The sequence below is a fragment of the Thermosynechococcus sp. JY1331 genome (assembly GCF_031583475.1).
Taxonomy (GTDB): Bacteria; Cyanobacteriota; Cyanobacteriia; order Thermosynechococcales; family Thermosynechococcaceae; genus Thermosynechococcus.
Window position 1 is genome coordinate 2,397,229 of record NZ_CP134180.1, and the last position, 113,078, is coordinate 2,510,306.

The following is a 113,078-nucleotide window of genomic DNA, read 5'->3' on the forward strand; positions in this document are numbered from 1 at the left end:
TCCCTAAAATGTGCGCCGACTCCACGCTGGGGCTACTCCGCATGTTTCACTTGATTCCAGCGTAGGACATTGGTTGCAGAACCGAAGTGAACATCCGACAATGCAAAGCAGATGTCATGTTGTGCCCTGCAGAATGAATTTAGAAGAGTGCTATCGCCTTCTGGAGTTGCCACAAGGGGCGTCCTTAGCTCAAGTGAAATCCGCCTACCGACGGCTAGCACGACGCTATCATCCCGATGTCAACCCTGGCGATCGCACTGCCCATGAGAAGTTTATTCTCCTCCAACAGGCCTATGAAAAATTAGTACGAGGACTGCCCACCTTTCGGCCTACCCCTGTTAAATCAGAACCCCAATCTCGCCCACCGCAGCCACCGCCGCCTCTTTCCGCCTTTGAAATTCAACTCAAAGATACTAGCTATCGCCAACTGCAAGAGTTTCTCAAATATCACTGCTATCAACGTGCCATATCCCTTGTGGAAGGGTTGGCCAGTCGGCTGCCTCAAGATGCCGAAGTACGCCAGTGGCAAGCCGTCACCTATCAGTGCTGGGCGAGGCAACTCATTCGCGATCGCCAGCCCCAAGCGGCACGGGAATACCTGCATCGCGCGCTGAAAGCCGATCCGGATAACCGACTCCTTTGGCAAGAAGCAGAAAAAGACTTTCGTACCCTTGATCGCCTCTACGGCAAAGACATCTAAGTCCAATCCTCCCGTTTATTGCTGCCCAGCTTGTAAACACCGCCGCGGGCGTGAATGGCACGGGTACGCTCAAACAGTTCTTCCTCCGTGAGTTGCCATTTTTCTAGCAGCTCTGCCATTAACTTCTTATTGGTTTCGGCACCGGGGAAGCCATCATAGCGAATCAGCAATCGCCCCAATTCCGCCAAGTTGTAATCACTGATGCCCTCTTGTCGCAGGCGCTCGAGGACTAACCGATCTTGGGCTTCGCGGGGATGTTGTAGGTTCTGGGAGTTTGGCATTTTACCCTCCAAGATTTATTGATGAAACTTTAACGGCTAGTTTTGCGATAGCGATTCCCCGGCTGCTGCTCGACCCAACCCGTTAGCTCCAAGTGCATCAGTTCTGCCATCACCACCCCTGTTTCCAAGGGTACGCGCTGCACAATGTCATCAAAGGCAACACTATTGCTGCCTTGGCTCAGTTGTTGAATCGCCTCGAGAATTTGTTGCTGGGGGGGCGATAGCGTTGGGGGTGGGGCTGAGAAGGGAGTTGGAGCGAGGGGGGGTGTATGCCCCAATTGTTCGAGGAGAGCTTCTTCTCCCAAGATAATCTGTGCCCCTTGATTCACCAGACTCAGGGCACCCTTGGCACGGTGGTTATCGAGATGCCCCGGCAGCACATAGACATCACGACCATACTCGGCAGCATAGCGAGCAGTGATCAGGGCACCGGATTTGTAGGGAGCCTCTGCAATAATCACCGCACGGCACAGACCAGCAATGATGCGGTTGCGACGCGGAAATTGGGGGCGATCGGCACCCACACCCCTAGGATACTCGCTCAAGAATCCCCCCCGTTCACGAATCTGGTAATAAAGCGAACGATTTTCCGGTGGGTAGATCATATCCACACCCGTAGCTAAAACGGCCAGTGTGGCACCTCCAGCTTCTAAAGAGCCGCGATGCGCCGCGCCATCAATGCCTGCGGCCATGCCGGAAACAACAATAAACCCAGCTTGGGCAAGGGCATACCCCAGCTTGTGCGCCCAACGCTGGGCATATTCTGAAGGATCACGGGTGCCGACAATGGCAACAGTTGGTGTGGGTTGACTGAGAATTTCTAAAATGCGAGTCCCGCCATAGTAGAGCAAGGGCGGCGGATCGGGAATTTCCCGCAGCAGTGGTGGATAGCGAGGGTCACTCAGCACCCAATGGTGGGGATTTTGCTGGCAGTGGTGCTCGTAGAGAGCTAGGGGTTGGCACTGCTGACGATAGTGGGCGATCGCCCCTTGGAGTTTGGCACCAATCCCCTCTACTTTTCCTAAGGTTTCTACGGACGCTTCCCAAGCAGTTTTCAAATCCCCAAAGTGCTGCCAGAGGCGTTTGAGTAACACCGGGCCAAGGCCGGGTACCTGTGACCAACTGTACCAATAGGCAGCATCAGCGGGAATCAAGGGAGCTTAGTAGGCTTCCTGCAACTCGTAGAAGTCAGGGGTGATGTAGTCTTTGCGCAGCGGCCAGCCCAGCCAATCCTCGGGCATAAGGATGCGCTTCAAATTTGGGTGCCCCTCATAGACAATGCCAAACATATCGTAGGATTCCCGCTCTTGCCAGTCGGCGGTTTTCCAAATCCAATACACCGAGGGGACACGGGGATCCTCACGGGGGACAAACACTTTAATCCGCACCTCTGGGGGGCGATCGGCATTATCACTGAGCTTGATCAGGTGGTACGTGCTCACCAAGTCTTGGCCGGGACCCGAATCATAGGCGGCTTGGCACTGCAAATAGTTAAAGCCATCGGCATAGAGGGCTTGGCACACCGCCAGCAGGCGATCGCGATCCACTTTGATGATTTCTACACCAGAGGCATCGGTACCGAGGGATTCCACACTCAGGCTTTTAGACTGGAGAAGGCGGCATACAGGGCCAGCTTCAACAATGGGGGCTTCGGGGGTGTCACTCATGTTCGCTACTCCAACCTAAAGGCAATCAACTCACTCAAGACCATTCGAGGGCACGTTTGCGCCACGCATAAACTAGAGCCACGACCAGAATGGCAATGAAAATCAAGGCTTCAATAAAGGCCAGTAAGCCCAACTGATGGAAAGCCACCGCCCAAGGATATAAAAAGACCGTCTCCACATCAAAAATGACAAAGACGAGGGCAAACATGTAGTAGCGCACATTGAACTGAATCCACGCGCCACCAATGGGTTCCATCCCCGATTCGTAGGTCGTCAAGCGGATCATCCGCCCGGATTTGGGACGCAATAGCGCAGAGGCAGCTAAAGCCAGTACGGGTACCAGACCACAGATAATCAAAAAGCCAAGAAAATACTCGTAACCACTGAGAACAAACACGGTTGCAGTGTCCCTCGATCTTGGAATTGCTACCATTTTGACACACTCCCCTAGCGATCGCTAGGCTAGGGATCAATAGAAAAAACTAAATTGCCCTATAGCGAATCATTAGCGATGTCCCAACCCACTGTCCTCTGTGCTGGCGAAGTCCTCTTTGACTGTTTAGAAGTGCCCCCTGATCCCCCGCAGTGTTTTCTGGGGGGTGCCCCGGCCAATGTGGCCTGTGGTTTGGTGAAGTTGGGGGTGAGTGCGGCCTTTTTGGGGGCTGTGGGCGACGATGCCTTAGGGGAGCAAGCCTGTGCCGAATTAGCCGCTTTGGGCGTCAATATCGAAGCGGTCGAGCGGGTCGCTGGGGTGCCGACGCGGCAAGTGCGCGTTCAATTGGTGGGGGGCGATCGCCAGTTTGTGGGATTTGCGCCAGCGGGAACTTCTGTCTTTGCCGATATGCAGTTCTATGGCCAGCAAGTCTCGCCATCGTTCCTAGCTGGGGCACGATTTTTCGTCACCGGCACCCTCGGACTCGCCAGTGAACCCACCGCCACCACCCTTGAACATCTAGTCCAGCAACTGCGGTACAACGGTGCCTTTATTCTCATTGATGCCAACTGGCGACCAATCTTCTGGCGGGATGCGAGTGCTGCTCCTGAACGCCTTCGTCCTTTTTTAGCACAGGCGCATTTCCTAAAACTGGCCAAGGAAGAGGCGGAATTATTTTTCTCTGACAGTGATCCCCAAATTGTCTATCGTGCCCTTTGGGGGACGGCACCTGACCATGCTGTGGTCATTACTGACGGGGATCAAACTATTCACTACTGGTGGCACGGAAATCAAGGGGAATTACACCCCCCTACCATGCCCGTTGTGGATACCACTGGTGCCGGCGATGGCTTTGTTGCGGGTTGGATTGCCCAATTATTACAGGGCAGCCCGGAAACCTACCGTGACCCCCAATGGCAGGCTGCTTGTTTAGAATTTGCCACGGTGGTGGGGGCGCTCGTGACGACAAAACGGGGGGCGATCGCTGGTCAACCCACCCTTGCTGAGGTCACTCAATGGCTTCGGGATCATCCTCAAAGAAAAATACGGACGCACTCACCGCCCTAGCAGTGGTTGATGGGCTTGTCGCGATCGCTGGCTGATGTTCACGGCTAGGGATGGCTGCCGCCAAGGGACAGGCCCGCCAAAACCCCCGCACCGGCACATTCAGTTTTTCACAGGTACCACCACGCCGCCCTTCGGAATAATAGAAGTGGCAAAAGCGGCAAGTTGTGGGAGTGAGAATTGGGCTGTCCATCACGGGGATCAACTCCGAAGTAAAATCTTTAGGCTCTCTACCTTCCATCCTATGAAATTGCCCTCAGCGACTTTTGCAGCGATCACAGGGTCAAAGAGGCTTAGGAAGCAGGTTTTAGCGATCCCCAGTGGTCAAAAGTGCTTTTAGATTCTTTTCATACTCCCGCAACACTCCGTAATAATACGGACATCAATTGTAGGAAAAGTGAAAAAAAGGTTACGTCCGCAGACGCAACCCATGGAGATCAGTATATTTTTAAGCCACAGAGGAAATTAACGCACCGCCGCCGTCGTGGGTGCCTTGGCCGGGATCAAGAACAACTTGATCATTTGCCACACATTCGAGAGATAGAGGGGAAGTTTCTTCAGAAAACCGCCATTTTGCTTGCTAATTTCTGTCAGCTTGGCATTGTTTTCGACACACCGCTCTAACCGCTGATAAAATTCTGGATGATCGACATCGAGAATCACCGGAAAAACACGGCCTGCGGTTTCATTGGTTTTGGCAATCACCTCACGATCATACTCGCGGGCATCTAGGCCAATCGCAGCATAGAACTTCGCCCGTTGCAAATCGTTGAGGTACATTGTGGCAAAGACCGAGAGCAGGAAGAAGCGGCACCACAGTTTTGGTGGCAGCCAGCAGACCATGAAGTAGCGTGCCCATTTCTTACCAGAGAGGGACAGGGGAATTTCCTTAATCTTTTGCCAGAAGGTGCGCGGCCGATCCAGCATTTGCGGTTGAGCCCGCATCACGGCGTCAAAGAAGTCACCGTGGCGGTTTTCATCTTGGCACCAGTTCTCAAAGAAGCGGAAGATGGGGTAGATGCGATGTTCGGGGTGCTTCTCCAGATGGCGATAGATCGTAATGTAGCGCCAGTAACCAATTTTCTCGGAGAGGTAGGTGGCGTAGAAGATGAACTCTGGTTCAAAGTAGGTGTAGCTGCGGTGCTGCGTCAAAAAGCCGAGATCCAACGATAGGTTAAAGTCGGCCATCGCTTTATTCAAGAAGCCAGCGTGGCGGGCTTCATCGCGAGACATGAGGGCAAAGCATTCCGCCAATAGAGGGTTGCGATCCTTGAGCTTGCGGCTGAGTTCTTTGTAGAGGAGAAAGCCAGAAAATTCCGCTGTGCAGGAGCGCTCCAAAAATTCAATAAATAACTGGCGGGTTTCGCCATCAATGTGATCCCAAGACTGTTCAAATTCTGCATCCCGCACAAAGTGGTGGCGGTTGTAGTCGCAGCGGAATTCCTCAAGGATGGCCTGAAGTTCTGCTTTGTTTTCAGTAATGTCCATATTGGCCATCGCTTCAAAGTCAGTGGTATAGAAGCGGGGCGTGAGGATGGTTTCCTTGGCGGGGGCTTTAATGCCCGGCCGCAGTTCTTCAAACTCTGGTTTGGCGACGGTATTAACCATAAAAAGCTGCGTCTCGCTCTTGCTAACGGCACTCATAAAGCATGGTAGCGAAAATCACCGATGCGTTACAGGTCGTTACAGAACCGTTACATTCCCCACCAGCGGCTGAGTTGATTGCGCCAGCGATCGCCCCACGAGGCCCCCCATGTGGGTTGGCTATAACGTTGAATCAACTGTTGCCCCAAGGGAGTGAGGCGATAGCGATCGGTGAGGCCTTGGCCATCCACTTCGCGGCGCAGTAAACCGACGCGGATCAACCAGTCCAACTCTGCTTCTGCTAGGAGCACAGGCAAGGGCGATCGCGTGAATCCCGATTGAAGACCCGCTTCGCCCGCAATTTCTAGGAGTGCCACACTCCGCTGCTGCATTGTCTGAAACAAGAGGGGCAAAAAGGGACTACAGCGCAGGGCGCGATCGCCCCGTTCCAAAACCTTCGGAGAATACGCGATCGCCACTGCCACCAAACCTACAGAGAATTTAAGTGGCTGGTATCAATGAAGGTTGCCCGGTCATTCACTGACGTACCAGGGGCGGGGGGTGTGCGGGGCGATTGAGCTGCGGCAGAGGTTGATGGCGAAGAGGGAGTTTCTGCCTCCTGACGACGGCGATCGGGTAAGACCACGCGCTCCATAATGAACTCAATGGTGCCCTTGCGCAGCCATCCCCGTGCTACCAAAATATCGCCGAGTCTTGCCCCTGTGGCTCGCTGATCGGCTAAGGCAACCTCAATTTGTGCGGGTGTCACCAATTCTGCTTCAACCAGATAGTTCCCCAAGCGTTTCGTGTAGCTGTCATCATGGGGACGCTGGATAAAGGGGGGCTTTTTCGCGGGTGCCTCAGTCTCTGCTGCCACGCCTGGCAGGCTGTCAAAGTCACGCTGATCCCCCGCTAGGGCAACCAAGCATTCTTTGATTTTCATCAGAATTTCCGCTGCTCGCCGGGGTTGATTTTGCTGGGCTGCCTGCTCCAAGAGCCGCGCTTCTGCCTCAATCAGCGTTTGCCGGGATGCCACTGCTGCAACTTGTAAAATGCGTGCCTGCTGCTGAAGGACAGCCATATCTCGTTCAAGAAGGGCTTTTTTGCACTGCTTGAGAACAAGGGATCCCTGCTTCAGCAGGACTTTGTGGGTAGGAGTAGTCATAGACAGCAACAGCGGGGATAAAGAAGATGACTTAAAAGAATATTAAAGCTTGGCAACTGCCTTTGGCATTGTTTAGGCGATGGGGAACACGCAATCTACTTTTACTATAGCCCTTTGTATTGAACCCATTCCGCTGCAGCTGCGTCAAAGTAAAGGTTCTGTAAAGATAGGATTACTGTTGCTGCCGTAGGACGGTGTTGAAGAGTTCTTTGACTTGTTCCCACGCATCCCGTGCTGCTGCTGCATCGTAGCTATCCCGTTGATCGCAGAAGAAGCCATGATCCGCTGGATAGATGAAGATGTGGTGGCGAATGCCGTGGTGGCGCAGCGCCGTTTCAATTTGCTTCACCTGTTCCATGGGAATACTTTGGTCGCGATCGCCAAAGAAGGCATAGAGCGTGCCGCGAATTTTCGGTGTGATTTCAATGGTGGGTAGGCCACCGCCGGGGGTCATGGTTGTCATCCCGGCGCCATAGAATGAGGCCGTGGCTTTAATGTCCGGTAACTGAGCCACCAGATAGGCCACATGACCGCCAAAGCAAAAGCCAATCGTACCAATGGCATCCCCATCCACATTTTCAAGGCCGCGCAGATAGGCAATGGTGGCTTGGGTGTCACTAAGGAGTTCCGCGGCTTTGGTTTGGTTTTTGTACTGCCGCCCCAAATCAATATCAGCGGCGGTGTAGCCCGTTTCAAAGCCGGGGGCAAAGCGTTGGTAAATGGCGGGGGCGATCGCCACATAGCCTTCGCGGGCAATACGTTCGGTCACATCGCGGATATGGGCATTGACGCCAAAAATTTCCTGAAAGACAATCACTGCCGGATAGCGGCCGGGGGCAACAGGCTCGGCTAAGTAGGCATCAATCAGCAGATCGCCATTGACCACCTTGACCCAACGACTGGTAATCTCCACCATCGTGAACCTCCTAGGCAGGAATGTCGAGGTCTGGAAACGTGCGCTTGAAGTCGCTAATCAATTCATCGAGTTCGGCGAGGGCGGATTCAATGTCAATGGTAAGGGTGCCATGACCGGGGAGTTCCAAGAGCTTTTTAAGGCTCTCCCGTTTCGCCAAAACAACTGCTAGACGTTCCTGTAGGGTGGGTAACTCCATCTTGTACCTCGTTGCAAAGCTCACTATTACTCTACCGTTTCGTTGGCCAGCTTCTTCCCTTTGACAGGTGTCGGGGGCACCAGTTCCACATTGATTTCATTCACAGGGCGCGGCCGCAGTTCCAGAGATTGCGATCGCGGCAGCAAATCAAACACTTCCCGAAACGTGTCATCGAGGATTTCAAAGGGCACCACACCGATAAATTCCTGCCGCAATTGGCCTTGGCGATCGAAAATCAGGGTTTGCGGCACCCGGCCTTTGTAGTAGTAGCCCGCTTCATTGGCGGAGAACTGCGCCCCAAAGGGTAGGGCATCGACATCAATGGCGATGAAATCGGTGACGCGACCATAGTACCCCTGCAATTGGGAGATGGTTGAGGCAAACTGCTTGCAGTCGCGGCTATCGTTCACATAAAACAGCAGCAATGTGGCGCGATCGCTCTGACGCGATTTCTCTAGGGTGACTTTCGGCGGTACCAAAGAGCCATTGCCGGCGTAGAGGGCAAAGATATTCCCATCGTAGCGATCGTCTTGTAACCCCGCCCAACTCGGCACTGTCCACAGTCCCCACAGCAGGAGGACAAGTCCTAACCAGCCCCAAACCCGTTTCATTTTTCGCTCCATCACGCTCTGTAAAGACACTATACCGCTAGGCCATCCCCCTCCTGTGGATTGTAGAACCGATGCTACACCTTCTAAGGTAGGAAAAGTCTCTTTGTTGCTTTTGCCACTGGCTACAGGGGTGCTCTTTCTGGGGCTTTTTTCGACGTGATCAAAGGAATGAATCTGTACCAACGTTTAGGGATAGTCACGATTTTAAGTACAGCGCTACTGGCGAGTTGTGCGCCCGCCTCGCAAAAGGGCACTCTCCTACTCTATGCCAATGGTGAAGAGCGCTTGCAAACGGGATGGACAAGCAAAGATGGCTGGAAGCTCGAGTTTGACCATGTCTATTTGACGTTGGGCACGGTGACTGCCTACCAAACCCATCCTCCCTTTGATTCTGAGGCGGGCGATCGCCCCGCAAGTGAAGTGACGGTTGTGTTTAGCGATCCTATGACGGTGGATTTGGTGAGTGATCAGCGTCCCCTTGTAGGCAGTGCTGCGGCGGCGGTGGGTCACTTCAATGCCCTGCAGTGGCAGACCCTCGCACCCAGTTTACAACTGGTGGGCACGGCGCAGCGGCGCGATCTCAAGGTGCCCTTTGACATTACGTTGGATCAGCCCTTGGCCTTTGTTTGTGGCGACTACATTGGCGATGAACGCAAGGGAATGGTCACAGCGAACAGTTCCGCTGAGCTAGAGATTACACTCCACTTTGATCATCTTTTCGGTGATGGGGCTGAACCGGCAACCGCCGAGATCAATCGAGACGCGTTGGGCTTTGACCCCTTTGCTGCCCTAGGCACTCCTGAGGGAGTCACGGTTGACTGGACAGGATTACAGCAAAAACTCAGCCCCCAAGAATTTCAAACACTGCTGACAGCTTTGCGGAGTTTGGGTCATGTCGGCGAAGGTCACTGTCGGGAGGTTTCCTCATGAAAACTGTTTTAGCGAGTGTGGCTACCTTAGGACTGATAGTTCCCCAAGCCCTTGCCCATGGGGTTGAGTTGCGCTACCAGCCACAGCAGGTCATTCGTGTTACGGCGCAATACGAGAGTGGTCAACCAATGGCTGGGGCCACAGTACAAGTCTTTGCCCCCGATCGCCCCCAACAGGCCGTCATCAGTGGTACCACCAATGCCCAAGGGGAATTTCAGTTTGTCCCCGATCGCCGCGGTCAGTGGCAGGTGCAGGTACGCCAAGGGGGACATGGCGGCCTACTCACGATTCCGGTAGCGACCCATGCCCAAGCAACGGCTGAAGTTGCTCTTACCGCCGTTCCCGAACCGCCAAGAACGGTTTCCCTGAGTCAATACACTCCCGCACAAATCACGGTCATGATCTTGGCAGTGCTCTGGGGTGCCATTGGCACGGCTTGTTTTGCTTGGTCGCGGCGGCGGCTGCCAGTGGAGTCGTAGTCATGCACATCCCCGATGGTTTAGTGCCGCCCCTGTGGTGTGGACTGGGTTATGCCGGTAGCGGTGGTCTCCTGTGGTGGTCTTGCCGCCGTTTGCAGCGGGCAACGGTGGATCCGCTGGCGATCGTCCCTCGTTTGGCTCTATTAACCACTGCCTTTTTTACCGCCTCTGCGGTTTATATCCCGCTGCCTCCCGCCAGTGTCCATCTCATGTTCCTTGGCAGTCTGGGGATTCTTTTGGGGGAAGGGGCAATGATAGCCGTCGTGGTGGGATTATTTCTACAGGCGGTGATGTTTGGTCATGGCGGTCTGACGACTTTGGGCCTCAATGCGCTGATCATGGGGATTCCAGCGCTCCTTGCCGCTGCTGTTTTTCGGGGGCTGTGGCATCGCTGTCCGCCAAGGGGGCGATCGCTCCTCGGGTTTATCCTTGGGGCGGGGGCTGTGCTGTTGGCTGTTCTCTTATTTGGCGCAGTGATTCTCCTGAGCCTGCCAGCACCCTTGGATCAACAGCGGGAATGGCTAGCGATCGCTGCGATTGGGATTGCCCATTTGCCCCTTGCTATGTTGGAGGGAGTGGTCACGGCTTCACTGCTGGTCTTTTTGGCCAAAGTCAAGCCAGAATTCCTGTCCCAAGGCGTATGCTTTTCCCGTGAAAATTCTCCTTACCCTACTGCCGACCCTCGCTGAACTCTACGGATTAATCTTTCTGTGCATGGGCATTGGCTATGGCAGTAGCCGTTTTTTGCCACCAACGACGGGGGCTTGGCTGGCGCAAGGGTTGTTCTGGGTGGGGACGCCCCTAACGGCATTTAGTTTTATTGTCACCACCCCGATTACGGGTCACAGTACGTTGGCTCCGCTATTGGCGTGGCTAGGAATGGGGATCGGCGTCAGCTTGGCGTGGCTGTGGTTGCAGCAATATCCCGCTCACACGCGGCAGGAGCAGGGCAGTTTTCTCTTGGCAACCATGGTGGGCAACACGGGTTTTATTGGCTTTCCCATTACTTGGCGACTGCTGGGGCAAGAGCACTTCAGTTGGGCGTTGTTTTTTGATCTGATGGGGACGCTCCTCATTTCCTATAGTGCTGGCATTGGTGTGGCGGCGAGTTTTGGCGATCGCGCCATTTCCATCGCAAAACTGCTGTGGCACATTGGCCGCAATCCAACCCTCTGGTGTGTCGGCATCGGACTGCTGCTACGACAACATCCCCTACCGGCGATCGCCCAACAGGGACTTTTAACCTTGGGGTGGTTAATGGTGATTGTTGGATTGATCTATATGGGCATCTGCCTCGGTGAGGCTCCCCTCAAACTCCGCTGGGAACGCATCATTCCCTGTCTGGCGATTAAGATGCTACTGGTGCCGCTGCTGCTGGGGGTAGGGTTAACTCTGATTGGGGTCACCGGGCTGCCGCGCCTCGGAATGGTGCTGCAAGCAGGCATGCCCCCCGCTTTTATGACGCTGATCTTGGCGGATGTTTATCACTTAGACCGCGCTTTTGCCGCCAGCTTAATTTTGACTAGTCTTTTTGCCTTAATTCTTTTCTTGCCCCTGTGGCTGGTGCTCTTTGCCGGCTAGGGGCATTGGGTTGCTTAATCGTCTGGGGTCAAACGCAACAGCAGGTACCCTGCGCCTAAACCAACCAGAACCAGCGTAAACGTAATTACCGCAGTATTGAAAATCTCTTCTGCCATAGGGCGGTCTCAGCTAACAAGAACTCATTTTAACCAATTTGGCTCCTTTGCTTACCACGGCTCCAAAACAGGTTCCCGCAGTAGCTCATGGGTACCACGATTCACGGTCAAGAAGATCCCGCGGGGTGTTTTGGTCAATAGATACGTGTACTCACCATTGACGGCTTCAAAATAGTACCCTTGAGGACTCCAATCCCGCAGGGGCAGCCGAATTGATAGGCGCGGATCCTGCTTGTGTCGTGCCATATAATAGGCGGGGCGATCGCCCCCACAGATATTCACCCAATAGCTACGAGTCTCCGTGGCCACAAAGGTACTTTCATAGGAGCGACAGGAAAGGGGGCGTGCCAGTGCCGCCAGTGGTGTCATCGTCAATAGGGCAACAGCCGCTAGGGTGGAGCCAACAAACCTCATGGTCATCTCGCCGCAATTTCTCACTCCAGTCTAGCCAAGGAGGCGGGAAAGGGTTTCACCCTCGGTAAGATAGATGATGACGACTGCTGTTTACCTTCAACAGGGATGCAATGACGCTCGCGATCGCCCCCTTTCCGATTACCGCCATTGTTGGTCAAGAAGCCATTAAACTTGCCCTGCTGTTGGCCGCCGTTGATCCCGGTTTGGGGGGGGTGATCATTGCCGGGCGGCGGGGGACTGCCAAATCTGTTCTTGCGCGGGGTATTCATGCCCTATTGCCCCCCATTGAAGTCATTGATCAAGGGGAGATCCCAGTACCGATCATTGCCAACCCCGATCCCGAACGTCCCCAAGACTGGGATAGCCGCTTGCAGGCTTGGCGCCAAAGTCATCCCGATGTCGCTTTGACCACCAAAGTGATTCCAGCCCCCTTTGTGCAAATTCCCCTAGGGGTCACCGAAGATCGCCTCTTGGGAGCTGTGGATGTGAGTCAATCGGTGCAGCGGGGTGAAGCGGTCTTTCAGCCCGGCCTCTTGGCGGCAGCCCACCGCGGCGTGCTCTATGTGGATGAAATCAATCTCTTGGATGAACAATTGGCCAATGTGCTGATGGCCGTGCTGAGTGCTGGGCGCAACCCAATTGAACGGGAGGGGATTAGTCTGGATCACCCCTGTCGTCCCCTGTTGATTGCCACCTTTAATCCCGATGAGGGAGAAGTGCCGCCCCATCTGCTGGACCGGTTTGCGATCGCCCTATCGGCGGATACGGTTCTGGGCTTAGATGAGCGGGTTGCAGCGGTGGATCATGCCACCCAATTTGCTGATTCGCCCCAAGCCTTTTTGCAGCAGTACGATGCTGAGCTAGAGGATCTGCGCACCCAAATTATTCTGGCGCGAGAATGGCTCAAGGAGGTAAAAATTCAACGGCAGCAAATTGCCTATCTGGTCACCGAAGCCCTACGGGGCGGTGTTCAAGGCCATCGAGCAGAACTCTTTGCGGTGCGGGTGGCCAAAGCCCATGCTGCCCTGAATGGCCGCAGTGAAGTGAATGCCGAAGATCTACGCCGCGCTGTTGAACTAGTGATTGTGCCGCGAGCCACGCAACTGGAACCGCCGCCGGAGCAACCACCGCCCCCACCTCCACCACCGCCCCCGCCGGAGAATCAGCAGTCTAACCCCGAAGAAGAACCCGATGAGCCAGAGACGCCACCCAAAGAACAGCAGGAAACGCCACCCATTCCTGAGGAATTTGTCTTTGAGGCCGATGGCACGGTCTTGGATGAGTCGGTGCTCTACTTTGCCCAACTGACCCAACGCCAAGGGAAATCGGGGAGTCGCAGCCTGATTTACTCCCAAGATCGCGGTCGCTATATCCGCCCCATTTTGCCCCGTGGCCGAGGGGGTCGAATTGCTGTGGATGCCACCCTGCGCAGCGCCGCTCCCTACCAAAAATCCCGTCGCCTACGCCAACCCCAACGCCGCGTCATTGTTGAAAACAGTGATCTGCGAATTAAACGTTTGGTACGCAAGGCGGGTGCCTTGATTATTTTTGTCGTGGATGCCTCTGGCTCCATGGCACTGAACCGCATGAATTCTGCCAAGGGCGCTGTTTTACGCCTATTGACCCAAGCTTATCAAAACCGCGATATGGTGGCGCTGATTCCCTTTCGTGGCGAGCAGGCAGAGGTGCTCCTACCCCCCACCCGATCCATTGAAGCGGCACGGCGACGCCTTGAAACCCTGCCCTGTGGGGGTGGCTCTCCCCTTGCCCACGGCCTGACCCAAGCGGTGCGAGTGGGTTTGAATGCCAAGCAAAGCGGTGAGATTGGTCAAGTGATGATTGTGGCCATTACCGATGGTCGGGGCAATATCCCCCTGAGCCGTTCCCTTGGCGAAACTATTCCGCCGGAGACCAAGCCCGATGTCAAAGCGGAAGTACTGGAAATTGCCGCTAAAATTCAAGCCTTGGGTCTGAAGCTCTTGGTGATTGATACCGAGAATAAGTTTGTTTCCACGGGGATGGGCAAGGAATTGGCCCAGCAAGCAGGGGGTAAGTATTACCATCTGCCCAAGGCCACCGATCAGGCGATCGCCCAAGTGACACAGAATGCCCTGCAATTTTAGCCACCAATAAAAAACCCTCCCCCCAGTTAGAGAGGAGAGAACCTAGCAAACTATTGGGGCAGTAAGCCTACATCATGCCGCCCATGCCCCCCATACCGCCATCCGCAGGAGCTGCCGGTTTCGGTTCCGGTTTTTCGACCACAAGGGCTTCTGTCGTCAGTACCATGCCGGCGATCGAACCAGCATTTTGCAGGGCAGAGCGTACGACTTTGGCAGGGTCAATAATACCGGCACTGACGAGGTCTTCATAGGTGCCCGTTGCGGCATTAAAGCCATAGTTAAAGTCACCGGCACGGACATTCTCGACGACTACGGCTCCTTCAACACCAGCATTGTCAGCAATTTGAGCCACCGGGGCTGCCAAGGCACTGGCAACAATGCGTGCCCCCGTTTGTTCCTCGGGACTGAGGCTAGGCAGCAGGGCATCAATGCGACTGGCCAAGTGAAGCAAGGTCACACCACCGCCGGGCACAATCCCTTCAGCCACTGCCGCTTTGGTGGCATTGAGGGCATCTTCGAGGCGGAGTTTGCGATCCTTCAATTCCGTTTCGGTGGCAGCCCCCACTTTGATCACCGCCACGCCGCCCACGAGCTTGGCAATGCGCTCTTGCAGCTTTTCTTTGTCGTATTCGGAGTCGGTCTCGGCCAATTGCTTCTTGAGCTGTTCGACCCGCTTTTGAATATCGGCTTTATTGCCTTTCTCGGACACAAGGGTGGTGGTGTCTTTGGTCACGGTGACGGAGGCGGCTTCTCCCAGCATGGTGATTTCCACATCATCTAGGGTCAGTCCCACTTCCTCAGAAATGACTTGACCGCCCGTGAGAATGGCAATGTCTTGAAGCATCGCTTTGCGCCGTTCGCCAAAGGCTGGGGCTTTCACGGCAACCACATTGAGGACACCCCGCAGTTTATTCACCACCAATGTGGCGAGGGCTTCGCCTTCTACATCTTCAGCAATGATCACGAGGGGACGACCACTGCGAGCCACTCTTTCTAGGGTGGGAATCAGGTCTTGGATACTGGTAATTTTTTTGTCCGTCAACAGCAGATAGGCATTGTTGAGTTGAACAATCATCCGCTCTGGATCGGTGACAAAGTAGGGGGAAATGTAGCCGCGATCAAACTGCATCCCCTCAACAATTTCCATTTCTGTATTCAGGGATTTCGATTCTTCAATGGTGATCACGCCATCTTTGCCGACTTTGGCCATGGCTTCACCAATCATGGCTCCCACTTCGGGGTCATTACCGGCAGAGACGGTGGCCACTTGGGCAATCATATCCCCTTCAACGGGTTTGGCCACTTCGGCAATGCCCTCGACAATGGTTTTGATCGCTTTTTCCATACCGCGCTTGAGGGCAATGGGATTAGCACCGGCAGCCACGTTTTTCAGGCCTTCACGGATCAGGGCTTGGGCAAGGAGGGTCGCTGTTGTTGTGCCATCACCGACGACATCATTGGTTTTGGCGGCCACTTCCCGAATCAGTTGGGCACCAGTATTTTCGTAGGCATCTTCCAGTTCGATTTCCTTGGCGATCGTCACACCATCGTTGACAATTTGCGGTGCGCCATACTTTTTCTCAAGCACCACGTTGCGCCCTTTGGGGCCAAGGGTAATTTTCACGGCATCGGCAAGGGCATTAATTCCGCGTTCGAGCGATCGCCGGGACTCTTCATGAAATGCGACTAATTTTGCCATGGGTGGCTATCCTTTAGTAACTTGGAGGTCATGATTGAGGGACTGCAAACTTAGCAGGCTTCAAGCCATTGTTTACAGTACTGTGGAAAACCAGTTGAGGGCAATGGCAGAAAATGTAGGGGATTCCGCACTTGCTCGCGTACACTGACAATAGACTGACAATAGATTAACAAGCTTCGCAGCCATGGCTGGCCGCCACCTCAATCAACAACGCCTACAGGTCTTCTTGTACGTCACCTTAATGCTCGGCATTGCCCTTGCAGCGGCCAAGGAGTATTTTTACTTGAACAATGGCCAAGGGGGGCAAGATTGGCAAATTGGTGCTCCACAGGTGGATGTCATTGCTGCTCAGCCAAAACGCTCCCTTGCGGAAATACGAGCCTTTGCCCTGCAATTGGTGAATCGCGATCGCCAGCTCAATGGACTGCCGCCCCTTGTTGCCGATGAATTACTCACAGAGGCCGCACAACGCCACGCCGAAGATATGCTCAAACGCCAATACTTTAGCCATACCAATCCCGATGGGCAATCCCCAATGGATCGCTTTATCGCCTTGGGGGGACGCGGTGGCGTCGGTGAAAATATCATGGAGCAGAAGGGCACCCCCGGATTGGTGCTCAACTATAAGCTGATTGAGCGGTTCCAAAAAGGCTGGATGTATAGTGAGGGGCACCGCCAAAATATCCTGCGGCCTGAATTTACCCGCTTTGGCTTTGGCATTGCTTTGAATTCAGCTCACGGAGAAGTCTATGCTGTACAGATGTTTGCACTGCCAGCCCAGTAAAGGCAGAGCATTGCTGCGCGGATCATTTCCAATGTAATCAATGTCAACTTAACCGCATTCGCTATGTTCACTGAAGAGATGTATGTTGTCCTTGAATCTACTGTCAGCGATGAGACCTTTCTCACGCCGATGGAGCTACAGGCCAAGCTGGTGGAGTATTTAACAGAAACCGATGTTTCCCTAACGCCGGATCTACTTGCTTTGCCCGATGTGGAAAGTCGTGCCCACTACCTCATGACAACGGGTTGTGAACTGCAATTACCCAATGGTGGCTACCTTCAGTGGTATGCCGTGCGTTTAGAAAAATAATCGTTACACAGAGTTACGAAACTCCTGCTCGGAAAATTCCGTTCTAATATAGATAAGGCTCTTGGATCAATCAAGGGTTCAGGCGATTATTTATTCTTTCGTGGTGTCCAAATCGTCAGGAATAGTAGGGTAACGAGACTGTGGCCGATCGCCGTCGTCAACAAAAGAAAAAACCGCAAATGACCTACAGCTGGCCGTTGGCGGGCACCTACCAAGCCCTTAGCTCGGCATCGGTGGATTTGATCTGGCGCAAAGTGGTGAATTTGGCCGATGTGTCGTGGCATCCCTTGATTTTGCGCACCAATGTGCCCTACGGACTCGTACCCAAGCCGGGGTTTATTTTCCAAGCCATGACGCGTTGGATTCCGTGGCCGATTCAGATTTTTGTCGAACGGGTATCACCGGGAAAACTGTTGAGTATTCGCATTTTGGTCTTGCCGGGGGTAGAGGAACGGGTAACCTATCGTTTAGAATCAACGGTCTGTGGGAGTCAGATTTCCTGCTCAGTGATGTTGCGGGGGTGGCTGGCGCCGCTGATTTGGTCACTGATTCGCGATTCTGCGGCAGGGTTGGCTGCCCGCTTAGCAGTTGCGGCTGAGGAAGATCCCCCCTCTGCTCAGCCCCCCATTGATCCCTGCTTAGGTTTTTAGACGGACAAAAGAAAACTCTATGCTCAGCGATAGCGATCGCGTTCGTGTTCTCAGTGAAGCCCTGCCCTATCTCCAAGCCTTTGCCGGGCGCACCTTTGTGGTCAAATACGGCGGTGCCGCCATGAAGGAAGAGCACCTCAAAGACTCGGTGATTCGCGATATTGTCTTTCTCTCCTATGTGGGGATTCGCCCTGTGGTGGTTCATGGCGGTGGCCCAGAAATCAATACTTGGCTTGGCAAACTCAACATTGAACCCCAATTCAAAAATGGGCTGCGCGTCACCGATGCCGCAACGATGGATGTGGTGGAGATGGTCTTGGTGGGTCGGGTCAACAAGGAAATTGTCACCCTGATCAATCAGGCGGGTGGTAAAGCAGTGGGGCTGTGCGGCAAAGATGGCAACCTGATTCGTGCCCGCGCCCAAGGGGAAGATAGCATCGGCTTTGTCGGTGAAGTACAGGGGGTGGATACCCGCGTGATTACGGCACTAGTGGAGAAGGGGTATATTCCCGTCATCTCCAGTGTGGCTGCCGATGATACTGGGCAAGCCTACAACATCAATGCTGATACTGTTGCTGGCGAGATTGCGGCGGCTTTGGGGGCTGAGAAGCTGATTTTACTGACGGATACCGCAGGTATTTTACGGGATTATCGCGACCCTAGTACTCTCATTTATCGCCTTGATATTGCCGAAGCGCGGCAACTCATTAAAGAGGGGGTTGTCTCTGGGGGGATGATTCCGAAAGTCACCTGTTGCGTGCGATCGCTCGCTCAAGGGGTGAAAGCAGCGCACATTATTGATGGCCGGGTGCCCCACGCCCTATTACTGGAAATTTTTACCGATTCGGGGATTGGCTCAATGCTCGTGGGTTCCAATGCAGCCTACGATCGCGCCTTTATTGATTGAAACTTTTTGCATGAAAAAGGGCGTCCTAGGGTATGACGAGGATGTTTTAGTGTAAGCGCCTATTACTTATGAAATTATTCTCTTTAATCCTAATTAGTAGCAGCTTAGCCACTAGCCTGACGCTGCCAGCAGGGGCCATTTCCCAACCCTACCCCCCAGTGGCGGTGAATAGTTTTATGGATACCTGCATCGAGCGTGGCCGCCGATCGGCTCCCCTTGTGCCCCGTTCAATGATGGGTAATATTTGTCAGTGCTCCATCAACTACATTCAACAGCGATTGAGCTACACTGATTTTCAAACCCTTGATCCCAACGGCGGTCAACCGCAATCTCCTCGCCAACAGCGGGCACAGCGGGTTCTCGATGAAAGTGTGAACTACTGCATTCGCCAGCAACTGGGGGTCTAGGCACTTTTGGAGCCTGCTGAGCGTCGGAAAATTTAGCCTGCGATCGCCAACGGCCAAGGCAAGTCTTTGTGCTAGATTGGGCGTAGGCTAAAGGATCGAAAATTTAGGACGAATCATATGGGAATCACACACCGCACGCTCGTTGTCAGTACGACAGTGGTCATGACGGCATTGGTTGCTGTCACGGGTGCGGGTCTGCACTGGTCCCGTAGCCTAGCGGGTTTCCGCCAAAGTCCTAAGGAACTGGTGGATGAAGTATGGCAGGTCATTGACCGTGAATACGTTGATGCCACCTTCAATGGCAATGACTGGCGTGCCGTGCGGCGGGAGTTTCTCTCTCGGAACTACACCAAACCCGAGGATGCTTACAAGGCAGCACGGGAAATGCTCGAGAAGCTCAATGATCCCTACACCCGCTTTATGGATCCGGAGCAGTTTCGCTCCATGCAAATTGAAACCTCTGGTGAACTCACAGGGGTAGGTATCACCATTACCCAGGACGAAAAGACCAAAGAAATCACCGTGGTTTCCCCCATTGAAGGGAGTCCCGCCGCTGAGATGGGTTTAATGGCCAAGGATGTGATCCTGAAAATTGATGGCAAATCCACCAAGGGCATGGATCTCAACCAAGCTGTCAGCATGATCCGTGGCCCGGTGAATACAAAAGTGCGCCTGACGATCCAGCGGGGCGATCAAATCTTGAACTATGAGATCACCCGTGCCCGCATTGAAATTCATCCCGTTCGCCACAGTTTGCGCCAAACTCCCCAAGGCCCTGTCGGCTATATTCGCCTTGTCACCTTTAGCTCCAATGCAGCAGCAGAAATGCGCGCCGCCATTCGGGAGTTAGAAAAGCAAGGCGTTGAAGGCTATGTTCTGGATTTACGCTCCAATCCAGGCGGCCTACTCTTTGCTAGTGCTGAAATTGCCCGCATGTTTCTACCGCAGGGCGATATTGTCTCTACGGTCAATCGCCAAGGGGAAGCAGAACGCTTACGTGCCGGTCGCGGCTTCTTGACCAATAAGCCCCTTGTGGTGCTCATTGATGGCGGCTCGGCTAGTGCCAGCGAAATCCTCGCAGGTGCCCTACAGGATAATGGCCGTGCCGTGTTGGTGGGAACGCGCACCTTTGGGAAAGGCTTGGTGCAGTCCGTCCAGCCGGTGGGGGAAGGGGCAGGGATTGCAGTGACGATCGCCAAATACTTTACTCCCAGTGGCCGTGATATTAACAAGAAAGGCATTGAACCCGATATTGAAGTCACACTCACGGAGCAGCAGCGGGAACAACTGACGCGCGATGACATTGCCACTGATCGCGATCCTCAATTTACACGGGCCCTTGCGGTTCTCAATGAACGCATCCTAGCAGAGCGACGCAATACCCAATCAGCGCGTCCTCCCCAGACAGCCAATCCTTAAGTTCACTCAGTTAGGTGAGCACCGTGGCCGACCACCGCCGACAAGCCCAGCGGGTATTGTTCTTGGCGCTAGGGGTCAATGTTGCCCTGACGGCCATTAAAGCCATTGTTGGTGTTCTCAGTCGCTCATTGAGTTTACAGGCCGATGCCCTGCATAGCTTGACCGATGCCGGGAGTAGCATACTGGGCTTAGTGGCCATGCAGTGGGCTAACCCCCATCCCGATCGCGACCATCCCTACGGTCACCAAAAGTTTGAAGCCCTCGGTGCATTGGGGATTGCCGCCTTTCTGGGCATGGTGTGCTTTGAGATTTTACAAAGTGCGGTTGAGCGCCTGCTGCATAAAAGCAGTGCCGTGACGATCACAGGGGCAGAACTGTGGATTGTGATCCTTGTCCTTGGCATGAATATCGGCCTTACTCTCTATGAACACCACATGGGGCGCAAGCTGAATAATTCCGTGCTCATTGCTGATGCCAAGCATACCCTGAGCGATGTCTGGACAACGATTATTGTTCTTTTGGGGCTGATTGGGGTGTGGACCTTCAACTGGGCCTGGCTGGATGTGGTGTTGGCATTTCCCGTCGCGGCCCTTGTGTTTTGGAGTGCGTGGGAAGTCCTCAAAAGCAACATTCCTTGGCTGGTGGATGAGATGGCGATCGCCCCCGAAGCCATCCATGAGCTAGTGATGACCGTGCCCGGTGTGGTTAATTGCCACGACATTAGCTCACGGGGAATGGTGGGACGGCAAGTCTTTATTGAGATGCACTTAATTGTCGAGGCGCAAGATATTCCCACGGCCCATGACATTACCGAGCAAATTGAAGCCCTGCTGCAAGACCGCTATGGACCGGCTCGCATTGTCATCCACGTCGAACCCCCCAACTACGAATCCAGTCAGATCAGCTTCTCTTAGGTGATTTTTGCTATTTTTTGAGCATCTGCGCAAAGCAACTGAGGAGTGACCCTGTGGTGTACGACTGCATTGTTGTTGGTTCAGGCCCTGCGGGCGGTGCGGCTGCCTATCACTTGGCTAGGCAAGGCCGGCGGGTGTTGGTTCTGGAAAAGGAAGCTCTGCCCCGCTACAAGCCCTGTGGGGGAGGTGTGTCGCCCCAAGTGCAAGCTTGGTTTGACTTTGACTTTACTCCTGCTATCTCGCTGAAGCTGACGCAAATGGTCTGTACGTGGCAGGGTGGGGAAGCGCAAGTGCTGGAACTGCCCCCAGAGCACGCAGTATGGATGGTGCGCCGCGATGTGTTTGATCATTTTCTGATTCAACAGGCGCAGCAACAGGGGGCGCAGGTAGCGGCTCAAACTCCCGTTACAGGTCTAACGTGGGGGGGCGATCGCTGGCAGGTGCATACGTCCAAGGGGGATTTCACAGCGCAGTATTTGATTGGCTGTGATGGTGCCAAAGGTTCAATGGCCAAGTGGTTGGGCTTCCAACATCGTCAGCAGCGTATAGGAGCAGCCATTGAGGTTGAAGCAGCCATGCCCAATCATTCCCTGAGGGCAGCCCACTTTGACTTTGGTCGCGTTCACAATGGCTACATTTGGAACTTTCCTAAACGGGAGGGCTACTCGATTGGTGTGGGCACGTTTTCCCTAAAACGCAAGCAAAATCTGAGGGCGATCGGGGCAGCATATGCTGAAACCTTTGGCGTTGATTTCAGTCAAGTCAAGGTCTATGGCCACCCCCTCTACTGTTGGCAGCGGCACCAGCGCCTGCACACCCAAAATGCCCTCCTTGCCGGGGAAGCGGCCTGTATCGTTGATCCGTTTACTGCCGAAGGCATTCGTCCCTCGCTGTTGACTGGCATGTTGGCCGCCCAAGCCATCGATCGCGCCCTCAATGGTGATCCAGAGGCTCTCGCAGACTATTCCCGTCAAGTCCAACAGGCGTGGGGAGCGGATATGGTCTGGGCAAAACGTCTAGCGACTCTTTTTTATCGGATGCCCCACATGGCCTATGAAGTGGCCATCAAACGTCCCAGCGCCCTGCAACGGATGGGGCAAATTCTCTGCGGTCAGTTGCGTTACCGCGATGCAGCAGCCAATGGCCTGAAATTGTTGGCAGCGGGGTTGAGAGTGCCGACGGTTTTCCGTTAATGCCGATAGGGATGCTCCCTGAGCTGCCTTCTATAATGTTGGTGCAGCCTAACTTTAGGAACACGAGTGGTGAGCAGTCCCATTGAGCAGCGCAAGGCCGAGCACCTCGAGCTTTGTATTCAAGGTGATGTCAGTCATCAAGAAGTCACCACCGGTTTCGAGAAGTATCGCTTTCGCCATTGTGCCCTGCCCGAACTGGACTTTGCCGAGATTGATCTGAGCGTCGAGTTTTTGGGTTGGCGACTCGCTGCCCCCCTACTGATTTCCTCCATGACCGGTGGCACCCCCCAAGCGGGAGACATCAATCGCCGTTTAGCCCGGGTGGCGCAACAAAAGGGAATTGCCATGGGTGTCGGTTCCCAGCGAGTGCTGCTGGAGCATCCAGAGGTGGCGACCACGTTTGCCATTCGTCAAGAGGCACCCACTATCCCCCTCTTAGCCAATCTTGGCGCGGTGCAGTTGAACTATGGCTGTGGCGTCAATGAATGCCAAAAGATTATTGATCTCCTAGAGGCAAATGCTTTGATTTTGCACCTCAATCCCCTGCAAGAAGCCGTCCAAACGGGGGGCGATCGCAACTTCAAGGGACTGTTGACGAAAATTGGTGTTCTCTGCCGTGCCCTACCGGTGCCGGTGATTGTGAAGGAAGTGGGCAATGGTATCAGTGCCGATGTGGCCAAGCAACTCGTGGATGTGGGAGTAGCCGCTATTGACGTGGCGGGGGCAGGGGGAACCTCTTGGGCTAAGGTGGAAGCAGCGCGTGCTCAGGATGGGCGTCAGCAGTACCTCGGAGCAGCCTTTGCCGAATGGGGCATGCCTACGGCGCAGTGTCTGGAGCAAATTCATCCTGCCCTACCAGATACACCCCTAATTGCCTCCGGCGGACTTCAAAATGGCATTGATGTGGCCAAGGCTCTTGCCCTCGGTGCTAGTCTTGCCGGTTTAGCGCGCCCCTTTTTGCAGGCCGCCCATCAATCAGAGGAGACACTTGCGCAACGCATTGATTTTATCCTTGAGGAATTGAAAACCGTGCTGTTTTGTACCGGCAGTGCCACCCCCCAAGCCCTCTATCAGCGCCGCTGTCTCGAAAGGATCTAGCGGGGGTCTTCAAGGATCGTGCGCAGCCACGGGGGCGGATCTGGAATTGGATTGCCCAATCGCTCCAACAGTGTCCATGCCAAAATATGCACCACTAAGGCATACACCGTGGACTGGAAAAAGACAAGTAGCAGTGCCACGACTTGGATCAGGGTCACCGTTGGCTCCAGCAGCAGGTTGAGGTTGACCAGCACCCAATCAATGAAATTCGTGACCTGCTGATTGAAGTAAATCCAGAGGTTTTCCCCGAGCAGAATGGACACAAGACTAATCTGAAAGAAAAATCCTGCGGTGCCAATCACTGCGCCACTGAGGATGGAACGTCCCCAGCCTTCTTTTTTGGCCCAACAGCCGCCAAAAATCACCCCCATCATGCCATGGGGCAAGAGAAATTGCAGACTGCGGGGTGGCCCCATCAACACAGAAAGGAGCAAGGCACTGACAATGGCCGCCATCCAAGCGGCGCGGCGGTTCCAGCGTAAATACACCAAGGCAATGGGAATTGGAAAAAATAGGCGCAAGACTGGACCAATGGGCAAATAAAAGTTAATCACCCACAGCAGGGCAGCGGTACTGGCAAGGAAGGCCGTTTCCGTAATGACAAGGGTGCGCTGAATTTGCGATCGCCCCAAGGCTTGGGACTGCTCAGGGGGCACAATGGCTTCGACGTCGGGAAAATCATCCTCTAGGGAATCCGTTGGGTTCATTGATTGCAGATAACCTTTTTTCTCTACACTCTAGCAAGCTTTACTGCCAGCTCTCAAACTGGATATAGCGCCCTGAAAAATCCTTTGCTGATAGTTAGAATCGGGGGTAAGGTATTCCTATCAAACTTACATGTTAATTTATGTGCCGTCTTTATGCCTATATGGGGCGCAAAACGTCCCTTGCCCATGCCTTGGTGGATGCTCCCCATTCCCTGTTGGTGCAAAGTTATCAACCCCGCGAAATGACGGCGGGACGCTTAAATGCCGATGGCTTTGGGGTGGGCTGGTATGCTGCCCGCCAAGATGTGCCCCCCTTTCTTTATCGGCAAACGCTGCCCATGTGGCATGATATTAACTTTACTGAGCATTTAAGCCGCTACATTCAATCTACCTGTTTTTTGGCCAATGTCCGCAGTGCCACACCGGGTCAACCCGTGCAGATGACGAATACGCAGCCCTTTCGCTGGGGACGCTGGCTGGGGGTGCACAATGGCTTTATCGAGAACTTTCGCCAAACCCTCTACCGCCCTATGCGCGATCGCCTGTCGGATATTTGTTACAACATTGTTGAAGGCTCTACAGACTCTGAGCACCTCTTTGCCCTGTTTTGCAATGAATTAGTGTTGAATCCGCAGCTGTCACCGTTGATGGTACTGCGGCAAACACTGCAAATTGTTTTTTCCCTAGCGCAGGCAGCGCGTACCAGTGTCAGTGCCGCCATGATTCTGACTGATGGCGTCTATATTCTCGCCACCCGCTGTGCGCGGGGCACACCACCCCCCACCCTGTACTGGAGTCAAGATGCCGAGAAAATTCAACTCACCTCAGAGCCGGTAGATCAGCAAACGGAGTGGTATCCTTTACCCGAAAATAAACTGCTGTTGATGAGTTTGCAGAGTGAACCAGAGATTTATACCTTCTGAGACCTCAACCCCGTTTAATCCTTGGGATCGCGAAGCCCTTTGGCAAGCCTTTCAGAACCAGCGGCAATTTACACGCCAACTTGTGGCTGAGTTGAGCGAGGCCGTCCTTTGTGCGCAGCCCCATCCCCTCTATAGTCCCGTGGGGTGGCATTTGGGACACATTGGCTACACAGAAGCTTTTTGGCTTTTGCCGGAATCCTCAGGGGTGAGCGATCGCGATCGCTATTGGTATGCCGCCGATGGCCGCCCCAAGGCCGAACGACAGCATCTACCGCCGCGTGGCCAGCTACTTGACTACTTAGCAGAGATTCGCCAAAAGACGGGCGATCGCCTCTACAGTCTTAGCGACGAGCAGTGGCAACGGGAAGTCCGTCTCTGGTGGTGGATTTTGCAGCATGAAGCCCAACACAGTGAAACGATGCAAATGGTGCTGGCGATGCAGGGGATTTTCACCACCTTGCCCCCTCTCCTATCGTCGCCTCAGTCTTGGCAACGGATTGCCGCTGGCAGTTATGTCATTGGCAGTGAAGACCTCTTAGCCCTTGATAACGAGCAGCCAGTCCAGAGTGTCGAACTACTTCCTTTTACGATTGATGCGGCACCGCTGACCTGGCGGGAATTTCTCACCTTTGTGGAAGCGGGTGGTTATCAGCGGCGGGAATGGTGGTCCAGCAGTGGTTGGGAATGGCGCGAAGCAGAGGGGATCACAGCACCCTTTTACCCCGTTCCTGAGGATTTGGACTTACCTATGTGGGGACTCAGTTTCTATGAGGCTGAAGCCTATGGCCATTTCCAAGGCAAACGTCTCCCCAGTGAACGGGAATGGGAGATTGCTGCTCAGCAGGGACTCTTGAATCAGGGCTACGTTTGGGAGTGGACGCAAAGTCCCTTTGCCCCCTATCCGGAGTTCCAGAGCTATCCCTACCGGGGGTATTCTGCGCCCTACTTTGATGGCAAGCATTTTGTTCTAAAAGGCGGTAGTCACTGGACGCGCCCCATTCTCAAGCGACCCTCATTTCGCAATTGGTATAGCCGCACCACCCGTGAGGTGTTTGCCGGCGCCCGCTATGTTCAACTAGAAGCACTCCCGATTGAGTCTGAGGCCTAGATCTGGGTGAAGTGGGTTAATTTTGTGCCCAAGTTCCCCGTGATCCTGTGATCCTTTTCACGGGCACTCTCCTTAGGCTTCGCCAGAATCAGACTATCAACTATCCTCTTGCGAGGCACCTTATGAGAAACTTCGCTTTTTCCGCTTTGCTTGTCCTAACTGGAACCCTAGCTCACACTGTCACAGCATTGGCACTTCCCACAGCAACGCTGCAAGGTCGCATCTTTTTTGGCGATCAAATGGGCAATGTTGCACCGGCTGCCTGCTCAGCGATTCAAGTTGTTGCTAAACCGCAAAATTTACCGCCCATCAAGGTATTTGCTACTGGTCCTGCCGCTGGTGCTCAGGATGGTCAATGTACCTTTAAGATGACTAATGTGCCAGCAGGTATTCCCATTGAATTAAGCGCCGTTTACAGCGATTTGCTCTCCTATCCCGAAAAAACGTACCCCAGTCCTGCCGGCAAGTGGCAAAATCCCTTTGTTCTGCGCCCCGCTCAGGTGCATGTCAGGTACATTGAACTGGATGGCAAACCTTAGTTTGTTGGCTATTGAAGCTGAGCAAACGAAGCACCGTTCCTCAGTAAAGAAAGTTTGAACAAGATGACCCCCAAGCGATGAGTGCGACTCAAACTCCCTAAACTAGGGACAAGGGCATAGGGGCGTTTTGATGTCAATTGCTGAGGAATTCCGCCAACTGCAAACGCGACTCTTGGAGTGCTGGGACGGGACAGAAACGTTTATTCCTGAACTACCCAAGGGTCCCGGCGGCATTGAGCGCGATATTGTGGTGGTGCCTTCCCTGAGCTTTCCCCAACCGGAGCTGGCCAAGATCACCGGCTATACCCACTACGAGGAGCGGCAACTCTATACGCTGATCCAGTTGCGGAATCCGCGTACCCGCATGATCTACGTGACGTCCCAGCCGCTGCACCCCAGCATTATTGACTATTATCTGGATTTACTCCCCGGCGTACCCAGTTCCCATGCCCGCGATCGCCTGCTGCTGCTGGCCACCTACGATCGCTCCGATAAACCCTTGACTGCGAAAATTTTAGAGCGGCCTCGCCTTTTGCAGCGGATTCGTCAAGCCCTGCGTCCCAACCAAGCCTACATGGTGTGTTTTAACTCCACCCCTTTGGAGCGGGAACTGGCGGTACGCTTAGGCATTCCCCTCTACTCGACGGATCCCGACCTCCTCTACTGGGGAACCAAGGCGGGCAGTCGGGAACTTTTTGCGGCCGCAGGCATTCCCCATCCGATGGGCAGCGGTTTTTTGCAGGGGGTACCGGAACTGGTGCGCGCGATCGCTCACCTCCAAGAGAAATCTCCTGAACTGCAACGGGTGGTGGTGAAACTCAATGAGGCTTTTTCCGGAGAAGGCAATGCTCTTCTTGATCTGCGCCCACTGCGCCCCCTTGGCAGCCCACACACCCCCGATCATCTACAACGGATTGAAAATAGCCTAGAGGAGATGGTCTTTCAGGCGCCTAATGAAACTTGGCTCTCCTATCGGCAGCGATTTATGGATCTGGGTGGCATTGTCGAAGCCTTTGTGGAAGGGACAGTCAAGCGATCGCCCAGTGTCCAAGGCTGCATTACCCCCAAAGGCAGTGTTGAAATTGTCTCCACCCATGAGCAGTTACTCAATGCCCCCACAGGTCAAATTTTCATTGGCTGTGAATTTCCTGCCCATGCCGACTATCGCCAACAACTCCAAGAATTGGGGCAAAAGGTAGGGACGTACTTGGCACAGCAGGGGGTGATCGGCTGTTTTGGTGTGGACGTTGTTGCCACCCAGACAACAGCAGGGTGGGAGCTTTACGCCATTGAAATTAACCTGCGCAAGGGTGGTACCACGCACCCCTTCATGACCTTAAAATTCCTCACCGATGGCCACTATGAGCTAGCCTCTGGACTGTTTTACAGCAAGCACCGCCGTCCCAAGTATTACATTGCCTCCGATAACCTCTGCCAACCCCACTATCGCGGCCTCCTGCCCAATGATCTCTTGGATATGATTGCCCGCTACCATCTCCACTTTGACTCCAGCACCGAAACGGGCACTGTCTTTCACCTCATGGGGGCACTCTCGGAATTTGGTAAGCTGGGACTCGTCAGCATTGGTAACACCCCCGAAGAAGCCCAAGCCATCTACGACCAAACCATTGGCGTTCTCGATGCTGCGGCGCTATAGGTCTCTCATGTGCCCACCCCCTGCATAGACAGGGGTCTGAGAATCTCGCTACAATTGGCAACGTTCACTGTGAAGAGCAGCCTGTAGGGAAAATCCAGTGCAAGTCTGGTGCTGTGCCGCAGCTGTGATGGGGAACCCCCCTCAGCCAGAATGCCTACTTGCTGTGGTTCACTCTGTTTGCCTGCGTCGCACGGGCATGGAGTTTCAACGTGGTTGTTACGCTCAACGATTCCATTCTCAATCCCCTCGGTTTTAGCCTCGATTTACCCCCTCTCCCCCAATCTCGACCGCTTTTACTCGTCGGTCATGGGACGCGCGATCCGGAAGGTCGCCAAGCATTTTTGGACTTTGCCCAAGCCTATTATCAACTGGATCCCTGCCGGCCTGTTTTTCCCTGTTTTCTGGAGTTAACGGAACCCTCGATTTTTGAGGTGCTCAGCCAGTGTGCTGCCGCAGGCCATACAGACTTGTCAGTGCTGCCAGTTTTACTCTTTGCTGCTCGCCACAATAAGTTTGACGTTACCAATGAGTTGGATCGGGCGCGGCGGGCGTTTCCGCAATTGCGCTATCACTATGGCCGCCACTATGGCATTGCCCCCGAAATTTTAACCCTGTGGCGATCGCGCCTTGAACGCTTGGACTCACCAGAATTTAATCCCCAAGGCATTGGCCGCGAAGAAACCGTTCTCCTAGTGGTGGGACGCGGCTCCAGTGATCCCGATGCCAATGGCGATGTCTTTAAGCTAGCCCGCATGCTCTGGGAAGGCAGTGGCTACAAAACCGTTGAGGTCTGCTTTATTGGCATTACCCATCCCCGCCTACCCGAAGGATTTGGGCGGACGAATCTTTACCAGCCCCGCCGCGTCATTGTCCTGCCCCACTTCATGTTTACAGGGGCACTAGTCAAGAAAATCTATACCCTTACCGCAGAAGCCCAAGCCGCCTATCCCAGTGTTGAATACGTGAACCTACCGGAAATTGGCCTGCACCCGCAACTATTTTATCTCACGCGGCAGCGGGAAATTGAAACCCATACGGGGCAGGTGGCCATGAACTGTGAAGCCTGCAAATTCCGCTTGGTGGCAGGCCATAGCCATCATCACCACCATCATCAGGATCATGAGCACCCCTCCCACAGCCATGGTCACGGGGGGCATCACCCTCACCACCATCACCATGGATCAACCGTGGACTTGGATCACTTGCCCAGTTACCACCAACGCATTTGGCAAGTTCCCTAGGCATCGCTCCCCAGTGAAAATGTTAGAGTAAATGATGACTGCTACTCTTTCTCAAGCTTAGATAGGGCTTGTCTATGCGTATTAAATATCCTCCCCAGACGGTTGACCGGGTGTTAATTTTTGATACCACCCTGCGGGACGGTGAACAGTCGCCGGGTGCCTCGCTGAATGTGGATGAAAAACTGGCGATCGCCCGTCAACTGGCGCGACTGGGGGTGGATATTATTGAAGCAGGCTTTCCCTTTGCCAGTCCCGGTGACTTTGAGGCGGTGCAGCGGATTGCTGAAACCGTGGGCACCGAAACGGGGCCAGTGATCTGTGGCTTGGCTCGTGCCACCCGCCAAGATATTGAAGCAGCAGCAAAAGCCCTCAAACCCGCCTACTATCCGCGGATTCACACCTTTATTGCCACCTCGGATATCCACCTAGAGTACAAACTGAAGAAAACCCGCGCTGAGGTACTGGAAATTGCCCCCGAAATGGTGGCCTATGCCAAGTCCTTTGTGGATGATGTTGAGTTTTCCCCTGAGGATGCCGGGCGTTCGGATCCTGAGTTTCTCTATCAAGTTTTGGAACGGGTGATTGACGCCGGTGCCACAACAATTAACATTCCCGACACGGTGGGTTACACCACCCCCGCCGAGTTTGGCGCCCTGATCAAAGGCATCAAGGAAAACGTGCCGAATATTGATCGTGCCGTCATTTCAGTCCATGGTCACAACGACTTGGGCTTGGCCGTTGCCAACTTCCTCGAAGCAGTCAAAAATGGGGCACGGCAACTGGAGTGTACGGTTAACGGCATTGGGGAGCGCGCCGGCAATGCTGCCCTTGAGGAATTGGTGATGGCTCTCTATGTGCGGCGGCAGTACTTCAATCCCTTCCTAGGCCGTCCCCCCGAATCAGAAGCACCCCTGACCAATATCAACACCCGCGAAATTTACAAAACCTCCCGCTTGGTCTCCAATCTAACGGGCATGTTGATTCAGCCCAATAAAGCGATCGTCGGTGCCAACGCCTTTGCTCACCAATCAGGCATTCACCAAGATGGCGTCCTCAAGCACAAGCAAACCTATGAAATCATGGACGCCCAACTCATTGGCCTTGCCGATAACCAAATTGTTTTGGGTAAACTCTCTGGTCGCAATGCCTTTGCCACCCGCCTGCGCGAGCTGGGCTTTGAACTCAGTGAAACGGAACTCAACAAGGCGTTTTTGCGCTTTAAGGAACTGGCCGACAAGAAAAAAGAAATCACTGACTGGGATCTAGAAGCTATTGTTAAAGATGAAACCCAAGCCATTGATGTTCAAGGCTACCAGCTGGAATTTGTGCAGGTCTCCTGTGGCGATCGCGCCCGCCCCACCGCCACCGTAACCATCCGTCTGCCCAGTGGTGAGGAGCTGACAGATGCCGCTATTGGCACAGGCCCTGTGGATGCCGTCTATCGTGCCATTAACCGCGTGGTGCAAATTCCCAATCGCCTCATTGAGTATTCCGTGCAGTCAGTGACCGCGGGAATTGATGCCATCGGCGAGGTGACCATTCGCCTGCAACATGGGGATCGCATTTACTCGGGCCATGCCGCCAATACAGATATTATTGTTGCTTCGGCTCATGCCTATATGAATGCCCTCAATCGTCTCTATCGCGGGCTCCAGCAGCAACGCCTCCACCCCCAGACCGCTGAGGTTCATGGTGGAACCACTCCCTAAGCCCCTTGAGCACCACGGCATCTACCCCTGCCCCATTTGCCGCCATGGCCAAATTGCCCCAATGGTGCTCATGGAAACCCATGCCTGTAACTTTTGCCGCCACATTTTTACCCTTAATCCTGAGCGCCAAACGGCTCGCCTTGAAGATGGGGCGATCGCTTTTCGCTGGCAGTGGACAGGTACAGGCTGGCGATCGCTCCACCGCCCCTCTTCTCAGGTCACCGTTGTTGGCCTTGTGTTAGCTATTTTGCTCATCATTTTACCGCCAACCCTCATCTGGCTAGCCTATGCCCTGTTTCCGCCCCTAGAAGCAGGAGTTTGGCGCTGGCTTCCCCTGCTTTGGACCGGCCTCACCTTAGCTGCCCATGCCCTACTCTTTGGGCCTGTTTTAATGGCTATTTTGTCCCCCGAAAGGGAGATGTGAGACCTTAGACAGCGAGGGGTGCCACCGCTGACTCAGCAGCACTGTTCTGATAACCTCTGAAATCTCGGTGGTTGACAGCTACACCATTGACGACAATCCCAAGCAGCTTTTGCTGTAAACTCAGATCACAAGCCTGTAGTGCCTGAGCAAAAGCTTCGCGTCGCGTTTTCTTTAACCGCACAACCAAGAGCGCCCGCTCCACCGCTGCCAGAACCCGATGCGCCTCCGCAGCAGCCAAGATCGGCGGCACATCCAGAATCACGCAGTCAAAGGTATCCTTAGCGCCCTCCAAGAAATCAAACCACCGCGCAGAACTCAGCAGTATCATCGGCTCTTGCTGAACCTGACCCGCCGTCAGTACCCAAAGTCTTTCCGCACGATTTGCCAAAAGACTGAACCAGTGGGGAAAAGGCATTTCCCCTTGCAACAACTCCCCTAGGCCTGCGACATTGGGAATGCCAAGTCCTTGATGCATGCTGGGCTGACGCAAATTGGCATCCACCAGTAAGACCCGTTTTCCCATCGCCGCTGCTGCAACCGCAAGGTAAATCGCAAGGGTCGTTTGTCCTTCTTTGCCCGCTGTACCCGTTATTGCCAAAGAGCGCGGCAATCCCAGCGACTCTAGCTGCGTCAACAGGAAGTAAAAACTTTCCCTAAAAGCAGGTGTGGCACTCGGCAAACGGTGCTGCAATCCCCAGAGCGTCAACGGCGTTTCTAGGCGACTAAAGGCCAATTGATCAAATGTCTTCGTCAGAGGAATCTCGCCAAGAATCGGCAAGGGAGTTTGTTGGCGAATTTGCTCCACTTCTAGGAAACGATCATCCAACCAATCGAGCACTAGAGCTAGAAATAGCCCCGACACTCCCCCCAGCATCAAAGCTATCACCAGTGCCCGTAATAAACGCTGGGTTACCTGATATTCTTCCTTGTTGTCAATATCTGAGAGGACTCGCCATGTGAAGTCTCGTTGCGCAATCTGCAGTTGGAGGGACTGTCGAGCTTGCAGTAATAACCTCAGAGATTCCTGTGCTGCTGCAAAACGTTGCTCAATCTTGCGGTAAGGATTGGCAAGGCGTATTACTCGCGATATCTCTGCCTCGGTGGCCTGAATTTGGTTGCTTAATTCAGCATCTGCCCTCCGCAGCGCTTCAAGCTCAATTCTGGTCTCTATGTACTTCTCGATTAGAGACCCAGAAACGGCACTTTGATAACCAATCAGCGTTTCGGGTTGACGAACTTGATCTTGATTTCTAATCGTAATCTGTCGCGCTTCCTGTCTGGCTTGCTCTAGCAGTAGTCGTTTTTCTTCCTGTAGCGCTTGCACCGTCGGTGAGTTTTCATTCACCTTGGCCTGCTCCCCAGCTAGCTTGGTTTCCGTTTCTGTTAATTTTATTAGCAACTCCTGATAGCTTTGAGAAGCAGCTAGATTGGCAGCAGCAAGTGCCTCAGCAGGAGACAGCCTTAACTGTGCTTCGAGGGAGTTAAACGTTGCCTGAGCCGACTCCAATTTTACTCTATTTTCATTTCTTGCAGAGATCAAATTATCCAAAAGACTAAGATAAGTTTCAAGATCGCTGCTGCCAGAGGCCACAGAGGTAAACTGGGAAGCAACTAGGTCAGGTCGTACTACCCGATTCTGAAAGCGAAATTGGTTAAGTTGATCCTCCAGATCGTCAATTTGACTCAGGGTCTTCTGAATTTCTTGGTTAACATAGCGCAGATTATCCGCTATTTGGTTCTGCTTTTCTTCTTCACTAAATCTTTTTAATTCTTCAACAAGGATTCCTAGGAGTGATTCTATCTTTTCTTTTTCTCTTGCAGAAAATTGGATTTCTATAATCTTTTGACTTGACTGATCTAGTAGTCTATTACCTGAGGTTAGTTTCGCTGGCTGGATTTTCAAGGATCCAATAAAAGATTGATACGAATATCGTTTTGGATCTAGATCAGGATTTTCTACTAAAAATTTCTCATAAATTGGACGCAAAACAATATCGCTATTGAGTACCTGAACCAAAGTTGCCACATCACCTTTTGTTTCAGCTGACAAAAGGGGCAGGGATATTGGAGCAAGCTGACGGAGTGACTCTAAAGATGTTCCTGGCCGAGCGCCTGAGGATTGGATAGGTTCAACCTGCACCAACACAGAGTGTCGATAGCTTCTCAAAAAGAGGTAAGAGTATCCCAAAAAGCCAATTGAGACTAGTGCACCTGCCAATATGCCAACTGCTGAGCGCCGCTTCAGCCCGCGAAGTACTTGATCAATGGTCACCTTATCAATTGGCTGCGGCTGCCACAAACTTGGCCGAGAGGCTTCAGAGGGCAACGACAAATGGTTATTTTCACTTGACATAGGGCAAACTCAACTCGTTAGATACCATAGTACTCACGATACCAGTGGACAAATCGCTGTACGCCTATCTCAACAGGAGTTGTGGGTTCGTAGCCTGTGTCTGCCCTAAGTTCGAGCACATCCGCGTAGGTATCGGGGACATCGCCCGGTTGCAGAGGCAGAAGATTTAACTGCGCTTTCTTCCCAAGATAGGTTTCTAAAAGTTCAATATACCGTAGGAGTTCGACGGGGCGGTGGGCACCAATGTTGTAAACACGCCAAGGTGCGAGACTAGTGGCCGGATCAGGATTTTCGCCACTCCATGAAGGGTTGGGTGTGGCAGGTCGATCCAGCACCCGTAGAATCCCCTCGACAATGTCATCAATGTAAGTAAAGTCGCGGCGATGCTTACCATAATTAAAGACAGGCAACGGTTCATTATTCAAAATGGCTTTCGTAAACTTAAAGAGTGCCATGTCGGGGCGCCCCCATGGGCCATAGACGGTAAAAAAGCGCAGTCCAGTAGTGGGCAGGTCATAGAGGTGGCTGTAGGTATGTGCCATCAGTTCATTGGCTTTCTTGGTGGCCGCATAGAGACTCAAGGGGTGATCAACATTATCGTGAACCGAAAAAGGCAGTTTTTTATTGGCACCATAGACGCTTGAGGTGCTGGCATAGACGAGATGCTCTACCTGATGGTAGCGACAGGCTTCCAAAATGTGGATAAAACCTACAATATTACTGTCAATATAGGCCAAGGGATTCTCAATCGAGTAGCGTACACCCGCTTGCGCTGCTAAGTGGATGACCCGTTGGGGGGTAAAGTCTCTAAAGAGTTGGTTCACCCCTGTACAATCTACGAGGTCAATTTTTCTGAATACAAATTGATCACCTGCCGTAAAAGGGCTGAGTCGCTCAAGGCGAGCTTTCTTAAGGTTGACATCGTAGTAATTGTTCAGATTATCGAGACCAATCACGCGATCGCCCCGCTTAAGTAGTTCCAGTGCTACTGCATTGCCAATAAACCCAGCAACACCCGTCACCAAAATATCCATCTTGATTCCTCAAATGACAAAAAGTAGCTAAAGGCGACCGTCCACATCTTCCTTCGATAATACCCACTTCACATCATAAAGAACTCCCGGTGTTTTCAAGAGAGCACGAATGCCAGTACTACCCATTTCATGAAACTGCTGGTGGGCAACAGCAATAATGATTCCATCCCACTGATGAGATAACTCTTCAATAAGGGAAATTCCATATTCTCTCTTGGCCTGTTGGGGATCTACCCAAGGATCGTAAATATCAACCCCTAGGCCATAACTTTGCAGTTCTTTGATAATGTCAACGACACGTGTGTTGCGTAAATCGGGGCAATTTTCCTTAAAGGTTAGTCCCATAACAAGTACACGAGCATTAGGTAAGTCAATTCCCTTTTTGACGAGTAACTTCAGAAATTGCGCTGCTACATAAAAGCCCATGTTATCGTTGATACGGCGACCAGCCAGAATCAGTTCAGGGTGATAATTGCAAGCTGCTGCTTTGTAAGTTAGATAGTAGGGATCAACACCAATACAGTGGCCACCGACCAATCCCGGACGAAAGGGCAAGAAATTCCATTTTGTGCTTGCAGCAGCTAACACTTCTTCTGTATCAATGCCCAATAGGTGAAAAATAATAGATAGCTCATTCACAAAAGCAATATTAATGTCTCGTTGAATATTTTCAATTACTTTTGCCGCTTCGGCCACTCTAATCGAGCTTGCCTTGTGTGTTCCCGCTGGAATAATTGATGCATATAGGCGATCAACTAAATCAGCAACTTCAGGTGTTGAACCAGAGGTAACTTTTTTAATTGTGGTTAAACGATGATTATGATCCCCCGGATTTATTCGTTCAGGGCTATAACCAACAAAAAAATCTTGATTAAATTTTAGTTTGGATTCCTGCTCAAGGATGGGAACACAAACTTCTTCTGTTACACCTGGATAAACAGTAGATTCGTAGATAACTATAGACTGAGGTGATAAAATCTGACCAACACTCTTGGAAGCTTTTCTTAAAGGTTCAAGATCTGGAACTTTGTAATAATCTATTGGAGTGGGAACAGAAATAATAAAAATATTACACTTTCTTAAATCTTCGAGATAGGTTGTGTACATTAGCAAGGAACACGCTTGCAAATCAGTGTCACTGACTTCTCCTGTTCTGTCATATCCCTGCTTAAGTTCAGCGATACGTTGGCTATTAACATCATAACCAATAGTATAGTACTTCTTGCCAAATTCAACGGCCAAAGGAAGACCAACATAACCTAAGCCAATCACAGCAATCTTAAAAGTATCAGAAAAATTAAGCATCATGCACTCACCTTCGCTAATTTCGGCATCTTTCACTTTTTTGAAAAGAGTTACAATATCCTAATAAAACTAACATGAACTGAGCAATTTGAGGTATTGAGCATTAATCTTTTTGACATCAAATAAGTCCAAAGCCATTTGATAGCTATGATACCCCATTGAAGGAATCAAACTAGGTTGTTCAATAAATTTCCGCATTGCAGTTATCAAGGCATTCACATCCCGAGGCGGAATAAGGTAACCATTATAGCCGTCAATAACCGTTTCACGGCAGCCTGGCACGTCCGTAGTAATCACTGGTCGACCCATAGCCATTGCTTCTTGCGTACTGCGGGGAACACCCTCACGGTAGGAAGGTAAGACAAACACACTAGTACTGGGTAGATACTCTTTGACATTAGCAAAGCCAAACCACTCAACTATACCAAGCTCTGTAAATTCCTTAATTTGTGCTTCAGATAAGCTCCCCGGATTGCTATCTAGTCCACCAATTAACCAAAATCGAACTTAATGAACCTCAGCACCTGTATGAATTAACTCTAAAATCAAATCTCTTCTGAAATTAATTAACATCCGAGCATTGTTGGAAAGCAATATCAATGACAACCCATCTAGCTTGGGTATTCCATAGTGATCTTTGATTGCCATCTTAAATAAAAGGATACATGCGATAGGGTAACCACGCGAAAGCATGATCAGCAAATTGCAGCCATACCCATAATACTAAAAAACTGTAACCAAGTACTAGAAGCATCCATCGATAAAATATTTCTCGGCTTTGAGTGAGAAAGAGGTAGGGCAGATTTCCTAGAACATAGATCTGAATAGGTATTAGGTACAGCGCAAGGCGATCGGCAGCAGTTGAAGAACCTGTTAGCAAGAGTGCAAACGAAAAAATAACTAGCCAAGATAAAGCAAGATAAACTTTTGAAGAAGTTCTAAAGAAATTATGCCCTGTATAGTATTCGATTAGAAAAATAGTTGCAGGTAAGAGATTCATGGATAGTCGAATTAAAGTACCTGAAGATGACATTCCTGTTCCGATATAGAGAACTAAAAATCTATCGCTGATGTTAGTAATTACAATTGCACCAATCAATGATAATACTGATATAACTAATATATAAATTATTTTTCCTGTTTTTAGTGCGTCAAATAAAAACATTAATATCGGCACTAATATCAGAAATATTGCTGTCTTATGAAACAGTAATGCTAAAATAAAAAACAGAATTGAATTTATTTTTTTATTGGATTCTAATGCCATTAACGCTAGTAGCTCTAAAGCGATCGCTCCTGCTTGGCGAGTATAACCCATTGCTACAACAGTCGTTAAGTATGGGAAAGCAACTGTTAAACCCAAGTAAGGATTTTTCAGTTTTTGACAAAAAGCAAATAAACAGCTTGTGTAAATCACTGCAACACATAAGTTTACAAAATAAATTTCTTGATCAAGAGCAGCAGCAATCTTATTAATCCAGTGATAGGCAGGGTCACCAAGTAGGGCTTCAAAGCCTACCCATGGCTGATATCTGGAAGCTTCTAATATACCTATATACGCCAACCAGTCTGCACCAACTTCAAATCTCAGACCAATAAAAGCGACATAAATACTAAAAAGAAATACCCAATACCACTTCGGCATTTCTATAACCGATGGTGTTAGCGTGAGTAAGAAAACAAAGAAATAGGGAAACATATGCTAGGGCTAGATATTCAGAAACAGCGCTCTAACCATGACTGAAACATTAATACTTCCTATAGTTGTCCTGCCCAATTGCGTTTTCCTGTTTGATGCTCCTGCCAGTATTGCCAAACAAGGTCAGGGTGTAGGTAGCCCTCCTGCTGAAGACGGGTTGGGTTCAACAAAGTTGCTCCCCAGTCTCGCAGTTCAGAACGCAACCACTGAGCTAGGGGAATACCAAACCCCATTTTAGGGCGTTCAATCAAAGGCGGCGGGACATGGCGATACAAAAGTTTACGGAGTACCTGCTTGCCCTGCTGCTGTCTGATTTTCATCTCAAGGGGGAGTGTCCAAGCAAACTCAACAATTCGATGATCTAGAAAAGGAATACGGGTCTCAAGACTCACTCCCATGGCGGCGCGATCGACCTTGACAAGAATGTCATCGGGGAGATAGGTGAGTAAATCAAGTGCCATCATATAGAACTCAAGGGATAGTTTTGTGAATCCCTCTGGTGGGCAAGTTGCTAATGAGGCGGGTTCATTGGCACCGATGACTAAACGTGAGGGCTGATCGAACTGCGATAAAAAGGAGAGGTACATTGCCTGACGAGAGTCTATGGTTAAGAGTTTCCTAAGTTTGTCGAGTCTGTCTCCGACCGTTGTGTATCGTAAATGTTTGGGCAAAAAGCGGTTGACCCCACCTATCACTTGATTCCATTGCGTAGGGGTAAGCAGATTCAGGAAATTTCTTAGGAGCCAACGACCGCTTTCAGGAATGGCTTGGACTCGACTCCATATTAGGGGTGTTAAAAAGTAGCGGTTGTATCCCCCAAATAATTCATCACCACCATCTCCAGAAAGAGCAACTGTCACCTCTTGGCGCGCAATCATTGACACAAGATGGGTAGGGATTTGAGAGGAATCAGCAAAGGGTTCGTCGTAAAGGTGGGTAAGTTTGGGAATGACATCCCGCGCCTCTTGACCTGTAAGGTAATATTCAGTGTGATCGGTACCCAAGTGTTGGGCAACTGCTTTAGCATATTGGGCTTCGTTATAGGCATCTTCATAGAAGCCAATGCTAAATGTTTTTACAGGTTGAGAGGACAGGCTTTGCATCAAAGCCACAACTGTTGAGGAATCGACGCCCCCGGACAAAAATGCGCCTAGGGGAACATCTGCTAAGAGCTGCCCTTTGAGACTTTGACACAAAAGACGCTCTAATTCAGTTGCTGCTTCGTCCTCTGTTCCTTGAAAAGGCTGGGCAAGCCCTTTAGCAATAACGCTTTCCAATAACCAATAGGCTTGGGGTGTGCCTTGAGTATTGGGGCTGAGGGCTTCAGCAGGCCACTGGAGATAGGTACCTGCTGGTAACTTCCAGATATGTTCATAGATGCTGTAGGGAGCAGGAATCCAACTGTAGCGGAAATACAGCGCTAAGGCATCGCGATTAATCAAGTTAGCAAAGGCTGGGTAAGCCCGAATCGCTTTGAGTTCTGAGGCAAAAACCAAGGCTCCATTGACCCAACCGTAGTAGAGGGGCTTTTCACCTATGCGATCGCGAGCCAAGGTAAGTGTATGCCTATCCCGATCCCAAAGGGCAAGGGCAAACATGCCAACTAGCTTTTCTAGGGCTGTGGTCACGCCCCAATGGCTAAAAGCCGCCAGTAGCGTCTCGGTATCGGAATGTCCGCGCCAAGGGGGGGCTGCACCAAGCGCTGTTAACTCCTGACGCAGTTCAAGGTGGTTGTAAATTTCACCATTAAAGACGAGGACATAACGGCCACACGCAGAAGCCATCGGCTGATGTCCTGCAGGGGAAAGATCAAGAATTGCTAGACGACGGTGGCCTAGGGCGATACCTGCCGCCTCATCTATCCAGACTCCCTCATCATCAGGGCCGCGATGGGAAAGGGTGCCATTCATCTTGCGGATAGTTGCTGCCCAGTCACCTAAAAAGGCAGCGTTGAGAAAACCAACTAGGCCACACATAGTCTATTCATAAAATTTCGGTATCTCCACCTTCTTATAGCCTAATGCCGTCCAGAATGGAGGACTATCTGAAAATTGAATATTTTCTAATCCAGCTTCCTCAAGCATGTGTTGAATCTCTAATTTTGAGAATCGTTTTTCTAGGGGTGTGCCAAAGCGATCTCTAGAGTCAACACGCATTGTATAGAATGTTTTATCTCGATAATAACTAAGTGGTAAGCTATTTACATTGAAGCCAGCTTTTTCAAGAAGATATGATAGTCGAGCCAAAGGAAAATAGATGGCTATAGCAATCAGGTTGGTTAGAAAAATTTTTACTTTATTAGGTAGCCTAGAAATAAACAATCGGGGAAGAATAGTCATATACCACAAACACAGGTACCAAAAAGGTCGATTATCCAGTTTGTAGTAAATATACACAAGAAATGGGGCTTTTGGCTTTAGTAAGGCTACACAAGATTTAATACCTTCAAGTGTATTAGGTATATGATGTAAAACTCCAAGACAATAACCAAAATCTTGGCTGTTAGCCTGTAAATCGATGTTATCAATTGTTGTTTTAAGAAAGTTTATATTGTGGAAGTCTCTTAGCATTGATTGAGCAACTTCAATAGCATCAGATGGTTCAATACAGTTTAGTATGCCTACTCTTGGTGCGACAAACTTTGCCCAACGACCTGTACCACAACCCATATCGAAACCAACTGCATTTGGAGGTAAAATGTCCCACGGGAAAATTCTAAAGTAATCAAGAAATAATTTTTCTAATTCAGATTCACTAACTTCAAGGTGATTAAAGCTAGTCCATTCACTACCAAAACTCTCCACCACTTTAGGATCATAATTGAAAGACATTGGCTATGCTCCTCACCCAGTATAAAAAATAAGAAATGAAGTAAAGTGCGATAAACTGTAAACCAAGGATTGGAAACTGAAGTATGATTCTCGTTATAGGAAAATTATATTTATTCTTTACTTTTTCAATCAAGTAGTCTGGTAGAACTTGCCTAGATTTTAGTTGATCATTTTGCACAATATTTTCAAAAATATACATATTTATAAAATAGAACTGACATTTACAGGCTAGTTCATGAGATAAATTTTTAGGAAAATTATAGACTGTGGCGTAATCAAAAATATTATTCCAAATTTGTAAATTATCTACAAAACTGTCTATGTTTGGAATTTTAGATTGATTATTAGAATGAATGCGCCAGACCGCAACATTTTTATTGAGAAACTTTACTTTACCATGAATAGCAAGACGATATAGCGATTCCCAATCAGAACTCAGACTATTAAAAGAGTAGAAATTTATCTCTGTTGCTATTTTTTTGCAATAAATTGTTGATAAATGTTTGAAAAAGAATTTTTTGTCTGGTAGTTTCATTAGCAAATCTATTCCAGTAAGATAGTCAACATTTGGAAATGAATATCCCACCCTCTTATTTTTATTCTCATATTCTTTAAATATATTTGCAGCTACGGCAACAACATCATTATCAAAGAGTCGAATGGCATCAGAAATAAAGTTATTATATATCAAATAATCGTCACCATCTAGATTTAATATATAATCACCAGTTGCGTATTGATAAAGAAGATTTCTATAGTTTTGAACACGCCCTAAGTTAGTCTTGTTTCTAACATAAGTTAGTCGAGAATCATTTATTGATTGAATGAGTTTACTAGAATTATCGGTTGAACAATCATCTCCAACAATAACCTCTAAGTTTGAATATGTTTGAGATAAAGCAGATGTGACAGCATCCAAAATAAATCTTTCCTGATTATAAGTAGGTATTATTATACTAACTTTAGGTAGATTCATTATTGGCCTCCTAATTGTTGGTAAATATTTTGATAGTCCTTTACGCCTTCTTCAAGAGAGAAATACTTAATGGCTGCTGCACGACATCGTTGGCTCAAGTGTTCGTCTTGTAGTAATTCTAAAATCTCTTCAGCGGCTTTACGCATAGCGGATTCATCAAAACTTCTTAAGATAACCCCAACTTTTTCTTGCTCAATGATCTGAGTCATATCCCCAACTCCATCATTGGTTACACATGGGATGCCACAGGCAAGAAATTCACCCAATCTGGTAGGGGCGCAAGCAAGATTAGAGTAAGCTGGCTTCCTAAAAAAAATTCCTAAGTTCATTTGCCTGATTATATCTGAAATACCCTGATAGTCAGAGCTAGTAATTTCAATAGATAACAAATTTACTTTACTTTGATTAATAATTTCACGAACTATTTGATGATCAGTTCGTGTCACAATGATAAATTTAGAGACCAAGTCTTTATCAATAGAATATAGAAAATAGATAAATTTAAGTACGTCAGAGAATAAATACCAATTACTTATAGAGCCAATATAGCCAATTACTAGATTATTCGTTTGCTTATGATTATTTACTGATTCATTTTCAGGTGAGAAAATATCTAAATCTGTGCAGGTTCTAATGCAGGAAAAATTTAGCTTTTTGTTTTGCAAATATTCAAACTTGCTGATTTCAGAAATGGCTGCTTCTGTTAGTGATACAGTATGATCTGCATTGAGCAAAAATTGCTTTTCAAACCATTTTGCCAAGTGATAAAGTTGACTGTTTGCAGGCCAAATACCCCCATCAACTCGCTCATCTGCCCAAAAGCCACGCATGTCAAAAATAAATTTAGTGCGTAGTAACTTTTTGAGGACTAAGGCAATTACAGAAGGAACATAGCTGCGAGCATGGACAATTTTAATCCTTCTTGTAACAGCAATAAATAAAGCTACTGTAATTCCTTGAAACAAGTCATAGGTTGTCGCCAGAACAGAGGGAGATTTATGGTACTTTAAGGGAATCCAATGAATTTGATGGGAGTGAACTTTCTTCTGAATTCTCTGGCGCTCAAGAACATTCTGCCAATCTTTAGCTTTCTCAAAACTAATGAGGTAGATAGTGTAACTATCGCTTAGCTTTTCAAGGTAGCGCAATACTTGGGATTGGCCAAGTGGCTCTAGCAAACCATCATAGGTAATGTAGAGTACATTACTGCTCATGGGGAAACATTACATTAAGATACTGCTGGGCAATCTTTTCAACCGAGAAGTCAGCCGCTCGTTGCTTTAGGAATTCAGGCTCTGGTGAACTCATTAGGGCTTCAGTCATGGCTTTGGCTAAGGCATTGACATCGCCGACAGGAACCAGCGTACCATATTTGCCATCAGCTAGAATCTCACGCGGACCATTCGGACAATCGGTAGAGACAACAGGTAGCCCACAGGATAGTGCTTCTACGATGACATTACCAAATCCCTCATAGTCAGAGGAGAGAACAAATAGATCAGCCGTTTTATAAAATACAGCGGGATTCGGATGAAAACCCGCAAAAATGACGCGATCGCCAATGCCTAGTTGATATGCTAACGCTCTTAGACTCTCTTCCAAATGACCTTTGCCAACTAGCATTAAGCGACTATCTGTAAAGGGTAATTGGGCAAATGCTTTCAAGAGGAGTGCGTGATTTTTTTCTTGTTTTAGATTGCCTACGCTTAGGACTCTGTATTTTTTAGGAACTCCCCACATCTGATCAACTACATTTAGCTCATCTTTACTAGGCTCAATCAGTAAGGGTCCGGGATTGTTGATAACATTAATTTTATTAAGTGGAATCTTTGCAATTTGAGACATATCTTGAGCTACACCTTGTGACACTGCAATACAAGCATCTGCTAAACGGTAGCCAATCATTGTTGAAAGACGAAGCTGTGAGTTGGTTACTATGCCCTTATCTTTGTAATGATTGGTTAGAGTAGTGTGTTCAGAAATCACCACTCTTACCAGAAGTGTTGAATCCTGCAACAAAACTTAACATTTTAAGTGACCAGTAGCTCTGGCTGCCAATCAAAGCTCCAATGCACTATCGAGCAGCGACGACTGAGTTCCAGTTGCAAATATCGCAATTTGTCTAATAGCTTCTTCCCAAAGTATTCAGGTATCTCCACCAGCTCTAAAATTAAATAGGCAATTAAAACCATATAAATCTGATTTATCACCCCGTTCAAACTCTTCGTAATCAACTTGTCTAATGATAAATGCATCTTCAGAAATTTCCATAGGTTCTCAATCGCCCACCGATGCCGATATAACTCACTCACTTCCTCATCACTCAGCTCCTTTAGATTTGTCGCTATACGAAACTCCGTTTGATTCTCGTCAAAAAATTGAACCACGCGATATCTCTCATGATTGAGCTTCATTCTCATGTTATTCTTGATACGTACAACAAATGAGCACTTCCTCTCACTCAGTCGCTCTAAAAATTGCCAGCTCGCAAACCCTCTATCCATGATTACAACAGCATTCTCAGGGATCATTTCTAGAATCTCCTCTTGAAAGCTCAAGTCATGTCTCTCCCCAAAAGAAATCACCGCTTTACCTATGATGTTCTCTGTTAAATCAAATCCCGTAAGTAACTTCACTTGATGATATTTATAGAACCAAAAGAGTTTACTGGTCAGGGTAATGATGGTTGAATCGATAGGAAACAGCGTCATGCTTGAAGTACGATGTCTCTTTTGGGCTTGAGACATCAGTTGAGTGTAAATCCCCTCAAATAAGCTGGTTGTCCGAGTTTTGTTGGCTTTGGAAAAAGTGGACATATCCACTGTAATCCCTGCATGATTCAAGCGATAAAATAAGGCTCTCATACTGGTTAACCCTTGGTCGAGAACGTAGGTCAACCAGATTTTGAAGAACAATTGAGAGTTCAGCACGGGGTAGTCACAGGGGCTGAGCCGGTTGAGAATGGACTTGACAAGAGTTGCAAAAGATGCCATAGTAAGTTGATTGTTTTTTTCTTCTTTTAAGGGAAGAATATGACATTTCTTCCCTTTTTTCTAGCCTCTCAAACTATCTTTCAACACTTCTGCACTCTTACATTAGACTGAGCTAATTTTTTAGAAAAGGGAGCAATTACTGTTAATGGCCACATAGCGCTTAAGAGAACAGATGGATTTTTAGCTTTTAAGTACTCAACAAGCTTAAAGACAGATTCAGATATTTTATGTTTATTTAAGGATTGAACTACACATAGAGACTGAGCTTCCTGAAGTAGCTCACCTTGTTTTACAAGAAGTAGGAACTCAACTTGATAACCTCGTCTTATAAATTCTCTAGCTAGCCGGAGACGGACATTCTCTACTCCACCACATCGTAAATCGGGTAAAAGTATTGATACCTTCTTAACCATGTTTAACTAATTAATTGTAAAAAACAAATCTTTTATAGCACTTTGCCAACCTGAATAATACTTGTAATGTCCTGATGCTAGTAATTTTATAACATATCTTATCCTATAAATATGGGGCATTGCTTGAATTTTCAACCTTTTCCTTTTTTTTATCCGACTGGCTATCCCATTAGAGGTATTTTCTCCATGCCGTCTGTAAAGTTGTAAAACAGAGGGGATTACTTTTTTAACTTCTAATATATTAGATAATCTATTCAGCCAAGCATCATGGGGGTGAAATTTCGGTATTGGCAAGGCAAGATATTTTAAATGCCTTCTAATAGCCATACAGCAACCAGTTGTAAATTCTTTTTCTGAACAACCTAGTGATAGTATTTGCCCTAGGTTAGTTAATTTTACGGTAATCCGATCTACAGGGAAATGAGCAAGCTGACTCATACTTTGAGCCACTCCTTGGGATACTGCAATGCACTGATCGGCAAGGCGATAACCAATGGTAGTTGAAAGACAGAGTCCCGCGTAGGTCAATGCCCCCCAGTCTTTATGTTGATTCTCTAAGGTACAGTGTTCGGAAATAATAACCTTGGTGCGAGAGCGTGAAATTCCTTTGCTAAGGGGAGCAAGACAGGTTAGCGGCCACATACTTGCTAACAAAACGTCTGGTTGATGCAAGCTGATATATCTGGAAAGAGGCAGCAAAACTTCGCGAAAGCGTGAAACTTCTAGAGAGTGGACTGAGGTGATACTAGAAGCTGTTTCAAGCAGCTCCCCACTTGATGAGAGTAGCAAAAATTCAACTGAGTATCCTTTGTTAACAAACTCTCTCGCCAGCTGAATACAGACTTGCTCAGCACCGCCACAACGTAGATCTGGTAACAGCAAAGCAATCTTGGTCATAGACCTTTCCTGTACGCCAGCCAGTTATTGCCATCAATTTGATGCAGCTCAAATCCAGATTTCTTGAGAAATTGAAATACAGGATTGTGCTCTTTTTCCCTAGTTCTTTCTTCAAAAATTAGATAATCAGTTTTCTGAAGTGTTAAAACTGCTCCTTGTAGTGCTTGAAGTTCAGCCCCTTCTAAATCCATCTTGATCAATCGGATGTGAGAGATATCTTTGGTAAGTGTGTCTAAGGTTATAGTTTTGACTGCTATCTCTTTGTCCGTTTTCTTTTGTGAATCTACTTTAGAAATAGTTGCCTGACCAAATTTTCCTTCCTGAACAGTAGCTATGACCTCTTGATTATCTTGATCGCTGAGAGCAAACTCAATAACTTCAACATTAGTACATTGATTGAGCTGCAAATGATGGTTAAGGATTGCTGCTGTGTCTGGCATCATTTCAATACTAAGAACTTTGCCCGTATCCCCAACCAGTTTCGAGGCAAGAACGGAGTAAAAACCAATGTTTGCTCCACAATCAATAAAAAAGTCACCCATTTGAAGTTTGTTTCTAATTGTCTGGAGAACTGCTTGCTCACGGAAGGGTAGGACATGCCACAAATCATCTGAGTAAGCTCGAATATGAAATTCACCAATATTTCTGACGGTAACATTAGCATCTTTGATAAGCTGAGGGTCTTGCCACTGAATCAAATTTTCAAGGCTAGTAATCGGAGATAAATAAAATGATTTCCAAAGAATTTTTTCGTCCTCTGTATATTTTCCTCTGACTTGCCATATTACTACTAACCACCGAGCCAAGCGTTGTGTATAATTTTTTATCTTTCTTAAACTTTCTCTTAGATTATTGGGTAAAATCTTTTTTGTATCTGATATCATAATCGCTACCTTTGAATAGATACTCCTAAAACTAGACAGAAGAGGTTTCTAAGTAAGTATAAGGAGTAATTACCAAATAATCTGGATACACAAAATTTAATATCATTAGTTGATGAAGTTTTAAAAATTTGCTGGATTTTTTGAAATAAGCTGAGATTTAGGTATTTTGAATGTAATTCGGCAGAATAAATAATAGGCTTCATATTTTCAATAAATTGTTCAGTATCTGGATAATTATGCTCTTTAATCAGGGCAAAAAAGTAATTACAAAAATTTACTGTTGACTGATTAAAAATCATGGCTTTTTTTTCTGCAATTTCAATTTCTCTATAACTAATATATTTTCTATTGCGTGCTATTCTCGCGAAATTTGAAACAGATAAGCAGTTAATTCGATAATTAACTAGTGGGGCTTGTATCCATTCAATTCTCTCTCCTTTGAGATTTATGATGTGGGAAGCAAATGCATCTTCAATTAAGATATATTGATTACTCAATGGAACATTTTGAAATACTTTCAAATCATAGGCTGCTGAACCTCCAGTAACATGTCTTATTTTATTAAATTCAAATCTTCTAGGCCTTATGCATTTTCTATAGCATATTTCTAATCCATCTAAATATTTAATTTGATTATTTTGAGAAATTAAATTCCCTTCATAGTCAATTTCATTGTAGCCAGAGCATAAGGCATGGCATGGGTTTTTAATCCAGTGATTAACTAAAGTTTCTGTGCGGTGAGGTAAAGAAACATCATCGCCAGCAGCAACAACTAATAGTTGACCTTTGGCTTCTTTTGCTACTATCAATAAGTGATCTAATGTGCCAGTGTTATGGGGGTTTCGCCGCGCTCTAACTTGATGTTTGCCACGGTAGTTGGCTGCCATTTCCTGCATAATTTCAAAGGTGCGATCGCTAGAGCAGTCATCGGAAAGAATAATTTCTAATGGCTCATAGGTCTGACTAAAGACGCCTTCAATCGCTTCGCGAATAAATTGCTCTTGGTTATAAGCAAATACGGCGAAAGTGACCAGTGGCTTATCTTGGCTACTCATAGGGGGGACTCAAGGCTAGCTATGAACTGGCTAATAGTTTGGAGTTGCTCAATCGAGTGGTGAGGACTTATCGGTAAGCTTAGCACTTCTTGGGCAAATCGTTCCGCGATCGCGAAGGATTTTTGGCTGACATCGAGATTGGCATAGGCGGCCTGACGGTGAGGGGGAATGGGGTAGTGAATTAGGGTACCAATGCCTGCGGCGTGCAGGTTTTCCTGAAGAGTCTGGCGCTGGGGAGTGCGAATCACAAAGAGATGCCACACTGGCTCTGCCCAAGGGGGAACAAAGGGGAGTATTACGGAAGTCCCTTGCAGTTCTGTGAGGTAGAGTTGGGCTAGTTTTTGGCGGCGCTGGTTCCATTCATCGAGGTACTGCAATTTCACCCGTAGGATCGCGGCCTGTAGAGGATCGAGGCGACTGTTGACCCCTTGCACTTCATTTACATACTTAACCCGTGAGCCATAGTTCCGCAACATACGAATGCGATCGCTCAACTCGGGGTTATTGGTCGTTATAGCCCCCGCATCCCCAAGGGCACCCAAGTTCTTGCCGGGGTAAAAGCTCCATGCGACAGCATCCCCGTGGGCACCAATTCGCTTCCCTTTGTAGCGTGCACCATGAGCCTGAGCAGCGTCTTCGAGTACCCAGAGCTGATAATGGCGAGCAATCTCTAGGATCGGGTCAAGATCAGCCGGTTGACCATAGAGATGGACGGGTAGAATCACTTTGGTGTTGGCAGTGATCGCCGCTTCAATCTTGAGGGGATCAATATTGTAGGTATGGGGATCAGGCTCCACTGGCACAGGAATAGCTCCGCACTGACTGACGGCTAGCCAAGTGGCGATATAGGTGTTGCTGGGAACAATGACTTCGTCTCCATGGGTCACCCCCATTGCCCGCAAAGCAAGCACAAGAGCATCTAAACCATTACCAACACCAATGGCATAATTGGCACCGCAGTAAGCAGCCCATTCAGCTTCAAAGGCTTCTACCTCTGCACCAAGGATGTACCAGCCGGAGTCAAGCACACGGGCAACGGCAGCATCAATTTCCGCTTTGAGTTCGCGGTAGGCCGCCCCCAAGTCAAGAAAGGGAATCGTTGTCATGGCATTGAGCGCTTCTGAGCAAGGGCTAGGAATTCGTCGTAGTTGCGGATGTAATCGCTTTCATCATAGGGGGCAGAGGCTAAAACCATACACACGGCACCCGAGGAGAAGTTATCGAGGTATCGCCACATCATTGGGCAAATATACAGGCCAAAGTAGGAGCGGTTCAGGTGATAACGCTGCTTGCGATCGCCATCATCGAGGACAACATCAAAACTACCAGACATGGCCACCACAAATTGATGCAGCGCCTTGTGGGCATGGGCACCGCGATCGGCACCGCCGGGAACATCATAGAGGTAGTACACCCGCTCGATTTTGAAGGGAATATGACGCTCTCCCTCAATAAAGGTCAGATTACCCCTTGGATCCGTAATTTTGGGGAGTTGAATAATTCTACACTGATCAAGCATAATTTTTCCTATAGAGGTTATATTATTTTTAACTTATATTCTGGTATAATGCCTAACCCATAAAGAAAAGGAGGGTATAGCATTGTTAAATCACAATGTTATTTTGTGTATTGCAGGAAAGAACGATATTGCAGTACGTGCACTTAAACTTGCACTAGCAGCTTATCATAAAGTTACTGTATTAGCCTGTCCCAATCCAGAGGATAACGGTCAGGACAGTTGGCAGCCTTCATTTAGAAGACTTGCCTCTAAGTTAGGAATTCCAATTGTAGAAATTAAAGACATAGAAGGAATATCAAACCTAGTATTTGTATCATTAGGATATTCTCGGCTTGTTAAAGTTAAAAACTTTCTATCTCGTCGATTATTTAATATTCACTTTTCTCTATTACCAGCTTACCGAGGTGCTTATACTAGTATATGGCCAATATTAAATGGTGAAAAATTTACTGGCGTAACTCTACATAAAATTGATGATGGAATTGATACGGGAGAAATAATTTCACAGAGAAAAATTGAAATTAAGCCATATATGACTTCAAGAGATCTTTACTTTACATATATGTCGGTAGGATTTGAAATCTTTCAAGACTACCTTGACATACTGATCAAAGACCCAAACCCAGAAAGTGCGCCGCAACCAATGGAGGGTGCTAGTTTTTACTCTAGAGAATCTATAGACTTTTCAGATTTAGAAATTACGTTCAATGGAACCGCTGACCAAATAGTCAGAAAACTGCGAGCTTTATCATTCCCTGAATATCAGCTACCGAAATACAAGGGCAGAGATATACTTGGCTGGCATATTCAACTAGAACGTTCCACTATGAAGCCGGGAACAATTGTTGAGTCATCAGAAAATTTCACAGTTGTTACTACCAGAGATTATAACCTTTGCTTACTCACTGAAAGGTGAATTTCCTGAATAATCGGAGCGGCGGGATTTGAACCCACGACCCCCACTACCCCAAAGTGGTGCGCTACCAAGCTGCGCTACGCCCCGTTAAGCTTTACCAGTATAACACGAGTTCAGAGAACATCCTAGTCAGTGATGGAAATTTTGCGCAACCACTCCAGAATCTGGGCATTCACCTGCTCAGGTGCTTCATCTTGAGGGCAATGGCCCACCTCTGGTAAGGCGACAAACTCCTGCACACAGGGAAATTGAGCTAGCTTCTGCCCTTCATCAATGGGTTCCCAAGGGTCGGCGGCTCCCCACAGGAAATAGGTGGGGCAGGTAATCTGGGGTAGCAGGTCTTCGGGTAAGGGACCTTGGGAATAGCGGACAAAGGCTAAGAAGACCTCGGCAGCCCCCACGTCTTGGGCAGGGGTGAGTAATATCTCTACCAGTTCATCGGTGACGGCGGCAGTGTTGGCATAGGCTTGGTGGAGAATACGGCGCACAGTACGGGGTTGGGCAATTTGGCAGAAAAAGTAGGTGCCAAGGGTGCGATTGCCTAAAAGTTGCTGGAGTAGGCTGGTTCCCCAGCGGCGGTACCAAGGCAGTTGCGATCGCTTGCGATCGTGGAGCTGACGCAAAGAGCAGTTCAGCAGGATCAGTTGACTGACCCATGCAGGCTGGAAAACAGCGGCCTGTAAAGCAACGACGCAGCCAATGGAGTTGCCGATTAAAACCGTGGGCTGACCAATGCCCTCGCGGCAAAAGTCTAGAACCAAGGTTGCCCACGTCTCAAATGTATAGGGGATGACCGAGGGAGCGGGTTTGGCGGAGCCACCAAAGCCCAGTAAATCAATGGCATAGACTTGATGGTGAGCTGCGAGGGCAGGGATGTTTTTGCGCCAATGCAAGCTAGAGGCACCAAAGCCGTGAATCAGGAGTAGGGGGATGCCCTGAGTCCCTTGATGCCGATAGAGAATCGGGTAACCGTGCCAATGCCACGTTTGAGCTGGGAGAGAGAAAGTCATTTAGTCGGCTTGCAGAAATTGACGGTAGCGATCGCTCAACTCCTGAACAGCCCGCTCATAGAATTGCTGTCCATGCTCAGGGGTGGCCAAGCTGGAATCTGCCCCCATACGACCATCGGGATAACGGCGGCGAAAATCTGCGGCACCGTAGATGGCATGGCTGGTGTTGACTTCGGGATTGAGGGGAACGCGTTTAATGGCCTCTGGATAGAGAAATTGGGTCACCGCCACTTCACTGGGGGTGGCATGGGAACCCTCGCGATCGCCATACAATTCCCGCGCCCGCTGCATCACTGAGGAACACATAAACCAGTTGGCCAACTCACAGCGCACCTGATCCGCCTCGGGAATGTGCAAATCGGCTAAGACTGCATAGGTTTCCGCAAAGGCCGCCTTCACTGTCGCGATATTGCCGCCATGACCATTAATGAAAAAGAAGCGTTGAAAGCCTGCCCGTACCAAGCTCACTAAATAGTCGCGAATGACAAGAATCAACGTGCTAGGGCGCAAACTAATGGTGCCGGGGAAAGCTGTATGGTGTAAGGCCATGCCCACGGAAATTGTCGGGGCAACAAGGGCATGAGTTGCTTCCCCTACCCCTTTGGCGATCGCCTCGGCACAGAGGGCATCGGTGCCAATGAGACCCATAGGGCCATGCTGCTCCGTGGAGCCAATGGGGATAATCATCCCCTTGGAAGTGTTGAGATAGGCTTCAACCTCTGGCCAAGTACTCAAGTGTAGTAGGGGCATTCCTGTCTCCTAAATCGCATCCTCAAGAACGGCTCGTGTATTCCGCCATGCCCAAATGCCCGCGATCGCCACCACGCCCCCCATCCCCACCATGACCACTGTGAGGCCAAGGAAGTCCGAAAGAATCCCGGCGATCGCCAAAGGCACACTGAGGGCAATATTGACAATGTTATTTTGGAAGCCAAAGACCTTACCCCGCATCGTCGCCGGCGTCCGAACTTGAATGAGGGTCTGCATGGGAATACCAATTAAAGATGCCCCCATTCCCAGCAAAATACTTAAGCCCAGCCCCACCCACAGATGATGCACAAAAGCAAAGACCAGTAGGACAGCTGCCATCACCAAAAAGCCAATCAAAGGCAGGGGTCGATGATGCAATTTTTCCCCCCATTGGCCCAAAACCCCCGCCCCTAAAATTAACCCCAGCCCTGCGGCGGCCAAGAGAAAGCCAAACTGATTAGGACGCAGGCCAATTTCTTGGGCTAAACTGACGGCCAACACCGTCAAGGCGGCAAAGACACAATAGAGGATCGTTAACTGGAGCATGGCATTCCCCAAGAGGCGATTTTTGCGCACGTAGTGAAACCCCTCCTGCAAGTCCTGCCATACATTGAGGTGGCGATCGCGCTCATGAACTGCTTCTCGGTAGCGAATCGAGGCTAAAACCAATCCCGCCATAACGTACAGCACACCGACAACGACTTCACGGGCATAGACACCCCCTATGGCCACAGCACCACTTAGCAATGGCTCACCGATGGCAAACCCCACTACGAGTGACCCCATCATTGTTGTGATAAAGAGGGCATTCGCCGAGAGCAGATTTTCCTCCTTCACTAGCAGGGGAATCGCCGCCTGTTCTGCCGGGGCAAAGAATTGGGTCAAAATAGACTCTGAAAACGCAATCAGCAGCAGCAGCGTAAACCGCTTGGGAATAAAAATCAGGGTAAAGACCAAGAGCCCCCGCAGTGTATTGGTAATACTCATTAGCTCCCGCTTGGGGTAGCGATCCACAAAGGTGCCCGCCGTTGAACCAAAGAAAACCGCTGGTAGCGTATTGGCAATCATTACGGCTGAGGCCTTAGAGCCGGGCAGTTCATAGCTGGCGTCGTAGGAAACCGCCAGTGTAATTAGAAGGACGAGAAAAATTTTGTCCGCCAGTTGGGAGATGATTTGACCGCCCCATAACTTGAGGAAATTCTTGTTCCGCATCAGAGCAGCAAACCCTTCTGGACGGGGCTTGGGACCAGAACTTACCATTGCTGTTGCTCACTGACCATGAACACAAGTTTCCTCACCGTTACCAAAGATTGGGGCTGGCAGTCTGAATCCAATATACCGTCAGACCCTTGCCGGCGTTTGCCCTGTCTCTGTATCCTTTGAGGTTCGTTTTGGGCATTCTGAGGAGTACAGGTCGCAAAAATCACCAGATAGGAGGAAGTAAAAATACCAAAAATTACCCTTGCCTGTGTAGCATATAACACCCTACCATCTGAGAGTTAATAACCATTTAATTTTCTGCCAATAAGAAATTATCGTTTTAGAAGCAGAACTAAATCATCGTCCCAATCTGGCTTGGCTGGAGGAGCAATTGGGAAATACCAAGGGGGCGATCGCCAGCCTAACGATGGTACTGAAGCACGTCAGTTTATTGCAGACACATTACCCCAGACTTGGCTAGAACTCGGCTTCCCAGCCAACCACCAAAATTATTCGGCATTTATGGAGACGTTAAAAACGGAAATTGCTGGGTCACTCTAGAATAAACTTAAGTCCCCTTGAACTCCACCCATGAGTGAACCCGTCACCCAATCGCAACTGACAGAAGTCCTCGAGACCATGAAGGCCATGCAGTCGCAACTGGCGGAACTTACCCTTGAGGTGAAAGTCGGTCAAGCGGAAATCCGTGAGAAATTTAACACGATTGATCAAAAATTCCAGACTCTGGAGGCCAAGTTTGAAGAGAAACTGAACACGCTAGAAGCAAAATTTGATGAGAAATTCAACACCATAGAAGCCAAAATCGAGGCAGTGCGCTTGGAAGTACAAACCAATCGCGAGCAGTTAGTGGACTTAGGGAAGCGTCAAGGTTCAACGGAAAACCGCCTTTGGGCACTACTAGTGGCGCTCTTTTTGATGGTGGCGGGACTATTGGCCAAGATTACCCTGTTTGACCAAGTCTAAGGATGAGCAGCATGAGTGAACCCGTCACCCAGTCTCAATTCGCAGAAGTCCTCGAGACCATGAAGGCCATGCAGTCGCAACTCGCAGAACTCACCCTTGAGGTGAAAGTGGGTCAAGCAGAAATCCGTGAGAAATTCAATACGATTGATCAAAAATTCCAGACTCTGGAGGCCAAGTTTGAAGAGAAACTGAACACGCTGGAAGCCAAGTTTGAAGAGAAGCTGAACACGCTAGAAGCAAAATTTGACGAGAAATTTAACACGATTGACGAGAAATTCAACACCATAGAAGCCAAAATCGAGGCAGTGCGCTTGGAAGTGCAAACCAATCGCGAGCAGTTAGTGGACTTAGGGAAGCGTCAAGGTTCAACGGAAAACCGCCTTTGGGCACTGCTAGTGGCGCTCTTTTTGATGGTGGCGGGACTATTGGCCAAGATTACCCTGTTTGACCAAGTCTAAGGATGAGCAGCATGAGTGAACCCGTCACCCAATCGCAACTGACAGAAGTCCTCGAGACCATGAAAGCCATGCAGTCGCAACTGGCGGAACTTACCCTTGAGGTGAAAGTTGGTCAAGCGGAAATCCGTGAGAAATTTAACACGATTGATCAAAAATTCCAGACTCTGGAGGCCAAGTTTGAAGAGAAACTGAACACGCTGGAAGCAAAATTTGACGAGAAGTTTAACACGATTGACGAGAAATTCAACACTATAGAAGCCAAAATCGAGGCGGTTCGCTTGGAAGTGCAAACCAATCGCGAGCAGTTAGTGGACTTAGGGAAGCGTCAAGGTTCAACGGAAAACCGCCTTTGGGCACTGCTAGTGGCACTCTTTTTGATGGTGGCGGGACTATTGGCCAAGATTACCCTGTTTGACCAAGTCTAAGGATGAGCAGCATGAGTGAACCCGTCACCCAGTCTCAATTCGCAGAAGTCCTCGAGACCATGAAGGCCATGCAGTCGCAACTGGCGGAACTTACCCTTGAGGTGAAAGTCGGTCACGCGGAAATCCGTGAGAAATTCAATACGATTGATCAAAAGTTCCAGATAGTAGATGAGAAATTGAATGCTATAGAAGTCAGATTTGAAGAAAAGTTCAACACACTAGAAGCCAAGTTTGAAGAGAAACTGAACACGCTGGAAGCCAAGTTTGAAGAGAAGCTGAACACGCTAGAAGCAAAATTTGACGAGAAGTTTAACACGATTGACGAGAAATTCAACACCATAGAAGCCAAAATCGAGGCGGTCCGCTTGGAAGTGCAAACCAATCGTGAGCAGTTAGTGGACCTAGGAAAGCGCCAAGGTTCAACGGAAAATCGCCTTTGGGCACTGCTAGTGGCACTCTTTTTGATGGTGGCGGGACTATTGGCCAAGATTACCCTGTTTGACCAAGTCTACTAAAACGCTTGGTCAAAAAAAGAGGGCTGAGGGGAAAGTCCCAACCCAACTCTCTTGAATCAGTTTCAATTGCACCTAAACAGTTGCCAGTTCCGCTTGACGCCGGAAGTTGAGGCGTTCGTTTTCGCCCACATCCACCAGAATCGTGTCGCCATCGAAAAACTCGCCCCGCAGGATAGCTTTGGCAATCGGGGTTTCCAGTTGTTTCTGGATGGCACGTTTCAGCGGACGGGCACCATAGACGGGGTCGTAACCCACTTCGGCCAAAAAGTCGATCGCCTTCTCTGTGAGGGACAAGGTAATGTGGCGATCGCTCAAGCGTTGCTGCAACCGCTGCACCTGCAATTGAACAATTTGCCGCAATTGATCCTTGCGCAGGCTGTGGAAGATGATAAATTCATCCACGCGGTTGAGGAATTCAGGGCGGAAGTGGGCGCGCATTGCCTCCATGACGCGATTGTACATTTCCCCGTAGCGGCTGTCATCGCCGGCCACATCAAGGATGTACTGAGAACCAATGTTGCTGGTCATGATGATGATGGTGTTCTTGAAGTCCACCGTCCGCCCTTGGGCATCAGTGACACGGCCATCATCGAGAATTTGCAGGAAGATGTTGAAGACATCGGGATGGGCTTTCTCGATCTCATCGAAGAGAACCACGGCATAGGGACGGCGGCGAATGGCTTCTGTGAGTTGACCGCCTTCGTCATAGCCCACATAACCGGGGGGCGCCCCAATTAACCGCGATACGGCGTGTTTCTCCATGTACTCCGACATGTCAATCCGCACCATCGCCTCTTCGGTGTCGAACATGAAGGCCGCCAAGGCTTTGGCCAATTCCGTTTTACCGACACCCGTTGGCCCAAGGAAGATGAAGCTGGCAATGGGACGGTTGGGATCCGCTAGTCCGGCACGGGAGCGCTGAATGGCCTCCGCTACTGCGGTGACGGCCTCATCTTGACCGACAACCCGCTTGTGCAGCTCTTCTTCGAGGTGGAGCAGTTTTTGGGCTTCCGACTCCACCAGTTTGCTGACAGGGATGCCTGTCCACTTGGAGATGATTTCAGCAATGTCGGCCTCGGTCACTTCATCCCGCAGCAGAGAGCGACCCCCCACTTGAATCTCCCGCAGTTTGGCTTCGGCTGCCGCCAGTTGTTTGTGGAGTTCTGTGAGTTTGCCGTACTTCAGTTCAGCGGCACGGTTGAGGTCGTAGTTGCGCTCCGCTTGCTGGATCTCGATATTGACTTTTTCGATTTCTTCTTTGATGGCTTGGAGACGGTCAATGACCTCTTTTTCTGCTTGCCACTGGGCATTGAGGCGGCTTTGCTCTTCCTTGAGATCCGCTAGCTCTTTTTCCAGTTTCTCAAGGCGATCGCGCGAGGCTGCCGAGGTTTCTTTTTGCAAGGAGAGCCGCTCCATTTCCAGCTGCAGGATTTTGCGGTCAATCTCATCCAGTTCCTCCGGCTTGGAGGTAATCTCCATTTTCAGTTTCGCGGCGGCTTCATCTACCAAGTCAATGGCTTTATCGGGCAAGAAGCGATCGCTAATGTAGCGGGTTGAGAGCGTAGCTGCTGCCACCAAGGCGGTATCGGAAATTTTCACGCCATGGTGGATCTCATAGCGTTCCTTGAGACCCCGCAAAATCGAGATCGTGTCCTCAACGCTGGGCTGATCCACATAGACCTGCTGGAAGCGCCGCTCTAAGGCTGCATCCTTTTCAATGTACTTGCGGTACTCATCAAGGGTGGTGGCACCAATACAGCGCAGTTCCCCCCGCGCCAACATCGGTTTGAGCAGGTTGCCGGCATCCATCGCCCCTTGGGTTGCCCCGGCACCAACGACAGTGTGGATTTCATCAATAAAGAGGATGATTTGGCCGTTGGAGTCGGTGACCTCCTTCAGAACTGCTTTGAGGCGCTCTTCAAATTCACCGCGATACTTGGCACCGGCAATCAAGGCACCCATGTCGAGAGCAATCAACTGGCGATCGCGCAGGGAATCAGGCACATCCCCCGCCACAATCCGCTGTGCCAAGCCTTCAGCAATGGCGGTTTTACCAACGCCGGGTTCACCAATGAGCACTGGGTTATTTTTGGTACGGCGGGAAAGAATCTGAATCACACGGCGAATTTCATCATCACGGCCAATGACGGGATCCAGTTTCCCTTGACGAGCCAAGAGCGTCAGATCACGGCCATATTTTTCCAGCGCCGCATATTTGCCCTCTGGGTTTTGATCCGTCACTTTTTGGGAGCCGCGAATTTGCTGAATCGCTTCCCGTAGGGCTTTTTCGCTCAGGCCGACCTCCTGAAGGAGTTTTTTGCCAAAGCGATCGTCTTGGGCAAAGGCCAATACCAAGTGCTCAATCGAGATAAACTCATCCCCAAACTGTTTGCGTGCCTCTTCGGCGCGATCGAGGAGCTTGTCAAGGCTCTGTCCTAGATAGACGCCACTGGGATTACTGATTTTCGGCTGACGGTTAATGAATTCATCGGTGAGATCGCGAATGCGCTGCACCGAACAGCCAGCTTTTTGGAAAATTTGTGTCGCTAGACCCTCTTGCTCGAGCAGCGATTTCATCAGGTGTTCACTTTCGAGATTCTGGTGCTGTGCCTGCTTGGCTAGATCTGGTGTGCGGGCGATCGCAGCCCATGCTTTTTCGGTAAATTGATTTGGATTGGATGGTTGCATAGCTGACCCTTTGACCCCTTTTTCCAGTTTTTAACTATTTATATTGTATGAATTGCAAGAAAAACGCTTTTTCGGACTTCCCTACTTTAAGGGTAGAATAAACTCCCCAGAATAAGTTCGAAAGAATTAGTGCAAATTAGTTCCAGCGTAGCGTCTAGAGGCGGGGTTGGGGAAAGCCTCTTTGGGAAGAGAGACCGTTTCTCTATAGAATGTAAGGCACTGCAAGTTGGCAACACAAGCTATGACAAACTCCCCTATGACTGAGCGCTCACCGCGTCAAGAGGCGGTTCTGTACTATCCGGTACTGGGTTCCCGTCGCCCTAGTAACTACTTTTGGGCAACAGCGGTCTCCATTGGTGGCTTGGGCTTCTTTTTGGCTGGTCTTTCTAGCTATTTGCACCGCAACCTACTGCCCATTGGGAACCCAATTGATTTAGTCTTTATTCCCCAAGGCATTGCCATTGGCTTTTATGGGGTGGCGGCGCTGCTGTTGGCAACGTATCTGTGGCTGGCGATCGCTTGGGATATTGGCGCTGGCTTCAATGAATTCAACAAAGAAACGGGCGTTGTCCGCATTTTCCGCTGGGGTTTTCCGGGGAAGAATCGCCGCATTGAGGTCAGCTGCCCCATCAGCGATGTCCAATCCGTGAGAATTGTGATTAAAGAAGGGCTAAACCCGAAACGCGCCCTCTACCTTAAAATCAAAGGTCGCGGCGAAGTCCCCCTAACGCGCGTAGGTGCGCCCTTGCCGTTGGCAGAACTCGAAACCCAAGGCGCCACAATCGCCAGCTTTTTGGGTGTCCCCGTTGAGGGACTCTAGCTTTAGTCTTCGTGATCGTCAAAAGGATCCGCTAACTCCTTGGAAGGAGGGCCAAAGGAGAGGTAGATAGAGTAGCCGGTCACGCCAATGCAGATGGCAGCGAGAGCAATGCTAAGAACTGTTGCAGGTTCCATAGAAGCGTTCTAAATGGGAGCAAGATGTGCTTCTATAATATTACGAAACATTAAAACTCTGTTCATCTCGTTCAAAAAAGGGATTTATGGCACGACGGACTTGGCTAGGGGATCTCCTGCGCCCCTTGAACTCTGAATACGGTAAAGTCGCCCCCGGCTGGGGTACCACTCCCTTGATGGCGGTCTTTATGGGGCTGTTCCTTGTCTTTTTGCTGATTATTTTGCAAATCTACAACTCGACACTCATCCTCGATGGTGTTAACGTGAGTTGGAAAGCACTAGGATAACCCATGAACGTTTTTGGTATCGGTCTGCCGGAACTGATTGTGATTCTGGTGGTGGCGCTTTTAATCTTTGGCCCTAAAAAGCTGCCGGAAATTGGTCGCAGCCTTGGCAAAACCAAGCGTGCCTTTGAGGAAGCCTCCCGTGAATTCCAAGATGAAATGAAACGGCAGACCGCTGCCCTCGAACAGGAACAGCAGGCCAAGGCAGAATCGGAATCATCGCGGGAACCCTCTGCTTAGGTGGCATGGTTCTCCAACCCTGTGTGATTGTCGGCCTTGGGAATCCGGGGGCAGAGTATGCGACGACGCGCCACAATATTGGCTTTCGTGTCCTTGACGCCCTTGCCGATCGGTATAAGGTGCAGTTGACCCCGCAGCGGCGCTTCTTGGGAGAGGTGGCCGAGGTTCCGATTCATGGTCAAAAGGTACGCCTCCTCAAACCCACTACCTATATGAATAGTTCGGGGCAGTCTCTCCATGCCCTGCTGAATTTTTATAAGCTGCCCCTTGAGCGAACCCTTGTCGTCTATGATGATGCCGATTTGCCCTTGGGGCGGCTGCGCTTGCGCTTGAGTGGCTCGGCGGGCGGACACAACGGCATTAAGTCAATTATTCAACACTGTCATTCGCAGCAGTTTCCCCGCCTCAAGGTGGGCATTGCCTTTGGCGATCGCCTGCAGCAACAAACCGGGCCGCGCAATGCTGTGCCCTTTGTTTTGGGACATTTTTCGGCTGCTGAACTCGCCATTTTACCTGCTGTGCTTGACCTTGCCGTGGATGCCATTGAGTTAAGTATTCAGTCTGGGGTGGAGGCAGCGATGAACCACTTCAACGGCAAAAGCATTCCCCTACCGCAATCCTGAACCCCCCACTAGAAGTCTGAGGAAAAAGAAGATCTCAAGTTAGATTAAAAACAGGTGTTTTCGGCGCAGAATCATGGACATTGCTGAAAGTGTGCGCATGGCGATCGCCACCCTCAAGGCCAATCGACTGCGTAGCGGCCTGACGATGCTGGGGATAATTATTGGCAACGCAGCGGTGATTGCCATGGTCGGCGTGGGTCAGGGGGCACAGCGCTATGCCGCCAGTCAGTTTGAATCCCTTGGTCCGAATACGCTTTTTATTGTGCCGGGGACGCCCCAAGCCCGCAACCGCACGTTTAATGTGCCGCAAACCCTTGTCCTTGAGGATGCTAAGGCGATCGCCACCCAAGTGCCCACCGTTAAGGAAGTGGCACCCCAAATTCAAGTGCAACAACGGGTTACCTATCGAGGGCGCAATACCAATGTCCTGATTGTGGGAACCACCCCCACCTTTCCTTCAGTGCGCAGTTTTACAGTGGCGCAGGGGCGCTTTATCTCCGATAAGGATGTGGAACGGCATCGCCGCGTCGTCATTTTAGGCTCGGATTTGGCGAGGAAGCTCTTTATTAACGAAAATCCTGTGGGTCAGCAGGTACGGATCAAGAATCTTTCCTTTGAAGTGATTGGCGTCATGGCCGAAAAGGGTGCTTTCCTTGGCAACAATCAGGATGAGGCCGCCTATATTCCCATTACGACGATGTCTTCCCGTATTGTGGGGCAGCGCTCCCCCTATGGGATTTCCCTAACCTTTATCTCGGTATCTGCCCGTGATGAACAGAGCATTGATGCGGCTAAGTTTCAGATTACCAACCTCCTGCGGCTGCGCCATCAAATTGTTGATGAGGACGATTTTACAATTCAAACCCAAAAGGAAGCTCTGCAAATCATTGGCAATATCAGCAATGCCTTGACCTTGATGTTGGCGGCGATCGCCGGCATTTCCCTGCTGGTGGGGGGGATTGGCATTATGAACATTATGCTGGTCTCGGTAACCGAACGCACCCAAGAAATTGGCCTGCGCAAGGCCATTGGTGCCACACAGCGGGATATACTGGCACAGTTTATGATTGAGGCGATGATCCTCTCGGCTCTCGGTGGCCTCATTGGCACGGGAGTGGGTGTAGGTGGTGTGATGCTAGTGGTGATGTTGACCCCCTTGGAGGCTGGGGTTGCTCCCGTTGCTGTGGCTCTTGCTGTGGGCGTTTCGGGCAGTATTGGCCTCTTCTTTGGGGTGGTTCCCGCTCAACGGGCGGCGCGGCTGGATCCGATTGTTGCCTTGCGCAGTGTCTAAAAGTACCCTTGGGAAATTACCGATGGAAACGACAACCCTAGACTGGATTGCTGGCGGCCTTGCGATCGCCATTGTCATTGGTGGCCTGTTGATGATGTTTACCAATCTTTGGACACGGCGATGACCTTGCGGCGAGGCTTGACCTACCTGCTGTTGGTGGCGATCGCGATCGTCATGCTGCTCCCTTTGGTGTGGCTCACCAGTACCGCCTTCAAGTCTGCCAATGAAGATATTTTTGCCTTTCCGCCCCGCTGGCTGCCGGCCGAACCAACCTGGGCGAATTTTGTCACGGTTTGGCAAACGAATCCCTTTGGCCAGTACCTGTTCAACAGTACACTGGTGGCAGTCTTAACGGTGGCCTGCAATCTCCTGACCTCGGCCTTAGCCGCCTATCCCTTGGCACGGCTGTCCTTTCGCGGACGTGAGGTGATCTTTACGGCCATTTTGGCCACGATCATGATTCCCTTTCAAATCATCATGATTCCCCTGTTTATTTTGGCGGTGCAGTTGGGGCTGCGGAATACCTATCTGGGAATGATTCTGCCGAGTTTGGCCTCTGCCTTTGGCATTTTTCTGTTGCGACAGGCCTTTATGGCGGTGCCCAAGGAACTAGAGGAAGCGGCTCGCCTCGATGGCTGCTCAGAATTGGGGCTGTGGTGGTTTGTGATGCTGCCGGCCATTCGCCCTGCCCTTGTTACCCTTGGCATTTTTGTGTTTATTGGTGCTTGGAGTGATTTTCTCTGGCCCCTGTTGGTCTTGGATCAGCCAGAACTTTATACCCTGCCCATTGGCGTGGTCACCTTGGCGGGGACGTTTTCTTTGGATTGGCGACTCATTGCCGCTGGCTCGGTGATTTCAATTGTGCCCGTGTTCATTGTGTTTATTTTCTTGCAACGATATATCATTCCCTCCCAAACCACTGCTGGCCTGAAGGGCTAGCTTCCTAGGCCGCGATAGCGAATTGGCTGGCGGTGGGCATATTGGCGAAAGAAGGTTTTAATTTCCGCTGCTCGGCCAAGGGCAATCAGGGTATCCCCCGGCCCTAGGGGCAAGGTTAAGGGGGGATGGGTCACCAAGGCACCGTTCTGATGGCGGAGAGCAACAATAATAAAGCGGCCTCGGCCTTTCGCTTCCACATCGGCGATCGCTAGCCCCACCAGCGAGGACTCCAAGGGCAGCGTAAACTCCTCAATCTGAAGATCGAGCTGGCTGAGTAGCTCAATCAAGTGACTGCGCTCATCCTTTTCCTCAAGAAAATCCAAGACTGTCGGGCGAGTAATGAGCTGCACCATGCGTTGGGCACTGATACTCGAGGGCAAGACCACATGATCGGCACCGGCAAAACGCAGTTTGGACTCTGTGGCTGGCAATTCACCATAGGCCAAAATTTGTAAGTTGGGATTGAGGCGACGGGCAATCAGGGTGATAAAGACATTACTGGCATCATCGGCCAAAACCGCCACTACAGTGCGAGCGCGATCCACCCCCACCGCCAACAGCTCATTTTCATCCATGAGATCGTCACCGCGATAGAAAAGGTGCCCTGACTGCTGGGCAAGCCGTAGTCGCTGCCGCTGGTTGTCAATCACGACAAAGGGGATTTGGGCAGCAGCCAGGTTCATCGCTAAGGTGCGACCAAGGGGACCATAGCCGCAAATGATGACGTGATCCTTAAGGTCAGCGAGATGAGCGGGGGTTGTCATTGGGAGTGGCGGGAGCGGGCAGTATATTTGCGAATGAGCTTGGGGGTATCTTGAGCATGCCCCAATAGAATCAATGTATCGCCCACTTCCACAAGGGGATTGGCGCGGGTCGGGAATAATTGGCCATCACTTTTGCGCAGGCCAACAATAATAAATGCCCCTTGGCCGCGTACCTCAAGTCCTGTCAAGCGCGTACCCACGTAGGGGTAATCGGCAGTAATCTCCAGTTCCTCAAGGTGAGCATCAATGTGGCTCAAGAGGTCGTTGAGGGTCTCGCGATCGCCCGTTTGCTCAAGAAAGTCAATGCGTGGCCGCCGAATCAGGTTAGTCATTTGAATGGCACCAATTTTTGTCGGCAAGACTACGTGATCCGCTCCTGCCATACGTAGCTTTGCTTCTGTGCTTGCCAAATTCGCCCGCGCCACAATCAGCAGGCTCGGATTCAGGGAACGCGCTGTCAGCGTAATAAAGACATTGATCGTGTCATTGGGCAGCACCGTCGCTAGGGCGATCGCCCGCTCGATCCCCACCACGCGCAGCGTTTCTTCCTCCGCCGCACTCCCCAAATAGGCCAAATAGCCCAACTGTATCGCTAGATCAATGCGCTGTTCATTGACATCCAAAATCACAAAGGGGGTTTTTAATGCCGATAATTCCTGAGCCATTACCTGACCAATGCGGCCAAAGCCACAGACAATGACATGGCGGTTGAGTTTGTTGATGTCGCGGCTCGCCCGCTGAATATCCAGTAGGCGTTTGATCTCCCCTTCGGTAAACAGTTGCACCACCGCACCGATGGTATAAACCGTTGCTGCACTGCCGGCCACAATGATCAGCATGTTAAAGAAGCGTTGCGCCGGCGTAATCAGGGGTCGCACTTCACTGTAGCCAATGCCAAAGACGGTGATCACGTACATGTAAAGGGCATCGAGCCAGTTCCAGCCAAAACTGGTGTAGCCCACCACCGCCACCAACATGATCAGAACAAAGAGGGTGATGCCAATAATAAAACGGTTGAGGGCAGGGGTCGCAGGTAACCGTCGCATGGCTTTAATACTTGCGCTCTTGGGGGGGAAACATGGTGATGGTGACGGGCAGATAGTCAATCCTCATGCCGTCGCTGTGGTAGGTGGCTAGGGTGTGGCGTAGGAAGTTGACATCATCCCGCTGCGGATAGTCTTCACGGAAGTGGGCACCACGACTCTCTTGGCGAGCAAGGGCGCTGCTCAAAATCACTTCCGCAACCACGAGGATATTTGCTAACTCAAACGCCTCTAACAGCTCTGTGTTCCAGTAGCGCTGGCGATCGTCGAGACGAATCCGCGCATAGGCTGCTTTCAGCCGCTGCAATTCTTCCAAACCTCTCTGCATCAGAGCCGCGGTGCGAAATACGCCACAGTATTGGGTCATACAATCTTGAACCTGCTGCCGTAGTTGGGCAATGCGTAAATCCCCCGCTTGACTAAAGAGGTGCTGAATCTGTTGCTCCGCTGCCTGTAGATACGGCTGGGGGTCAAATTGGGGTTGGGGCAAGCTCGGTAAATCTTGGGCGATCGCCCCACCGGTACGGCGGCCATAGACCACACATTCTAGGAGGGAATTACTCCCCAAGCGATTGGCACCATGCACCGAGACACAGGCACACTCACCAGCGGCATAAAACCCGGTCACCCGTTCCGTGGCATTGGCACGCACCTGACCATTGACATTGACCGGAATCCCCCCCATTGAATAGTGCACCGTCGGACGTACAGGAATCGGCTCCACCACGGCATCTACCCCCGCCAAGCGATGGGCTTCCTCCCAACAGAAGGGAATGCGACTCATGATTGTTTCGCGACCCAAGTGGCGGACATCGAGATAAACAAAAGGCCCGCCGGCTGAGCCATCACTGTGGCTGCCGCGCCCTTCGCGAATTTCGATGGCGATCGCCCGCGAGGTAATATCACGGGGAGCCAGTTCCATGCGACTGGGGGCATAGCGTGCCATAAAGCGTTCCCCCTCGGCATTGACCAAATAAGCCCCTTCACCGCGCACCGCCTCAGAAATCAAAACCCCCGCTGGATACAACCCCGTGGGGTGAAATTGGACAAACTCCATATCCTCAAGGGGCAAGCCTGCCCGTGCCGTCATCGCTAAGCCATCCCCCGTGGAGGCAAAATCATTAGAGGTGGTATTAAAGACGCGACCATAGCCCCCTGTGGCAAAAAGAATGGCAGGTGCCCGCAGAATGTCCAGTTGACCCGTTTCAATGTGGTAGGCAACGACCCCCTTGGCCTGCTGATCCTCGACAATCAGCCGCAGCACATACCACTCACTAAAAAAGGTGACGTTGTATTTCAGGAGATTGCAGTAGAGTTCGTGGAGAATGGCATGACCGGTTTTGTCGGCTGCATAGCAAGTGCGCTGGTGCGTGTGACCACCAAAGGGACGTTGGGCAATGCGGCCATCGGGCAGGCGAGAGAAGAGCACCCCCAAATGCTCAAGGTCAATCACCACATCGGGCGCTTCTTGGGCAAGAATGGCGACGGCATCCTGATCCGCAAGAAAGTCTGACCCCTTGACGGTATCAAAGGCATGGCTTTCCCAAGAGTCTTCGCTGTCGACATTTTTCAGCGTAGCGGCAATGCCCCCTTGGGCAGCAACGGAATGGGAACGAATGGGATGGGTTTTGGACACAAGGGCAATCGGGGTCTCTGGGGCCAAGCGGCAAATTTCCAAAGCAGCACGACAGCCTGCTAAGCCACCACCGACAATCACAACGCCAAAGTCTTGCATCGTCCGTTTGTCCAGCATCTTTTCCTATACTAAGTTGGCGCTTAAGAGAGCGGCGGCGGCAGCAAAGATGAAACAAAGATAAAAACAGTAGCAAAATGATCTTGCGAGCCTCACGCTGAATCGTTAGAGTGGCAGTACAGTTCTTTTGGGGGCACAGCGGTTTCGATGCTTTTGTGCGTGTTCTCTCTCTGTGAAAAGGACTGTAATTTTATGGGAGGCAGCTGTCCTTGAGTGCATTTTTTCTTCACTATGGGGATTGTGGGGTGCGCCATTGGTGCGATCGCGATCGCGCAGCGGTCATGCACCTCATTGCTAATGTCCTCAGTGAGTTTGGCCTTTCTTGGCAACCCGAAGGCGCCGATGCCGATGTGGTTCACGTTGAAGATTACTACCACCGCCGGGGCGGACAATTTTGGGTGGTGGAGCGAGCCTCGGAAGTTGTGGGCACGATCGCCTTCTATCCCATTCAGCGGGGCGAAGCGGCTGTCGAAATTCGCAAAATGTATCTCCATCCCCGCGTACGCGGCCAAGGCCTAGGGACATTTCTCCTGCACCATCTGGAGGTAGCCATTGCAGCGGCCGGCTACCGCAAAATCTGGATTGAAACGGCCTCAATCATGACTACAGCCGTCCATTTGTACGAAAAGGCGGGCTATCAGCCGGCGACGGGTGTGGAAACGCAGCGTTGCGATCGCGTCTATGTCAAGGATCTAGTGCCCCATGGCATGGCTTCGATGGCTTCTGCCCCCTGCTAGTTTGATTGTCCTGGTGGTTTCACCTGCCGCCTTCGGTCTCTGCCGCCAAGACTTGGCTCGTGCCCTGCAACAGGAAATTCAAAATCCCCAATGGCAACGGGGTCAATGGGGCATGGTGGTGCGGGATTTAACCACGGGGGATCTTCTCTACGACTACCAAGGGGAAAAGCTCTTTCTGGTGGCCTCGAATGTCAAGCTAACGACAGTGGCTGCCGCCTTAGACTATTGGGGAGCTAATCATTTCTTTGAGACCACCCTCAGCGCGCGATCGCCCGACAGGACAACCCTGCGTCTTCAGGGCAGTTTTGACCCCAGTTTCAGCAGCCAAGACCTGCAACAAATGGCACTCCGCCTTAGCCAACAGGGCATTCGCCAGATTCCAATCTTGGAAATCGGCGGTGTAACTCCTGTGAGGATGGAACCCACATGGGCGATCGAAGACCTGACGATGGGCTATGCAGCGGTAGTGACGCGCTTTAGTCTCAATCAAAATGCCCTGAACCTAGAGGTCATACCACAACAGTTGGGGCAACCCTTAGCACTACGGCAGCCGCAGACTCATTTTCGAGTGGTCAATGAGACCCGCACCGTGACCCCCTCTGAGCCAGAATTTCTGGAAAGTGAGGTGCGCGGCCAGCAGATCATTGTGCGGGGTCAACTCCACATTGGCAGTGAACCGGCAAAACTGCGCATTCCCCTCAGTGAGTCGATCCCCTATCTTCAACAACAGGTGCAGCGGGCCTTTGCCCAAGCCGGTATTCAAGTGCAGCAAATTCGCCTTGTGGAAACAGCAGAGCCGTTACCCAATGTGTTGGTGCGCCATGCCTCACCCCCCCTAGAAGCGTTAATTTTGCCGGTTCTCCAAGAGAGTGACAATTTCTATGCAGAAATGCTCCTTGCGGCTCTGGAGGCAGCACAACCCGGCTATCGCCAACGCTATCTAGAGCGCATCGGTGTCCAAGCAGCGGTTTTAGTAGATGGTTCGGGACTCTCGCGGCAAAATTGGCTGACGCCCAATGGTTTAGTCACGCTGCTGCAACATATAACGCAAACAAAGGATGCCTCGCTGTGGCGGCGATCGCTCCCCCTTGCCGGACGATCCGGCACCCTGCGACAGCGCTTTCGTGATACAGCGGCTCAGGATCGTGTCTGGGCGAAAACCGGCACATTGCGGGGGGTGGTTGCCCTAGCGGGCTACGTGGAACCGTTCCAGGATCGCCCTTTCGTCTTTAGTCTTGTGGTCAATCAAGGGGGGGAGGCCACGGCTCAACTCCGTGCTGGTTTGGATCGCATAGTTGTTTTGCTGGCGCAATCGCAGAACTGTCCTCACCGCCCATAGAAAAACCCCACATCCATTCAGTAGCTCGAACTACAGCCCGAGACAGGTTCAAAACTGCGAGAGCGGGAGAGGATCGCATACCCGTCACGTGTCTCATATTCTAAAAAAGGGTTGTATTTATTGATTCTGCTAATACCAGCTCTTTGTAACGTTAAGCTTAATAAATAGGTCTTAAACGAGGCAATTGTCTATCCTAAAACTGAAGTCATCCCAGTAGGAGACCTTCATGGCTCGCCCGCTCGTCCTCACAATTACAGAAAGCTCTGAAGAACTGCAGCGACGCCTACAACATGAAACCGATGCCCGACAGCAGGAACGCTTGCAGATGCTCTACTGGCTGAAGCAAGGACTTGTCCACAGCTGCCCACAAATTGCCCAATTGCTCCATTGCAACGAGTCCAGCATTACTCGCTGGCTGAACGCCTATCGCCAAGGAGGACTCCAGCAGTTATTGGCAGTCAAGACGCCCCCCGGAGCCGCCCGCATCATCCCCCCAACAGTGATGGCACAGTTGCAGGAACGCCTACAAGACCCCAGCGGGTTTGACAGTTACAAGGCTATTGTGCAGTGGCTACGACAGGAGCATCAGCTTGAGGTCGCCTACCCGACGGTGCATCGCATTGTGCGCAATGTTGTGCCTGTGTTTGCCTTCGAGGTCAATCCCATGGAGCGGTTGTGGCAACATCTGCGAGCAGCATGAGCATGGCAGTCCTTCGAGACGCTGGAAGCCCTGCGTCAAAAGCTGCAAGCGGTATTGTTACAACTGATGGCGGCAGTGATTCGTTCTTTGACGGGCTGGTTCATTCTTATTTAATCCACTTCCCCGAAGAGAAGCAAGAGTACCTTGAATATAGCCTCTCCCAGAGCGGATTGCAACCCCCTATTCTGAGGGATCCCTTGCGAGGGGGGTGAAATTTTTTTCTACAAGACCACTGAAAATACTCAAATCCTCTCCTAGAGAGACTCCGGTGGATTCCACGAGAGAATGGGCTTGGCGGCAATTTGCTGAATCTGTCGGACGCGGCTCAAACCCTGTGCAAAGGGCTGTAGGTGACATCAAGGGAGGAATTAATTTCTTTTTAACCTTGGTATATTTTGGGGCTGATAGAAAACGTTAATTTTCTTTGCAAGGTGTTGGGTTCTGTAGTCTGGATCGCATGGGTAAGGGAAAGCGAGAGGCTATGATGATTGTCAAATTGCTTCTGAGTTCGGGTTATGACACTGTACATCGGCAACCTCTCCTATGAGGCGACAGAAAACGATCTTCGCGAAGTTTTTGAAAAATATGGTGCTATTCGCCGGATTGTGTTGCCGGTGGATCGAGAAACAGGCAAACGGCGTGGCTTTGCTTTTGTCGAACTGGTGGATGAAACTCAGGAGGCCGCTGCCATTGATGATCTCGACGGTGCAACATGGCTAGGACGGGTGCTCAAGGTCAACAAGGCGAAGCCAAAACAAGCAGGGGGGCAGTCAAACCCTGCCTTCTAAGGGCATACTGGTAGGGAAGTGCTGTTCACTCTTCCTGCTATGCCTCGACGTTCGCCATCCCCACCGCGTCCGCGTCCCCAAACTCGTCGGCCTCCCCAGCCAGAATCGAAGTCACCAGTGAATACCCGCACTCTGGCGGTGTTGGGAGGGGTTTTTATTATTGGCGTCGGTGTGGGTGTCACCTTTAGCAAAACCACGACTCTTAACCCTGACAACGTGGCCTCAACGCAGTTTATTGATCAGGCGGCGCCCAATCCCGATATTTGCGTGCAATTTGGTGCGAGCGCGATCGCGGTGGATACGCGGATTTTTGTCACTTTTAACCCCTTTTCGGTCTTTGTTTCCCAACCGGTGATGCAACCGGGCTGTGTGCTGCGTGCCAATAACGTTGCCCTGCTAGAACAGCGACAACTCATTACCGGTGAGCAATTGCGCAGTTGTCGGCAGCGGCTGAATACCTTTGGCTATGTGGGCAACCTTGAAGCCAATCCTGAAATCAGCTGTGTTTATCAGAGCACAACAGATAAAAACCTCTTCCTCAAACTCTCAGGCTTGGGTAATGGTGCTGCGGGTGAAACCGGTAATTTCTAGGGCGCAACAATGAAGGCGAGGAAGTGGCCACGGCTGCGCTGGCGTGCAAGTCAGGGCATACAACGCTTGGGCACAGCCTTTCTCTTGGCGGGTCAAGTCACCTATCATTTGCTGCGGGGGCGGATTCCGCTGCGCAACTCGATCGAGCAAATGGCCTTGGTGGGGCCTGCCTCCCTCAGTGTTGCCCTAATTACAGCAGCCTTTGTGGGCATGGTGTTTACGATTCAGGTCGCCCGTGAATTTATTACCTTTGGTGCCACCTCTGCGGTGGGTGGGGTGCTGGCGATCGCCCTAGCGCGGGAACTGGGGCCGGTGCTGACAGCGGTGGTACTCGCCGGGCGAGTTGGCTCTGCCTTTGCGGCTGAAATTGGCACCATGAAAGTCACTGAGCAAATTGACGCCCTCTATATGCTGGGCACGGATCCGGTGGATTATCTGGTGGTGCCACGGTTTATTGCCTGTGTGCTGATGTTGCCGATTCTCAATATCTTGGCATTGGTAACAGGGCTGTGGGGTGGGCTAGTGATTGCCGATTATCTCTACGGCATTCCCCGTGGGGTCTATATTGAGTCCATTCAGAACTTTCTGCAAACTTGGGATCTGTGGAGTTCAATTATCAAGTCAGGCATTTTTGGCGGTGTGGTGGCCATCATTGGCTGCAATTGGGGCATTACAACTACAGGGGGCGCCAAGGGGGTCGGTCAATCCACTACGGCGGCTGTGGTGATCTCGCTATTGGCGATCTTTATTCTCAACTTTTTCCTGTCTTGGGCCCTCTTTGGCGGCAGCAGTAGCCTCGTACCCACGTTTTAGAGGGCTAGTCTGTGGAACTGCGAGTGGGGCAAGGCTGGCGGGTGGGCTGGCGCAATGATCAATTCTATGCCGCTCTGGTGGGCGCTGAGGATTGGGCCACGGAACTTACTGCAGTAGAATTCAAGGCATTTGTGGATTTATTTCGCCAACTCCACGGGCAGCTTTTGGCGATCGCCCCCGAATTGATGGCAGAGGAAATGATTACCCTCAGTGGCGGCAACGATGCTGTGCATTTGGAATTGGAGGGCTATCCCCATGCCTATAGCCTGCATCTGATTGTGTTGGGCGATCGCCGGGTTGAGGGGACATGGCCTGCCCCGGTGCCCCCAGACTTTCTCCTTGCCTGCTGTGAGTTGCAGCACAGGATTGCGGAGGGGCAAAGTTTAGAATAGAAGACATCCTTCTCGGTTGCGATCGCCCCTATGACCTCTGTCAAATCCTCGAAGGTCAGCCCCGCTTTGGCGGCACTGGTTAACACCATTAAGCAACTGCAACAGCAAGAGCAAATTGGTGGACTCATTGCTCCCTTGGTGAGCTTTGTCCAAGAAATCCTCGGCATGTCCTTTGCTTGGTTGGGACTATACAATGAAGCCGCCAAACAACTCATTGGCCAAGGGGGAACCACGCCCGTTGGCGATCATCCTTTTCTGAAGCAGAAACTGACCCTTGCCGCCGGTAGTCTTCTCGATCAGGTGTTGATCAACCGCAAGCCGATTAGTTTGCCCAGTCTCAAGGAGGAACCCCGCCTAGGCGAGTTACGAGAAGCCGCCACCCGTTTGGGCATTCAAGGCACGGCCATCTATCCCATTGTCCGCCATCGTCAACCCCTCGGCATTCTCATGATCGGTTCTACCACTTGGGGCGATACCCTGCGGGGCGATGATTTGGCCCACATGAGCTTACTGGTGAGTGCCCTTGGGGCGGAATTGGAACGCTTGACCGCGGCAAAACCAGCCCCTGAAACCAAGCAAGCGGCGGCGCCCACAATGACGAGTGATGATCCAGTGCGCCATCTCCTCCAAGAGGCCAGCCGTGCCCCTAGCTTGGGTCAACGCATTGAAGCCCTGTTGCTGGCAGTGCACCAATTCTGTCAACCTCAACGTACCAGCCTCTTTTGGCGAGATTTGGAGCAACCCCTCTATCGGCGGCGCAGTTACACCGTTGGTAAACCCCAGAGCCGCGAGAGCCAGCGGCAACCCTTAGCGATTACACAGCAGGAGTTAGCAGGTTGTTATACTGCCCTTGCCAGCGGCCAAACCGTGAGTGTCAGCGATAGTCAAAGTGTGGTCAGTGCTACCGCACCCTTACGGTTAATGCAAATGCTGAATTGCCGTGCCCTTGTGGCAACCCCGATTCTGGTGGGCACGGATGTCGTGGGCTTTCTCACATTCGAGCGCAGTGAGCCTTACCCTTGGAATGACAATGAAAAGAAACTCCTCCAAGTCACCGCAGAGCTATTGGCCTTGGCAGCCCCCACTGAACGCCTTGAACACCTCTTGGCACAGACCCAGCAGGCCCAAAGCTTGGTGAGTGAGTTGGCGCAAGCCATCTGTGATGAGCAGGACTGGAAGCAAGTGCTCCACCATGCGGGCGAAAGGTTAGCGGCAGATTTAGGGGCACAGTGGGTCTTTTTGTTAAGCTACAACTCCCTGACCCAAGTCTTTGATGTCCTGTTTCAGTATCCGGCGCCCCGGGGGCGCGATCGCCATCCGCCCTTCCCGCCCTTACAAAAAATGGATTGGCAACTTCTGGAAACGGCAACCACAGCCATTGCCCTTGAGGACTATAGCCATGAACTGCGCCTCTACTCTTGGAAAGAGGTTCTCGACAAGCTGCATATCCAGTCCCTTGTGGCAGCAACCACCACCCCCGGCCATTCTTTGGAAGCACTGCTGTTAGTGGGGCGCACTGAACCAACGGCTTGGGGCAAAAGTCAGCAAACCCTTGTACAGGAGGTGGCGCGTACCCTTGGCCTCATTAGCCATCAGTGGCAACTGCAAAACACCAATACGCAGCAGGAGCAAGTGCGATCGGCGATGCTGGCGGGGTTAACAGCACTGCAACGCACCCAAAACTTGGAGCGCATTGAACTGACGGGCTTGCAGCAGCTCATGAACTTAATGCAGGTACCCCTTGTGGCCTTAGTGACTTGGCGACCCGGTCAGACAGTTGGCTCGATTGTCGCGCCGCCCCCTAGCCATCCCAAATTTGCGATTCGCAACGACGCGGAAATTGCCATCTATGAGGATCCGCTGATCCACAGTGCCCTGATGGCCTCCCAAGCCGATGTCACCAGTAATCCCTACACTTGGTTGATTCAAACCACAGCAGCAGAACTAGATCCGCGTACGCGGGAATGGCTCTCAGGGCCAGACATTGGTCAAATTTTGGCGATCGCCCTACGCACTGATCCCGAATACGAACCTTCAGGGGTTCTCATTGTCGCTGATCGTCGCGATCGCCAGTGGTCAACCTTGCACCTAGAGGCCTTCATTACCCTTGTCAACCATTTGGCTTGGGCACACCGCAGTACTTCCCTCATTCAAATGCTCACCCAAGGCTGGCAAACCCTTGAAACCCTCAACTGGTACAAGCACCGTCGCCTTGAACAGGTCTATGGTCAACTTGCGAGTCTCTGCCATCAGCTGATGCAATCGGTTCAGCAACACCCTGAGGCGGCTCCCCTGCTGCGGCGGTTGGGCACGCTCCTGCAAACCCAGTTGGAATCCCTCCATCCCCTCTTGAGCCATGAGGTATGGCAACTGGACAAAACGACTGACACAGCAGGCCTAGCGGTGCTCCTCAAGCGAGTGATGGATCGCATCGAAAATTGGAAGCAGCGCAAACAACTGTGGATTCAAGTTCACAATCAACCTGTCCTCACCCTCAATGGTGACATTAGCAAGCTGGAGTTAATCCTTTATGAGTTGTTGCTTTTTGCCTGCCAGCGATCGCCCTCCCAAGGCCGCATTGACATCTGGTGCCAACAAATTGAAGGCATGGGTCAGGGGGGCAAAATGCAGTCTTGGCTCGAACTGTCAATCACCGACAATGGGGAAATAGAGCCACAGTTACTCATTAAGCTGCACCAACTCGAACATCTCGACTGGCTTGCTCCCTCCAGCCTTGATCAGCCCCCCGGACGACACCTCAAAGTCTGCTTTAACCTGTGTCAACGCCTAGGCTATAACCTCGATATGTATAAATTGGAGGATGGCCGTTTCCTGAGTCGTCTGCTCATTCCCCTGAATAGTGGCGACACGGGTACCTTTGAATTGCAATCCTCACAGCCGCGCCAATGACCCCAAGCACGATCGCCCTTCTTGGCCTCCCGAACACGGGTAAATCCACATTTTTCAATCGCATTGCCGCTGCCCGTGCCCATGTAGGCAACTGGCCGGGGATTACGGTGGATCTAATAGAAGCAGAGATCTCCCTCAATGGGGAAATGGTTAAACTGGTGGATTTGCCGGGCATCTACGATCTGGCGGGGACGGCTGCCGATGAAACCCTTGTGCGTGAGTTTTTCCAACGGGTGCCGGTGCGGCTGGTGTTGGTGATTCTCAATGCCAGTCAGATTCAGCATCAATTGCGCTTAGCCCTGCAGGTGAAGTCTTGGGGACTACCAATAGTGGTGCTCCTGAATATGGCCGATGAAGCGCGGCAACTGGGGATTCAGATTGATACCGAGAAATTGAGCGATCGCCTTGGGGTGCCGGTGGTGGCCCTCAGTGCCAAATATGGTGGCGGCTATTGGGAGGCCTATGAAACAATTTGCCATGCCCTCAAAGAGGCACCCGTTCCCCAAGCCCCGCTCTTCAAGCCAACGTTGCCAGAAATTGAACCGGGGGCGATCGCGCCCCTATTGGCGGGCACCGTTACTTTCCCCAGTCGCACCGTTCGCAGACTAACAGAACAGTTGGATCACTGGTTGCTACACCCTTTGTGGGGACTGCCCCTCTTTTTTGCGGGGCTATACCTTGTCTTTCAAGTGGTATGGGTGCTAGGGCTGGGGGTTCAAGGCTGGCTCAGTGATGCGTTTGAGACCTTTCAGGGACAGGTGCTGGCGCCATTCCTCGCGGGGCTGCCCCCCTTGCTCAGCAGTTTGCTCATTGAGGGCATCTATGGCGGTATGACCACGGTGGCAGCGTTTGTGCCCTTAGTCACCATCTTCTTTATTGTGATGGCGATCGTTGAGGATAGTGGCTACCTTGCCCGTGCCGCCTACCTGATGGATGGCCTGATGGCACGCTTGGGTTTAGATGGACGCAGTTTCGTCCTCAGCTTGATGGGCTTTGGCTGCAATGTCCCCGCCCTGATGGCCACCCGCATTATTCGCTCGCCGGGGCTGCGGCTACTGACGATGCTGATCATTCCCTTTTCCCTCTGCTCAGCGCGGCTACAGGTGTTTGTCTTTCTCATTGCCTGTTTGTTTCCCCCGCAGTGGGGGGCAGTCGTCCTGCTGTCTCTCTATGGCTGGAGTATTCTGGCGGCCTTGCTCACTGCCCTCTGTTTTCAGGGCTATTTCCCGAATACGGATCCCTTTTTGCTGGAGTTGCCCCCCTATCGCTGGCCGACGGGGCGACAGGTGATTCTGCGGGCCTGGGGCGAGGTGCGGCATTTTCTCTCGCGAGCCACGGGCTTCATTATGATAGGTGTCTTGGTGGTGTGGGCATTGACCCATTTACCCCTGAATGCAACGCCCTCAAGTCCAGAAACGTGGGCGGGTCAACTGGGGATAGCGCTACAGCCGCTTTTGGCACCGGTGGGCATTACACCTGCCCTAACGATCGCCCTGATTGTCGGCTTTGTGGCCAAGGAGATTGTGATTGGTGCGTTGGCGGTGATCTATCACCTTTCGGGTACCTCGTTACAGCAGGCGATCGCCCAAGATTTAACGCCCCTGCAGGCCTACAGCTTTATGCTTTTTACTCTCCTGTACACCCCCTGCTTGAGCACCCTTGCCACCCTCTGGAGTGAATCGAAACGCGGGCAGTTTACGATTTTTGCGACCCTCTATGCCTTGGTGATGGCGTGGGTGGTGAGTGGCAGTGTCTATCAACTGGGGCACTGGTGGGGATGGGGCTAATGGCCACCCTTTGCGGCATTGGCGTAGGGCCGGGGGATCCTGAACTCATTACCCTCAAGGGTTGGCGACGCCTACAGCACGCAAGGGTGATTGCCTTTCCGGCGGGACTACAGGGACGGCGCGGCATTGCCGAGGAGATCATTTCCCCCTACAAAGACCCCCAGCAAATGTATCTGCCCCTCGAATTCCCCTATGTTCTTGCAGAAGATGTCTTAGAACAAGCATGGCAAAAGGCGGCAGAGCAAGTCTATGCCTATCTCGCTCAAGGCATTGATGTGGTCTTTGTCTCTGAGGGGGATGTCAGTTTCTACAGTACGTTTTCCTATCTGGCGGCAGCCGTCCAGAGCCTTGACCCCCATATTGCGATTGAAGTGATTCCGGGAATTTGCTCGCCTTTGGCCGCAGCGGCTAGCTTAGGGGTGCCCCTGACCTTGGGGAGCGATCGCCTAGCGATTTTGCCAGCAATGTACCACGGGGATGACCTCGAGCGGGTGTGGGCATGGGCGGAGGTGGTGGTTTTAATGAAGGTGCGATCGGTCTATGGCCACGTCTGGCATTGGCTCAAGGAACACCACCTCTTGGAACAGGCGGCAGTGGTGAGCTGGGCAACAACCCCTCAACAGCAAATCTACACCCCCCTGACGAACTATCCAGAGTTAACCCTGCCCTACTTTTCGCTGCTCATTGTTTGGCAGCGGCGCCCCATCTTGCAGAATTTCGCGAGTGCTGAAGTCAATCCTATGTACAACAGTACCCAATGATTCTTTATCGGTGCTACGGGGGTGGACGTCTCCTCACGATAGATCAAGTGGTGTGAATTCTCTTAGCGTGTCTCTGTACCTTCATTTGCATTAGTAGCCGTTTGTTCCACTAAACGAAAGTGCGATATCGTTAAATAAGACTTAACAATCTAGCTTTGGTGTTCATGTCAATCCTAGATGTCCACTCAAATAGTCCTGTAACTGTTGGGCATGGTCGTGGGCGAGATCGGCTAAGGGGAGGTCACTGAGGGGAAAGGCTTGTACTGCACGCACTTCCTTGACATCCAAAACCTGCGGCTCACCGACAACGCGGGCAGCGATCGCGATACACACGGCATGAACACGGGGATCTCGCTTTGGGTCAGAGTAAACCCCCACTAAGCCTTCAAAGCTCTTGAGGCGCAATCCTGTTTCTTCCGCGAGTTCGCGAGCGCCGGTATCGAGAATCGTTTCTCCCCAATCCATCATGCCCCCCGGCAGCGACCATTGACCCGTATCGCGGCGTTGGATCAAAATCAGGCGATCGCCCGCTGTCAAGGCAATCACCGACACCGCCACAAAGGGATGCCGCCAAAATCGCTTTAGGAAAAAACGGACAACTCGCCAAAACCAATTCACGCTTGTAGCTGCTCCAGATCCGCCAGCACTTGCGCCACATGGGCATCGGGCTTCACCCGCCGATAAATAGCCGCAATTTTGCCCGTGGGATCGATGAGAAATGTATCCCGATAAACACCGAGATATTCCTTGCCCATGAACTTTTTCGGGCCATAGCTACCGTAGGCTTGGGCAACGCTGGTGTCCACATCGGCCAGCAGGCGAAAGGGCAAGTTAAGCTTTTGCTGAAATTTGGCGTGGGAGGCGACACTATCGGAGCTAATGCCTAGGATAACGACGTTGCGATCGCCCAAGGTGGCACTGACATCGCGGTAAGCACAGGCTTCTTTGGTGCAGCCGGGGGTATTGTCACGGGGATAAAAGTAGAGAATCACCCACTGACCTTGAAAGTCAGCCAAACGCACCCGCTCACCCGTAGCATCCGCCAGTTCAAAGGAAGGGGCGATCGCCCCAACGGTCAGGGACATTTCTGAGCAATTTCCAATGGTTGGCCATATCTATCTTCCCCCAGTTTGGCTCCTGCTGTGGTGGCCAAGGGGTGTAGCCTTTAGCCCTCAGAGATAAAGAGGCGAATGAACAGGTACAGCATGAGCTGGCGATAACGATAGAGCAGGAAGGCGATCGCCGGTGTCAGAACCACAAAAAAGCCGTAGAGGCCAACCACCGTTGCTAAATCGGTGTGCAGAAAATCGCGAGCCAAGCGAACAAAATCGTGATCAATGCCCCCTTTGCCCATCAGGTACATCTCTCGAAACACAGGATTAAACTGCAACTGCCAAGCAAAGCGCATATTAAAAAACACAATGAAAAACCCCACCATACCGTAGAGGGGACGTTCAATGGGATAGCGGCAGCCCCAACCACTGAGGGCACGGTAGAGAAAAATGACGGCAAAAATGAGTTCAAAGCCATGCCCCATCGCTACAAAGAGCATTTCATGGACTGGACTAAAGGCCACAAGGGTATAAAGCAGCGTAAAGACCCCAAGGCAAATAAGGGTCAGCCGATTGTGACGGTAGAAATAGGCCAAGGCCAGCAATACCGTATAAATAAGCAGGATGATGCCGCCCGCGCGATCGCCATGGAGAGTGACGCCACCACCGTAGCGAAAATCAAAGGCGGGAACCGCTGGATAGCCAAAGAGCCACGCCATTACTGCATGACCCATTTCGTGGACAAGGGTAATCAGCGGACTGAGCAAAAACGTCACCTGCTCTGACGTAAGAAGAAGGAGTGATAGACCCAACCCCGCCGCGATCACTTGCCAATCTTTAGTGCTGAGGGGTTGGACAGGAATGCCAAACTCTTCCTTGCGAGGAGGAGAAGGGAGGGAGAGAGTCTGACGTAGATGCTCCCCCTTGGCAAGGCGTTGTAACTCATGGCGACTGGTGAGATCAAGCACCGCTTCCCAGAGTTCATGGCTGTCTTGGCAAACCGTGATCAGGATGCTGCTGTGGGCATAGCTTGGCCAGTGGATCAGTTCGCGAGCGAGTAGTGTGAGCACAATTGCAGCCGGGACACTCGTTGGACACTGCAGGCGCAACAAGAGACATTCGCGCCGCTGGCTCGCTGTGACCCCTATCCCCTTGGGGGCAAGTGCCGCTTCTAGGAGGGCTTGAATGGCCTCGAGATCTCCTGTGGCAGCCGCTGGGCGCAGGGAGGAGCGGGTCATGATCTACTCCGATTCCAGTCGGCGTAACCATTCGCGATCGATGGCTTCCGATTGGGCGAGTTCCTGCTCCACTAAATCTTGATCGGAGCGATAGATGACATCCTGTTCACGGATTTGCCGCTGCTGGGCATAGGCTTGAGCTGCCCGTACTTTGGCACGCAACTGCGGTGTGGGATTGGCCAGAATATTGGCGTAGTGGTAGCGGCGGGCATTGCGATCGCGAATGCGTTGATTTTGCCACAGTAACCAGTAGTACCGCCCCAAGGGAATACCCAAAAAGCCAATACCATAGCCCAGCAAAATCCAAAAGATGGAGGCCACAAAGGCCACCAGCCCCCCCAGTTCTTGGGCGATTGCCCCATCTCCCAAGAGGTACCACAGCATCAGCGCCCCGATCAGATTGACACAGCCCAAGCCAATGGCCACCATAATTTGCCAAGCGGGTGCCCGACTAAAGCGCCAGAGCTGTTCTTCCAAGATGGGGGGAAGCGTCTGCCGTTGACCTTTGCGAGTTTGAGCCGTCGTTTGTAACTCAGGAAAGCGATAGATAATCTGCCCTGTCTCTGTGACTTCGGGGCGACCGTTAAAGTGGGTGAGCACCGGCAGCATATACCACTCATCATCCCCCGGATCTGTTTCTAAATCGAGATAGGGGGCAATTTGCTCTGCCGTGACTGCCCCGCCATTGTTGCGGATCACTTGGCCAATGAGTTGCCAGCGGCGTTCTTCGAGGTCGGCATTGGGATTGCCATCGCCAAAGAGGAAAGAATAGACCCCCTCAAAGAAGTTCATTTCCTCGTCATTGTCCTGTGACCGGGGGCGCGATCGCTGGGGAGAAGGATCGCTAAAGAAATACCAAAAGTCGGGAAAGACCCAAACATTGATGCCACCGCCCCCCCAAGAGCCCCCTTGGCCGCGATCCTCACCATCTCGCCCTTGACTAGAAAGGGCAATCAAAATGATGGCGATCGCCAGAAAAATCAGAACTATCGAAACAATGAGAAAAATGCCAAAGGAAATGCGAATCAGATAGAAAACAACACCCCAAACCCGCTGCGCCACCGCCCGCAGTCGCAGTTGCCAGTATTTTGCTTGCAGGATACTGCGAAAATTTCTTGGGAAGACGTAGGCAATATCGCCACTTTCGGCCACTTGTAGCGTGCCGCCAACATCGGCAGCCAAGGCCATTAGTCCTTTTTCAGCCGTTTGCAGTGGTAATCCCACCGTACCCGCCACATCCCCTGCGGTCACTCGGTACCCCAGTGTTTCTACAGCTTGCATTAGGCGGCGATCGACCGTCATGTTTGCCTCCCTTTTCGGCAAAAGGCCTCCTGTTCCACCCTAACGTTTTCCTACGGGTCTTGGCGAGGCAAAAAAAGAACCCACCCCAAGGGCAGGTTCACAGCACGGATCAGTCTGAGACAGAGGGGCGATTAGCCCACCGCTTCAAAATACACTTTGGATTTGACAGGGTCAGGGTTCATCGTTTTGTCGCCGGGTTGCCAGCCCGCAGGGCAGACTTCGTCGGGGTGAGCTTGGACGTATTGAATCGCTTGTAGCACCCGCAGGGTCTCATCAACGTTGCGGCCAAAGGCCAAGTTATTGATCGTTGCGTGTTGGATGATCCCTTCTTTGTCAATGATGAAGAGACCGCGCAGTGCCACCCCTTCTTCGGTCAGCACGTTGTAGGCGGTGCTGATTTCTTTTTTCAGGTCAGACACGAGGGGATATTTGAGATCGCCCACACCACCAGCTTTGCGATCGGTTTGCGTCCACGCCAAGTGGGAGAACTGGCTATCCACAGACACGCCAAGGATTTCGGTGTTCAGTTTGGCGAATTCATCGTAGCGATCGCTAAAAGCGACAATTTCTGTGGGGCAAACAAACGTGAAGTCCAAGGGATAGAAGAACAAAACAACGTATTTACCGCGATAGTCCGAGAGCTTGACGGTTTTGAACTCTTGATCATAAACAGCAACCGCTTCAAAATCCGGGGCGGGCTGACCAACACGCAGACAGTCAGACATAGAAAACCTCGTACTCCTAACTACGACAGGTTGAATAGAGCTGTTCACATTTTTTAACAGCTATGCCTACTATATCATACTCATAACGGTTTTGATTATGAAATAGCCGATCGCTGCTACCGTTGCTCAAGGAAGCGGGAGAGCCGTGACAGAGGAAAACAGAGGGCAAAGTAGAACATCGCACCCAAGACATAGATAAAAAGACATAGATAAAGAGCTTCCGCTGCGGATCGGTCATGGGATTGGCAAAGGTGCTCGTCATAATTTTGCAGTTCGGGCACGCCAATCACCACCAAGAGGGCGCAGTCCTGCATCAGCGTAATGAAGTTATTGGTAAAGGGAGGCAGGATAATCAAAATGGCTTGGGGCAGGATAATCCGCCATAGGGTTTGCCGACCCGAGAGGCCAAGGCTGAGGCTGGCTTCCGTTTGTCCCTTGGGAACCCCCTTTAGGCCACTGCGAAAGACCTTACTCAAATAGGCACCATAGTTAAAGCCCAAGCCAAGAATGCCGTAGAAAATGTAGTTAAAAAGCGGCGACACCAAGCGGTTGCTTTGCAGCACGCTCATGACATCAAAGGCAATTTGCCGAGGATCAAAACCCCATTGACTCAAGAGCCCACCAATGCCAAAGCCCCACACCAGCAGTTGCACCAAGGTTGGGGTACCGCGCACAAATTCAATGTAAACCGTACTCAGCTAGCGCAATGGCGGGACAGGATACAACCTCGCCTAGGTGGCGATCGCCCCCAAGATGACCGCCAAGAGCAAACTAAAGACTGAGATCAAATAGGCACACCAAAAAGATGCCATTGAGCCATTTTCCCCAAGGAGGAATAAACGGTGCCACCTGCTGCATGCTTAGAAAACCGCGATTTTTCTCAGGATGATGGTACCACCCCATTTACTGGTGAACCATTGACCCCACCACCCTCAGAAAAGTAGGCCAAAAATTCCTGATTGCCCGCAGGCCCTAAAATCGGCGAGGGAGTCACACCGTGGCACTGCCACCCCAACGCTTCGGCGGCGGCAATCACCTGATCCACGGCTTCTTGACGCGCCTTGGCATCGCGCACCACACCATGTTTGCCGAGGCGATCGCGCCCCACCTCAAACTGTGGCTTAATTAGCGCAATCAAGTCTCGCGGCGGCAGCAGTAATTCCCATAGGGCGGGTAAAACTTTAGTCAGGGAAATAAAAGAGACATCCACCACGCCGAGATCGGGGCGGGGCGCATCGTCAGTGTAGAGATCAGTGGGGGTTAAATAGCGCAGGTTGGTGCGTTCCCTGAGGATAACGCGCGGGTCTTGGCGCAGTTTCCAATCCACTTGGCCATAGCCGACATCAATGCCATAGACCCGTTTGGCGCCCGCTTGCAACAGACAATCCGTAAAGCCGCCCGTGGAAATACCGCCATCTAAACACACGCGATCGCGCACCACCACAGGAAAGACCCCTAGGGCATGGGCAAGTTTTTCACCCCCCCGCGAAACATAGGCGGCTTTTGCCTTCACTTGAATCGTGGCATCCACTGCCACCAGCGTGCCCGGCTTATCAATGGGGACATGGTTTACCTGCACTTCCCCAGCGCGAATCCAGCGTTGTGCCTGTTGGCGGCTCTCACACAGGTGCCGCTCCACCAGAAGACTATCCAAGCGTTGCTTTCGGGGACTCATTGATCTTTTGGTGCTTTCTGCAGGGGGGCAAAGGCAAAGAGCTGGTTGACATCAAGGATTAACCCGCGCAACTGGGGTTGGGCAAAGAGGGTGGTTTCACTCTGCCACAGGGGCAAAAAGGCCACGGCCTCGGCATTGAGTTCCTGAAGCTGACGCAATAGTACCCCACGGCGTTGGGGATTGGCCTCACGGCGACTGGCAACAATGAGATCATTGGCCTCAGGGCTATAGAAAAACGACCCCCACGCCGCACTGGCACCACTTTCACAGCCTGTTTCCACAGAACCATGCTCGCAACTCAGGAAAGGTTCAAGGTAGTTATCGGCATCGTAAAAATCACCATACCAATCGAGCAAGACCAAGGGGTAAGCCCCACTATCTAAATTGCGGTAGATCGTAGCCGAGTCAGCGCTGTCCAATTGCACCTGTACGCGATCGCCCAAATCCCGCTCTAGTGAAGCTTTAAGAACCGTTGCCGCCAGCACATTACTGGGAACATTGGCACGGTACCAGAGATTGACGACGAGGGGTTGCTGCGCTGAAATAGAGGTCTTGGCTAGCCAGTGAGCTATTTGAGCGGCGTCTCCATCTCCATAGCGATCGCGAAAAATCGGCTCACTCTCAGGAAATAAACTCGGCACCAGCGAGTACAGGGGTTCTGCTTCCCCCAAAAAGACCCGTTCCGCGAGGCGTTGACGATTGACACTGGCCGCCAAAACCTGCCGCACTGCCAATTGATCCCAAGGGGGTTGGCGCAAATTAATGCTTAGGACAGTGACAGCGTTACCTGCCCCGGTAATGACCTGCCAGTGCTTTGTTGCCGTTTGAGTCTTGAGGGCGCGAATTTGATTGGGATCGAGCGCACCGATCGCCACATCCACTGCCCCCGTGCGAAAGGCATTGTAGAGATTAGCGCTACTGGAAAAGATTTGCAGGCGAATCCCCGTATTTTGGGGCTTGGTTCCCCAATAGTCGGCAAAGGGTTCAAGGCGTACCCCATCGGTACCGTAGGCCGCTAAACGGTAAGGGCCTGTGCCCACAAATTGCGTCGGCAAAAAGCGATCGCCCGCTGCACCATAGGCTGTCGGCGAAACGGCACACAAGCCACTAAAGGCCAGCAAATGGGGAAAAGCCACAAAGGGTTCCTTGAGGCGAATTTCCAGTAAGTCCTCAGCGATCGCCTGAATTTCTTTAACGCGCCCGGCCAAGAGGGAGGCGGGTTGGCCACCACTATTCATAAATCGCTCAAGGGAAAAGGCCATGGCGGCTGCATTAAACGGTGTGCCATCGTGGAAGCGAACCCCCCGCCGCAGAGGAATGCGGTAAGTCAGGCCATCCTCGCTCACTTCAGGTAGCGCTGTGGCCAGTTGGGGAATGAGGTCTTTGCCTTCGTAGGTATAGAGGCGATCGCCCAAATTCAACAGCAGCAGTCCCGCCAAATTTTCGTAGGCATCAGCGGGGTCTAGGGTGCGCAGGCGAGCCGTGGTACCAATGACAATACTGTCATCCCCTGGGCGAGGCTCATCACCGCCACAGGCAACCAGCAGCAGGCTCAACAACAGTACCAGACATCCCCACAGTAGCCGTCGTGTCACGGATACACCCGCTCGGTACATCATCCACTAGAATAAAGGGCGAGCGATGGGACTCGAACCCACGAATGGTGGAACCACAATCCACTGCCTTAACCACTTGGCTACGCTCGCCATGCTTCCTGAGCTAGTCCTCTAGCATAGCATAGAGAACTCTCTTATGAAAGTGCCTCTCCTTTCCCAAGTCATGGCACGCCCTCTTTGGTGGGGCGGTGGCGCCTTCTTGCTCTTGGGGATCATTGCGGCGGTTCTGACGAATCCCACCCCTGCCGACTATCAACGCCGCGCTGCAGCGGAAATCAATACCTTCCTTTTGACTCAAGTGTGTCCAGAGATCATCAATCGCGATAGCGCGATCGCCATGGTGGCTTTGGAAGTCTGCGATCAACTGGAATCCCGCCCAGCAGAAGACATTGAACGCTACATCGCCTACAACACCCAATCCTATAACCTTGGCGTTGCCACCCTCTTTGTGACAGAGTTGCCCATTGACACCGTCTGGAGCCTCGGCCTCTTTGGTCAAATCATTCCCCTCAGACTGTAAGCTTCCTCTCTCCCTGATTTCAGCAGCAGGTGCAAAATGCAAATACCCATTTCCCCAGACCTCTGCTTGGCAGCAGGGTTGCTTTTAGAACCAGTGGCGTTCGCCAGCTAGTGAGCCTTCGGCAGGGGGCGGGAAAGACTATGCCAAAATATATCAACAACCGCAGAAACCAGTAAAACGTAATTACCATGATTGGGAAAACCCTTGGCGGGCGCTACAAATTGATTCGAGTTTTAGGGGCTGGGAACTTTGGCCAAACGTTTCTCGCTGAGGATATTCACCGTCCCATTCGTGCCAAGTGTGTGGTTAAGTACCTGCGCCCCGCCCGTACGGATGCGGCCTTTCTCCCTTTGGCGCGATCGCTCTTTCAGCGGGAGGCACAAATTCTAGAGCGGCTGGGCAGTCACGAGCAAATCCCCCGCCTCCTTGCCTACTTTGAGGAAGACAAAGAATTTTACCTTGTCCAAGACTTCATTGAGGGTCAAGTCCTACGGCACGAATTGTTGCCGGGCTGTGCGTGGTCAGAGGCACGGGTGATGGCGTTGCTCCAAGATGCCCTGCGGGTTTTGGCCTTTGTGCATCAATGTGGTGTTATCCACCGCGATATTAAACCCGATAATCTGATTCGTCGCCAATCGGATCACCGCTTAGTGCTCATTGATTTTGGGGCAGTGAAGGAGATGGGGGTCTCCATTGGTGGCGGTACCTTGGTGGGAGAGACCAATCCACAGACAATTGCCATTGGCACACCAGGGTATATGGCCCCAGAGCAAGCCCAAGGGCGTCCGCGTCCGGCCAGCGATCTCTATGCCTTGGGGATGGTGGCGGTACAGGCATTGACGGGGTTGAGTCCTCTGCAACTCACCCAAGACCCCTACGGTTGTTGGTGTTGGCAAGCTGCTGAACCAGTGAGCGATCGCCTAGTGCAGTTTGTCAATAAACTAATTCACCCTTCTCCCTACGAGCGCTTTACCACGGCTACCGATGCCCTTGCCAGCCTGCAACAGGTGGAGGTGCCCAAATCCTTTTGGTTTCGCCTTGGCAAATTTCTCAAAACTCCTGTTCAAGACCTCTGGCGATCGCCCGAAGGGCGCGCTGCGCGATCGCCAAAGGCAGGTGGGGGTGCTTCTACAGTGCCGCCCCATCCACTAGCCGCTGTTGCCACGCTGCCGCCGCAAGCCACCGAACCGAAACCAGTGTCCTCTCCAGCGGCAGCCACCGCCGCCCTTTCCAACCAAGGTCGCCATGTTTTTATCAGTCACTCCAGTGACGGCACCGATTTGCAGTTGGCCAGTGCCCTCCAAGAGGTGTTGCAAAAAGCGGGTCACCAACCCTTTATGGCCAGCCAAAGTATCCGCCTTGGGGAGGCATGGGCACAGCGGATTGATCAGGAGCTAAAGCGGTGTGATTTCTTTGTTCTGTTGCTCTCACAAACGGCGGCACAAAGTGAAATGGTGCTTGAGGAAGTCCGCACGGTCAAACAGTTGCAAGCCCAACGGGGCGATCGCCGTCCCTTTATCTTGCCTGTGCGGGTCAATTTTCCCCTTGATATGCCTTTGAACTATGAGTTGCGGGGCTACCTGCATCGCCTACAACAGCGCTTCTGGCGATCGCCAGCGGACACCGACACCCTGCTGCAAGAGATTCTCGACTTGGTGAATGCGACCACTGCCCCTGTAGCCACCAGTAGCGATGCCGTCCAAGAAACCATTGCTGAATCTGCGCAAATTGGCACATTGGTGGGTGATGGTGCGCCTGTTCCCGTGGCTGAGCCAGAACTCCCAGAAGGGCAGGTGGAAGTGGCCTCGGCATTTTATATTGAGCGCCCCCCCATCGAGCAACGCTGTCGTGAAACCCTCTTGCAACCCGGCTCCCTCATTCGCATCAAAGCCCCCCGTCAAATGGGCAAAACCTCACTCATGGCACGGCTGCTGTACCGCGCGACCCAAGAGGGCTATGGCACTGTTCCCCTCAGTTTCCAACTGGCAGATGCCCAAGTCTTCAGTGATTTAGAAAAACTCCTGCGCTGGCTCTGTGCCAGTGTCGGGCGGCGATTAGGGCTAGAAAACCGCCTCAATGAGTATTGGGATGACATTTTTGGCAGTAAATACAACTGCACTACCTATTTTGAGGAGTATCTCTTACCCAATTGCCAAAAACCGGGGACGCAATTTGAGAGTCGCCCGCTTGTCCTCGGTCTAGACGAAGTGGATCGGGTGTTTGAATATCCGGAAGTGGCCAGTGACTTCTTTGGCCTGTTGCGGGCATGGCATGAAGAGGGCAAAAACCGCGATATTTGGCGCAATCTCCGTCTGATTGTGGTTCATGGTACGGAGGTCTATATTCCCCTAGACATTAATCAGTCCCCCTTTAACGTTGGCTTAGCCATTGATCTGCCGGAATTCAACCAAGAACAAATTGCTGAGTTGTGTCGCCTCCACGGCTTGAGTCTGTCACAGGAGCAGCTTCAAGACCTGCAGCACTTGGTGGGAGGTCATCCCTATCTGATTCGTCTGAGCCTCTATCACCTCGCCCGCCAAGATCTGACATGGCAGGAGCTAATGACCAATGCGGCCTCAGAAACGGGGTTATATCGGGATCACCTGCGGCGACAGTGGTGGCATCTCCAGCAGCAGGCAGACCTAGTGCCTGCTTTTAGGAACATTTTGCAAGTGGAGAGTGGCAGTGTCGTGGACAGCACTGTTGGCTTTAAGCTCCACAGTTTGGGACTGATTACCCTAGAGGGAAATTTAGCTAAGGTGCGCTGTGATCTTTACCGCCGCTATTTTGGCGATCGCCTGCACTAGTTGACTGAACCATTGGCAGGACAGGTAGCGGTTGTGTGAGCAACAACTCCCTTGCTAAGCTAAAGGAAGAGGGGTTCGGTTATCCGCCAATGACTCTCACCAGTCTCGGATCTGTATCCCGCTGCCCAGTTATCCTTCGCGGGTTATGCCGTCTATGACGTTAATGTACGTTGCGCCTCAATGGCAAACCCTAGCATTTCCCTCAACGCTTTTTCTCCAACCCATCCTAGACATTCTACTCAGTGATCTTCCCCCCCAATACAAAGATGAAATTAGGCTAGGCCTGCAAGAAGCCCTTGTCAATGCAGCTCGCCACGGCAATCAGCTCAATCCCGAAAAGCTGGTTTTTGTGCGTTATACCTTCTTCCCCGATCAATGCTGGTGGGTGATTACCGATCAAGGAGACGGCTTTTGTCCCCCTTGTCATGTTTCTGAGACTGCCGATGAGCTGTTACCCCCCGCTGACTGTGAATGTGGTCGGGGGTTGTTTTTGATCTACGCCATCTTTGATGAGGTCTATTGGAACCCCAAAGGAACCGAATTAAGTCTGTGTAAGTACCTCACCTGAACGGATCACAACCCCTTGAGCTAAAGGGGAATGACATCAACCCAGTGGCAATACTGCGGCTCGCGGCCCTCCACGATCGCCTGTAATTGCTGTTGAAGTTGCAGCGTCAGGGGGCGATCGCTGGGCAGCGTGTAGGTCTCAATGCGACTGACGGGCACAATTCGCGCAGCCGTACCCGTTAAAAAGACCTCATCGGCAATCAAAAGTTCCGTACGATCCACAGGCCGCTCAATCACCTTGACACCAGCCGCCTGTGCTAGCTCAATGACACTGCGGCGGGTAATGCCCTCAAGAATGTCTTGATCCACGCTCGGCGTAATCAATTGCCCATCCCGCACCAAGAAGAGATTCATTCCCGACGCTTCGCAGACTTTCCCTTGGTCATTGAGGAGAATCGCCTCATCAAAGCCGGAGGAAACAGCCTCTGTTTTTGCCAGTGCCGAGACAATATAGGAAGTGGTCAACTTGCCCCGTAGGGGAAACGAGCGATCGCACTGCCGCTGCCATGAACTAATGCGACAGGTAACGCCTGCAGCTGACAGGTAATCGCCAAGGGGCATGCCGTAAATAAGAAAATCCTTCTCAATGTCATGGAGCCGTGGCGCAATGCCTAGCCCAGAGGTATAGACCAAAGGCCGAATATAAAAGGGCACAGTGGGTTGATTTTTCTGCACCCATTCAATAATTTTTGATTGAATCTCGTTGGCAGGCAATTCATAGCCCAAATAGTGGGCACTGCGACTTAGGCGACGACAGTGATCCTCCAGACGAAAGAGGAGAATTTCCTTGGAATTGGCCGGATTGGGGAGACCGCGCAAGCCTCCTAGGGCGGCTGTTCCGTAGTGGAGGGCATGGGTGGCCACAGAAATTTTGGCCTCTTCAAAGGGAACAAACTGACCGTTGAGATAGGCGTAGGGGAGAAAGTCACTCATGGGTCAATGGGAAGCGTTGACAAAAGACAAATGCAGCCAAAGATCAGCTGCAGTCTCAATAGTCTAACATTTTGGCTTAACGCTCAAAAAACTAGGGCAACGGCTCCTCTGAGGTGACCTCTTCAATGTTAGACACCTGTAGGACTAAACGAAAAGGGCGATTCATCCGCTGTTGGATAAACTCTTCCATGAGTGCCACCTGTTTTGGGGTGACCGGCTCGCGGGCACGCACATTCACCCGAATCACGGGTGGGTTACTGACCCAATTCGTTTCCATACCTAACAGATCGAGGCGTTGAAATGTCAGCGTTCCTCGAGTCAGTGCCTCTCGTACTTGCTGTTGCAACCGTGCTTGTTCAATGAGCCGACTGAAGCTAATGGCGAGGGGAATCACCAACAGAGCGGTGAGGGCAGCGGCAATGGTGAGGGGACGGCGCCCTTGATGCAAAGGGATATAGCCAACAATGACAAAAACTACCATGCAGGCCAGCGTAATTCCTAGCAGGTTTGTGAAATATAGCAGCGTTGCCCCCACACTCAGACTCGTATTCAACTGCGCTATCCCAAGGCCAACGGTGCAAACGGGCGGCATGAGCGCAACGGCGATCGCTGTCCCCGCCAAGGTGTTTGAAACACGGGGTTCCGCCACCGCATAGGCACTCACGGCACCTGCGGCCACCGCAATGCCCAAGTCCAGCAGATTGGGTTGGGAGCGGGCCATGATCTCACTGCCATAGACCTCAAGACCCACCATGACACCAATTGTCCAAGACATGCCAATGGCCATGAGGGTGCCGACAATCAAGGCAATCGCTGCCTCACGAAACATCTTGAAGTCGCCAATGAGAGCGGCTAAGGCCAATCCGCGAATCGGCAGCATCAGTGGTGCAATCACCATCGCCCCAATAATCACAGCGGCACTGTTGGCGAGCAAACCAAATGTGGCGATCGCGCAGGAAGTAACAATCAAGACCACATAGGGAACATTCAAATGGGATTCAGCATACAGTATCCGAATCAATTGATTGAGGCTTTCTGGCGTACGGCGGTGATAGCGGAAGGCTTGAACCTGATGCAACCAATGGGCAAGGAGTTCTTTCATGGACAACCTTGTACAGTCACTTATACGCAAGGGGTTAGATCAATGCTACAGAAACTGCCATTGATTAAACGTTGCTGCTTGGCCAACTGGATTGCCCGCTTCATCCAAAACAGTCCAAATCCAAGCATTTTCAATGCGAAACCGCCGCCCAGAACGAGAAATACGAACACCACTGTAGTTGTTGGCATAGCCTTGGCGGGCTGCTTGGGCAAGGAGGGTTGCTCGTTCAGTTTGAGCCATGGGTTCTGCCGTCAGCCGCGAAGGAAGCTGCACCAATTCCGGCCAAGAGAGTTCCCACAGGGTGAGAGCGGCTTGGTTGCCATAGTTGAGGATGGGATCGGCCTCACACCCATGGGAGAGAACGGGCTGTGACCAGTGAAACAACTGCTGTGCTAGGCTCAAGTCATCCCCAGCCGGAGCAGCTAGGAGCGATCGCCCCGTCCAGTGCTGAAAACTGGCGCAAATACGTCGTGCTTGCTGGACTGCTGGTGGCTGCAACCAAGGCTCCATCACTTAGGCCGTGGTCAATACACGACTGGCAGCGGCTACCCCAGCGCCGGGGCTAAAGTTGCTATACCCCAATTCGCCAAGCACAGCTTCAAGCGCACTGATGGCTGCCAAAATATCGCGATCGCTGACAAAACCCAAGTGACCCACTCGGAAAATTTGCCCCTTGAGGTGATCTTGACCACCCGCTAGGGCAATGTCAAAGCGTTTTTTCATTAGGCTGCGAATCTTTTCGGCCTCCACTCCTTGGGGTGCCACCGCCGTAATCGCAGGACTAGCGCAGTGATCCGCCGCATAAAGGGGTAAGTTGAGTGCCTTCATGGCCGCACGGGTGGCCTGCATCAAGCGCTGGTGGCGGGCAAAGATATTCTCTAAGCCCTCCGCTTGCATCATCTCCAGTGCGGTCTTCAGGGCAAAGAAGAGATTCACCGGTGGCGTAAAGGGGGTTGTGTTCTTGGCAGCGTCCTTGCGGTATTTCCCCAAGTCAAGATAGAACTTCGGCAACGTGGCTGTCTTGTAGGCTTCCCAAGCCTTGGCACTGACGCTGACAAACGCCAAGCCCGGCGGGATCATATACCCCTTCTGGGAACCGGAACCGACAACATCTAACCCCCACTCGTCAATGGGCACACTCACAGCGCCCAGACTGGTCACGGCATCCACAATGATCAGGGCTTGGCCGTGGGCTTTGACGTGGCGGTTGATTGCCTCTAAGTCGTTGATCACGCCCGTTGAGGTCTCACTGTGGGTAATGATCACCGCTTTGATGGTTTTGGCCGTGTCTGCCTCGAGGGCGGTTTTGAAGTCATCGGGGTTGAGGGGTTGTCCCCAAGGTGCCGTAATGCGCTCCGTTTTCAGGCCATAGGCATCGCACACCTCTGCCCAGCGATCGCCAAACTTACCATTACAGCCTACGAGCACGCGATCGCCCGCGCTGAGAAAGTTAATGATCCCGGCCTCCATTGCCCCTGTGCCACTGGCCGCCAAAATCAGCACATCATTCGTGGTTTGATGCAGCCATTTCAACCCTGACGTCACCGCCGCCATGATCTCGCTAAAGTCACCGCTGCGATGGCCAATGGGATGTTTGCTGAGGGACAGAAGAACCGACTCCGGTACCGGCGTCGGACCCGGAATCATTAACATCGATTTATCTTGCATCGTGAGTTGCGAACCAATCCTTAAAATGAAACGACTAAGCCCAGTGAGCGGCCATGTGCTCTGCCAAGTCCAGAACCCGCTGGCTATAGCCCCACTCGTTATCGTACCAAGCCACCACTTTCACTAGATTGCCCCCCATCACCATCGTGAGGGACGCATCCAAAATCGAGGAGGCGTTGTGACCCCGATAGTCCGAAGACACCAGCTCCAATTCACTGTAGTGGATAATCCCCTTCATTGTGGTTTCCGAGGCTTCCTTGATCACTTGGTTCACCTGCTCAGCAATGGTGGGTTTTTCCACTTGAGCAACAAAATCAACCACAGAGACATTGGGAGTGGGTACCCGCAGGGCAATCCCGTTCAGCTTACCTTGCAACTCGGGAATCACCAATCCGACTGCCTTAGCAGCCCCCGTAGAGGTGGGCACAATGTTCATCGCTGCTGCCCGTGCCCGCCGCAGATCGCGGTGACTGGCATCGAGTAAGCGTTGATCCCCCGTGTAGCTGTGGGTCGTCGTCATCATCCCCTGCTGAATGCCAAAGGTTTCATGGAGCACTTTGACAATGGGGGCTAAGCAGTTGGTGGTGCAACTGGCATTGCTGACGATATCTTCACTGGGATTGTAGGTGTGGTGATTCACCCCGACCACATACGTGGGGATATTGCCTTTGCCGGGGGCGGTAATCAGAACTTTTTTTGCTCCTGCACTTAAGTGTTTACTCGCGCCCTCGCGGCTAGTAAAGACCCCCGTGGCCTCAATAACGAGATCAATTCCCCACGAACTCCAAGGCAGATTTTCGGGGTTGCGATCAGAGACACATTTGACCGCATGGCCACCAGCATAGATGCAGTCGTCGTCAGCACTGATTTCGGCATCTTGGAAAATGCCTAGCATCGAGTCATACTTCAGCAAATGGGCATTGGTGCGGGGATCGGAGGTATCGTTGATGCCTACAATCTCTAGCTTGCTATTGGCTTTCCGCTGTAACCAGCAACGCATGAAGTTCCGACCGATGCGCCCAAAACCATTGATAGCGACTCTAACCACCTGATCCCTTCCTCTGTTTACTAACTCATTGCCAGAAATGATCTAGGAAACATTCTAAGGGGGAATGGTCATTTTATTGCGTTTTTTTTAACGATGCACAAGACGAGTCTCCGCAAGGGGTGCTGACAATGCCGCCTCGAGGGGGGCACGGCCAAATCGCTCCTCCAGTAGATCCATGACCGTGCGGCCAAAGTCATTGGGATTGAGTCGCCAAGCCGCTAGGCACACTTCGCCAAAGACGGATCCCATGGGTTCTGGGTTCCAGAGGAGTTTCTTGGCCGTCCAAGGCATCAGGCTCATAGGGTTGTAGCCGGGGCGCAAAATGCCGTGTTCAAGGGCATATGCCTCAAGATGGGTGTGGGGTTGCAGACCAATAAAGAAAATGGCTGGCTCCACCTTGTCAGCGCCAAAGATGCCTTCTAGTTCACGGTGGTAGGCAATGGTCTGGGCGATGGTTTCGGGTCGCTCATCAATGACATTGAAGGAGTAGTTCACAGAGACGAGGGCGTTGAAGCCGGCGGCTTTCAAATCGCGGCAGTTTTGCAGCACGGTGCGCAGGTTATAGCCCATGCGCATTTTTCGCACCAATTCTTGGGAGCCACTGGTAATGCCGATTTCAAAGTAATTCATCCCCGTTTGCACCATCAGGTCACACAGTTCGGGGGTGAGGTTGTCAGCACGAATGTAGGCTGCCCAGTGAATATCATTCATGCCTGCTTTCAGGATTTCCCGCAGCAGGGCGATCGCGTCGGGGATAAATTTGCGGGCGGGGATAAACTGGGCATCGGTAAACCAAAAGTTGCGCACACCGCGATTGTAGAGCTGGCGCATTTCGGCGACGACTTCTTCAGCAGGGTTGATGCGCACCTGTTTGCCTTCAACCACGGTATAGACGCAGTAGCAGCAGTTGTGGGGACAGCCACGCTTGGTTTGCACGCCAATATAAAAGTCACCCCCCTGAAGGTAGTATTCAAATTCGGGCCAGATCGTCTCAATGTAGTCGTAGTTGCAGGCGGTTTTTTCGATGGGGGTTGGCCATTCGTGGATCAGGCGATCGCGGGGCTTTTCCACACCCGCAATGTAGCAACGCTCCCCGGCAATTGGCTGGTTCGTTAGGACTTTGTGCAGCAGCGTTTCCCCTTCACCAACGGAAACAATGGTGCCTTTGGGCAATTGAGACCCCAATTGTTCATAAAAAACACTGACGGCACCGCCACCGACAATGGTCGTGACTTGCGGATGGTGACGCTTGGCATGGTGGAGTCCCAAACGGATTAAATTGAGGTTTCGCCAGAGTTCACCATAGTAGGCACTCATCACCCGCAGACCCCCGATCGCCCCCCGCAGCTTCACCAAGGGATTGCGGGCGTAATAGACCTCAAAGGCATGTTGCAGTGGATTGCCGCCCCGTCCCCCCACAGGGGCATAGATTTGAATATCCCGCCAAGAAAAAACCAGATGCGTGGGTTGAAATTCATCAATGACTTGGGCAAGGGCACGACGAAAATCCAAGGGCGGTACCGTCCCTAGATCAAAAATCCGCTGCTCGATGCTTGGCAGTTGCTTGTGGATGTAGTCAGCCAGATAAACCACGCCAATGGGAAAAATGGGATTGCAGGGGAGACGGACATAAAGGACACGCGGGGACATAGGCTAGCCCAAGATCTATGGAAACGCTAAGTTCTTAATAAATCTCTATCGCTGTTTAGGTTTTAACACATTTGTGCCTTTCCAACAGGGGATCACCGGAACTCAAGGAAAGGATGAACTGTCCATCCTGTAGTTGAGTTTACAACTGGATCGAATTGGCAATGTTAGGCTAACAAGGGTAAAGACACGTCCCTATAAGAAACCATTACTTCCTATGCCGCAAATCTTTGATCCCGTCCCTAGCGATAGTTGCGATCGCATCCTCTGCTGTTATGTCAACGCCACTAGCAGAATTCAGGTGGTGCGCATTACCAATATTCCCAATTGGTATTTTGAGCGAGTCGTTTTTCCAGGACAACGGCTTTTCTTTGAATCACCGCCAGCGGGACAACTGGAGGTTCACAGCGGCACCATGGCTAGTGCCCTTCTTGCCGATACGATTCCCTGTTGTGAGCTGCAAGTGCAAGAAAGGGCAGATCATGTTTTTGTCCATGATGGCAACCTCCAGCCTTGGCTACAGTGGTATGATGAGTCCGCTACAGCAACGGAAAAAGTGATGCTCCATTGAGTCAACTCAATAGTTATCGCCCCTACACCATTGCAGTTTTGGCCAGCAGTTTAGATGGCCGCCTTGCTCGTGCCGATGCTTTGGGTCAGCGGATTGGCTCGGCCTATGACTTTCAGCACCTTGAACAGCAGGTGGCACAGGTGGATGCGGTACTCTTTGGGGCGACAACATTGCGTTTGGGGGGGACAGCGATGCGCCTTCAGTCTCCCCATCTGATTGCTGAGCGGGAGCACCAAGGGCGATCGCCCCAACCGCTGCAAATTGTCTGCTCCGCTAGTGGTGAATTAGACTTCAATCTTCCCTTCTTTCGCCAGCCCGTTTCGCGCGCTTTACTGACCACCGAGAAAGGCGCCAGCTGCTGGCAAGGATCCACTGCCTTTGATCACTGTTGGTCTGCTGGGGTGGCGGAGATTGACTGGCCACAGGCGTTTAGGCACATTCAAGGGGCTGGTGTACAAACCTTGGCCGTGTTGGGAGGAGGACAGCTTTTCGCCTCCCTGTTGCAGATGGCTGCCATTGACGAATTGTGGTTGACCCTCTGCCCCCTCCTCCTAGGGTCGGTAGCGCCTAGCCTCTATCCAGAGGAGATTGCCTTCTCAGGGAGGTTGACGCTCCTGAATGTCTTGCCCGTGGGCAATGAGGTTTATCTGCACTACCGCCTTAATTATGCTTGACTCATTGCGAGTAACCCTCAATCACCACTGAGTCTAATTAGTTCTCAGTCAGCACTAATCTGCATCTCCAAGGGTGAGGCAAGGATGCAATCACAGTAATTGAGCACTGGTGGCCGATGCCAACCCCACGTAACACCAATGCTGCCCGCTGCACCCCCCCGCTGTGCCATGAGGCCATCACTATCGGCATCGCCAATAACCACGGTTTGATCGGGTCGCACCCCAAGGCGATCGCACACCCTCAGGAGTACCTGCGGATCGGGCTTCGTGGGTGGCTCATCTCCCCCCTGCCAGCATTGGAAAAAGGGCTTCAGGTGATAGGTGTCTAAAAAAGCCTCGATTTCCGACCTGCGATCGCCAGAAATAATCGCCAAGGCACAGTTCATTCCATGCAACTGTTGTACCAATTCAATCACCCTCGGCAGGGGAGGGGTTAACGCTGCTTTGGTTGTAAATTTTAGCTCTGCTGCTTCAAAGGCAGCACTCACCAGCTCTAGGGCGGCAATCCATGAAACCCCTTGGCTGGCAACAAGGGCTGCTGCGGCAATCAGATTCTCCTGCCGTGTTCCTACAGCTTGCAATCCCCCTGCATCCAAGTGCTCCCCCCTTACACCAAAGGCTTGGAGCAACAATTGCTTGAGATTGGGGAAATGATCAGCAACTGCCGCAGCGCGGGCGATCGCCAGCTCTTTCAAGTACTCAGCAACATCTGCGAGGGTGCCATCCTTATCAAACACCACCGCTGCCACAGGTTCAAAAGCGTGTCCGCGACAGGAGAGCCGTACCATTCAGAAAACCTCTGGGTAGTAGGATCATAAAGAATAAAAAAGATAGAGGACGTTGCCCCCTTGCTTATCGTTATTGATAACTACGACAGCTTCACCTACAACCTTGTGCAGTACCTAGGAGAGCTAGCGCAGGAGTTCCCAGTTGCTGCGGATCTGCGCGTCTTTCGCAACGACAAGATCACCCTCGATGAGATCGCTGCCCTCGCCCCTGCAGGTATTGTGATTTCTCCTGGTCCGGGTCGCCCTGCCGATGCGGGGATTTCTGAAGCCCTGATCCGCACCTATGCTGGCACACTACCCATCTTGGGGGTTTGCTTGGGACATCAAGCAATTGGTGAAGTTTTTGGCGGCACGGTGACGCTCGCACCAACCCTCATGCACGGCAAAACGTCAGAAATTTACCACAGTGGTGTGGGGGTGTTCCAAAATTTGCCCCAACCCTTTACCGCAACCCGCTACCACAGCCTTGTGATTGATCGTGACAGTTGCCCTGATCTATTGGAAATTACGGCTTGGACAGAGGATGGCCTGATTATGGGAGTGCGCCACCGCCACTATCCGACGCTGGAAGGGGTGCAATTCCATCCGGAGAGCATTCTCACCACCTGCGGCAAAGACCTGCTACGGAACTTTTTGCGACGGCTGTCCAGTCCATCGTTGTGAGCCAGCCACTTTTCGGTACACTGAGCTGGAATAGGAGTGTGGGGAGAGAAAATGGAACGGCGGCAGTTCTTGCGTTGGGCTCAAGTTGGGGCGATCGCCAGCCTGAGTGGACACTGGGCAGCCCATGCCCAAGGGGGCGGTCTCTCTCTGCAATGGTTTGGCCACACCTGCTTTCTCTTCACCGGCAGTGGTCAGCGGGTACTGGTGAATCCCTTCCGTCCCATTGGTTGCACCAAAGGATTGCGGCCACCCCGCGTTGCCGCTGATATTGTCATGATTAGCAGTCGCCTCTTGGACGAGGGTTACATCGAAGGCTTACCCGGTCGGCCTAAACTGCTTTTTCAACCCGGTTCCTATAAAGTCAATGGTTTGAGTATTCAGGGCATCCGCACCAGTCATGATCGCGTCGGTGGCTTTCGCTTTGGCGTCAACGTGGTTTGGCGCTGGCAGCAGGGAGGCATCAATCTTTTGCATATGGGCGGCATTGCCATGCCGATCACGATTGAACAACGCATTCTCATGGGACGGCCTGATGTGATGATTGTGCCAGTGGGAGGAAGTGACAAGGCCTATACGGCTGAGGAGGCCAAGGCAGCCATTGAAGTTTTGCAACCCCGTTTGGTCATTCCTTCCCACTATCGCACGGCAGCGGCTGACCCCAATAATTGTGATCTGACGGGGCTAGAGGACTTTTTGAAAGTTATGGAGGGAACCCCGGTTCGCCGCAGTGGGGGTGCCTCCCTCAGTCTATCGGCAGCCAATCTGCCCCAAAATACCACTATCCAAGTCCTCAGTATTTGATGAGGAAAACGGCTATATTGTGTGTCAATGTTTCCCGTAGAACGAGTTGAGGAAACGCCATGATTCAGGTCGAACACCTGACCAAGGTTTACGGTACAACCGTCGCGCTGCGGGATGTCAGCTTTTCAGCGGCCAGTGGTGAGATTCTCGGTCTCCTTGGCCCCAATGGCGCAGGCAAAACCACCACAATGCGGATTTTGGCGGGGTATCTACCGGCAACGAGTGGCACAGCATCTATTGCAGGCTATGAAGTCCACACGAATCCGATGGCGGTGCGGCAGCGCATTGGCTATCTGCCAGAAAATCCCCCCCTCTATACGGAAATGACGGTGGCGGGCTATTTGCACTTTGTGGCTCGCATCAAGGGCGTCAGTGCGGGCGATCGCCCCCAGCGGGTGGAATATGCCCTCAAAAGCTGCGGCCTCTGGGATCGGCAACGCACCATTATTCGCAAACTCTCGAAGGGTTATCGGCAGCGGGTCGGCATTGCCCAAGCGATCGTTCACGATCCGCCAGCCATTATTCTGGATGAACCCACGGTGGGTCTCGATCCGCGGCAAATTATTGAGGTGCGCAACCTGATTAAAAACTTGGCGGGGCAGCATACAGTGATCCTTTCTACCCATATTTTGGCGGAAGTGAGCATGACCTGCGATCGCGCCGTGATTATCAATAAAGGCGAAGTGGCGGGCATTGGCCAACTGGATGAACTGCTGCAACGCCTCAGCAGTAGCTACACCTATGACCTCGAACTCGTGGGCGATCGCGCCGCTATTGAAGCCCTCCTCCAACAGTTGCCTGCTCTGCAACAGATCACATGGGGCAATAGCACTCCCCAAGGGCGACAGCAACTGCAGGTCAGCAGTCCTTCAGAAATCGGTGCCGATCTCGCCAGTCTCCTTGTCCAAAATGGGGTGCAACTCTTTGAAATGCGCCGCTCCCGTGCCAACCTAGAGGAGGTGTTCTTGAAGCTAACGACCGATGAACCCACCGCAGAACCCAGCGATACCACCGAAGAAGCCCATGCTTAGCGTGTCCCTCCACGGGCTGCGTGTCCTCCTTGCCAACATTCTTGCCATCTATCGCCGCGAACTCCAGAGTTACTTTAGTGCCCCCTTCTACTATGTGATTGCCGGAGTGTTCTGGCTGCTCAGCGGCCTGTTTTTCCTCGTTGTGATGACGACAATTATTAGCCAAGTGGCTCAGCAGGATTTGCTGCAACAACAGTTTGGGGCGCCGAGCCAAGCCATTGACGTTCCCAAGCTCATCCTCGAAAGTTTCCTTGGACTCCTAGGCTCCATTTCCCAAGTCATTTTGCCCATGCTCTCGATGGGACTCTACACCGAAGAGCGCAAACGCGGCACCCTCGAACTTTTGGCCACCTCACCGATTACGAACTGGTGTGTGGCAACGGGTAAACTCTTGGCAGTGCTCACGTTTTATACCACGCTGTTGCTGCCCGTGATTGTCTATCAGTTTGTGGCACTCCAACAGAGTACGCCCCCCCTCTCCCCTTGGCTAATTCTGGCGGGCAATGGCGGATTGATTCTTTTGGCGGCGGCGGTGCTTTCCCTTGGGATGTTTCTCTCATCCTTGACCGATAGCACGATCTTGGCGGCCATTTTGGGGTTTGCGGTGTTGCTGATTCTTTGGGTGCTGGATGTCTTGGCTAAAAATACTGGCGGGAATCTCAGTGATATCCTCACCTACCTCTCACCCCTAGAGCACTTTACCAACCTGACACGGGGAATTTTTCGCAGCAGTAGTCTTGTTGTCTTTGGTAGTTATATTTTCCTCGGCATCTTCCTCACGGCACAGTCCATTGATGCCTTTCGTTACCAGCGCAATTAGGGGGTACCGGTCATGAAACGCTTTGCCCTAGGCTCACCCGAACGATTGACCACGGTATTGCTGTGGGCGGCGCCACTTTTGATCATTGCTGGCTTGAGTGCTGGCATCATCACCAATCGCTGGAATTGGTTACCCTTGAGCCTTTTAGCTTTGGGGGGGATTGCCCTACTGCTGTGGCTGATCCAGCAAAGTCGCGTCTCCACAGGGTTTTGGGGGCGGCGTTCTACCCAAACGAGTACCAATGCCCTCCTGACTGTGATTGCGGTGATTGCTCTATTGGGCATCGTCAATTTTTTGGCCGATCGCTACAGTGTTGAAATCGATCTCACCGAAAACCGTGCCTTTACCCTAGCGGCAGAAACCCGTGATGTTCTGCAAACTTTGGATCAGCCGGTGCGGGTATTGGTGTTTGATGCCAATGCTGCCAGTCGCGATCGCCTGTTGTTGGAACAGTACCGCCGTCAGGCTCATAACCAATTTTCATTTGAGTTCATTGACCCCCAAGAGCAACCCGCCCTTGCTAAAAAGTACAACGTGACTCAAGTGGGGCAAGTGATTGTTGTGGCGGGCGAGAAAACGCAGCGCATTGATGAAGACCTTTCCGAAAGTAACCTCACCCCTGCCCTGATTCGGGTGACGAGCGATCGCACGATCCGTGCCTATTTCACTACGGGGCACAATGAACTTCCCCTCACAGGTGGCTCCGCCAGTCTCAGTGAAGTGGCTAAACTCCTCGAACAGCGAGATGTGGAACTCCTGCCCCTGAATTTGCTGGAGAAGGGCAAAATTCCTGAGGATGCGAATGTCATTGTGGTCGCTGGACCGCGGCAACCCTTTTTGCGTCTGGAGCAAGATCTGCTCAAGGCGTACCTGAATCGGGGTGGTAGCCTTTTGCTAATGCTCGATGTCGATGTCAACGCCGGTCTGGATGATTTACTGAAAAACTGGGGACTCACCCTCGATAATCGCTGGGTGATTGACGGCTCTGGTGTGGGTCAACAGGTGGGACTCGGTCCCGATACGATTATTGTCACCACCTATGGCAATCACCCGATTACTCAACGCTTTGCCCAAGGTCCGAGTGTCTTTCCCCGCGCGCAAGCCATTCGCATTGATCCTGTGAAGGATGATGACATTGTGGAAATTGCCCTCTCGAGCCCGCAAACTTGGGCGGAAACCGACTGGCAGTCGGGCAACCTTGAATTCACTGAAGGTGTCGATACCAAAGGGCCGCTGCCGATTGGTGTAGCGATTACCCGTCAGTTGAGTGATAACCCACCGAAGGAAGCCCGCTTGGTGGTCTTTGGGGATTCGGAATTCGCCACCGATGGCGTGATTGCCTACCAAGGGATTAATAGTGATCTCTTTGTCAATTCCGTGCTCTGGTTGGGCGATCGCGACCAAAAGGCACTCTCGATTCGGCCGCGCGAAACCACCAATCGCCGCCTGCAACTCAATGTCACCACCAGTCGTTGGCTAGAGATTATCAGTGTCTTTCTGTTGCCCCTTGTCGGGTTTGGCTCAGCCGTTTTTGTCTGGTGGCGGCGCCGCTAACTCTTCACTGGCGATCGCGCGTGACCACCCCTGATCCCTGAGAAATCATTAACAAAATATAAAATTCAGACACAACCCTTTACATTTTCCTGAGAGATTGGTTAATATAAGGTTACATTCCGTTGCACGACGCCAGCGGGTGCGCCTGAGGCCTCTCAGGGACTCGATTTGGGAGTGTAAACGGTTTGTAACATTCATTCATCTTGTTCAACAGGACTTATCACTATGACGACTGTTTTACAACGTCGCGAGCAACTGAACCTGTGGGAGCAATTTTGCAGCTGGGTTACCAGCACCAACAACCGCCTCTATGTGGGCTGGTTCGGTGTGTTGATGATCCCCACTCTGCTCGCTGCTACCATCTGCTTCGTGATTGCTTTCATCGCTGCTCCCCCTGTGGACATCGATGGCATTCGTGAGCCTGTCGCTGGCTCCTTGATCTATGGCAACAACATCATCACGGGTGCGGTTGTCCCCTCCAGCAACGCCATTGGCTTGCACTTCTACCCCATCTGGGAAGCTGCTTCCCTTGATGAGTGGCTTTACAACGGTGGCCCTTACCAACTGATCATCTTCCACTTCTTGATCGGTGTCTTCTGCTACATGGGTCGTGAGTGGGAACTCAGCTACCGCCTCGGTATGCGGCCTTGGATCTGCGTGGCCTACTCCGCTCCTGTGGCTGCCGCTACCGCTGTGTTCTTGATCTACCCCATTGGTCAAGGCAGCTTCTCCGATGGTATGCCCCTCGGTATTTCTGGTACCTTCAATTTCATGCTTGTGTTCCAAGCTGAGCACAACATCCTTATGCACCCCTTCCACCAACTGGGTGTGGCTGGTGTCTTTGGTGGTGCTCTGTTCTCCGCGATGCACGGTTCTCTGGTGACCTCCAGCTTGATCCGTGAAACCACCGAAACCGAGTCTCAAAACTACGGTTACAAATTCGGTCAAGAGGAAGAAACCTACAACATTGTGGCTGCCCACGGTTACTTTGGTCGCTTGATCTTCCAATACGCCAGCTTCAACAACAGCCGTGCGCTGCACTTCTTCCTCGCCGCTTGGCCGGTGATCGGTATCTGGTTCACCGCTCTGGGTATCAGCACGATGGCCTTCAACCTCAACGGTTTCAACTTCAACCACTCCGTTGTCGATGCTCAAGGCAACGTGATCAACACCTGGGCTGACATCATCAACCGTGCCAACTTGGGTATGGAAGTGATGCACGAGCGTAATGCTCACAACTTCCCCCTCGACTTGGCCAGCGCTGAGTCTGCTCCTGTGGCCATGATTGCTCCTAGCATCAACGGCTAATTCCTAGAGCAACGCTAACTAGCGTTTAGTTATAAGGAACCGCCTCTTCATCGGGGGCGGTCTTTTTTTATGATGATGGTCAAAGGGTAGAGACTTTGTTAATGAATGGTTGGACATCCCTCTTGGCAGTGGCAGTGCCTCTTGTGGTGCAAGCAGCAACACCAGCTCCAGAGATCATTACGCGGGCGATCGCGATCGCTGCCGAGCAGTTTGGTGAGGAACCAGCGCAAATTAGCGTAGTTCAAGTTCAGCCCAAAGTTTGGTCTGATGGCTGTTTGGGCTTGGGGGGATTGCGGGTGGATTGTGCTGAGCGTTTAACCCCCGGTTGGGAAATTACCCTGACGAATCCCAAGGCGCCTTACCCCCAGCAGTGGGTCTATCGCAGCAATCACAGTGGTTCCCTGATTCTTTGGGATGCCGCTGGCAGTCGGATGATCGGCACCCTGATTCAGCGACCGCAACGCCTGAGTCCAGAGGAGTTGCCGCCCCCCCTTCCTGAGGGCGTGAGTTTTCGCGTGATTCGGCAAAGTGATGCCTCTGGAAATCGTTCACCCTCAACAACAACGACACTGCTTTATAACGATGGTCGGATTGTGCAGCAAACCACCAATGCTCGCGGGGAAACCCTCAGCCGCACCCTACGCACAGTGACACCTGCTCAAGTCAGTCAATTTAATCAATGGTTGAGCGATCGCCGGTTTGAGCGCTTCAATGGCTTTGACTTTGTACCCACACCCCTAGAGCGACCGGTGCCTATTCATCTCGTCTCGACCCCCACCGCAACGGTGCGCTTTGCTGAAGCCAATGAATACCGCCTTGCCTCTGATTTGGTCGCTGTTTTGCGGGCATGGGAGTTATTGGTTGCCAAAGGTCGGCTGCCTGACCAGATTTCATCACAAACCAGTTAAGAAAACAATGACTAGAGCCGCATACATTCATCTGCCCTTTTGTCGGCGCCGCTGCTTCTACTGTGACTTTCCGATTACGGTAGTGGGAGATTCTCCGACGCTGGCAGAGTCACTTATCCAAGAGTATGTGGCTGCACTCTGTCAAGAAATTGCCCACACCCCTGCTGAGCCGCCATCACTCCAAACGATTTTTTTTGGGGGGGGAACACCGTCTCTAGTCCCGCCTCAATACATTGGCCAACTGCTGGAAGCCCTCGATCGCCAAATAGGCATTGCCCAAGGGGCAGAAATTTCTATGGAAATGGATCCGGGAACCTTTGACTTAAAACAATTGCAGGCCTATCTCAAAGTAGGGGTGAATCGCGTCAGCTTGGGTGTACAGGCCTTTGACAATGAGCTATTGCAAGTGTGTGGCCGTAGTCACGATGTGACCGATGTTGAGCGTGCAGTGGCTCTGATTCACGAGGTTGGGGTGGAAAATTGGAGCATGGATCTCATTTTGGGGCTACCGAATCAATCCCTGCAGCGTTGGCAACGCTCCCTAGAGCAAGCGATCGCCCTCAACCCTACCCATCTATCCATCTACGACCTGATCATTGAGCCAAAAACCGTCTTCAGCAAACGCTATCAACCCGAAGCAGCCCCCCTACCCACCCAAGAACAGGCCGCCGCTGCCTATCGCCTTGGCCACGAAATCTTAACCGCAGCGGGCTACGATCACTACGAAATTTCTAACTATGCCCGACCGGGGTTTGCCTGTCGTCACAATCAAGTGTATTGGCGCAATCAACCCTACTATGGCTTTGGCATGGGCGCCACCAGTTATCTCGGGCATTGTCGCCTCAGCCGTCCGCGTACCCGCCGTGAATACTATCAATGGCTGCAAAGTTTACCCGAGAGCCTCAATCAAGTCAGTCCAGATGCCCGGTGGGATCGCTGGCTGGAAACCCTGATGCTGGGCTTGCGCCTCAGGGATGGCCTCTCTTTAACTGCTCTGGCGGATGAATTTCCGATGTCGTGGGTTGAAGCCCTACAAGCAGCAGCGGCAAACATGTCTCCAGAGATGCTTTCTTTGACGGGCGATCGCCTGCACTTGACCCAGCCAGAAGGATTTTTGATGGCCAATACCGTCATTGTCACTCTTTGGGAGGCGATGGAGAGATCGGTTTTCCACCAACAGCAAGGGCAACCCCTACCGATACACTAGAGGTTGTCTGACCAAGAATACACTCACGGGAAGCATCATGTTGGAACAGGGAACCATTTCAATCCATACTGAGAACATTTTTCCAATCATTAAAAAGTGGCTCTACTCCGATCATGAGATTTTCCTGCGGGAACTGGTCTCCAATGCGGTAGATGCAATCCAAAAACTGCGGATGGTGGCACGTTCTGGGGAATATAGCGGCGATGTGGATCACCCGGAAGTGACGATCACGATTGACAAAGAAAACAAAAAGCTGGCGATCGCCGACAATGGCATTGGCATGACCGCCGAGGAGGTGAAAAAGTACATTACCCAAGTGGCCTTTTCCAGTGCCGAAGAATTCGTTCAAAAGTACAAAGGGGAAGGGGAAGACGCAATCATTGGTCACTTTGGCCTTGGCTTTTACTCCGCCTTCATGGTCTCAGAACGGGTGGAAATTGATACCCTCTCCTACCGCGAAGGTGCTGTCCCCGTGCATTGGACCTGTGATGGTTCCACTGAATTTACCCTCTCCGATGGTCAGCGCACTAGTGTTGGGACAACCGTCACCCTAACCCTGCAAGAGGGTGAGTTGGAGTACCTAGAACCCGGCCGCATTCGTGAATTGGTGCGCAAATACTGTGACTTTTTGCCGGTGCCAATTAAGCTAGAGGGTGAGCAAATTAATAAACAAATTGCCCCTTGGAAGAGTTCTCCCAATAGCCTCAGCAAAGAAGACTATCTCGAGTTTTACCGCTATCTCTATCCCTTTCAAGAAGACCCGCTGCTTTGGGTTCACCTCAATACCGACTATCCCTTTGTGGTCAATGGCATTCTCTACTTTCCAAAGCTGCGCCCCGATATTGATGTCACCAAAGGGCAAATTAAGCTCTACTGCAACCAAGTCTTTGTCAGCGATAACTGCGAAGAGGTGATCCCGCGCTTTTTGCTGCCTTTGCGGGGGGTCATTGACAGCAGCGACATTCCCCTGAATGTGTCCCGCAGTTTCCTGCAAAACGATCGCACGGTGCGCAAAATTGCCGACTACATTGCCAAAAAGGTGGGCGATCGCCTGAAGGAGCTATACCGCGAAGACGCGGCGGCCTACGTACGCTCGTGGCAAGACTTGGGCACCTTTGTCAAATTCGGTTCCATCAACGATGAGAAGTTCAAAAAGCAGGTGGAAGATATTCTCATCTACCGCACCACGGCCGAACTCACCTCCAAAGAGAGCGAGGATGTCTGGGCCAGTGAGGGGGGCATCCAAGTGGATGGCAAAACCTACACCACCCTCAAGGAGTACCTCGAGCGCAACCAAGAGCGCCAAGGCAATCGCGTCTATTACTGCACCGATGAGGTGAACCAAGCCACCTACGTACAACTGCTTAAAAGCCAAGGGATTGAAGTCCTGTTTATGGACAGCTTCATTGATACCCACTTTGTGCCGTGGCTGGAGCAAAATTACTGCGATGTCAAGTTCCTGCGGGTAGATGCAGAACTGGATGAGACGCTCATTGACAAAAATAAAGAGAGCGAACTAGTGGATCCCACCACGAAGAAGACCCGCAGCGAGCAGATCAAATCCCTCTTTGAATCTGTGCTGAAAAAGCCAAAGCTGACGATTCGCACCGAAGCCCTCAAGGCCGATGCCCCCCCGGCGATGATCCTGCTGCCGGAAACGAGTCGGCGGATGCAGGAAATGATGGCAATGATGCAGCAGCAACCCAATGCCCAGTTGCCAGAGGAGCATATCTTGGTTGTCAATACCGCCCATCCCTTGGTGCAAAATCTCCTCAGCCTCAACCAAGGCACGATTATTCAGACCAGCGGCACCTCAGAAACGGGTGCATTGGTCGAAAAGCTGTGTCAGTATATCTACGATTTGGCCTTAATGTCGCAGCGGGGCTTTGATGCCAATGGTATGCAGCAATTTACAGAGCGTGCCAGTCAAGTCCTGACCCAACTGACCACTATGGCCATGCGCTAACGTTTGCAGAGGCGGGAGGTAACGCATGATTATTACGGTAGGCCTATTGGCGGGAGCGATCGCCCTACTGGCGTGGGGACTGTACCGCAATCTGCCCTACGGCAAGCTGGGGATTGTGGCTTGGCTGCAAACCCTTGTCCTGATGCTCCCTTGGCTAGTGGTTTTTGGCAGCCTCAGCTTTGGGATTGTGATTAACTTTGCTGCCGTGCTCTTTGGGCTGGTGTTCTCGATTGTGGCCTATGTTGCCCTTGGCCGTTGGTTGCGATCGCTGGCGGCCACCGCCGAATTGCCCCTACCCTCTGCTCCCTCTGGCCGTTCGGAACTAGAGCAAGCCACCACAGAGCAGACGACCCCAGCCCAGCCTACTGCACGCCCCAGCCTTCCCGCCGAAGACCTACAAGCCATTCAAAGTATCTTTAGCGTGGATACCTACTTCGCCACCGACTACATTCCCTACAAAGGGGGCGTGATCTGCCCAGGGAATCTGCGGGGAGAGGCCAAAGTGGTGCATCAGCAACTCACTGAACGCCTACAGGCCGCCTTGCCCGATCGCTATCGCCTTTTTATGGTGGCCAATGGGGAGGGCAAGCCGATGGTCGTGATTTTACCAATGACGACCGAACCGATTCGCTCGGGCAATCTTCAGAAGCTGGCAGCGGTTTTCTTGGCCGTGGCCACCCTTGGAACCTGTCTCGAGACCAGTGCCATCCTGCAGGGGTTTAGCTTACTGGGAAATCCGACAGCAGGACTTTTCCAGCGATCGCTCCCCTTTGCCTTGGGTCTCTTTGGCATTGCCGCTATACGGGAAGGGGGTCACTGGCTAATGGCCAAACGCTATCGGGCACGCTTGGGGCCGCCCATCTTTTTGCCGGCGTGGCAGTTGGGGACTTTTGGGGCCATGACCCGCATTGAATCCTTCCTTGCCAATCGCAGTCAACTCTTTGACATTGGTGCAGCAGGGGCGATCGCGGCTGGTAGTGTTTCGCTGCTGTTGTTGGCCATTGGCCTTGTTCTCTCGCCCACGAGTCAGGGGTTAGAGGTGCCAACCCTCTTTTTCCAAGGCTCGATTTTGGTGGGGACGATCGCCAAGCTCTTTTTGGGGCAGCAGTTGCAAAGTGAAGTGGTGATGGTGCATCCCTTTGTGATTTTGGGCTGGCTGGGCTTGATCATGACGGCCTTGAACTTGATGCCCGCAGGACAACTGGATGGGGGGCGGATTATTCAAGCCATTTACGGTACCAAAACCGCCAAACGACTGACGATTATTACCCTTGTGGTCTTGGGCTTGGTGGCGATCGTCAACCCCTTGGCCTTGTATTGGGCGTTGGTGATTCTGCTGTTGCAGCGGGATATGGATCAGCCCAGTCTCGATGAGATCACCGAACCCGATGATACCCGTGCTGGTCTTGGTCTGCTGCTGTTGTTCCTGATGGCCGCTACCTTGATCCCGATGGCGCCGGGGCTAGCGGGTCGCTTGGGAATTGGAGGCTAAATGCCCGATTCACTGCGGCAGATTTTGGCGGCAGTCGCCCAAGGGCAACTGAGCGTAGAGACCGCCTATCGCCAACTGCAACACCTGTCCTACGAACCCATTGGTGATTTTGCGCGCATTGATCACCAAAGGCAGCAGCGCACTGGCTTTCCAGAGGTGATTTGGGGACACGGCAAAACCCCGCAGCAGATTGCCGAGATTTTGGAGCGGATGCGTCCCCACTATCCCTGTGTAATGGCCACGCGCATTTCCTCCGAGGTGTTTGAGGCAGTGCGATCGCGCCTCGGGGGACTGCACTATTTTGAAAAGGCACGGATTTGCAGTACAGCCCCCATTTTGCCGCCGCAGTTTCCCCTGCCGGTGGGCTTGGTCTGTGCCGGCACAGCGGATCTACCCGTGGCCGAAGAGGCAGCAGTGACGTTGCAACTGTCAGGATTTGGGGTTGAGCGATTTTGGGATGTGGGGGTGGCGGGGATTCATCGGCTGTTGAGTGTGCGCGATCGCCTAGAGGAGATGGCCCTGCTCATTGTGGTTGCGGGCATGGAGGGGGCACTTCCCAGTGTGGTGGCGGGGCTAGTCTCGGTACCCGTGATTGCTGTACCCACCAGTATTGGCTATGGCGCGAATTTTGGCGGTTTGGCAGCGCTACTGACAATGCTCAACTCCTGTGCCCCCGGCATTGGTGTCGTCAATATTGACAATGGCTTTGGGGCGGCAATGCTGGCGGCCAAGATCTTGCGATCGCTCAGTCAACGGTTATAATGGTTATTTGTTCTTAACGTGTGATTGATCATCAGGTGACCTGTGGCTAACATCAAATCTGCCGCTAAACGTGCCCAAATTGCTGAGCGCAACCGTCTTCGCAACAAAGCCTATCGCTCGGCAGTGCGGACGCTGATTAAAAACTACTTGACCGCTATTAGTCAGTATGCTGCCGATCCCACTCCGGAAAAACTGGCGGAAGTCCAGCAGCGACTCAACTTGGCCTTTAGCAAAATTGACAAAGCGGTTAAGCGCGGTGTGCTCCATCGCAACACCGGTGCCCGTCGTAAAGCGCGGCTGACCCGTATCCTCAACAAAACGCTGCAACCGGCTGCCTAATCCCCATGTTGGTGGATACCCACGTCCATCTCAACTTTCCAGAGTACGCATCCGATCTGGACTCAGTGGCTGAACGCTGGCGATCTGCGGGAGTGGTGCGGCTGGTTCACTCCTGCGTTGAACCCAGTGAATTTCCCACCATTCAGAGCCTTGCCGTGCAGTTTCCCGAACTCTTTATGGCAGTGGGTCTCCATCCCCTAGATACAGAGCAGTGGCAGCCGGATCTCAAGGAAAAAATTGCCCGCCTTGCCGCCAGTGAACCCAAGGTGGTTGCCATTGGCGAAACAGGTTTAGATTTTTACAAAGCCACGAATCGCGAAGAACAGGAAGCGGCCTTTTGGGCACAGTTGGAGGTTGCCCACAGCTTGAATCTGCCAGTGATTATCCACTGTCGGGAGGCAGCCGCTGCCGCGCGGGATCTACTTCAACAGTTTGTGCGCGATCGCGGGCCGGTGCAAGGAGTGATGCACTGCTGGGGTGGTACCCCCGCAGAAACGGAGTGGTTTCTCGATCTGGGTCTTTTTATCAGCTTTAGCGGCACCGTCACGTTTAAGAACGCCAAACAAATCCATGCCTCGGCACAAATGGTTCCCAGCGATCGCCTACTGGTGGAAACGGATTGCCCCTTCCTTGCCCCTGTGCCCAAACGCGGCGAAAAACGCAATGAACCCAGCTATGTGCGCTTTGTGGCTGAAGCCGTCGCCCGTCTGCGACAATGTGACCTCTTGGAATTAGAACAGCAAACCACCCTCAACGCCTGTCAGCTCTTTCGCCTCCCCCTGCCCCCAGAAGTTGCCGCATAAATTGCTCAGGCATTGGGAAGTTTACTGAATTGAATCAACGTTAAAAAATCTAGCGCATTTGCGAGCCTAGCCGTTTCAGCATCCTAGGATGGGGCTGTAGGCTAAAGACGATAGTTTAGGATGTGTCCCGATTAGTAAGTAGGCAATTCGTGGATTCTTGATCAACGCCGTTAGCACTTTGATCTATATGATCTCGGTTGATTTTCTTGATACTCATGCTGACTTGACGAGGATACTGTATGGTTAGCTCTCCTCCCCGTCCCACCGAACTCACCGCTGATATTCATGCTTTTGGTTCTGCTCGCGCCACGATTCAAGGACAGCCCTTGAGTGATAGTGAAGTTGAGGCCATGGATGCCTTCTTCCGTGCCTGTAACTATCTGGCCGTGGGCATGATCTATTTGCTCGATAACCCCCTACTCAAGGAACCCCTCAAGCCTGAACACATCAAAAAACGCCTCCTTGGTCACTGGGGATCGAGTCCGGGTCTGTCCTTTTGCTACCTTCACCTCAATCGCATTATTAAAAAGTACCAACAGGAGGTGATTTTCCTAGCGGGTCCCGGTCATGGGGCACCGGGGGTTTTGGCACCTGTTTACCTTGAAGGCAGTTACACCGAGATTTACCACAACATTAGTGAGGATGCCCACGGCCTCAAAAAATTCTTCAAGCAGTTCTCCTTCCCCGGTGGCATTGGCAGCCACTGCACCCCAGAAACGCCCGGCTCGATACACGAAGGGGGAGAATTGGGCTATGTCCTCTCCCATGCCTGTGGTGCTGCCTTTGACAATCCTGATTTAATTGTGGCGGCAGTGGTTGGCGATGGGGAAGCAGAAACGGGGCCTTTGGCCACCTCATGGCACATCAATAAATTCCTCAACCCGGCGCGCGATGGGGCAGTCTTGCCGATTCTCAACTTGAATGGCTACAAGATTAACAACCCGACGATTCTGGCACGCATTCCCCATCAAGATTTGGAAAACTTCTTCCGGGGTCTAGGGTATGAACCCTGCTTTGTCGAAGGTTCCGATCGCCCCTCAATGCACCAAGCAATGGCCGCCACCCTCGATTACTGCGTGACTAAAATTAAGGAGATTCAACGAGCGGCTCGGCAAGAGGGCGTCACCACCTTGCCCCGTTGGCCGATGATTGTGCTGCGCACCCCCAAAGGGTGGACAGGCCCTGCGGAAGTGAATGGCCACAAAGTGGAAGGCTTCTGGCGAGCACACCAAGTGCCTATGGCCGATGTCCACACCAACCCTGAAAACCTGAAGCTCCTTGAAAATTGGCTGCGCAGCTACCGTCCCGAAGAACTCTTTGATGAGAATGGCACATTTCGTCCTGAACTCAAAGCCTTGGCGCCAACCGGCAACTACCGTATGGGCATGAATCCCCACGCCAATGGTGGGCTATTGCGCAAGGATTTGAAAATGCCCGACTTTCGGCAGTACGGCATTACGTTTGAGAAACCCGCCCAAATTGAGGTGGAAAATACCCGTCCCCTTGGAGTCTTCCTGCGGGATGTGATGCGCAATAACATGACCAATTTCCGTGTCTTTGGTCCCGATGAAAATACCTCGAATAAGCTCAATGCCATTTACGAGGTCAGCAAGAAATTCTGGATTGCGGAATACTTTGAGGAGGACGCCGATGGCGGTGAATTGTCCCCTAATGGTCGCGTCATTGAAATGCTCAGCGAGCACACCATGGAGGGGATGCTGGAGGGCTATCTGCTGACGGGTCGCCATGGCTTCTTCTCCACCTACGAGTCCTTTGTCCATGTCATTGACTCGATGTTTAACCAACATGCCAAATGGTTGAGCATCTGCAATGAACTCTCGTGGCGGGCAGATGTGGCCTCGTTGAACTTGCTGATTACGTCCACGGTGTGGCGGCAGGATCACAATGGCTTCACCCACCAGGATCCG

119 protein-coding genes, 2 tRNA genes and 1 riboswitch (2 of these 122 only partly in view) are annotated in these 113,078 nt (G+C 51.8%); of the genes, 64 read left to right on the top strand and 57 right to left on the bottom strand.

Going from position 1 to position 113,078, the window contains the following annotated elements:
- Positions 1-25, bottom strand: partial view of a WecB/TagA/CpsF family glycosyltransferase gene (locus tag RHJ31_RS11750; RefSeq protein ID WP_302676718.1) — the 5' end (the start) only. It extends 749 nt beyond the left edge of the window; 25 of the gene's 774 nt are visible here — the first part of the coding sequence; its start codon is at positions 23-25; its stop codon lies off the left edge, out of view.
- Between the two features lie 108 nt (positions 26-133).
- On the opposite strand from RHJ31_RS11750, the gene RHJ31_RS11755 reads away from it, so the two are divergent.
- Positions 134-700, top strand: a complete 567-nt coding sequence (locus RHJ31_RS11755) for a J domain-containing protein (RefSeq protein ID WP_302676719.1) — start codon at positions 134-136, stop codon at positions 698-700.
- On the opposite strand, the gene RHJ31_RS11760 is transcribed toward RHJ31_RS11755, so the two are convergent.
- The 4 genes from RHJ31_RS11760 to ndhC are packed head-to-tail and all read right to left on the bottom strand — an operon-like array spanning position 697 to position 3,045.
- Positions 697-981, bottom strand: a complete 285-nt coding sequence (locus RHJ31_RS11760) for a DUF3288 family protein (protein WP_149820082.1) — start codon at positions 979-981, stop codon at positions 697-699. The genes RHJ31_RS11755 and RHJ31_RS11760 overlap by 4 nt on opposite strands.
- Before the next feature lie 29 nt (positions 982-1,010).
- Positions 1,011-2,135: a DNA-processing protein DprA gene (dprA, locus tag RHJ31_RS11765; RefSeq protein ID WP_310445812.1), complete on the bottom strand. Its 1,125-nt coding sequence runs from the start codon at positions 2,133-2,135 to the stop codon at positions 1,011-1,013.
- A 6-nt stretch (positions 2,136-2,141) separates the two neighbouring features.
- The gene (locus RHJ31_RS11770) at positions 2,142-2,648 is read right to left on the bottom strand and encodes an NAD(P)H-quinone oxidoreductase subunit J (RefSeq protein ID WP_149820084.1); all 507 of its coding nucleotides are present in this window, start codon (positions 2,646-2,648) and stop codon (positions 2,142-2,144) included.
- 34 nt (positions 2,649-2,682) lie between these two features.
- Positions 2,683-3,045, bottom strand: a complete 363-nt coding sequence (ndhC, locus tag RHJ31_RS11775; RefSeq protein ID WP_149820086.1) for a photosynthetic/respiratory NAD(P)H-quinone oxidoreductase subunit C — start codon at positions 3,043-3,045, stop codon at positions 2,683-2,685.
- A gap of 114 nt (positions 3,046-3,159) precedes the next feature.
- Between ndhC and RHJ31_RS11780 the strand changes: the two genes are divergently transcribed.
- Positions 3,160-4,149, top strand: coding sequence for a carbohydrate kinase (locus tag RHJ31_RS11780; protein WP_302676721.1), 990 nt, complete (start codon positions 3,160-3,162; stop codon positions 4,147-4,149).
- Here the strand turns inward: RHJ31_RS11780 and RHJ31_RS11785 are convergent.
- The 7 genes from RHJ31_RS11785 to RHJ31_RS11815 form a co-directional block, all read right to left on the bottom strand.
- Positions 4,091-4,339 (bottom strand): hypothetical protein, encoded by a 249-nt coding sequence (locus RHJ31_RS11785; protein ID WP_310445878.1) that lies wholly within the window; start codon positions 4,337-4,339, stop codon positions 4,091-4,093. The two genes, RHJ31_RS11780 and RHJ31_RS11785, sit on opposite strands and share 59 nt — an antisense overlap.
- A 272-nt stretch (positions 4,340-4,611) precedes the next feature.
- A complete protein-coding gene (acsF, locus tag RHJ31_RS11790; RefSeq protein ID WP_149820092.1) occupies positions 4,612-5,754 on the bottom strand; it encodes a magnesium-protoporphyrin IX monomethyl ester (oxidative) cyclase in 1,143 nt (380 codons plus the stop codon).
- An 86-nt stretch (positions 5,755-5,840) separates the two neighbouring features.
- Entirely contained in the window at positions 5,841-6,209 is a 369-nt protein-coding gene (locus RHJ31_RS11795; RefSeq protein ID WP_149820095.1) for an Npun_F0494 family protein, read from the bottom strand.
- A gap of 11 nt (positions 6,210-6,220) precedes the next feature.
- Positions 6,221-6,895, bottom strand: coding sequence for a hypothetical protein (locus RHJ31_RS11800; RefSeq protein ID WP_149820097.1), 675 nt, complete (start codon positions 6,893-6,895; stop codon positions 6,221-6,223).
- A gap of 172 nt (positions 6,896-7,067) precedes the next feature.
- A complete protein-coding gene (locus tag RHJ31_RS11805) occupies positions 7,068-7,811 on the bottom strand; it encodes a dienelactone hydrolase family protein (protein ID WP_149820099.1) in 744 nt (247 codons plus the stop codon).
- A 10-nt stretch (positions 7,812-7,821) separates the two neighbouring features.
- Complete coding sequence (locus tag RHJ31_RS11810) at positions 7,822-8,007, bottom strand: hypothetical protein (RefSeq protein ID WP_149820101.1); 186 nt, start codon at positions 8,005-8,007, stop codon at positions 7,822-7,824.
- A 26-nt stretch (positions 8,008-8,033) separates the two neighbouring features.
- On the bottom strand, positions 8,034-8,618 hold the full coding sequence (locus tag RHJ31_RS11815) for a thylakoid membrane photosystem I accumulation factor (RefSeq protein WP_226971934.1): 585 nt from the start codon (positions 8,616-8,618) through the stop codon (positions 8,034-8,036).
- Positions 8,619-8,786: 168 nt separating this feature from the next.
- Between RHJ31_RS11815 and RHJ31_RS11820 the strand changes: the two genes are divergently transcribed.
- Genes RHJ31_RS11820 through RHJ31_RS11835 form a run of 4 tightly spaced genes read left to right on the top strand, consistent with a single transcriptional unit; the run spans position 8,787 to position 11,608 of the window.
- Positions 8,787-9,548: a DUF4382 domain-containing protein gene (locus RHJ31_RS11820; protein ID WP_302676723.1), complete on the top strand. Its 762-nt coding sequence runs from the start codon at positions 8,787-8,789 to the stop codon at positions 9,546-9,548.
- The gene (locus tag RHJ31_RS11825; protein WP_286625419.1) at positions 9,545-10,027 is read left to right on the top strand and encodes a carboxypeptidase-like regulatory domain-containing protein; all 483 of its coding nucleotides are present in this window, start codon (positions 9,545-9,547) and stop codon (positions 10,025-10,027) included. The genes RHJ31_RS11820 and RHJ31_RS11825 overlap by 4 nt, the downstream gene beginning before the upstream one ends.
- Positions 9,985-10,716 (top strand): cobalt transporter CbiM, encoded by a 732-nt coding sequence (gene cbiM, locus RHJ31_RS11830; RefSeq protein ID WP_302676724.1) that lies wholly within the window; start codon positions 9,985-9,987, stop codon positions 10,714-10,716. Before RHJ31_RS11825 ends, cbiM begins: the two co-directional genes overlap by 43 nt.
- Complete coding sequence (locus RHJ31_RS11835) at positions 10,679-11,608, top strand: AEC family transporter (protein WP_302676725.1); 930 nt, start codon at positions 10,679-10,681, stop codon at positions 11,606-11,608. Before cbiM ends, RHJ31_RS11835 begins: the two co-directional genes overlap by 38 nt.
- Before the next feature lie 14 nt (positions 11,609-11,622).
- Here RHJ31_RS11835 and petM read toward each other — a convergent pair whose 3' ends face one another.
- Together petM and RHJ31_RS11845 are read right to left on the bottom strand one after the other, a co-directional pair.
- A complete protein-coding gene (gene petM / locus RHJ31_RS11840) occupies positions 11,623-11,724 on the bottom strand; it encodes a cytochrome b6-f complex subunit PetM (RefSeq protein WP_011057256.1) in 102 nt (33 codons plus the stop codon).
- Positions 11,725-11,775: 51 nt separating this feature from the next.
- On the bottom strand, positions 11,776-12,144 hold the full coding sequence (locus RHJ31_RS11845) for a hypothetical protein (RefSeq protein ID WP_206201184.1): 369 nt from the start codon (positions 12,142-12,144) through the stop codon (positions 11,776-11,778).
- A 104-nt stretch (positions 12,145-12,248) separates the two neighbouring features.
- Between RHJ31_RS11845 and bchD the strand changes: the two genes are divergently transcribed.
- Complete coding sequence (gene bchD, locus RHJ31_RS11850; protein WP_302676727.1) at positions 12,249-14,261, top strand: magnesium chelatase ATPase subunit D; 2,013 nt, start codon at positions 12,249-12,251, stop codon at positions 14,259-14,261.
- A gap of 67 nt (positions 14,262-14,328) precedes the next feature.
- On the opposite strand, the gene groL is transcribed toward bchD, so the two are convergent.
- Positions 14,329-15,960: a chaperonin GroEL gene (gene groL, locus RHJ31_RS11855; protein WP_206201182.1), complete on the bottom strand. Its 1,632-nt coding sequence runs from the start codon at positions 15,958-15,960 to the stop codon at positions 14,329-14,331.
- Positions 15,961-16,144: 184 nt separating this feature from the next.
- Here groL and RHJ31_RS11860 point away from each other — a divergent pair, with 184 nt between their 5' ends.
- The 9 genes from RHJ31_RS11860 to fni all read left to right on the top strand — a co-directional run bounded on the left by RHJ31_RS11860 (position 16,145) and on the right by fni (position 23,641).
- Positions 16,145-16,744, top strand: a complete 600-nt coding sequence (locus RHJ31_RS11860; protein WP_206201181.1) for a CAP domain-containing protein — start codon at positions 16,145-16,147, stop codon at positions 16,742-16,744.
- A 63-nt stretch (positions 16,745-16,807) separates the two neighbouring features.
- Positions 16,808-17,053 (top strand): chlororespiratory reduction protein 7, encoded by a 246-nt coding sequence (locus tag RHJ31_RS11865; protein WP_302676728.1) that lies wholly within the window; start codon positions 16,808-16,810, stop codon positions 17,051-17,053.
- A 179-nt stretch (positions 17,054-17,232) separates the two neighbouring features.
- Positions 17,233-17,703, top strand: a complete 471-nt coding sequence (locus RHJ31_RS11870; RefSeq protein WP_315862992.1) for an SRPBCC family protein — start codon at positions 17,233-17,235, stop codon at positions 17,701-17,703.
- 19 nt (positions 17,704-17,722) lie between these two features.
- The gene (gene argB / locus RHJ31_RS11875; protein ID WP_302676730.1) at positions 17,723-18,610 is read left to right on the top strand and encodes an acetylglutamate kinase; all 888 of its coding nucleotides are present in this window, start codon (positions 17,723-17,725) and stop codon (positions 18,608-18,610) included.
- Between the two features lie 68 nt (positions 18,611-18,678).
- On the top strand, positions 18,679-19,017 hold the full coding sequence (locus RHJ31_RS11880) for a hypothetical protein (RefSeq protein ID WP_190278045.1): 339 nt from the start codon (positions 18,679-18,681) through the stop codon (positions 19,015-19,017).
- A 117-nt stretch (positions 19,018-19,134) separates the two neighbouring features.
- A complete protein-coding gene (ctpC, locus tag RHJ31_RS11885) occupies positions 19,135-20,436 on the top strand; it encodes a carboxyl-terminal processing protease CtpC (protein WP_302676731.1) in 1,302 nt (433 codons plus the stop codon).
- A 23-nt stretch (positions 20,437-20,459) separates the two neighbouring features.
- On the top strand, positions 20,460-21,350 hold the full coding sequence (locus RHJ31_RS11890; protein WP_302676732.1) for a cation diffusion facilitator family transporter: 891 nt from the start codon (positions 20,460-20,462) through the stop codon (positions 21,348-21,350).
- Positions 21,351-21,406: 56 nt separating this feature from the next.
- Complete coding sequence (locus tag RHJ31_RS11895) at positions 21,407-22,543, top strand: geranylgeranyl reductase family protein (protein ID WP_302677820.1); 1,137 nt, start codon at positions 21,407-21,409, stop codon at positions 22,541-22,543.
- 69 nt (positions 22,544-22,612) lie between these two features.
- A complete protein-coding gene (gene fni / locus RHJ31_RS11900) occupies positions 22,613-23,641 on the top strand; it encodes a type 2 isopentenyl-diphosphate Delta-isomerase (RefSeq protein ID WP_302676733.1) in 1,029 nt (342 codons plus the stop codon).
- Here fni and RHJ31_RS11905 read toward each other — a convergent pair.
- Complete coding sequence (locus RHJ31_RS11905; RefSeq protein WP_149820125.1) at positions 23,638-24,348, bottom strand: DUF2232 domain-containing protein; 711 nt, start codon at positions 24,346-24,348, stop codon at positions 23,638-23,640. The genes fni and RHJ31_RS11905 overlap by 4 nt on opposite strands.
- A 140-nt stretch (positions 24,349-24,488) precedes the next feature.
- Here RHJ31_RS11905 and egtC point away from each other — a divergent pair, with 140 nt between their 5' ends.
- From egtC to RHJ31_RS11940, 7 genes are all read left to right on the top strand, one after another.
- Positions 24,489-25,271: an ergothioneine biosynthesis protein EgtC gene (gene egtC, locus RHJ31_RS11910; protein WP_310438484.1), complete on the top strand. Its 783-nt coding sequence runs from the start codon at positions 24,489-24,491 to the stop codon at positions 25,269-25,271.
- Positions 25,246-26,379, top strand: a complete 1,134-nt coding sequence (locus tag RHJ31_RS11915) for an SUMF1/EgtB/PvdO family nonheme iron enzyme (RefSeq protein ID WP_206201171.1) — start codon at positions 25,246-25,248, stop codon at positions 26,377-26,379. The genes egtC and RHJ31_RS11915 overlap by 26 nt, the downstream gene beginning before the upstream one ends.
- A gap of 122 nt (positions 26,380-26,501) precedes the next feature.
- A complete protein-coding gene (locus RHJ31_RS11920; protein WP_310445814.1) occupies positions 26,502-26,918 on the top strand; it encodes a hypothetical protein in 417 nt (138 codons plus the stop codon).
- 130 nt (positions 26,919-27,048) lie between these two features.
- A complete protein-coding gene (locus RHJ31_RS11925) occupies positions 27,049-28,575 on the top strand; it encodes a peptide ligase PGM1-related protein (protein WP_302676736.1) in 1,527 nt (508 codons plus the stop codon).
- Between the two features lie 35 nt (positions 28,576-28,610).
- Positions 28,611-28,752, top strand: a riboswitch (cobalamin riboswitch).
- Between the two features lie 32 nt (positions 28,753-28,784).
- Positions 28,785-29,816, top strand: coding sequence for a sirohydrochlorin chelatase (locus tag RHJ31_RS11930; RefSeq protein WP_302676737.1), 1,032 nt, complete (start codon positions 28,785-28,787; stop codon positions 29,814-29,816).
- A gap of 74 nt (positions 29,817-29,890) precedes the next feature.
- Positions 29,891-31,525, top strand: coding sequence for a 2-isopropylmalate synthase (locus RHJ31_RS11935; RefSeq protein WP_206201168.1), 1,635 nt, complete (start codon positions 29,891-29,893; stop codon positions 31,523-31,525).
- Entirely contained in the window at positions 31,506-31,949 is a 444-nt protein-coding gene (locus tag RHJ31_RS11940) for a hypothetical protein (RefSeq protein WP_302676738.1), read from the top strand. The genes RHJ31_RS11935 and RHJ31_RS11940 overlap by 20 nt, the downstream gene beginning before the upstream one ends.
- Before the next feature lie 4 nt (positions 31,950-31,953).
- On the opposite strand, the gene RHJ31_RS11945 is transcribed toward RHJ31_RS11940, so the two are convergent.
- The 16 genes from RHJ31_RS11945 to RHJ31_RS12020 all read right to left on the bottom strand — a co-directional run bounded on the left by RHJ31_RS11945 (position 31,954) and on the right by RHJ31_RS12020 (position 49,908).
- Positions 31,954-34,302: a tyrosine-protein kinase domain-containing protein gene (locus RHJ31_RS11945; protein WP_302676739.1), complete on the bottom strand. Its 2,349-nt coding sequence runs from the start codon at positions 34,300-34,302 to the stop codon at positions 31,954-31,956.
- Positions 34,303-34,319: 17 nt separating this feature from the next.
- A complete protein-coding gene (locus RHJ31_RS11950; protein ID WP_302676740.1) occupies positions 34,320-35,336 on the bottom strand; it encodes an NAD-dependent epimerase in 1,017 nt (338 codons plus the stop codon).
- A 27-nt stretch (positions 35,337-35,363) separates the two neighbouring features.
- Positions 35,364-36,641, bottom strand: coding sequence for a Vi polysaccharide biosynthesis UDP-N-acetylglucosamine C-6 dehydrogenase TviB (gene tviB, locus RHJ31_RS11955; RefSeq protein WP_206201605.1), 1,278 nt, complete (start codon positions 36,639-36,641; stop codon positions 35,364-35,366).
- A gap of 69 nt (positions 36,642-36,710) precedes the next feature.
- Entirely contained in the window at positions 36,711-37,133 is a 423-nt protein-coding gene (locus RHJ31_RS11960) for a glycosyltransferase (RefSeq protein WP_310828560.1), read from the bottom strand.
- Between the two features lie 157 nt (positions 37,134-37,290).
- Entirely contained in the window at positions 37,291-38,286 is a 996-nt protein-coding gene (locus RHJ31_RS11965) for an EpsG family protein (protein WP_302676742.1), read from the bottom strand.
- A gap of 113 nt (positions 38,287-38,399) precedes the next feature.
- Positions 38,400-40,316, bottom strand: a complete 1,917-nt coding sequence (asnB, locus tag RHJ31_RS11970) for an asparagine synthase (glutamine-hydrolyzing) (RefSeq protein ID WP_302676743.1) — start codon at positions 40,314-40,316, stop codon at positions 38,400-38,402.
- Positions 40,317-40,319: 3 nt separating this feature from the next.
- Positions 40,320-41,171, bottom strand: a complete 852-nt coding sequence (locus RHJ31_RS11975; RefSeq protein WP_302676744.1) for a bifunctional 2-polyprenyl-6-hydroxyphenol methylase/3-demethylubiquinol 3-O-methyltransferase UbiG — start codon at positions 41,169-41,171, stop codon at positions 40,320-40,322.
- Positions 41,155-42,147, bottom strand: coding sequence for a glycosyltransferase family 2 protein (locus tag RHJ31_RS11980; RefSeq protein ID WP_302676745.1), 993 nt, complete (start codon positions 42,145-42,147; stop codon positions 41,155-41,157). The genes RHJ31_RS11975 and RHJ31_RS11980 overlap by 17 nt, the downstream gene beginning before the upstream one ends.
- Positions 42,147-43,361: a glycosyltransferase gene (locus RHJ31_RS11985; protein ID WP_302676746.1), complete on the bottom strand. Its 1,215-nt coding sequence runs from the start codon at positions 43,359-43,361 to the stop codon at positions 42,147-42,149. The genes RHJ31_RS11980 and RHJ31_RS11985 overlap by 1 nt, the downstream gene beginning before the upstream one ends.
- Entirely contained in the window at positions 43,351-44,136 is a 786-nt protein-coding gene (locus tag RHJ31_RS11990) for a glycosyltransferase (protein ID WP_302676747.1), read from the bottom strand. Before RHJ31_RS11990 ends, RHJ31_RS11985 begins: the two co-directional genes overlap by 11 nt.
- Before the next feature lie 41 nt (positions 44,137-44,177).
- On the bottom strand, positions 44,178-45,140 hold the full coding sequence (locus tag RHJ31_RS11995; RefSeq protein WP_302676102.1) for an IS4 family transposase: 963 nt from the start codon (positions 45,138-45,140) through the stop codon (positions 44,178-44,180).
- A gap of 419 nt (positions 45,141-45,559) precedes the next feature.
- Complete coding sequence (locus tag RHJ31_RS12000) at positions 45,560-46,450, bottom strand: glycosyltransferase (protein WP_302676748.1); 891 nt, start codon at positions 46,448-46,450, stop codon at positions 45,560-45,562.
- The gene (locus tag RHJ31_RS12005) at positions 46,447-47,334 is read right to left on the bottom strand and encodes an FkbM family methyltransferase (protein ID WP_302676749.1); all 888 of its coding nucleotides are present in this window, start codon (positions 47,332-47,334) and stop codon (positions 46,447-46,449) included. Before RHJ31_RS12005 ends, RHJ31_RS12000 begins: the two co-directional genes overlap by 4 nt.
- Before the next feature lie 5 nt (positions 47,335-47,339).
- Positions 47,340-48,389, bottom strand: coding sequence for a glycosyltransferase family 2 protein (locus RHJ31_RS12010; protein WP_302676750.1), 1,050 nt, complete (start codon positions 48,387-48,389; stop codon positions 47,340-47,342).
- Positions 48,386-49,495 carry a DegT/DnrJ/EryC1/StrS aminotransferase family protein gene (locus tag RHJ31_RS12015; protein ID WP_302676751.1) on the bottom strand — a complete coding sequence of 370 codons (1,110 nt, stop codon included), beginning with the start codon at positions 49,493-49,495 and terminating at the stop codon, positions 48,386-48,388. Before RHJ31_RS12015 ends, RHJ31_RS12010 begins: the two co-directional genes overlap by 4 nt.
- A complete protein-coding gene (locus RHJ31_RS12020; RefSeq protein WP_302676752.1) occupies positions 49,492-49,908 on the bottom strand; it encodes an FdtA/QdtA family cupin domain-containing protein in 417 nt (138 codons plus the stop codon). Before RHJ31_RS12020 ends, RHJ31_RS12015 begins: the two co-directional genes overlap by 4 nt.
- Before the next feature lie 82 nt (positions 49,909-49,990).
- On the opposite strand from RHJ31_RS12020, the gene RHJ31_RS12025 reads away from it, so the two are divergent.
- Positions 49,991-50,824, top strand: coding sequence for a methionyl-tRNA formyltransferase (locus tag RHJ31_RS12025; protein WP_302676753.1), 834 nt, complete (start codon positions 49,991-49,993; stop codon positions 50,822-50,824).
- 13 nt (positions 50,825-50,837) lie between these two features.
- Here the strand turns inward: RHJ31_RS12025 and RHJ31_RS12030 are convergent.
- The 4 genes from RHJ31_RS12030 to RHJ31_RS12045 all read right to left on the bottom strand — a co-directional run bounded on the left by RHJ31_RS12030 (position 50,838) and on the right by RHJ31_RS12045 (position 53,844).
- Positions 50,838-50,911: transfer RNA gene (locus RHJ31_RS12030), tRNA-Pro, on the bottom strand.
- Positions 50,912-50,949: 38 nt separating this feature from the next.
- Positions 50,950-51,834 (bottom strand): alpha/beta fold hydrolase, encoded by an 885-nt coding sequence (locus RHJ31_RS12035; protein WP_302676754.1) that lies wholly within the window; start codon positions 51,832-51,834, stop codon positions 50,950-50,952.
- Positions 51,835-52,584, bottom strand: coding sequence for a creatininase family protein (locus tag RHJ31_RS12040; protein ID WP_302676755.1), 750 nt, complete (start codon positions 52,582-52,584; stop codon positions 51,835-51,837).
- Positions 52,585-52,593: 9 nt separating this feature from the next.
- Complete coding sequence (locus tag RHJ31_RS12045) at positions 52,594-53,844, bottom strand: MFS transporter (protein ID WP_302676756.1); 1,251 nt, start codon at positions 53,842-53,844, stop codon at positions 52,594-52,596.
- A gap of 315 nt (positions 53,845-54,159) precedes the next feature.
- Between RHJ31_RS12045 and RHJ31_RS12050 the strand changes: the two genes are divergently transcribed.
- The 5 genes from RHJ31_RS12050 to RHJ31_RS12070 are packed head-to-tail and all read left to right on the top strand — an operon-like array spanning position 54,160 to position 56,166.
- Positions 54,160-54,345, top strand: coding sequence for a hypothetical protein (locus RHJ31_RS12050; RefSeq protein ID WP_206201145.1), 186 nt, complete (start codon positions 54,160-54,162; stop codon positions 54,343-54,345).
- 30 nt (positions 54,346-54,375) lie between these two features.
- On the top strand, positions 54,376-54,768 hold the full coding sequence (locus RHJ31_RS12055) for a hypothetical protein (RefSeq protein WP_206201144.1): 393 nt from the start codon (positions 54,376-54,378) through the stop codon (positions 54,766-54,768).
- Between the two features lie 11 nt (positions 54,769-54,779).
- Positions 54,780-55,226, top strand: a complete 447-nt coding sequence (locus tag RHJ31_RS12060; protein WP_206201143.1) for a hypothetical protein — start codon at positions 54,780-54,782, stop codon at positions 55,224-55,226.
- Between the two features lie 11 nt (positions 55,227-55,237).
- Positions 55,238-55,651, top strand: coding sequence for a hypothetical protein (locus RHJ31_RS12065; protein ID WP_206201142.1), 414 nt, complete (start codon positions 55,238-55,240; stop codon positions 55,649-55,651).
- A gap of 11 nt (positions 55,652-55,662) precedes the next feature.
- Positions 55,663-56,166, top strand: coding sequence for a hypothetical protein (locus RHJ31_RS12070; protein WP_302676757.1), 504 nt, complete (start codon positions 55,663-55,665; stop codon positions 56,164-56,166).
- A 72-nt stretch (positions 56,167-56,238) separates the two neighbouring features.
- On the opposite strand, the gene clpB is transcribed toward RHJ31_RS12070, so the two are convergent.
- Positions 56,239-58,854 (bottom strand): ATP-dependent chaperone ClpB, encoded by a 2,616-nt coding sequence (gene clpB, locus RHJ31_RS12075; RefSeq protein WP_302676758.1) that lies wholly within the window; start codon positions 58,852-58,854, stop codon positions 56,239-56,241.
- Between the two features lie 241 nt (positions 58,855-59,095).
- On the opposite strand from clpB, the gene RHJ31_RS12080 reads away from it, so the two are divergent.
- Complete coding sequence (locus RHJ31_RS12080) at positions 59,096-59,674, top strand: photosystem I assembly protein Ycf4 (RefSeq protein ID WP_302676759.1); 579 nt, start codon at positions 59,096-59,098, stop codon at positions 59,672-59,674.
- Between the two features lie 2 nt (positions 59,675-59,676).
- On the opposite strand, the gene psbN is transcribed toward RHJ31_RS12080, so the two are convergent.
- Positions 59,677-59,808, bottom strand: a complete 132-nt coding sequence (gene psbN, locus RHJ31_RS12085; RefSeq protein WP_206201138.1) for a photosystem II reaction center protein PsbN — start codon at positions 59,806-59,808, stop codon at positions 59,677-59,679.
- Positions 59,809-59,894: 86 nt separating this feature from the next.
- Here psbN and psbH point away from each other — a divergent pair, with 86 nt between their 5' ends.
- The 5 genes from psbH to RHJ31_RS12110 all read left to right on the top strand — a co-directional run bounded on the left by psbH (position 59,895) and on the right by RHJ31_RS12110 (position 63,185).
- Positions 59,895-60,095, top strand: coding sequence for a photosystem II reaction center phosphoprotein PsbH (psbH, locus tag RHJ31_RS12090; RefSeq protein WP_149820192.1), 201 nt, complete (start codon positions 59,895-59,897; stop codon positions 60,093-60,095).
- 3 nt (positions 60,096-60,098) lie between these two features.
- Entirely contained in the window at positions 60,099-60,332 is a 234-nt protein-coding gene (locus RHJ31_RS12095) for a TatA/E family twin arginine-targeting protein translocase (protein WP_206201137.1), read from the top strand.
- A 5-nt stretch (positions 60,333-60,337) separates the two neighbouring features.
- Positions 60,338-60,955 (top strand): aminoacyl-tRNA hydrolase, encoded by a 618-nt coding sequence (gene pth / locus RHJ31_RS12100; RefSeq protein WP_302676760.1) that lies wholly within the window; start codon positions 60,338-60,340, stop codon positions 60,953-60,955.
- Positions 60,956-61,028: 73 nt separating this feature from the next.
- Positions 61,029-62,246, top strand: a complete 1,218-nt coding sequence (locus RHJ31_RS12105; RefSeq protein WP_206201135.1) for an ABC transporter permease — start codon at positions 61,029-61,031, stop codon at positions 62,244-62,246.
- Between the two features lie 120 nt (positions 62,247-62,366).
- Positions 62,367-63,185, top strand: a complete 819-nt coding sequence (locus tag RHJ31_RS12110) for a carbohydrate ABC transporter permease (RefSeq protein ID WP_206201134.1) — start codon at positions 62,367-62,369, stop codon at positions 63,183-63,185.
- Here the strand turns inward: RHJ31_RS12110 and RHJ31_RS12115 are convergent.
- The 3 genes from RHJ31_RS12115 to RHJ31_RS12125 are packed head-to-tail and all read right to left on the bottom strand — an operon-like array spanning position 63,182 to position 66,727.
- Entirely contained in the window at positions 63,182-63,949 is a 768-nt protein-coding gene (locus tag RHJ31_RS12115; RefSeq protein ID WP_302676761.1) for a TrkA family potassium uptake protein, read from the bottom strand. The genes RHJ31_RS12110 and RHJ31_RS12115 overlap by 4 nt on opposite strands.
- The gene (locus RHJ31_RS12120) at positions 63,946-64,995 is read right to left on the bottom strand and encodes a TrkA family potassium uptake protein (RefSeq protein WP_302676762.1); all 1,050 of its coding nucleotides are present in this window, start codon (positions 64,993-64,995) and stop codon (positions 63,946-63,948) included. Before RHJ31_RS12120 ends, RHJ31_RS12115 begins: the two co-directional genes overlap by 4 nt.
- 4 nt (positions 64,996-64,999) lie before the next feature.
- Positions 65,000-66,727, bottom strand: a complete 1,728-nt coding sequence (locus RHJ31_RS12125) for a succinate dehydrogenase/fumarate reductase flavoprotein subunit (RefSeq protein WP_310445820.1) — start codon at positions 66,725-66,727, stop codon at positions 65,000-65,002.
- Between the two features lie 299 nt (positions 66,728-67,026).
- Here RHJ31_RS12125 and RHJ31_RS12130 point away from each other — a divergent pair, with 299 nt between their 5' ends.
- The 10 genes from RHJ31_RS12130 to RHJ31_RS12175 all read left to right on the top strand — a co-directional run bounded on the left by RHJ31_RS12130 (position 67,027) and on the right by RHJ31_RS12175 (position 77,563).
- Entirely contained in the window at positions 67,027-67,482 is a 456-nt protein-coding gene (locus RHJ31_RS12130; protein WP_399373362.1) for a GNAT family N-acetyltransferase, read from the top strand.
- Positions 67,448-68,821: a D-alanyl-D-alanine carboxypeptidase/D-alanyl-D-alanine-endopeptidase gene (dacB, locus tag RHJ31_RS12135; RefSeq protein WP_302676765.1), complete on the top strand. Its 1,374-nt coding sequence runs from the start codon at positions 67,448-67,450 to the stop codon at positions 68,819-68,821. The genes RHJ31_RS12130 and dacB overlap by 35 nt, the downstream gene beginning before the upstream one ends.
- Positions 68,822-69,047: 226 nt before the next feature.
- Positions 69,048-69,521, top strand: coding sequence for a helix-turn-helix domain-containing protein (locus tag RHJ31_RS12140; protein ID WP_302676766.1), 474 nt, complete (start codon positions 69,048-69,050; stop codon positions 69,519-69,521).
- Between the two features lie 515 nt (positions 69,522-70,036).
- Complete coding sequence (locus RHJ31_RS12145) at positions 70,037-70,309, top strand: RNA-binding protein (protein ID WP_149820749.1); 273 nt, start codon at positions 70,037-70,039, stop codon at positions 70,307-70,309.
- Between the two features lie 39 nt (positions 70,310-70,348).
- Positions 70,349-70,900 carry a DUF3172 domain-containing protein gene (locus RHJ31_RS12150; RefSeq protein WP_206201128.1) on the top strand — a complete coding sequence of 184 codons (552 nt, stop codon included), beginning with the start codon at positions 70,349-70,351 and terminating at the stop codon, positions 70,898-70,900.
- 9 nt (positions 70,901-70,909) lie between these two features.
- A complete protein-coding gene (locus tag RHJ31_RS12155; RefSeq protein WP_206201127.1) occupies positions 70,910-71,713 on the top strand; it encodes an MlaE family lipid ABC transporter permease subunit in 804 nt (267 codons plus the stop codon).
- A gap of 11 nt (positions 71,714-71,724) precedes the next feature.
- Complete coding sequence (locus tag RHJ31_RS12160) at positions 71,725-72,105, top strand: DUF1818 family protein (RefSeq protein ID WP_302676767.1); 381 nt, start codon at positions 71,725-71,727, stop codon at positions 72,103-72,105.
- Between the two features lie 30 nt (positions 72,106-72,135).
- The gene (locus RHJ31_RS12165; RefSeq protein ID WP_302676768.1) at positions 72,136-75,015 is read left to right on the top strand and encodes a GAF domain-containing protein; all 2,880 of its coding nucleotides are present in this window, start codon (positions 72,136-72,138) and stop codon (positions 75,013-75,015) included.
- Complete coding sequence (feoB, locus tag RHJ31_RS12170; RefSeq protein ID WP_302676769.1) at positions 75,012-76,802, top strand: ferrous iron transport protein B; 1,791 nt, start codon at positions 75,012-75,014, stop codon at positions 76,800-76,802. Before RHJ31_RS12165 ends, feoB begins: the two co-directional genes overlap by 4 nt.
- Complete coding sequence (locus RHJ31_RS12175; protein WP_206201601.1) at positions 76,793-77,563, top strand: precorrin-2 C(20)-methyltransferase; 771 nt, start codon at positions 76,793-76,795, stop codon at positions 77,561-77,563. Before feoB ends, RHJ31_RS12175 begins: the two co-directional genes overlap by 10 nt.
- A 162-nt stretch (positions 77,564-77,725) precedes the next feature.
- Here RHJ31_RS12175 and RHJ31_RS12180 read toward each other — a convergent pair whose 3' ends face one another.
- From RHJ31_RS12180 to RHJ31_RS12220, 9 genes are all read right to left on the bottom strand, one after another.
- Positions 77,726-78,181, bottom strand: a complete 456-nt coding sequence (locus tag RHJ31_RS12180; protein ID WP_206201123.1) for an NUDIX domain-containing protein — start codon at positions 78,179-78,181, stop codon at positions 77,726-77,728.
- Positions 78,178-78,648, bottom strand: a complete 471-nt coding sequence (gene bcp, locus RHJ31_RS12185) for a thioredoxin-dependent thiol peroxidase (protein WP_302676770.1) — start codon at positions 78,646-78,648, stop codon at positions 78,178-78,180. Before bcp ends, RHJ31_RS12180 begins: the two co-directional genes overlap by 4 nt.
- Before the next feature lie 80 nt (positions 78,649-78,728).
- Positions 78,729-79,853: a hypothetical protein gene (locus RHJ31_RS12190; RefSeq protein ID WP_302676771.1), complete on the bottom strand. Its 1,125-nt coding sequence runs from the start codon at positions 79,851-79,853 to the stop codon at positions 78,729-78,731.
- A 3-nt stretch (positions 79,854-79,856) separates the two neighbouring features.
- Complete coding sequence (locus RHJ31_RS12195) at positions 79,857-81,155, bottom strand: hypothetical protein (RefSeq protein WP_302676772.1); 1,299 nt, start codon at positions 81,153-81,155, stop codon at positions 79,857-79,859.
- Positions 81,156-81,286: 131 nt separating this feature from the next.
- The gene (locus RHJ31_RS12200; protein WP_181495697.1) at positions 81,287-81,880 is read right to left on the bottom strand and encodes a peroxiredoxin; all 594 of its coding nucleotides are present in this window, start codon (positions 81,878-81,880) and stop codon (positions 81,287-81,289) included.
- A 116-nt stretch (positions 81,881-81,996) separates the two neighbouring features.
- Complete coding sequence (locus tag RHJ31_RS12205) at positions 81,997-82,554, bottom strand: amino acid ABC transporter permease (RefSeq protein ID WP_302676773.1); 558 nt, start codon at positions 82,552-82,554, stop codon at positions 81,997-81,999.
- Positions 82,555-82,760: 206 nt separating this feature from the next.
- Positions 82,761-83,555 (bottom strand): TlyA family RNA methyltransferase, encoded by a 795-nt coding sequence (locus tag RHJ31_RS12210; protein WP_302676774.1) that lies wholly within the window; start codon positions 83,553-83,555, stop codon positions 82,761-82,763.
- The gene (locus RHJ31_RS12215) at positions 83,552-85,174 is read right to left on the bottom strand and encodes an ABC transporter substrate-binding protein (protein ID WP_399375645.1); all 1,623 of its coding nucleotides are present in this window, start codon (positions 85,172-85,174) and stop codon (positions 83,552-83,554) included. The genes RHJ31_RS12210 and RHJ31_RS12215 overlap by 4 nt, the downstream gene beginning before the upstream one ends.
- Positions 85,175-85,188: 14 nt before the next feature.
- Positions 85,189-85,261, bottom strand: a tRNA-His gene (locus RHJ31_RS12220).
- Positions 85,262-85,307: 46 nt separating this feature from the next.
- Between RHJ31_RS12220 and RHJ31_RS12225 the strand changes: the two genes are divergently transcribed.
- The 3 genes from RHJ31_RS12225 to RHJ31_RS12235 all read left to right on the top strand — a co-directional run bounded on the left by RHJ31_RS12225 (position 85,308) and on the right by RHJ31_RS12235 (position 89,066).
- Positions 85,308-85,691: a DUF4359 domain-containing protein gene (locus RHJ31_RS12225; protein WP_302676776.1), complete on the top strand. Its 384-nt coding sequence runs from the start codon at positions 85,308-85,310 to the stop codon at positions 85,689-85,691.
- Positions 85,692-85,879: 188 nt separating this feature from the next.
- Positions 85,880-88,498 (top strand): AAA-like domain-containing protein, encoded by a 2,619-nt coding sequence (locus RHJ31_RS12230; protein WP_302676777.1) that lies wholly within the window; start codon positions 85,880-85,882, stop codon positions 88,496-88,498.
- A gap of 145 nt (positions 88,499-88,643) precedes the next feature.
- Positions 88,644-89,066: an ATP-binding protein gene (locus tag RHJ31_RS12235; RefSeq protein WP_315862956.1), complete on the top strand. Its 423-nt coding sequence runs from the start codon at positions 88,644-88,646 to the stop codon at positions 89,064-89,066.
- A 20-nt stretch (positions 89,067-89,086) separates the two neighbouring features.
- On the opposite strand, the gene RHJ31_RS12240 is transcribed toward RHJ31_RS12235, so the two are convergent.
- The 6 genes from RHJ31_RS12240 to RHJ31_RS12265 all read right to left on the bottom strand — a co-directional run bounded on the left by RHJ31_RS12240 (position 89,087) and on the right by RHJ31_RS12265 (position 95,466).
- Positions 89,087-89,998: a branched-chain amino acid transaminase gene (locus RHJ31_RS12240; protein ID WP_302676779.1), complete on the bottom strand. Its 912-nt coding sequence runs from the start codon at positions 89,996-89,998 to the stop codon at positions 89,087-89,089.
- Positions 89,999-90,089: 91 nt separating this feature from the next.
- Positions 90,090-91,100: a DUF389 domain-containing protein gene (locus RHJ31_RS12245; protein WP_302676780.1), complete on the bottom strand. Its 1,011-nt coding sequence runs from the start codon at positions 91,098-91,100 to the stop codon at positions 90,090-90,092.
- Positions 91,101-91,145: 45 nt separating this feature from the next.
- On the bottom strand, positions 91,146-91,610 hold the full coding sequence (locus tag RHJ31_RS12250; RefSeq protein ID WP_206201600.1) for an MEKHLA domain-containing protein: 465 nt from the start codon (positions 91,608-91,610) through the stop codon (positions 91,146-91,148).
- A gap of 3 nt (positions 91,611-91,613) precedes the next feature.
- Entirely contained in the window at positions 91,614-92,768 is a 1,155-nt protein-coding gene (locus tag RHJ31_RS12255; protein ID WP_206201110.1) for an alanine--glyoxylate aminotransferase family protein, read from the bottom strand.
- A gap of 34 nt (positions 92,769-92,802) precedes the next feature.
- A complete protein-coding gene (locus tag RHJ31_RS12260) occupies positions 92,803-93,816 on the bottom strand; it encodes a type I glyceraldehyde-3-phosphate dehydrogenase (RefSeq protein ID WP_206201109.1) in 1,014 nt (337 codons plus the stop codon).
- Between the two features lie 87 nt (positions 93,817-93,903).
- A complete protein-coding gene (locus tag RHJ31_RS12265; protein WP_302676781.1) occupies positions 93,904-95,466 on the bottom strand; it encodes a photosystem II high light acclimation radical SAM protein in 1,563 nt (520 codons plus the stop codon).
- Between the two features lie 214 nt (positions 95,467-95,680).
- Between RHJ31_RS12265 and RHJ31_RS12270 the strand changes: the two genes are divergently transcribed.
- Positions 95,681-96,034: a DUF1830 domain-containing protein gene (locus RHJ31_RS12270; protein ID WP_302676782.1), complete on the top strand. Its 354-nt coding sequence runs from the start codon at positions 95,681-95,683 to the stop codon at positions 96,032-96,034.
- Positions 96,031-96,708, top strand: a complete 678-nt coding sequence (locus RHJ31_RS12275; RefSeq protein ID WP_302676783.1) for a RibD family protein — start codon at positions 96,031-96,033, stop codon at positions 96,706-96,708. The genes RHJ31_RS12270 and RHJ31_RS12275 overlap by 4 nt, the downstream gene beginning before the upstream one ends.
- 44 nt (positions 96,709-96,752) lie before the next feature.
- Here the strand turns inward: RHJ31_RS12275 and RHJ31_RS12280 are convergent, their stop codons facing one another.
- Complete coding sequence (locus RHJ31_RS12280; protein WP_302676784.1) at positions 96,753-97,496, bottom strand: HAD family hydrolase; 744 nt, start codon at positions 97,494-97,496, stop codon at positions 96,753-96,755.
- Positions 97,497-97,556: 60 nt separating this feature from the next.
- Here RHJ31_RS12280 and RHJ31_RS12285 point away from each other — a divergent pair, with 60 nt between their 5' ends.
- The 14 genes from RHJ31_RS12285 to RHJ31_RS12350 form a co-directional block, all read left to right on the top strand.
- A complete protein-coding gene (locus RHJ31_RS12285; protein ID WP_302676785.1) occupies positions 97,557-98,159 on the top strand; it encodes an aminodeoxychorismate/anthranilate synthase component II in 603 nt (200 codons plus the stop codon).
- A gap of 51 nt (positions 98,160-98,210) precedes the next feature.
- Positions 98,211-98,960 (top strand): MBL fold metallo-hydrolase, encoded by a 750-nt coding sequence (locus RHJ31_RS12290; protein ID WP_302676786.1) that lies wholly within the window; start codon positions 98,211-98,213, stop codon positions 98,958-98,960.
- 59 nt (positions 98,961-99,019) lie between these two features.
- Positions 99,020-99,991, top strand: a complete 972-nt coding sequence (locus tag RHJ31_RS12295; RefSeq protein WP_302676787.1) for an ABC transporter ATP-binding protein — start codon at positions 99,020-99,022, stop codon at positions 99,989-99,991.
- Positions 99,984-100,811 carry an ABC transporter permease gene (locus tag RHJ31_RS12300; RefSeq protein WP_302676788.1) on the top strand — a complete coding sequence of 276 codons (828 nt, stop codon included), beginning with the start codon at positions 99,984-99,986 and terminating at the stop codon, positions 100,809-100,811. The genes RHJ31_RS12295 and RHJ31_RS12300 overlap by 8 nt, the downstream gene beginning before the upstream one ends.
- Positions 100,812-100,823: 12 nt before the next feature.
- Entirely contained in the window at positions 100,824-102,365 is a 1,542-nt protein-coding gene (locus tag RHJ31_RS12305) for a Gldg family protein (protein ID WP_302676789.1), read from the top strand.
- Between the two features lie 225 nt (positions 102,366-102,590).
- Positions 102,591-103,673 carry a photosystem II q(b) protein gene (gene psbA / locus RHJ31_RS12310; protein ID WP_181495653.1) on the top strand — a complete coding sequence of 361 codons (1,083 nt, stop codon included), beginning with the start codon at positions 102,591-102,593 and terminating at the stop codon, positions 103,671-103,673.
- A 101-nt stretch (positions 103,674-103,774) separates the two neighbouring features.
- A complete protein-coding gene (locus RHJ31_RS12315; protein ID WP_302676790.1) occupies positions 103,775-104,581 on the top strand; it encodes a hypothetical protein in 807 nt (268 codons plus the stop codon).
- A gap of 7 nt (positions 104,582-104,588) precedes the next feature.
- A complete protein-coding gene (gene hemW / locus RHJ31_RS12320) occupies positions 104,589-105,788 on the top strand; it encodes a radical SAM family heme chaperone HemW (protein ID WP_302676791.1) in 1,200 nt (399 codons plus the stop codon).
- A 37-nt stretch (positions 105,789-105,825) separates the two neighbouring features.
- Positions 105,826-107,754 (top strand): molecular chaperone HtpG, encoded by a 1,929-nt coding sequence (gene htpG, locus RHJ31_RS12325; protein WP_302676792.1) that lies wholly within the window; start codon positions 105,826-105,828, stop codon positions 107,752-107,754.
- Positions 107,755-107,779: 25 nt separating this feature from the next.
- Entirely contained in the window at positions 107,780-109,246 is a 1,467-nt protein-coding gene (locus RHJ31_RS12330) for a site-2 protease family protein (protein ID WP_302676793.1), read from the top strand.
- On the top strand, positions 109,247-110,008 hold the full coding sequence (gene larB / locus RHJ31_RS12335; RefSeq protein ID WP_302676794.1) for a nickel pincer cofactor biosynthesis protein LarB: 762 nt from the start codon (positions 109,247-109,249) through the stop codon (positions 110,006-110,008).
- A 42-nt stretch (positions 110,009-110,050) separates the two neighbouring features.
- A complete protein-coding gene (gene rpsT / locus RHJ31_RS12340) occupies positions 110,051-110,347 on the top strand; it encodes a 30S ribosomal protein S20 (protein ID WP_149820827.1) in 297 nt (98 codons plus the stop codon).
- Positions 110,348-110,352: 5 nt separating this feature from the next.
- Positions 110,353-111,150 (top strand): TatD family hydrolase, encoded by a 798-nt coding sequence (locus tag RHJ31_RS12345; RefSeq protein ID WP_302676795.1) that lies wholly within the window; start codon positions 110,353-110,355, stop codon positions 111,148-111,150.
- Positions 111,151-111,389: 239 nt separating this feature from the next.
- Positions 111,390-113,078 carry the 5' portion of a phosphoketolase gene (locus RHJ31_RS12350; RefSeq protein WP_302676796.1) on the top strand. 750 nt of this gene lie beyond the right edge of the window, so 1,689 of the gene's 2,439 nt are visible here — the first part of the coding sequence; its start codon is at positions 111,390-111,392; its stop codon lies off the right edge, out of view.

Coding starts and splice junctions, on each gene's coding strand:
- RHJ31_RS11755 (WP_302676719.1), top strand. CDS start 134: ATGAATTTAGAAGAGTGCTATCGCCTTCTGGAGTTGCCACAAGGGGCG.
- RHJ31_RS11760 (WP_149820082.1), bottom strand. CDS start 981: ATGCCAAACTCCCAGAACCTACAACATCCCCGCGAAGCCCAAGATCGG.
- RHJ31_RS11770 (WP_149820084.1), bottom strand. CDS start 2,648: ATGAGTGACACCCCCGAAGCCCCCATTGTTGAAGCTGGCCCTGTATGC.
- RHJ31_RS11780 (WP_302676721.1), top strand. CDS start 3,160: ATGTCCCAACCCACTGTCCTCTGTGCTGGCGAAGTCCTCTTTGACTGT.
- RHJ31_RS11785 (WP_310445878.1), bottom strand. CDS start 4,339: ATGGACAGCCCAATTCTCACTCCCACAACTTGCCGCTTTTGCCACTTC.
- acsF (WP_149820092.1), bottom strand. CDS start 5,754: ATGGTTAATACCGTCGCCAAACCAGAGTTTGAAGAACTGCGGCCGGGC.
- RHJ31_RS11800 (WP_149820097.1), bottom strand. CDS start 6,895: ATGACTACTCCTACCCACAAAGTCCTGCTGAAGCAGGGATCCCTTGTT.
- RHJ31_RS11805 (WP_149820099.1), bottom strand. CDS start 7,811: ATGGTGGAGATTACCAGTCGTTGGGTCAAGGTGGTCAATGGCGATCTG.
- RHJ31_RS11810 (WP_149820101.1), bottom strand. CDS start 8,007: ATGGAGTTACCCACCCTACAGGAACGTCTAGCAGTTGTTTTGGCGAAA.
- RHJ31_RS11815 (WP_226971934.1), bottom strand. CDS start 8,618: ATGAAACGGGTTTGGGGCTGGTTAGGACTTGTCCTCCTGCTGTGGGGA.
- RHJ31_RS11820 (WP_302676723.1), top strand. CDS start 8,787: ATGAATCTGTACCAACGTTTAGGGATAGTCACGATTTTAAGTACAGCG.
- RHJ31_RS11825 (WP_286625419.1), top strand. CDS start 9,545: ATGAAAACTGTTTTAGCGAGTGTGGCTACCTTAGGACTGATAGTTCCC.
- petM (WP_011057256.1), bottom strand. CDS start 11,724: ATGGCAGAAGAGATTTTCAATACTGCGGTAATTACGTTTACGCTGGTT.
- RHJ31_RS11845 (WP_206201184.1), bottom strand. CDS start 12,144: ATGACCATGAGGTTTGTTGGCTCCACCCTAGCGGCTGTTGCCCTATTG.
- bchD (WP_302676727.1), top strand. CDS start 12,249: ATGACGCTCGCGATCGCCCCCTTTCCGATTACCGCCATTGTTGGTCAA.
- groL (WP_206201182.1), bottom strand. CDS start 15,960: ATGGCAAAATTAGTCGCATTTCATGAAGAGTCCCGGCGATCGCTCGAA.
- RHJ31_RS11860 (WP_206201181.1), top strand. CDS start 16,145: ATGGCTGGCCGCCACCTCAATCAACAACGCCTACAGGTCTTCTTGTAC.
- RHJ31_RS11865 (WP_302676728.1), top strand. CDS start 16,808: ATGTTCACTGAAGAGATGTATGTTGTCCTTGAATCTACTGTCAGCGAT.
- RHJ31_RS11870 (WP_315862992.1), top strand. CDS start 17,233: ATGACCTACAGCTGGCCGTTGGCGGGCACCTACCAAGCCCTTAGCTCG.
- argB (WP_302676730.1), top strand. CDS start 17,723: ATGCTCAGCGATAGCGATCGCGTTCGTGTTCTCAGTGAAGCCCTGCCC.
- RHJ31_RS11880 (WP_190278045.1), top strand. CDS start 18,679: ATGAAATTATTCTCTTTAATCCTAATTAGTAGCAGCTTAGCCACTAGC.
- ctpC (WP_302676731.1), top strand. CDS start 19,135: ATGGGAATCACACACCGCACGCTCGTTGTCAGTACGACAGTGGTCATG.
- RHJ31_RS11905 (WP_149820125.1), bottom strand. CDS start 24,348: ATGAACCCAACGGATTCCCTAGAGGATGATTTTCCCGACGTCGAAGCC.
- egtC (WP_310438484.1), top strand. CDS start 24,489: ATGTGCCGTCTTTATGCCTATATGGGGCGCAAAACGTCCCTTGCCCAT.
- RHJ31_RS11920 (WP_310445814.1), top strand. CDS start 26,502: ATGAGAAACTTCGCTTTTTCCGCTTTGCTTGTCCTAACTGGAACCCTA.
- RHJ31_RS11925 (WP_302676736.1), top strand. CDS start 27,049: ATGTCAATTGCTGAGGAATTCCGCCAACTGCAAACGCGACTCTTGGAG.
- RHJ31_RS11935 (WP_206201168.1), top strand. CDS start 29,891: ATGCGTATTAAATATCCTCCCCAGACGGTTGACCGGGTGTTAATTTTT.
- RHJ31_RS11940 (WP_302676738.1), top strand. CDS start 31,506: ATGGTGGAACCACTCCCTAAGCCCCTTGAGCACCACGGCATCTACCCC.
- RHJ31_RS11945 (WP_302676739.1), bottom strand. CDS start 34,302: ATGTCAAGTGAAAATAACCATTTGTCGTTGCCCTCTGAAGCCTCTCGG.
- RHJ31_RS11950 (WP_302676740.1), bottom strand. CDS start 35,336: ATGGATATTTTGGTGACGGGTGTTGCTGGGTTTATTGGCAATGCAGTA.
- tviB (WP_206201605.1), bottom strand. CDS start 36,641: ATGCTTAATTTTTCTGATACTTTTAAGATTGCTGTGATTGGCTTAGGT.
- RHJ31_RS11965 (WP_302676742.1), bottom strand. CDS start 38,286: ATGCCGAAGTGGTATTGGGTATTTCTTTTTAGTATTTATGTCGCTTTT.
- asnB (WP_302676743.1), bottom strand. CDS start 40,316: ATGTGTGGCCTAGTTGGTTTTCTCAACGCTGCCTTTTTAGGTGACTGG.
- RHJ31_RS11975 (WP_302676744.1), bottom strand. CDS start 41,171: ATGTCTTTCAATTATGATCCTAAAGTGGTGGAGAGTTTTGGTAGTGAA.
- RHJ31_RS11980 (WP_302676745.1), bottom strand. CDS start 42,147: ATGAATCTACCTAAAGTTAGTATAATAATACCTACTTATAATCAGGAA.
- RHJ31_RS11985 (WP_302676746.1), bottom strand. CDS start 43,361: ATGAGCAGTAATGTACTCTACATTACCTATGATGGTTTGCTAGAGCCA.
- RHJ31_RS11995 (WP_302676102.1), bottom strand. CDS start 45,140: ATGGCATCTTTTGCAACTCTTGTCAAGTCCATTCTCAACCGGCTCAGC.
- RHJ31_RS12000 (WP_302676748.1), bottom strand. CDS start 46,450: ATGACCAAGATTGCTTTGCTGTTACCAGATCTACGTTGTGGCGGTGCT.
- RHJ31_RS12005 (WP_302676749.1), bottom strand. CDS start 47,334: ATGATATCAGATACAAAAAAGATTTTACCCAATAATCTAAGAGAAAGT.
- RHJ31_RS12010 (WP_302676750.1), bottom strand. CDS start 48,389: ATGAGTAGCCAAGATAAGCCACTGGTCACTTTCGCCGTATTTGCTTAT.
- RHJ31_RS12015 (WP_302676751.1), bottom strand. CDS start 49,495: ATGACAACGATTCCCTTTCTTGACTTGGGGGCGGCCTACCGCGAACTC.
- RHJ31_RS12020 (WP_302676752.1), bottom strand. CDS start 49,908: ATGCTTGATCAGTGTAGAATTATTCAACTCCCCAAAATTACGGATCCA.
- RHJ31_RS12035 (WP_302676754.1), bottom strand. CDS start 51,834: ATGACTTTCTCTCTCCCAGCTCAAACGTGGCATTGGCACGGTTACCCG.
- RHJ31_RS12040 (WP_302676755.1), bottom strand. CDS start 52,584: ATGCCCCTACTACACTTGAGTACTTGGCCAGAGGTTGAAGCCTATCTC.
- RHJ31_RS12045 (WP_302676756.1), bottom strand. CDS start 53,844: ATGGTAAGTTCTGGTCCCAAGCCCCGTCCAGAAGGGTTTGCTGCTCTG.
- RHJ31_RS12055 (WP_206201144.1), top strand. CDS start 54,376: ATGAGTGAACCCGTCACCCAATCGCAACTGACAGAAGTCCTCGAGACC.
- RHJ31_RS12060 (WP_206201143.1), top strand. CDS start 54,780: ATGAGTGAACCCGTCACCCAGTCTCAATTCGCAGAAGTCCTCGAGACC.
- RHJ31_RS12065 (WP_206201142.1), top strand. CDS start 55,238: ATGAGTGAACCCGTCACCCAATCGCAACTGACAGAAGTCCTCGAGACC.
- RHJ31_RS12070 (WP_302676757.1), top strand. CDS start 55,663: ATGAGTGAACCCGTCACCCAGTCTCAATTCGCAGAAGTCCTCGAGACC.
- clpB (WP_302676758.1), bottom strand. CDS start 58,854: ATGCAACCATCCAATCCAAATCAATTTACCGAAAAAGCATGGGCTGCG.
- RHJ31_RS12080 (WP_302676759.1), top strand. CDS start 59,096: ATGACAAACTCCCCTATGACTGAGCGCTCACCGCGTCAAGAGGCGGTT.
- psbN (WP_206201138.1), bottom strand. CDS start 59,808: ATGGAACCTGCAACAGTTCTTAGCATTGCTCTCGCTGCCATCTGCATT.
- psbH (WP_149820192.1), top strand. CDS start 59,895: ATGGCACGACGGACTTGGCTAGGGGATCTCCTGCGCCCCTTGAACTCT.
- RHJ31_RS12095 (WP_206201137.1), top strand. CDS start 60,099: ATGAACGTTTTTGGTATCGGTCTGCCGGAACTGATTGTGATTCTGGTG.
- pth (WP_302676760.1), top strand. CDS start 60,338: ATGGTTCTCCAACCCTGTGTGATTGTCGGCCTTGGGAATCCGGGGGCA.
- RHJ31_RS12105 (WP_206201135.1), top strand. CDS start 61,029: ATGGACATTGCTGAAAGTGTGCGCATGGCGATCGCCACCCTCAAGGCC.
- RHJ31_RS12110 (WP_206201134.1), top strand. CDS start 62,367: ATGACCTTGCGGCGAGGCTTGACCTACCTGCTGTTGGTGGCGATCGCG.
- RHJ31_RS12115 (WP_302676761.1), bottom strand. CDS start 63,949: ATGACAACCCCCGCTCATCTCGCTGACCTTAAGGATCACGTCATCATT.
- RHJ31_RS12120 (WP_302676762.1), bottom strand. CDS start 64,995: ATGCGACGGTTACCTGCGACCCCTGCCCTCAACCGTTTTATTATTGGC.
- RHJ31_RS12125 (WP_310445820.1), bottom strand. CDS start 66,727: ATGCAAGACTTTGGCGTTGTGATTGTCGGTGGTGGCTTAGCAGGCTGT.
- RHJ31_RS12130 (WP_399373362.1), top strand. CDS start 67,027: ATGCACCTCATTGCTAATGTCCTCAGTGAGTTTGGCCTTTCTTGGCAA.
- dacB (WP_302676765.1), top strand. CDS start 67,448: ATGGCATGGCTTCGATGGCTTCTGCCCCCTGCTAGTTTGATTGTCCTG.
- RHJ31_RS12140 (WP_302676766.1), top strand. CDS start 69,048: ATGGCTCGCCCGCTCGTCCTCACAATTACAGAAAGCTCTGAAGAACTG.
- RHJ31_RS12145 (WP_149820749.1), top strand. CDS start 70,037: ATGACACTGTACATCGGCAACCTCTCCTATGAGGCGACAGAAAACGAT.
- RHJ31_RS12150 (WP_206201128.1), top strand. CDS start 70,349: ATGCCTCGACGTTCGCCATCCCCACCGCGTCCGCGTCCCCAAACTCGT.
- RHJ31_RS12155 (WP_206201127.1), top strand. CDS start 70,910: ATGAAGGCGAGGAAGTGGCCACGGCTGCGCTGGCGTGCAAGTCAGGGC.
- RHJ31_RS12165 (WP_302676768.1), top strand. CDS start 72,136: ATGACCTCTGTCAAATCCTCGAAGGTCAGCCCCGCTTTGGCGGCACTG.
- feoB (WP_302676769.1), top strand. CDS start 75,012: ATGACCCCAAGCACGATCGCCCTTCTTGGCCTCCCGAACACGGGTAAA.
- RHJ31_RS12175 (WP_206201601.1), top strand. CDS start 76,793: ATGGGGCTAATGGCCACCCTTTGCGGCATTGGCGTAGGGCCGGGGGAT.
- bcp (WP_302676770.1), bottom strand. CDS start 78,648: ATGTCCCTGACCGTTGGGGCGATCGCCCCTTCCTTTGAACTGGCGGAT.
- RHJ31_RS12190 (WP_302676771.1), bottom strand. CDS start 79,853: ATGACCCGCTCCTCCCTGCGCCCAGCGGCTGCCACAGGAGATCTCGAG.
- RHJ31_RS12195 (WP_302676772.1), bottom strand. CDS start 81,155: ATGACGGTCGATCGCCGCCTAATGCAAGCTGTAGAAACACTGGGGTAC.
- RHJ31_RS12200 (WP_181495697.1), bottom strand. CDS start 81,880: ATGTCTGACTGTCTGCGTGTTGGTCAGCCCGCCCCGGATTTTGAAGCG.
- RHJ31_RS12210 (WP_302676774.1), bottom strand. CDS start 83,555: ATGAGTCCCCGAAAGCAACGCTTGGATAGTCTTCTGGTGGAGCGGCAC.
- RHJ31_RS12215 (WP_399375645.1), bottom strand. CDS start 85,174: ATGATGTACCGAGCGGGTGTATCCGTGACACGACGGCTACTGTGGGGA.
- RHJ31_RS12225 (WP_302676776.1), top strand. CDS start 85,308: ATGAAAGTGCCTCTCCTTTCCCAAGTCATGGCACGCCCTCTTTGGTGG.
- RHJ31_RS12230 (WP_302676777.1), top strand. CDS start 85,880: ATGATTGGGAAAACCCTTGGCGGGCGCTACAAATTGATTCGAGTTTTA.
- RHJ31_RS12235 (WP_315862956.1), top strand. CDS start 88,644: ATGCCGTCTATGACGTTAATGTACGTTGCGCCTCAATGGCAAACCCTA.
- RHJ31_RS12240 (WP_302676779.1), bottom strand. CDS start 89,998: ATGAGTGACTTTCTCCCCTACGCCTATCTCAACGGTCAGTTTGTTCCC.
- RHJ31_RS12245 (WP_302676780.1), bottom strand. CDS start 91,100: ATGAAAGAACTCCTTGCCCATTGGTTGCATCAGGTTCAAGCCTTCCGC.
- RHJ31_RS12250 (WP_206201600.1), bottom strand. CDS start 91,610: ATGGAGCCTTGGTTGCAGCCACCAGCAGTCCAGCAAGCACGACGTATT.
- RHJ31_RS12255 (WP_206201110.1), bottom strand. CDS start 92,768: ATGCAAGATAAATCGATGTTAATGATTCCGGGTCCGACGCCGGTACCG.
- RHJ31_RS12265 (WP_302676781.1), bottom strand. CDS start 95,466: ATGTCCCCGCGTGTCCTTTATGTCCGTCTCCCCTGCAATCCCATTTTT.
- RHJ31_RS12270 (WP_302676782.1), top strand. CDS start 95,681: ATGCCGCAAATCTTTGATCCCGTCCCTAGCGATAGTTGCGATCGCATC.
- RHJ31_RS12280 (WP_302676784.1), bottom strand. CDS start 97,496: ATGGTACGGCTCTCCTGTCGCGGACACGCTTTTGAACCTGTGGCAGCG.
- RHJ31_RS12290 (WP_302676786.1), top strand. CDS start 98,211: ATGGAACGGCGGCAGTTCTTGCGTTGGGCTCAAGTTGGGGCGATCGCC.
- RHJ31_RS12295 (WP_302676787.1), top strand. CDS start 99,020: ATGATTCAGGTCGAACACCTGACCAAGGTTTACGGTACAACCGTCGCG.
- RHJ31_RS12300 (WP_302676788.1), top strand. CDS start 99,984: ATGCTTAGCGTGTCCCTCCACGGGCTGCGTGTCCTCCTTGCCAACATT.
- RHJ31_RS12305 (WP_302676789.1), top strand. CDS start 100,824: ATGAAACGCTTTGCCCTAGGCTCACCCGAACGATTGACCACGGTATTG.
- psbA (WP_181495653.1), top strand. CDS start 102,591: ATGACGACTGTTTTACAACGTCGCGAGCAACTGAACCTGTGGGAGCAA.
- RHJ31_RS12315 (WP_302676790.1), top strand. CDS start 103,775: ATGAATGGTTGGACATCCCTCTTGGCAGTGGCAGTGCCTCTTGTGGTG.
- hemW (WP_302676791.1), top strand. CDS start 104,589: ATGACTAGAGCCGCATACATTCATCTGCCCTTTTGTCGGCGCCGCTGC.
- htpG (WP_302676792.1), top strand. CDS start 105,826: ATGTTGGAACAGGGAACCATTTCAATCCATACTGAGAACATTTTTCCA.
- RHJ31_RS12330 (WP_302676793.1), top strand. CDS start 107,780: ATGATTATTACGGTAGGCCTATTGGCGGGAGCGATCGCCCTACTGGCG.
- larB (WP_302676794.1), top strand. CDS start 109,247: ATGCCCGATTCACTGCGGCAGATTTTGGCGGCAGTCGCCCAAGGGCAA.
- RHJ31_RS12345 (WP_302676795.1), top strand. CDS start 110,353: ATGTTGGTGGATACCCACGTCCATCTCAACTTTCCAGAGTACGCATCC.